93 protein-coding genes and 4 tRNA genes (2 of these 97 only partly in view) are annotated in these 115,343 nt (G+C 39.9%); 61 read left to right on the forward strand and 36 right to left on the reverse strand.

What is annotated here, in order from left to right; genetic code table 11:
• Positions 1-100: the 3' end of a MepB family protein gene (locus ACLCDV_RS21665; protein WP_411972232.1), read on the forward strand. The gene continues 434 nt to the left of window position 1, outside the view; only the last 100 of its 534 coding nucleotides appear in the window; its start codon lies off the left edge, out of view; its stop codon occupies positions 98-100.
• Here the strand turns inward: ACLCDV_RS21665 and ACLCDV_RS21670 are convergent.
• Positions 97-1,581, reverse strand: a complete 1,485-nt coding sequence (locus tag ACLCDV_RS21670) for a PLP-dependent aminotransferase family protein (RefSeq protein WP_411972233.1) — start codon at positions 1,579-1,581, stop codon at positions 97-99. The two genes, ACLCDV_RS21665 and ACLCDV_RS21670, sit on opposite strands and share 4 nt — an antisense overlap.
• Positions 1,582-1,724: 143 nt before the next feature.
• Between ACLCDV_RS21670 and bioB the strand changes: the two genes are divergently transcribed.
• From bioB to bioD, 6 genes are read left to right on the forward strand one after another with little or no spacing between them, the layout of a single operon-like run.
• On the forward strand, positions 1,725-2,804 hold the full coding sequence (bioB, locus tag ACLCDV_RS21675) for a biotin synthase BioB (protein ID WP_115046756.1): 1,080 nt from the start codon (positions 1,725-1,727) through the stop codon (positions 2,802-2,804).
• Between the two features lie 41 nt (positions 2,805-2,845).
• A complete protein-coding gene (gene bioA / locus ACLCDV_RS21680; RefSeq protein WP_317669642.1) occupies positions 2,846-4,147 on the forward strand; it encodes an adenosylmethionine--8-amino-7-oxononanoate transaminase in 1,302 nt (433 codons plus the stop codon).
• On the forward strand, positions 4,144-5,304 hold the full coding sequence (locus ACLCDV_RS21685) for an 8-amino-7-oxononanoate synthase (RefSeq protein ID WP_411972234.1): 1,161 nt from the start codon (positions 4,144-4,146) through the stop codon (positions 5,302-5,304). Before bioA ends, ACLCDV_RS21685 begins: the two co-directional genes overlap by 4 nt.
• Entirely contained in the window at positions 5,301-5,999 is a 699-nt protein-coding gene (locus ACLCDV_RS21690; RefSeq protein ID WP_411972235.1) for a DUF452 family protein, read from the forward strand. The genes ACLCDV_RS21685 and ACLCDV_RS21690 overlap by 4 nt, the downstream gene beginning before the upstream one ends.
• A gap of 5 nt (positions 6,000-6,004) precedes the next feature.
• A complete protein-coding gene (gene bioC, locus ACLCDV_RS21695) occupies positions 6,005-6,754 on the forward strand; it encodes a malonyl-ACP O-methyltransferase BioC (RefSeq protein ID WP_411972236.1) in 750 nt (249 codons plus the stop codon).
• A gap of 54 nt (positions 6,755-6,808) precedes the next feature.
• Positions 6,809-7,441, forward strand: a complete 633-nt coding sequence (gene bioD, locus ACLCDV_RS21700) for a dethiobiotin synthase (protein ID WP_115046750.1) — start codon at positions 6,809-6,811, stop codon at positions 7,439-7,441.
• A 93-nt stretch (positions 7,442-7,534) separates the two neighbouring features.
• Here the strand turns inward: bioD and ACLCDV_RS21705 are convergent, their stop codons facing one another.
• Positions 7,535-10,048, reverse strand: coding sequence for a phosphocholine-specific phospholipase C (locus ACLCDV_RS21705; protein ID WP_411972237.1), 2,514 nt, complete (start codon positions 10,046-10,048; stop codon positions 7,535-7,537).
• Between the two features lie 160 nt (positions 10,049-10,208).
• Here ACLCDV_RS21705 and ACLCDV_RS21710 point away from each other — a divergent pair, with 160 nt between their 5' ends.
• The 7 genes from ACLCDV_RS21710 (at position 10,209) to ACLCDV_RS21740 (ending at position 19,537) form a co-directional block, all read left to right on the forward strand.
• Entirely contained in the window at positions 10,209-10,895 is a 687-nt protein-coding gene (locus ACLCDV_RS21710; protein WP_201667286.1) for a response regulator transcription factor, read from the forward strand.
• Complete coding sequence (locus tag ACLCDV_RS21715; protein ID WP_317669637.1) at positions 10,892-12,271, forward strand: HAMP domain-containing sensor histidine kinase; 1,380 nt, start codon at positions 10,892-10,894, stop codon at positions 12,269-12,271. The genes ACLCDV_RS21710 and ACLCDV_RS21715 overlap by 4 nt, the downstream gene beginning before the upstream one ends.
• A 176-nt stretch (positions 12,272-12,447) precedes the next feature.
• Positions 12,448-13,782: a TolC family protein gene (locus ACLCDV_RS21720; protein WP_317669636.1), complete on the forward strand. Its 1,335-nt coding sequence runs from the start codon at positions 12,448-12,450 to the stop codon at positions 13,780-13,782.
• Positions 13,772-14,863: an efflux RND transporter periplasmic adaptor subunit gene (locus tag ACLCDV_RS21725; protein ID WP_205400494.1), complete on the forward strand. Its 1,092-nt coding sequence runs from the start codon at positions 13,772-13,774 to the stop codon at positions 14,861-14,863. The genes ACLCDV_RS21720 and ACLCDV_RS21725 overlap by 11 nt, the downstream gene beginning before the upstream one ends.
• Before the next feature lie 21 nt (positions 14,864-14,884).
• Positions 14,885-17,992: an efflux RND transporter permease subunit gene (locus ACLCDV_RS21730; RefSeq protein WP_411972238.1), complete on the forward strand. Its 3,108-nt coding sequence runs from the start codon at positions 14,885-14,887 to the stop codon at positions 17,990-17,992.
• A 232-nt stretch (positions 17,993-18,224) separates the two neighbouring features.
• Positions 18,225-19,058 carry a sulfite exporter TauE/SafE family protein gene (locus ACLCDV_RS21735; protein ID WP_088162862.1) on the forward strand — a complete coding sequence of 278 codons (834 nt, stop codon included), beginning with the start codon at positions 18,225-18,227 and terminating at the stop codon, positions 19,056-19,058.
• A 77-nt stretch (positions 19,059-19,135) separates the two neighbouring features.
• Entirely contained in the window at positions 19,136-19,537 is a 402-nt protein-coding gene (locus ACLCDV_RS21740; RefSeq protein WP_317669634.1) for a DUF1634 domain-containing protein, read from the forward strand.
• A gap of 7 nt (positions 19,538-19,544) precedes the next feature.
• On the opposite strand, the gene ACLCDV_RS21745 is transcribed toward ACLCDV_RS21740, so the two are convergent.
• Positions 19,545-20,084 (reverse strand): GNAT family N-acetyltransferase, encoded by a 540-nt coding sequence (locus ACLCDV_RS21745; protein WP_411972239.1) that lies wholly within the window; start codon positions 20,082-20,084, stop codon positions 19,545-19,547.
• A 245-nt stretch (positions 20,085-20,329) separates the two neighbouring features.
• On the opposite strand from ACLCDV_RS21745, the gene ACLCDV_RS21750 reads away from it, so the two are divergent.
• Complete coding sequence (locus tag ACLCDV_RS21750; RefSeq protein WP_075994967.1) at positions 20,330-20,917, forward strand: Crp/Fnr family transcriptional regulator; 588 nt, start codon at positions 20,330-20,332, stop codon at positions 20,915-20,917.
• A 104-nt stretch (positions 20,918-21,021) separates the two neighbouring features.
• Positions 21,022-21,615, forward strand: a complete 594-nt coding sequence (locus ACLCDV_RS21755) for a YceI family protein (protein WP_336834982.1) — start codon at positions 21,022-21,024, stop codon at positions 21,613-21,615.
• A gap of 62 nt (positions 21,616-21,677) precedes the next feature.
• Here ACLCDV_RS21755 and ACLCDV_RS21760 read toward each other — a convergent pair whose 3' ends face one another.
• The 4 genes from ACLCDV_RS21760 to ACLCDV_RS21775 form a co-directional block, all read right to left on the reverse strand.
• A complete protein-coding gene (locus ACLCDV_RS21760) occupies positions 21,678-22,463 on the reverse strand; it encodes an SDR family oxidoreductase (protein WP_333577098.1) in 786 nt (261 codons plus the stop codon).
• Positions 22,464-22,540: 77 nt separating this feature from the next.
• Complete coding sequence (locus ACLCDV_RS21765) at positions 22,541-24,193, reverse strand: ABC1 kinase family protein (protein ID WP_120333283.1); 1,653 nt, start codon at positions 24,191-24,193, stop codon at positions 22,541-22,543.
• 153 nt (positions 24,194-24,346) lie between these two features.
• Positions 24,347-24,988, reverse strand: coding sequence for a hypothetical protein (locus ACLCDV_RS21770; RefSeq protein ID WP_411972240.1), 642 nt, complete (start codon positions 24,986-24,988; stop codon positions 24,347-24,349).
• Complete coding sequence (locus tag ACLCDV_RS21775) at positions 24,978-25,481, reverse strand: RNA polymerase sigma factor (protein ID WP_075994087.1); 504 nt, start codon at positions 25,479-25,481, stop codon at positions 24,978-24,980. The genes ACLCDV_RS21770 and ACLCDV_RS21775 overlap by 11 nt, the downstream gene beginning before the upstream one ends.
• 117 nt (positions 25,482-25,598) lie before the next feature.
• Between ACLCDV_RS21775 and ACLCDV_RS21780 the strand changes: the two genes are divergently transcribed.
• Positions 25,599-26,036, forward strand: coding sequence for an acyl-CoA thioesterase (locus tag ACLCDV_RS21780; protein ID WP_411972241.1), 438 nt, complete (start codon positions 25,599-25,601; stop codon positions 26,034-26,036).
• Between the two features lie 158 nt (positions 26,037-26,194).
• Here ACLCDV_RS21780 and ACLCDV_RS21785 read toward each other — a convergent pair whose 3' ends face one another.
• From ACLCDV_RS21785 to ACLCDV_RS21795, 3 genes are all read right to left on the reverse strand, one after another.
• Positions 26,195-26,638: an Hsp20/alpha crystallin family protein gene (locus tag ACLCDV_RS21785; protein WP_075994089.1), complete on the reverse strand. Its 444-nt coding sequence runs from the start codon at positions 26,636-26,638 to the stop codon at positions 26,195-26,197.
• 381 nt (positions 26,639-27,019) lie between these two features.
• Complete coding sequence (locus tag ACLCDV_RS21790; RefSeq protein ID WP_317669626.1) at positions 27,020-27,730, reverse strand: ATP-binding protein; 711 nt, start codon at positions 27,728-27,730, stop codon at positions 27,020-27,022.
• 78 nt (positions 27,731-27,808) lie between these two features.
• Positions 27,809-28,177, reverse strand: coding sequence for a dihydroneopterin aldolase (locus tag ACLCDV_RS21795; RefSeq protein WP_201667273.1), 369 nt, complete (start codon positions 28,175-28,177; stop codon positions 27,809-27,811).
• A 72-nt stretch (positions 28,178-28,249) separates the two neighbouring features.
• On the opposite strand from ACLCDV_RS21795, the gene ACLCDV_RS21800 reads away from it, so the two are divergent.
• On the forward strand, positions 28,250-28,978 hold the full coding sequence (locus ACLCDV_RS21800) for a DUF1080 domain-containing protein (RefSeq protein ID WP_201667272.1): 729 nt from the start codon (positions 28,250-28,252) through the stop codon (positions 28,976-28,978).
• 261 nt (positions 28,979-29,239) lie between these two features.
• Positions 29,240-31,423 (forward strand): DPP IV N-terminal domain-containing protein, encoded by a 2,184-nt coding sequence (locus ACLCDV_RS21805; RefSeq protein ID WP_411972242.1) that lies wholly within the window; start codon positions 29,240-29,242, stop codon positions 31,421-31,423.
• Between the two features lie 227 nt (positions 31,424-31,650).
• Here the strand turns inward: ACLCDV_RS21805 and ACLCDV_RS21810 are convergent, their stop codons facing one another.
• From ACLCDV_RS21810 to asnB, 3 genes are all read right to left on the reverse strand, one after another.
• On the reverse strand, positions 31,651-32,622 hold the full coding sequence (locus ACLCDV_RS21810) for a polysaccharide deacetylase family protein (protein ID WP_411972243.1): 972 nt from the start codon (positions 32,620-32,622) through the stop codon (positions 31,651-31,653).
• The gene (locus tag ACLCDV_RS21815; RefSeq protein WP_317669623.1) at positions 32,622-34,190 is read right to left on the reverse strand and encodes a M20/M25/M40 family metallo-hydrolase; all 1,569 of its coding nucleotides are present in this window, start codon (positions 34,188-34,190) and stop codon (positions 32,622-32,624) included. The genes ACLCDV_RS21810 and ACLCDV_RS21815 overlap by 1 nt, the downstream gene beginning before the upstream one ends.
• Before the next feature lie 326 nt (positions 34,191-34,516).
• Positions 34,517-36,205: an asparagine synthase B gene (gene asnB, locus ACLCDV_RS21820; RefSeq protein WP_317669622.1), complete on the reverse strand. Its 1,689-nt coding sequence runs from the start codon at positions 36,203-36,205 to the stop codon at positions 34,517-34,519.
• 235 nt (positions 36,206-36,440) lie between these two features.
• Here asnB and ACLCDV_RS21825 point away from each other — a divergent pair, with 235 nt between their 5' ends.
• Together ACLCDV_RS21825 and ACLCDV_RS21830 are read left to right on the forward strand one after the other, a co-directional pair.
• Positions 36,441-37,016, forward strand: a complete 576-nt coding sequence (locus ACLCDV_RS21825) for a Crp/Fnr family transcriptional regulator (protein ID WP_317669621.1) — start codon at positions 36,441-36,443, stop codon at positions 37,014-37,016.
• Between the two features lie 177 nt (positions 37,017-37,193).
• Positions 37,194-37,655, forward strand: a complete 462-nt coding sequence (locus ACLCDV_RS21830) for a VOC family protein (protein WP_411972244.1) — start codon at positions 37,194-37,196, stop codon at positions 37,653-37,655.
• A 167-nt stretch (positions 37,656-37,822) separates the two neighbouring features.
• On the opposite strand, the gene ACLCDV_RS21835 is transcribed toward ACLCDV_RS21830, so the two are convergent.
• From ACLCDV_RS21835 to ACLCDV_RS21845, 3 genes are all read right to left on the reverse strand, one after another.
• Positions 37,823-38,158 (reverse strand): HopJ type III effector protein, encoded by a 336-nt coding sequence (locus tag ACLCDV_RS21835; protein ID WP_317669619.1) that lies wholly within the window; start codon positions 38,156-38,158, stop codon positions 37,823-37,825.
• Between the two features lie 78 nt (positions 38,159-38,236).
• Positions 38,237-40,075 (reverse strand): UbiD family decarboxylase, encoded by a 1,839-nt coding sequence (locus tag ACLCDV_RS21840; protein ID WP_411972245.1) that lies wholly within the window; start codon positions 40,073-40,075, stop codon positions 38,237-38,239.
• Positions 40,076-40,272: 197 nt separating this feature from the next.
• A complete protein-coding gene (locus ACLCDV_RS21845; protein WP_317669617.1) occupies positions 40,273-41,142 on the reverse strand; it encodes a hypothetical protein in 870 nt (289 codons plus the stop codon).
• A 464-nt stretch (positions 41,143-41,606) separates the two neighbouring features.
• Here ACLCDV_RS21845 and ACLCDV_RS21850 point away from each other — a divergent pair, with 464 nt between their 5' ends.
• From ACLCDV_RS21850 to ACLCDV_RS21865, 4 genes are all read left to right on the forward strand, one after another.
• Positions 41,607-42,881, forward strand: coding sequence for a deoxyribodipyrimidine photo-lyase (locus ACLCDV_RS21850; RefSeq protein ID WP_317669616.1), 1,275 nt, complete (start codon positions 41,607-41,609; stop codon positions 42,879-42,881).
• Positions 42,882-43,062: 181 nt separating this feature from the next.
• Positions 43,063-45,804, forward strand: a complete 2,742-nt coding sequence (locus ACLCDV_RS21855; protein WP_286778263.1) for a 2-oxoglutarate dehydrogenase E1 component — start codon at positions 43,063-43,065, stop codon at positions 45,802-45,804.
• A 63-nt stretch (positions 45,805-45,867) separates the two neighbouring features.
• A complete protein-coding gene (gene odhB / locus ACLCDV_RS21860; RefSeq protein ID WP_317669614.1) occupies positions 45,868-47,109 on the forward strand; it encodes a 2-oxoglutarate dehydrogenase complex dihydrolipoyllysine-residue succinyltransferase in 1,242 nt (413 codons plus the stop codon).
• 358 nt (positions 47,110-47,467) lie between these two features.
• Positions 47,468-48,538, forward strand: coding sequence for a hypothetical protein (locus tag ACLCDV_RS21865; RefSeq protein ID WP_411972246.1), 1,071 nt, complete (start codon positions 47,468-47,470; stop codon positions 48,536-48,538).
• Between the two features lie 12 nt (positions 48,539-48,550).
• Here ACLCDV_RS21865 and ACLCDV_RS21870 read toward each other — a convergent pair whose 3' ends face one another.
• Positions 48,551-50,476: an LTA synthase family protein gene (locus ACLCDV_RS21870; RefSeq protein WP_411972247.1), complete on the reverse strand. Its 1,926-nt coding sequence runs from the start codon at positions 50,474-50,476 to the stop codon at positions 48,551-48,553.
• 4 nt (positions 50,477-50,480) lie between these two features.
• Complete coding sequence (locus tag ACLCDV_RS21875; RefSeq protein ID WP_411972248.1) at positions 50,481-52,103, reverse strand: LTA synthase family protein; 1,623 nt, start codon at positions 52,101-52,103, stop codon at positions 50,481-50,483.
• A 546-nt stretch (positions 52,104-52,649) separates the two neighbouring features.
• Here ACLCDV_RS21875 and ACLCDV_RS21880 point away from each other — a divergent pair.
• From ACLCDV_RS21880 to ACLCDV_RS21910, 7 genes are all read left to right on the forward strand, one after another.
• Positions 52,650-55,286, forward strand: a complete 2,637-nt coding sequence (locus tag ACLCDV_RS21880; RefSeq protein ID WP_343568872.1) for a valine--tRNA ligase — start codon at positions 52,650-52,652, stop codon at positions 55,284-55,286.
• A gap of 432 nt (positions 55,287-55,718) precedes the next feature.
• The gene (locus tag ACLCDV_RS21885) at positions 55,719-56,060 is read left to right on the forward strand and encodes a DUF4342 domain-containing protein (protein ID WP_312338336.1); all 342 of its coding nucleotides are present in this window, start codon (positions 55,719-55,721) and stop codon (positions 56,058-56,060) included.
• 20 nt (positions 56,061-56,080) lie between these two features.
• Positions 56,081-56,455, forward strand: a complete 375-nt coding sequence (locus tag ACLCDV_RS21890; RefSeq protein WP_075994106.1) for a DoxX family protein — start codon at positions 56,081-56,083, stop codon at positions 56,453-56,455.
• A gap of 379 nt (positions 56,456-56,834) precedes the next feature.
• Positions 56,835-62,120, forward strand: a complete 5,286-nt coding sequence (locus ACLCDV_RS21895; RefSeq protein ID WP_411972249.1) for a translocation/assembly module TamB domain-containing protein — start codon at positions 56,835-56,837, stop codon at positions 62,118-62,120.
• Positions 62,086-64,416 carry a BamA/TamA family outer membrane protein gene (locus ACLCDV_RS21900; protein WP_286770000.1) on the forward strand — a complete coding sequence of 777 codons (2,331 nt, stop codon included), beginning with the start codon at positions 62,086-62,088 and terminating at the stop codon, positions 64,414-64,416. The genes ACLCDV_RS21895 and ACLCDV_RS21900 overlap by 35 nt, the downstream gene beginning before the upstream one ends.
• Positions 64,417-64,773: 357 nt before the next feature.
• Positions 64,774-65,712, forward strand: coding sequence for a malate dehydrogenase (locus ACLCDV_RS21905; protein ID WP_333577116.1), 939 nt, complete (start codon positions 64,774-64,776; stop codon positions 65,710-65,712).
• 18 nt (positions 65,713-65,730) lie between these two features.
• The gene (locus ACLCDV_RS21910; RefSeq protein WP_333577117.1) at positions 65,731-66,282 is read left to right on the forward strand and encodes a retropepsin-like aspartic protease; all 552 of its coding nucleotides are present in this window, start codon (positions 65,731-65,733) and stop codon (positions 66,280-66,282) included.
• On the opposite strand, the gene ACLCDV_RS21915 is transcribed toward ACLCDV_RS21910, so the two are convergent.
• Positions 66,268-67,488, reverse strand: coding sequence for an MFS transporter (locus ACLCDV_RS21915; protein ID WP_333577118.1), 1,221 nt, complete (start codon positions 67,486-67,488; stop codon positions 66,268-66,270). The genes ACLCDV_RS21910 and ACLCDV_RS21915 overlap by 15 nt on opposite strands.
• A 181-nt stretch (positions 67,489-67,669) precedes the next feature.
• Here ACLCDV_RS21915 and fsa point away from each other — a divergent pair, with 181 nt between their 5' ends.
• From fsa to rnr, 3 genes are all read left to right on the forward strand, one after another.
• On the forward strand, positions 67,670-68,329 hold the full coding sequence (fsa, locus tag ACLCDV_RS21920) for a fructose-6-phosphate aldolase (RefSeq protein WP_317669604.1): 660 nt from the start codon (positions 67,670-67,672) through the stop codon (positions 68,327-68,329).
• Positions 68,330-68,599: 270 nt separating this feature from the next.
• Positions 68,600-69,028, forward strand: a complete 429-nt coding sequence (locus ACLCDV_RS21925; RefSeq protein ID WP_317669603.1) for a Fur family transcriptional regulator — start codon at positions 68,600-68,602, stop codon at positions 69,026-69,028.
• Between the two features lie 255 nt (positions 69,029-69,283).
• Positions 69,284-71,416 (forward strand): ribonuclease R, encoded by a 2,133-nt coding sequence (rnr, locus tag ACLCDV_RS21930; protein ID WP_333577119.1) that lies wholly within the window; start codon positions 69,284-69,286, stop codon positions 71,414-71,416.
• A gap of 113 nt (positions 71,417-71,529) precedes the next feature.
• Here rnr and ACLCDV_RS21935 read toward each other — a convergent pair whose 3' ends face one another.
• Positions 71,530-71,949 carry a hypothetical protein gene (locus ACLCDV_RS21935; protein WP_182984400.1) on the reverse strand — a complete coding sequence of 140 codons (420 nt, stop codon included), beginning with the start codon at positions 71,947-71,949 and terminating at the stop codon, positions 71,530-71,532.
• A 520-nt stretch (positions 71,950-72,469) separates the two neighbouring features.
• Between ACLCDV_RS21935 and rpsL the strand changes: the two genes are divergently transcribed.
• The 4 genes from rpsL (at position 72,470) to rpsJ (ending at position 76,012) form a co-directional block, all read left to right on the forward strand.
• The gene (gene rpsL, locus ACLCDV_RS21940) at positions 72,470-72,883 is read left to right on the forward strand and encodes a 30S ribosomal protein S12 (RefSeq protein ID WP_002993550.1); all 414 of its coding nucleotides are present in this window, start codon (positions 72,470-72,472) and stop codon (positions 72,881-72,883) included.
• Between the two features lie 19 nt (positions 72,884-72,902).
• Positions 72,903-73,370: a 30S ribosomal protein S7 gene (rpsG, locus tag ACLCDV_RS21945; RefSeq protein WP_313418733.1), complete on the forward strand. Its 468-nt coding sequence runs from the start codon at positions 72,903-72,905 to the stop codon at positions 73,368-73,370.
• 134 nt (positions 73,371-73,504) lie between these two features.
• Positions 73,505-75,628, forward strand: a complete 2,124-nt coding sequence (gene fusA, locus ACLCDV_RS21950) for an elongation factor G (protein WP_313418732.1) — start codon at positions 73,505-73,507, stop codon at positions 75,626-75,628.
• Between the two features lie 78 nt (positions 75,629-75,706).
• Complete coding sequence (gene rpsJ, locus ACLCDV_RS21955) at positions 75,707-76,012, forward strand: 30S ribosomal protein S10 (RefSeq protein WP_028070501.1); 306 nt, start codon at positions 75,707-75,709, stop codon at positions 76,010-76,012.
• A gap of 69 nt (positions 76,013-76,081) precedes the next feature.
• Here the strand turns inward: rpsJ and ACLCDV_RS21960 are convergent, their stop codons facing one another.
• From ACLCDV_RS21960 to ACLCDV_RS21970, 3 genes are all read right to left on the reverse strand, one after another.
• Positions 76,082-76,696, reverse strand: a complete 615-nt coding sequence (locus ACLCDV_RS21960; protein WP_317669601.1) for a porin family protein — start codon at positions 76,694-76,696, stop codon at positions 76,082-76,084.
• A gap of 334 nt (positions 76,697-77,030) precedes the next feature.
• Entirely contained in the window at positions 77,031-78,167 is a 1,137-nt protein-coding gene (locus ACLCDV_RS21965; RefSeq protein ID WP_333577120.1) for an AI-2E family transporter, read from the reverse strand.
• Between the two features lie 116 nt (positions 78,168-78,283).
• Positions 78,284-78,901 (reverse strand): porin family protein, encoded by a 618-nt coding sequence (locus ACLCDV_RS21970; RefSeq protein ID WP_317669599.1) that lies wholly within the window; start codon positions 78,899-78,901, stop codon positions 78,284-78,286.
• Between the two features lie 445 nt (positions 78,902-79,346).
• On the opposite strand from ACLCDV_RS21970, the gene ACLCDV_RS21975 reads away from it, so the two are divergent.
• Both ACLCDV_RS21975 and ACLCDV_RS21980 read left to right on the forward strand, forming a co-directional pair.
• Positions 79,347-79,417 (forward strand) — tRNA-Cys (locus ACLCDV_RS21975).
• A 33-nt stretch (positions 79,418-79,450) separates the two neighbouring features.
• Complete coding sequence (locus tag ACLCDV_RS21980) at positions 79,451-79,630, forward strand: hypothetical protein (RefSeq protein WP_046671880.1); 180 nt, start codon at positions 79,451-79,453, stop codon at positions 79,628-79,630.
• Between the two features lie 33 nt (positions 79,631-79,663).
• On the opposite strand, the gene ACLCDV_RS21985 is transcribed toward ACLCDV_RS21980, so the two are convergent.
• Positions 79,664-80,410 (reverse strand): copper homeostasis protein CutC, encoded by a 747-nt coding sequence (locus ACLCDV_RS21985; RefSeq protein WP_411972250.1) that lies wholly within the window; start codon positions 80,408-80,410, stop codon positions 79,664-79,666.
• A 158-nt stretch (positions 80,411-80,568) separates the two neighbouring features.
• On the reverse strand, positions 80,569-81,552 hold the full coding sequence (locus tag ACLCDV_RS21990) for a hypothetical protein (protein ID WP_317669597.1): 984 nt from the start codon (positions 81,550-81,552) through the stop codon (positions 80,569-80,571).
• 284 nt (positions 81,553-81,836) lie between these two features.
• Here ACLCDV_RS21990 and ACLCDV_RS21995 point away from each other — a divergent pair, with 284 nt between their 5' ends.
• A complete protein-coding gene (locus tag ACLCDV_RS21995) occupies positions 81,837-82,256 on the forward strand; it encodes a hypothetical protein (protein WP_075994119.1) in 420 nt (139 codons plus the stop codon).
• 45 nt (positions 82,257-82,301) lie between these two features.
• Positions 82,302-82,595, forward strand: coding sequence for a Smr/MutS family protein (locus ACLCDV_RS22000; protein ID WP_145328342.1), 294 nt, complete (start codon positions 82,302-82,304; stop codon positions 82,593-82,595).
• Between the two features lie 39 nt (positions 82,596-82,634).
• Here the strand turns inward: ACLCDV_RS22000 and ACLCDV_RS22005 are convergent, their stop codons facing one another.
• From ACLCDV_RS22005 to ACLCDV_RS22015, 3 genes are all read right to left on the reverse strand, one after another.
• On the reverse strand, positions 82,635-83,615 hold the full coding sequence (locus ACLCDV_RS22005; RefSeq protein ID WP_313187608.1) for a DUF1080 domain-containing protein: 981 nt from the start codon (positions 83,613-83,615) through the stop codon (positions 82,635-82,637).
• A 320-nt stretch (positions 83,616-83,935) separates the two neighbouring features.
• Positions 83,936-84,009 (reverse strand) — tRNA-Pro (locus ACLCDV_RS22010).
• Between the two features lie 473 nt (positions 84,010-84,482).
• Positions 84,483-84,556: transfer RNA gene (locus tag ACLCDV_RS22015), tRNA-Pro, on the reverse strand.
• Positions 84,557-84,992: 436 nt separating this feature from the next.
• On the opposite strand from ACLCDV_RS22015, the gene ACLCDV_RS22020 reads away from it, so the two are divergent.
• The gene (locus ACLCDV_RS22020; protein ID WP_317669596.1) at positions 84,993-87,365 is read left to right on the forward strand and encodes an ABC transporter permease; all 2,373 of its coding nucleotides are present in this window, start codon (positions 84,993-84,995) and stop codon (positions 87,363-87,365) included.
• Positions 87,366-87,410: 45 nt separating this feature from the next.
• Here ACLCDV_RS22020 and ACLCDV_RS22025 read toward each other — a convergent pair.
• Positions 87,411-87,484: transfer RNA gene (locus tag ACLCDV_RS22025), tRNA-Pro, on the reverse strand.
• A 342-nt stretch (positions 87,485-87,826) separates the two neighbouring features.
• On the opposite strand from ACLCDV_RS22025, the gene rplS reads away from it, so the two are divergent.
• The 5 genes from rplS to ACLCDV_RS22050 all read left to right on the forward strand — a co-directional run bounded on the left by rplS (position 87,827) and on the right by ACLCDV_RS22050 (position 94,061).
• Complete coding sequence (gene rplS, locus ACLCDV_RS22030; RefSeq protein WP_209581561.1) at positions 87,827-88,174, forward strand: 50S ribosomal protein L19; 348 nt, start codon at positions 87,827-87,829, stop codon at positions 88,172-88,174.
• Between the two features lie 297 nt (positions 88,175-88,471).
• Positions 88,472-89,557: a carbohydrate-binding family 9-like protein gene (locus ACLCDV_RS22035; protein WP_317669595.1), complete on the forward strand. Its 1,086-nt coding sequence runs from the start codon at positions 88,472-88,474 to the stop codon at positions 89,555-89,557.
• Positions 89,558-89,680: 123 nt separating this feature from the next.
• Positions 89,681-91,291, forward strand: coding sequence for a CTP synthase (locus ACLCDV_RS22040; protein WP_317669594.1), 1,611 nt, complete (start codon positions 89,681-89,683; stop codon positions 91,289-91,291).
• Positions 91,292-91,330: 39 nt separating this feature from the next.
• A complete protein-coding gene (yidC, locus tag ACLCDV_RS22045; protein WP_333577646.1) occupies positions 91,331-93,157 on the forward strand; it encodes a membrane protein insertase YidC in 1,827 nt (608 codons plus the stop codon).
• A 118-nt stretch (positions 93,158-93,275) separates the two neighbouring features.
• Positions 93,276-94,061, forward strand: coding sequence for an META domain-containing protein (locus ACLCDV_RS22050; protein ID WP_333577647.1), 786 nt, complete (start codon positions 93,276-93,278; stop codon positions 94,059-94,061).
• Between the two features lie 116 nt (positions 94,062-94,177).
• Here ACLCDV_RS22050 and ACLCDV_RS22055 read toward each other — a convergent pair whose 3' ends face one another.
• Positions 94,178-95,527: an acyl-CoA dehydrogenase family protein gene (locus ACLCDV_RS22055; protein ID WP_317669591.1), complete on the reverse strand. Its 1,350-nt coding sequence runs from the start codon at positions 95,525-95,527 to the stop codon at positions 94,178-94,180.
• 327 nt (positions 95,528-95,854) lie between these two features.
• Between ACLCDV_RS22055 and ACLCDV_RS22060 the strand changes: the two genes are divergently transcribed.
• The 4 genes from ACLCDV_RS22060 (at position 95,855) to ACLCDV_RS22075 (ending at position 98,553) form a co-directional block, all read left to right on the forward strand.
• Positions 95,855-96,079 carry a hypothetical protein gene (locus ACLCDV_RS22060; protein WP_046671848.1) on the forward strand — a complete coding sequence of 75 codons (225 nt, stop codon included), beginning with the start codon at positions 95,855-95,857 and terminating at the stop codon, positions 96,077-96,079.
• A 146-nt stretch (positions 96,080-96,225) separates the two neighbouring features.
• Positions 96,226-96,450, forward strand: coding sequence for a hypothetical protein (locus tag ACLCDV_RS22065; protein WP_046671847.1), 225 nt, complete (start codon positions 96,226-96,228; stop codon positions 96,448-96,450).
• Between the two features lie 126 nt (positions 96,451-96,576).
• Positions 96,577-97,926 carry an adenylosuccinate lyase gene (purB, locus tag ACLCDV_RS22070; RefSeq protein WP_088162908.1) on the forward strand — a complete coding sequence of 450 codons (1,350 nt, stop codon included), beginning with the start codon at positions 96,577-96,579 and terminating at the stop codon, positions 97,924-97,926.
• 72 nt (positions 97,927-97,998) lie between these two features.
• On the forward strand, positions 97,999-98,553 hold the full coding sequence (locus ACLCDV_RS22075; RefSeq protein WP_286770018.1) for a NifU family protein: 555 nt from the start codon (positions 97,999-98,001) through the stop codon (positions 98,551-98,553).
• Positions 98,554-98,679: 126 nt separating this feature from the next.
• Here the strand turns inward: ACLCDV_RS22075 and ACLCDV_RS22080 are convergent, their stop codons facing one another.
• Positions 98,680-101,097: a glycoside hydrolase family 3 N-terminal domain-containing protein gene (locus ACLCDV_RS22080; protein ID WP_333577648.1), complete on the reverse strand. Its 2,418-nt coding sequence runs from the start codon at positions 101,095-101,097 to the stop codon at positions 98,680-98,682.
• 170 nt (positions 101,098-101,267) lie between these two features.
• Between ACLCDV_RS22080 and ACLCDV_RS22085 the strand changes: the two genes are divergently transcribed.
• From ACLCDV_RS22085 to ACLCDV_RS22115, 7 genes are all read left to right on the forward strand, one after another.
• Positions 101,268-102,116 carry a transketolase gene (locus tag ACLCDV_RS22085; RefSeq protein WP_075994134.1) on the forward strand — a complete coding sequence of 283 codons (849 nt, stop codon included), beginning with the start codon at positions 101,268-101,270 and terminating at the stop codon, positions 102,114-102,116.
• Between the two features lies 1 nt (position 102,117).
• A complete protein-coding gene (locus ACLCDV_RS22090) occupies positions 102,118-103,071 on the forward strand; it encodes a transketolase family protein (protein WP_343568789.1) in 954 nt (317 codons plus the stop codon).
• Positions 103,072-103,092: 21 nt separating this feature from the next.
• Positions 103,093-103,638, forward strand: a complete 546-nt coding sequence (locus tag ACLCDV_RS22095) for an RNA polymerase sigma factor (RefSeq protein WP_075994136.1) — start codon at positions 103,093-103,095, stop codon at positions 103,636-103,638.
• Positions 103,639-103,671: 33 nt separating this feature from the next.
• Positions 103,672-104,628: a hypothetical protein gene (locus ACLCDV_RS22100; protein ID WP_411972251.1), complete on the forward strand. Its 957-nt coding sequence runs from the start codon at positions 103,672-103,674 to the stop codon at positions 104,626-104,628.
• A complete protein-coding gene (locus tag ACLCDV_RS22105; RefSeq protein WP_317669587.1) occupies positions 104,628-105,047 on the forward strand; it encodes a hypothetical protein in 420 nt (139 codons plus the stop codon). Before ACLCDV_RS22100 ends, ACLCDV_RS22105 begins: the two co-directional genes overlap by 1 nt.
• 61 nt (positions 105,048-105,108) lie before the next feature.
• A complete protein-coding gene (locus ACLCDV_RS22110) occupies positions 105,109-106,296 on the forward strand; it encodes an aspartate aminotransferase family protein (RefSeq protein WP_317669586.1) in 1,188 nt (395 codons plus the stop codon).
• A 34-nt stretch (positions 106,297-106,330) separates the two neighbouring features.
• Positions 106,331-107,092, forward strand: a complete 762-nt coding sequence (locus ACLCDV_RS22115) for an SGNH/GDSL hydrolase family protein (RefSeq protein WP_317669585.1) — start codon at positions 106,331-106,333, stop codon at positions 107,090-107,092.
• Positions 107,093-107,160: 68 nt separating this feature from the next.
• On the opposite strand, the gene ACLCDV_RS22120 is transcribed toward ACLCDV_RS22115, so the two are convergent.
• The 5 genes from ACLCDV_RS22120 to thrA all read right to left on the reverse strand — a co-directional run bounded on the left by ACLCDV_RS22120 (position 107,161) and on the right by thrA (position 114,708).
• Positions 107,161-108,357, reverse strand: coding sequence for an MFS transporter (locus ACLCDV_RS22120; protein WP_317669584.1), 1,197 nt, complete (start codon positions 108,355-108,357; stop codon positions 107,161-107,163).
• Positions 108,358-108,421: 64 nt separating this feature from the next.
• Positions 108,422-109,609 (reverse strand): class I SAM-dependent rRNA methyltransferase, encoded by a 1,188-nt coding sequence (locus ACLCDV_RS22125; protein WP_317669583.1) that lies wholly within the window; start codon positions 109,607-109,609, stop codon positions 108,422-108,424.
• Positions 109,610-109,772: 163 nt separating this feature from the next.
• The gene (thrC, locus tag ACLCDV_RS22130; RefSeq protein ID WP_317669582.1) at positions 109,773-111,080 is read right to left on the reverse strand and encodes a threonine synthase; all 1,308 of its coding nucleotides are present in this window, start codon (positions 111,078-111,080) and stop codon (positions 109,773-109,775) included.
• A gap of 154 nt (positions 111,081-111,234) precedes the next feature.
• Positions 111,235-112,173: a homoserine kinase gene (locus ACLCDV_RS22135; RefSeq protein ID WP_317669772.1), complete on the reverse strand. Its 939-nt coding sequence runs from the start codon at positions 112,171-112,173 to the stop codon at positions 111,235-111,237.
• An 87-nt stretch (positions 112,174-112,260) separates the two neighbouring features.
• Complete coding sequence (gene thrA, locus ACLCDV_RS22140) at positions 112,261-114,708, reverse strand: bifunctional aspartate kinase/homoserine dehydrogenase I (protein ID WP_317669581.1); 2,448 nt, start codon at positions 114,706-114,708, stop codon at positions 112,261-112,263.
• Positions 114,709-115,243: 535 nt separating this feature from the next.
• Here thrA and ACLCDV_RS22145 point away from each other — a divergent pair.
• On the forward strand, positions 115,244-115,343 hold the start of the coding sequence (locus ACLCDV_RS22145) for a C40 family peptidase (RefSeq protein WP_317669580.1). The gene runs 482 nt beyond the window's last position; only the first 100 of its 582 coding nucleotides appear in the window; it begins with the start codon at positions 115,244-115,246; the stop codon falls past the right edge of the window.

A 115,343-nucleotide genomic window follows, 5' to 3' on the forward strand; every position in this document is an offset into this window, starting at 1 on the left:
TACCAAAAGTAAACAATGGCAGCACAGATACTTTGTGGATTTCTGTGGTCCCCGCCAAGAAGCCAAAAACAAATTGACCCATATACTGCAAAGCAGCTAGCCGATATTTTCGACCAAATCAGCATAAGCTGCACGCAGCACAGAAATTGCCGCCACCATACTTTGTTCGTCCAAATGGGCAAATCCCAACCGCAATGCAGTGACCGTTTTATTTTGATAAAGGCAATTACTCGGCAGCAACAGTCCCTTGGACCGAACTTTCTCCTGCAAGGCCGTCAGCGAAACAACCGTATTAAACTGTATCCAAAAGGCCAGTCCCGAAGCCGGGACTTCAAACCTGATTTTATCTTCAAAATGCCGTAACAGCAATTGTGCAAACAATTCTTTTCGTTCTGCAATTGTTTTCTGAAATTTACGCTGATACCGAAAGATATCACCCTGGTGGATAATCTCACCCAATGTCTTCTCGATCATAAAATTCGGCTTTCCGAAGATGTTCAAATACTTTTTTCCCTCTTCCAGCAGATCCTGGGGTGCGATCAAAAAATTCATTTGGAAACCAGGGTCAAAGAAACTACCGAAAGCACCTGTATAAATCACGCGGTTACCGCCATTTTTCCGAAAAAGTGATTCACCTTTCTCCTTGAAAAAGGAAGACTCAAAATCCACATCATCCTCAATAATGATAAAGTTATACTGCTCGGCCAACTGTAACAGTTGAATTTTCCTGCGCTCGGAAAGGTTGACCGTCGTCGGATACTGACACCTGGTATTGAGGTAAACACACCTGATTTCCCCAGGTTTAAATTGATCTCCGATCTTATCTACAATCATCCCCTCCGCATCTACCGGAATGGTTTTTAGCTTGGCCCCAGCTTGACTAAAAATCATGTTAGGTAGAAAATAACTTAAATTTTCCACCAGCACAATATCGTCGGGCCGGATCAATAATCGGGATAAAATTGAAAAAATCTGTTCGCGGCTGGCAATCGGCAACAAGAAATTCCGGGAAAGATGAAATCCTCTTGTTAAATTCAGATAATAGCTTAACTGATCCCTAAAAAACAAATTCCCTTCTGTCGTCGTCGGAAAATCATCACTTTTCTTTTTCCGTTTCACCATGGATGAATAAAAACGCACCAGTTCCTCCGCTCCAATGACATTATAATCAGGTGTTCCGTCCGTAAAATAGTACCTTTCGGGAACCTCTGAAATAGGCATATCCAATATGAGTTCCTTTCTAAAAAAATAAGGCGCAAAATCAGGGGGCTGTCTAAAGGCTTCAATCGCCGACCCGGAAGTACCGATAAGCTCGGGATTTTTCACAAAAGTCCCGCGATTAGGCAAAATTTTTACCCAGCCCTGTTCCTGCAATTCCGCTAAAGCGGCTACAATAGTTTTTCGGTGCACGCTCAGCTCTTCAGCAATCTTCCGGCTTCCGGGCAACAAATCCCCTTCTTCCAATAGATTTCGCTTGACGGCATGGATAAATTGATAAACGATCTGTAGATAGATGGCATCTTCCTTACGGCGATCTATCTTAATAATGGAATGAAAACCTATACTAACCGGACTACTCATTATGTTTATTTCGGACTACCAAAGTTATCATTTAAACTATAATCTTTGCAATCATCATGAAAAAATAATCGCATTGAATTGCTAAATCCGAATGGTCATTAGGTAAAATAGATTTGATTTTAGCATAAAAACTTAGCATTAATATGGAAACAAAACCAAAATGGACGCAGGAAGAAGTTGTCGCTTTATACAACAAACCAATAATGGATCTGCTTTATGAAGCGGCATCGATACATCGGAAATATCACGACCCCAACAAAGTACAAGTATCCACATTGATATCCATAAAAACAGGTGGGTGCCCCGAAGACTGCGCCTATTGTCCCCAAGCCGCACGTTACCATACGCATGTAAAATCGGAAGGCTTAATGAGTGTAGAGCAGGTAAAAGAGCAGGCACTGGCAGCCAAAGCTGGAGGTAGCTCAAGGATCTGTATGGGGGCCGCCTGGCGCAATGTTAAAGATGGCCCTGAGTTTGACCATGTACTTGATATGGTCCGAACACTGAATAGACTTGACATGGAAGTCTGCTGCACGCTAGGAATGCTGACCGAAAACCAAGCACAACGCCTTTCAGAAGCTGGACTATACGCCTACAACCACAACCTCGATTCCTCTGCCGATTACTATAAGGAAATTATCTCGACCAGAAGCTATGACGATCGCCTCCAAACGATCGAAAATGTCCGTAAAACAAACATAACGGTATGTAGTGGTGGTATTATTGGGATGGGAGAAAGTATAGACGACCGTGCCGCGATGTTGATCACACTTGCTTCACTCATTCCACAACCCGAATCGGTACCGATCAATGCGCTCGTTCCTGTAAGCGGTACTCCAATGGAAGTCATGGAAACAGTTTCGATATGGGAAATGGTACGCATGGTGGCTACAGCCCGAATTTTATTGCCCACCACACAAGTTCGCCTTTCTGCAGGACGTACCAACATGAGTACAGAGGGGCAAGCGTTATGTTTTTTCGCGGGAGCCAATTCGATTTTCTCAGGCGACAAACTCCTCACCACGCCCAATCCCGACGTCAACCAAGATATGGACATGTTTAAAACATTAGGTTTGGTAGCACAACAGCCTTTCGAGAAAAGAAATCAACCCGAAACCATCGCAACTGAGATGGCACATTACCATGATCTTGGTGAAAGACCAAAATGGTCAAGACCCGAACATAAAATCCAGCGCAACATCGCCAAGCAGCAAGACAAATAACAGCAGCAAAACAAATAACAGAACTAATTCGGCAGACCATCATGGAAAGAGAAGAAATCAATCAACACGACCTTATCGATAATTTTGATAAAGAGCATCTTTGGCATCCGTATACCACCATGACAAATCCCTTACCGGCCTACAAAGTTAAACGGGCAGATGGTTGTATAATCGAGTTGGAAAATGGACAGCAGCTTATAGATGGTATGTCCTCCTGGTGGTGCGCCATCCATGGCTACAATCACCCCATCCTTAACGCTGCGGTCGCAGCACAGCTCAGTAGCATGTCACACATGATGTTTGGTGGACTTACGCACGAACCAGCAATTGCTCTCGGTAAAATACTGCTTGACATCACCCCTACTTCACTCAACAAAATATTTTATGCCGATTCGGGTTCTGTTGCGGTAGAAGTTGCGCTTAAAATGGCTATTCAATACTGGGTCTCACAAAAAAAGACCAACAAGACAAACTTTGTCACGATTCGTTCGGGGTACCATGGTGATACCTGGAACGCGATGTCGGTCTGTGATCCCATTACTGGCATGCACCGCATCTTTGACAATGCTTTACCCAAACGCTATTTTGCCCCTGCCCCAAAAATAGGGTTTGAGCAAGAATGGGATGCCAATGACATCCAACCCTTGGCAGACCTGATCTGCTCACACAAGGACGAATTGGCCGCTCTCATCCTTGAACCTATCGTCCAGGGAGCCGGTGGCATGCGTTTTTATCATCCGGAGTACTTGCGTCAGGCAGCACAGCTCTGCAAAGAAAATCAACTTCTTTTAATCTTTGATGAGATTGCTACCGGATTTGGGCGTACGGGTAAGCTCTTTGCCTGGGAGCATGCCGGAATAGTGCCCGATACCATGTGTATCGGCAAAGCCTTGACCGGTGGCTATATGACGCTATCCGCCGTGATCACCTCAGATCATGTTGCGAATACAATCTCCAACGGTACACCAGGTACGTTTATGCACGGGCCAACTTTTATGGCAAACCCCTTGGCTTGCGCAGTAGCCCACGCTTCCATCAAACTACTATTGGCAACGGACTGGAAAGCGAAAGTAACGTTAATCGAAGAACAATTGAGAAGGGAACTTAGCGCTGCAACAGCGCTGCCCCAAGTCGAGGAGCTCAGAATTCTAGGTGCAATTGCAGTCATCGAGATGAAAAACTCCGTCGATCTCTCCAGCATACAACAGCGGTTTATCGAAGAGGGAATTTGGGTAAGGCCATTCGGAAAACTGATTTATATCATGCCCCCTTTTATCATAAATGAAGGTGAGCTTCACAAGTTAACACAGGCATTGCTAGCCGTAATCAGCACAGTCCAATGATTGAAAACAGTCTAATCCAGCGCATTGAAGATGAATTATTCGCCCTTGAAAAACAAGGGAATAGACGAAAACTTCCCCTTATCACACAACAGGAAAACACAGCAAAGGAGCATGTTAAAGAGCATTACAACCTCTCATCGAACGATTATCTTGGACTTGCGACAGATCAGATACTTCGTCAAGAATTCCTAAACTCGGTGACAAAGGATAATGCTGTATTCAGCGCTTCCTCTTCGCGTCTACTCACAGGAAACCATGCACGCTATACGCAATTGGAAACAAAGCTGTGCCAAATGTTCGGTACGGAAAGTGCTTTGGTGTTTAACAGCGGCTACCACATGAATGTAGGCATACTTCCTGCAGTTTGTGATACGCAGACATTAATTCTCGCCGATAAGGGTGTCCACGCAAGCCTAATTGACGGCATCCGACTATCCAATGCGACCTGCTACAGGTACCGGCATTCCGATTATACGCACTTAACGCATTTATTGACAAAATATGCCCATCGCTTCACATGCATCATCATCGTCACAGAAAGTATTTTTAGCATGGATGGTGATTGCACGGACCTCAACTATCTGGTCAGTCTAAAACAACGTTTCCCCAATACCTTACTTTATGTCGATGAAGCTCACGCCGTAGGGGTACGCGGAATACAGGGACTTGGCTGCGCAGAAGAACAGCAATGTATTGCCGATATTGATTTCCTGACAGGCACCTTCGGAAAAGCTTTGGCATCGGTCGGTGGCTACCTCCTATGCAGGGAACCCATCCGAAATTATTTGATCAATAAGGCACGTACTTTACTTTTTACAACCGCCTTACCACCGATCAATCTATTATGGAGTATATTTATTTTGGAACGCTTGAGTGAGTTTACAGACCGGCGCCAACAGCTGCACAAAAATAGCCTATTGCTCAAACAGCACATAATTGCCAAAGACTTTAATTGTCCCTCAGAGAGTCATATTTTACCGGTCATTATCGGTAATAACAAGGAAACGGTACTGAAAGCAGAAGACCTGCAACGAAAGGGATTTTACGTGCTTCCCATACGCCCGCCCACAGTACCAGAAGGAACATCAAGAATCCGAATTTCATTGACAGCAACAATGACATCGTCCATGATCAAACAACTCGCAGCAAGCTTATGATACTTAAAAGAATCGCTCCTAAAAGAGTCACTCCGGTCGATAATTTGCCGGAGCAGCATCTTCAGGTAAAATCCAACGAAAAACTACTGTTATTCTTTGCAGGCTGGGGCATGGATGAACATCCTTTTTTGCACTATTCCCCAGTCGGCAAAGATCTTATTGTTGCCCATAGTTATACGGATTTACTGTTGGACAAAAGTCTACTGGCAGGCTACCAGGAAATTGAGGTTTTCGCCTGGTCTATGGGGGTATGGGCGGCATCAATGGTACTGCCCGAACTTCAAAACAACAATTACCCAATCAGCACATGCATTGCAATCAATGGAACACCATTTCCAATAGATGACGAAAAAGGAATTCCTAGCCAGTTATTTAAAGGAACATTGGATACACTGAGCAATAAAACGTTGGAAAAATTCAGATTACGCATGTGTGGTTCCAAGGCCCTTTTTAACTACTTTCTTGAAAGAGCCCCCCAACGCGACATCGAAGACCTCCGTTCAGAGCTCATCGCGATTGAAAAAACAGCTGGTGCAAAATCAGCAGCGGCATTCCAATGGCATCAGATATATATAGGCAAAGAAGATCGAATCTTCAACTTAGAGAATCAAAAACGCGCCTGGCCCGTTACTGCATATACGATAATCGATGCTACTCATTATCCCGAACAATTATTTAAGCACCTTTTAAGATGATCATCATGATGGACAAACAAAGGATTAGGTCCCGTTTCGCTAAAGCGGCATCTAACTATCAGTCGGCAGCGATCGCCCAATACGAAATAGCAAAAAAAATGATCAGGTTGATGCAGGAGAACATACAGCTAAGACCCCAAAAAGTATTGGAAATTGGCTGCGGAACAGGGCTTTTTTCGCGGTTAATCCTACAGCATATCAAACCTAAAAAAATGGTTTTAAATGATATCTGTCCAGAAATGATGCCCGAAGTAATGGATATTTTGACAGCATCGCACACGTTCATCTGTGCTGATGCAGAAACTTATGCTTTTCCCAAAGACATCAATCTAATCGCGTCCTGTTCTACGATTCAGTGGTTCAACAATCCTCGCGCTTTCTTTGAAAGCTGTTATGGATCCCTTCTGGATTCCGGTATCCTTGCCTTCAGCACTTTTGGACATGACAATATGCACGAGATCAATGCAACGGCACATGTTGGACTAACATATCGATCTAAATCGGAACTTATCACAGAACTTTTAGCGTTGAATTATAAGATCCTCGTTGCACAAGAAGAACATTTAAAACTACACTTTGAAAGCCCACTACAAGTTCTTGTTCACCTGAAGCAAACGGGGGTAACGGGAATAAAAAATCACCGGTGGACAAAAGGCACACTTCGGGCTTTCTGTGCTAAGTATACATCTGACTATGGGACAGAAGAGGGCGTGTCCCTAACCTACCATCCCATCTATATTATTGCAAAAAAATAACAGCTGAGCACTCGAATTACAAACAATCGAACAACCTACAAAAGAAATACAGCAATGAATGAAAATATCTATTTTGTTTCCGGCATAGATACCGGGATCGGAAAAAGTTATGCAACTGGCCTCCTCGCGAAACAATGGAATACAAGCGGTATACGCACCATTACCCAAAAGCTTGTACAAACTGGAAATACAACTATTTCCGAAGACATCGTCCTCCATCGCCAACTCATGGAAATCCCATTAACAGCAGAAGATCACCAGAAAATTACGATGCCGGAGATTTTCACCTACCCCGCCTCCCCTCATCTAGCAGCACGTCTAGATAATCGTGAAATTGACTTTAAAAAGATCAGACAGGCTAGCTTAACATTAAGCCAACGCTACGACGCTGTTCTTATTGAGGGTGCAGGTGGGTTGATGGTTCCATTAAGAGAAGATTATCTGATTATCGATTACATCCAAGAAATGCAGTATCCGCTTATTTTTGTCACCTCTGGAAAATTAGGGAGTATCAATCATACCTTACTTAGTCTGGAAGCGATCACCAAGCGCAAGATCAATCTACATACCTTGGTTTACAATACATTCCCCGTTCATAAAGACCACACTATAAGTACGGACACGGAGTTGTATCTTCGTCGTTATATAGAAACAAACTATCCGGAGACCTTATTTGTTCGCGTGTAAATAAGGTCAAGCGGATACTATTGACGATATATAGCAACAGCAGGGAACCCATTCAATAAGAATTGACCGCCATCCCTGCTGAAACAGTACAGATTATGCTAATAATGGATCAGTTGTACACGCAACACCTGTTTCCAAGCGCCCTGCGAGCTGAATGACGAAGCTGCTGTCTCCCTTGATTCGTACAGCAATATCATACCAATTTCCTTGACTTTCAACATCCAGGATCAATGAAACATCTTCGGCGGGAGCTATTTCTTTCGTTGTGGCATATTTTCCATAGCTAAGGCTCTCGACAACTACCGTTACCCGCTGGTTACTCTTATTCCTGAGTCTCAACTGCAATTTCCCTGTCGCTGCCTGAGTTAGCGCTTTCAGTTCCGGAGAAACGGTAGCCTCTAGTGCTGCAGCTCCTTTTTGTCCAGAAAATTTTCGATAAAAACCATTTGGTCCATGCAATTCAAAAGCATAGCGATCTCCTACAAATCTTGCCAGGTCCCACTGATATGCCAAACGATCACCGGCCTTCACCGCAAAATTCCAATTACGATAGGTTTCACTTTGCCCCTGTTCATCACGATATTCCAACGGACTATACACATTGAAGGCTGTACCGGCTGTCCTTTTTCCGAAAAACTTGTCGTCTACAGTCATTGTTAGATAAAACTGTCCATCTTTCACATAGCCCACCGCATCATGCGCATAAGGCAATGGCAGGGATTTACGAATGCCCCGTTCCTGTATACGGTCAAATCCCGGAATCCATCCGCTTTTAGTCGCAAGATCAGGATCTTTGACCTCAACGAAGCCTCGCGGATCATCTTTGAACTGCGCATTGTATATCGTTTCGATATATTGATTCCGATCAAGAAAAGGGAGTTGTTCCTTTTGCTGAGTAAAAGGTGTAAAAGCGGTTGTCAAATCACCACAGATTGTTCTACGCCATGCACTGATGTTTTCCAAATGTATATTCTTGTTCAGCTTTTTGTTAAAGAAAGATTCCAAAAATTGCAAAGTAGACGTATGGTCAAATAACTGAGAGCAGACCTTACCACCTCGTGACCAAGGCGACGCAATATACATGGGAACACGAAAACCTAAACCCACAGCGCCTTCGCGTGCCTGCTTTTTAGGAATCCCCTGTTTTAGCTCATTTTCTAAACGAACCATCTCCACCTCCGTATCGATCCCAGGAGAACATGCCCCTGTATCTTTCTTCTTTAAATCAGGGACAAGGAAAGGTTTAACATGATCATAATAACCATCGTTTTCATCATAGGTAATGATAAAAATTGTTTTTTTCCAAACCTCGGGGTTCTTCGTTAAGATATCTAAAACTTCAGATACATACCAGGCTCCATACCAGGGCGCACTCGGGTGGTCCGAGAAATTCTGCGGACCGGCCAACCAGGATACGGCAGGCAATTTACCAGTATCAACGTCTTTCCGAAATTGATAAAGAATATCTCCTTTAGGGACTTCCAGCGTGCTTTTTTTCCCCTGTGCCTTAAAACGTAAGGTATCAAGCGATCTGTAATTATTGTCCCCCTTGTTTACCGTAAACGCTCGCTCATTTAATGATTTCGTAAAATCACTTAGCTTTTTATAATTGTTTGGATTGTATTCCTTTAGTTCGGTCTCCGCTCGCTCCAGTGCCTCACTTTTTTTGCGAATATCAGCGCGTATCTTTTCGGCTTGTTCTTCGGAAGAAGGAGACTTCTCTTCCAACTTGGATATCTGCATGGGCAAATCCCGAACCTGTGTTTCCAGGCTTCTGATATAGTTATCCTTAAATTTAACTTGATAAGCCTGAAAAAACTCCAGTAGATTACACCCAAAATTGGATAGCCATGCCTTTTCCTGTCCGGAAAACCCGCCGCCACAGCTTGTCTCATTTTGATAAAAACGCCAGTTAATGCCATTCTTTTCAAGCAATTCCGGAAAAGTTTCCCAGGTCATTTTACCATAGCCAAAGTCATCATTCCGAATATTCGCTTTTTGCAGACCATCTTTCATCTCTGTAATCTTACCCGTCCAGAAAAAGGAACGGTTAGGCGTAGTGCTGGTCATGCCCGAGCAAAAATTCTGATCACATACGGTAAAAGCATCTGCTAAGGCATAATGAAAGGGCAAATCTTCGCGTGTAAAATACCCCAATGTTAAGGGCATAGCCGCATATTGTTTATTCCCTGATTGCTTCGATAACAGCCAATGATCGTAACGACCTTGGTTAAAGGCATCCACCTGGCTTGCACGACTATGTGGAAGCGAACCCATCCAGGTCACTTTACTTTCCTTCAGATTTAATCGAAAAGGAGCATACGTTTTTCCCTCTTTGTCCGTTTGATACCATACGGGTAAACCGTTGGGTAAACGTATCGAACGCGGATCATTGAAACCCCGGACTCCCGAAAGACTACCTAGCGTATGATCAAAGGATCGGTTCTCCTGCATCAGGATGACGATGTGTTCGGCATCTAAAAAACTACTTCCTGGGTCAGGGTCTATGGCAAAGGCTTTCTGGATCGATGCGGGCATGAAGCTGGCAATACCTGCTGCTCCTGAAAATAGTAGGGTCTTTCGTAGGAATTCTCTTCTGGTTTCCATAACACTTATTTATAATTTCGATTTGAATCTACTTAGATTTCTTTTTGTTTCATATTTCTTCGTGTAAATCTTATGTTACCAAATTAAGTACGAAGAAAACATCTCCTTGATTGGATGACAAAAATTTGTTTATTTTTACGAAAAGACAACAGATATAAATATGGTGGACATTTTGCTGCTCGAAGACGACAAGGTACTCTCTAAAGAGATCCGATCTTTTCTATTAAGCCAGGGCTTTACCTGTGATCAAGCCTTTGATGGAATTGATTTTTTGGCCAAAACACACCAGAAGAAATATGGTTTTTATCTATTAGATATCAATGTCCCCAAAATCAATGGATTGGAAATCTGTAAGAAGATAAGAAGCCATGACGCCTTTACACCAATTATTATTCTCTCGGCATACGATGATATAGATGATAAAAAGGAGGCATTTCTCCGGGCTGCTGATGACTATTTGGTTAAACCTTTCGTCTTAGATGAATTGTTGATGCGCATCTATTCCCTATTACGTCGGCAACAACATAGCGAAAGCAATGAAACAAAAACCTTGGTAGTCGATGATCTGATCATTTATCCTGATGAGGCCCGAGTATTACGTGCAAATGAAGAAATTAATCTTACTCAAAAAGAATTTCAACTGCTGCTTATCCTGGCACAGGCAAAGGGTCGCACCTTGTCCAAGCAACATATATCGGAGGAAGTATGGCAAAATCAATTTCAGACAACACAGAATACAATTGAAGTCTATATCAACTTTTTGCGTAAGAAGATTGATAAAAACTTTGAGAATAAACTGATCCATACAAGACCGGGCTTTGGTTATTACCTATCGGCAGAAAAATGAATTTAAAGAAGAAAATAGCGATTAGCTTTAGTATTGCATTCTCCGTGCTTTTCGGTATGGCGATGTTGATTATCTACTATGCTAGTTTCGATTTTCGGAAAGATCAATTTCGGCAGCGACTGATTGATAAATTGGACAATATTTCCCATTATATCGCCAGTAACCCCTATTTCAACCGCCAGTCTTACAAAAACTATTTTCACGATGACGAAGATGGCCTTTTCTATGAAGATGTTATCATCCTTGACAAAAACAAACAGCTCGTCTTCAGTACCGTAAAGGATCAGACCATTACCTGGAATGCTTCGATTGTCAATCGGCTAAATCAGGAAAAACAGATCTTCTACAATCAGGACCAATATGAAACGCTGGCCAAATATTATCGCATCAACGGTTTACCCTATTATATTATCGTAAAAGCACAGGATTACTCCGGAAATGAAAAAATGGACCATCTAGCGCTCGTCCTAACGATATTATTTGTCCTGAGCGCTGTTCTGGTTTGGGTATTTAGTTATAACCTCATCCAGCGCCTGTTGATCCCGCTCGATAAATTAAAAGATAATATTACACAGATTAATGCCAGTAAACTTACCAAACCTGTCGAGTATACCGGTCACACCGATGAGATTGCGGTACTAACCCGAGCATTTAATACCATGCTGCTGCGACTTTCGGCTGCTTTCGAATCGCAGAAAGAATTTAATTCCAGCGCCTCCCACGAACTGCGCACACCGCTTGCCCGAATGTCCTTTCAGCTGGAGAACCTCTATCATCAAAATCAGCTGAGTGAAGACGTAAAGCAGGTTTTGCGTAACATATCCAAAGAAACCTTACATCTTTCGGAGGTAACCGATTCGCTGATGTTACTTTCAAAGTTCGACTCTGAGCGTTTGAAAATGACCTATAAGGAAGAGCGGATCGATGAAATTATCTTTATGGCTTTTGAAAAAGTAGCCAAGGTATTCCCCGACCTGCAACTGGATTTTTCAATCGGTGGGATCGAAGACCCAAAACTTAGTATTTTCTGTTCCGCACAATTGATTGAAATTGCTTTTGTGAATTTATTTAAAAATGCTGCGCTCTACTCCGATACCAGGGAGGTAAAAGTTACAATTCTAGAATCAACCTTCGAACTCAAGGTACTTGTCAGCAATACTGGTCCTGCCTTGAGCACAATCGACCAAAAGCGGATTTTCGATGCGTTCAGCCGCGGTGAAAACGCGAGTGAAACAACAGGATCGGGCTTAGGGCTACGTATCGTTCAGCGTATCATGCAGTCGCATCAAGCAACAATAGCATATCAGGCAGACCTAAAACAATCTACGCATACTTTTGTATTACTATTTAAATTGTTTCCTAACCGGGAAGTATAGTTACCTGATTAAGAAAGACAATGTCAGGTCTCTTAGCAACAAGCACATCTATTTACTATACCTATTCATACCTATCCACCGATCTGAAAAACATGCTTTTTTAAGCTTTTTTTAAGCATTTATTAAGGGGCTTTTAATATTCGACCAGTTATTTTGTTACACAAGTTTTGAAACACATGACAAAGAAACCTTTAATATTTTTATTGCTTTTCAATAGTATGGCTTTTGCTCAACAAAAACCGCCACAAGCAGATTACACGAGCATTCATGAAAATATACTTGGGAATAAGCAAAGTGAGATTTCGGGAAAAAAGATGACACTGCAGGAATGCGAAGAAGCATTCGTCAGCAAGAACCTTTCCCTCCTGGCGCAACAATATGACATCAGCCAAGCAGAGGCTGACGTCATACAGGCCAAAATATGGGATCTACCACAATTGCAGCTATCTGCCAATGCCTACGACCCACAGAACAAAAAAGCATTTCATATTGGTCAATCCAAGGAAGCAAGTGTATCCCAATTGATTTATCTCGGTGGAAAAAAGAAGAATGAAGTGGAATTTGCCAAATCAAATGTTGAACTTGCTAAATTACAGTTCAGTCAATTGCTGGCGAGCCTCCGTGCGCAGCTACGTACAACCTTCTACGCTCTCTACTTTGAGCAACATAAGTTGGCAGATATTAAAATTCAGTTGGATTACCTAAATAATCTACTTGCAGCTTATAAAGAGCAAGGAAAAAAAGGAAATGTTTCTTTGAAAGATCAGGTTCGTCTTCAAACAATGGCCATCGATCTCAACAACGAAAAAACGACAGCCATCAATAATAGCATCAATCTGCAGCAGCAATTACGTGTGCTTATTTCCAGTCAGGAAGATGTATTACCGAAGTTAACAGATCAAGAAGCAGATCAGGAACTTGCCGTAAAGCCAACCATGGCTTTGGACAAAATTTATCAATTGGCCTTAGAAAACAATGCCGATTATCAATTTGCCTTAAAGACCTCCGAAAGCTCACAGTTATTTACAAAATGGCAACAGTCTTTAAATACACCTGATATTAACCTTGGTCTTTCCTACAGCCAAAATGGCGGTGTATTCCGCAATGAGCTCAATGTTACAGCCGCCATTCCGATCCCGTTGTGGAAACAAAATAAAGGAAATGTTATCAAAGCGAAATACGCCGAAGAAGAGGCAAAGAAAAATATTGAAGTCCAACGGCAGCTGTTGGAGTCACAGATCCGTTCCAACTATCAGTCATGGGAAAATCAATATAACCAATATTTTACCATTACTTCAGACGACCTTCACAACATCGCTGTGGTCTATGATGGCATATTCAATAATTTTAAAAAAGGGAATATTTCTTTAGTTGAGTTCACTGATTTTATGGACAGCTATCGCATATCTATTCTTAAGTTATACGATATGAAAAAGGAAATTATTCTCAACGCCGAACAATTAAACTACCTGGCTCAAACTTCTATATTCAATTCAACTCATGTCAACTAAAAAACTTCTTATAGCCACTGTGGCAATAGTGCTACTTTACGCTTGCCAAAATCATAAAGAAACAGATAATGCAGCCATTGTCAAAGGTTTCGAAATTAGTGAGACGATGCTTAAATCGACAAGTTTTGCTACGGTTAAAAAAGAAAATGTGACCGAAGAACTCAACTTTTTTGGAAAGATATCGGCCGATCAAAACAATTACATCGATATTTTCCCACTTGTTGGAGGGAATGTTGTCTCCGTGAATGTTTCTTTGGGTGATTATGTCCATAAAGGTCAGGTATTGGCAACCATCAGAAGTACGGAAGTTGCCGGTATACAAAAGGATCTTTCGGATGCCAAAACCGATGTATTACTCGCCGAGAAAAACTACCGTGTAGCCGAAGACATGTATAATGGCAAACTGAGTACAGATAAAGACATGTTGGAAGCAAAAGGACAATTAACCAAAGCCAAAGAGCAACTACGCCGTTCAGAAGCTGTAAGTCAGATCTACAATGTTCGTACAGGCAATATTTATTCGGTCGTATCTCCAATCGATGGTTACATCGTTCAAAAAAACATCAATAAGGACATGCAGCTGCGTAGTGACCGCAGCGACAACATCTTCGATGTGGCCAATACAAAAGATGTATGGGCAATTCTTAACGTCAACGAAACGGATATCGATAAGATTAGTATGGGCATGCCAGCTATTGTGTCTACCCTGAGTTACCCGGACAAAAAATTTCAGGGCAGTATCGATAAAATCTTTAAGATCATCGATCCACAGACGAATTCAATGCAGGCACGGGTGGTGCTAGACAATAAGGATGGTTTACTTATTCCGGATAGTAAAGCGACCATTAAAGTATTGCATCGCTCCAATACTGAAGCGCTCGCAGTTCCTTCTGATGCGGTTATTTTCGATCAAAACAAATATTTCGTATTAATCTATAAATCCCAAAATGACATTAAGATTCGCGAAATATTGCCGATAAAACAAAATGAAGGAACAACCTACATGGCTACGGGACTACAGGAAGGTGAAAAAGTTGTTGTCAACAATAAACTTTTAATCTATAGAGCACTGAATAATTAATCCGTCTTAGCATTTACACGAATGAACAAATTCATTAAAAATATCATTGCCTTTTCCATTAAAAATAAAGCATTTACCTTTATTTGGGTCGGTATTTTGGCTATAGCTGGTTTCATTAGCTTTAAAAGCATGCCTATTGAGGCATTTCCTGATGTAACCAATACACAAATAACCATCATTACCCAATGGAATGGAAGAAGTGCGGAGGAAGTCGAACGTTTTGTAACGACACCAATCGAACTGGGCATGAGTCCAGTTCAAAAGAAAACGAGCATACGGAGCACCACCATGTTTGGCCTCTCCATTGTTAAAATCATCTTTGATGATGGTGTAGACGACACTTTTGCCCGCAACCAGGTCAACAACCTCATGCGGTCTGTAAGCCTGCCCGACAATGTCGACCCTGAAGTGCAACCCCCTTATGGCCCCACAGGAGAGATATTCCGTTATACATTACATAGCGATCAACGCAATTCACGCGACCTCCTTACTTTGCAGACCTGGGTCATTGACCGCGCTTTACGTGGTGTCCCAGGCGTAGCAGATATCAACGTTTTTGGTGGACAGGATTTGGTTTACGAAATCAGTACTGACCCTATCAAACTAGACAAATTTAATCTGACTCCGTTGCAGGTATTTGATGCTGTCAGCAAAAGTAACCTGAATGTCGGTGGAGATGTCATCGAAAAAAGTGGCCAGTCCTACGTCGTACGCGGTATTGGTTTGGTCAACTCAATCAATGATATCGAAAACATCACTGTAATCAACCAAAAAGGAAATCCGGTCTTTGTTAAAAATGTAGCCGAAGTAAGAGAAAGCGCGATGCCCCGCGTGGGCCAAGCCGGTTTTGGTAAAAATGATGATGTGGTAGCAGGAACCATCGTAATGCGGAAAGGCGAAAATCCAAGAGAGGTTTTAACTGCTGTAAAAGCGAAAATAGACGAGCTCAACAACAAAATCCTTCCCAAAGATGTCAAAATGCAAACCTTCTATGACCGTGACAATCTCATGGATTTCACGACCCATACCGTTATGCATAACTTGATTGAGGGTATTGTACTCGTCACCTTAATGGTATTGCTTTTTATGGCAGATTGGCGCACTACGGTCATCGTTTCCATTATCATACCTCTCGCCTTACTTTTTGCCTTTCTATGCCTTAAACTAGCAGGCATGAGTGCCAACTTGCTTTCTCTGGGCGCTGTAGACTTTGGTATTATCATCGACGGTGCCGTCGTCATGGTTGAAGGGATATTTGTCATGTTGGACCACCAAGCCCATAAGCTGGGCATGGAGAAATTCAACAAAATGGCCAAAGCAGGTTGGATCAAACAGACAGGAACAGGCCTAGGAAAAGCAATCTTTTTCTCCAAGCTAATTATCATCACCTCCTTGATGCCTATATTCTCCTTCCAAAAAGTTGAAGGAAAAATGTTCTCGCCACTGGCCTTTACCCTGGGTTTTGCTTTACTGGGTGCATTACTGTTTACCTTGACACTCGTTCCCGCTTTATCGCATATTCTGCTCAATAAAAATGTAAAAGAAAGACACAATCCATTTGTTGAATTCTGGAATAGAATTGTCGCCAAGGGTTTTGGATTTACATTCCGAAACAAACGACTGAGTATGATCGTTGCAATTACTTTACTAGCGGCAGTCTTATTTTCTGCAAAATTTTTAGGAACTGAATTTTTACCGACATTAAATGAAGGGTCTCTTTGGGTTACTGCAGAAATGCCGATGAGTACTTCTTTACGTGAATCGGTTAAAACTACCAAACTGTTAAAGAGTACTTTGGAAACCTTTCCTGAGGTCACCGGCGTACTGTCGCAAACAGGACGGAGCAACGATGGTACCGACCCCAATGGCTTTGGCTTTGTTCAGTTTGCTGTGGCCCTAAAACCTAAAGAGGAATGGACACGTAAAATCACCATGGATCAGTTGATCGAAGAAATGGACCATAAACTCAAACAATTTCAGGGTATTACCTATAACTATTCACAGCCTATTTCGGATAATGTTGCCGAAGCCGTTGCTGGTTTCAAGGCCGAAAACGGCATCAAGATCTTTGGCGATAACCTCGCGACCTTAGACCGTCTGGCGAAAGAAGTTTATGCACAGGTCAAAGGTATTCAAGGCATTAAAGAACCCGGTATTATTCTCAATATTGGTCAGCCCGAAGTGAGTGTGGTATTGGATCGGACGCGTATGGCGGCTTTCAATGTGCTACCGGCAGATGCACAGGCGGTACTGGAAATGGCCTTCGGCGGAAAGACCGCTTCCATTTTGTACGATGGTGAACGCAAATTTAACATTCGCCTACGCTACGCCCCCGAATATCGAAAAACAGAGAAAGATATTGCACAGCTGATGGTTCCATGTGGTGATGGTACATTAATTCCTTTGAAAAGTATCGCGACCATTGAAAAAGATAATGGTGCTGCTTTTATCTATCGCGACAACATCAAACGCTATATCGGCATCAAATTTTCCATCCGCGACCGTGACTTAGGAAGCACCATTGCTGAAGCACAACAAAAAGTAAGTAAAATTAAGCTTCCGGAAGGATATTCCATCGGTTGGACTGGACAATTTGAAAATCAGCAGCGTGCTACCCACCGTCTAGCACAGGTGGTACCAATCAGCTTGATCGTCATTTTCTTCCTATTGTTTATTCTATTCGGAAATATCAAAGATTCGCTGCTCGTATTGGCCAACGTTCCTTTTGCGCTTATCGGTGGAATTATTGCCTTACACGTTACAGGTATGAATTTTGGAATTTCGGCTGGCGTAGGTATGATTGCATTATTCGGGATATGTATCCAGAATGGGGTTATCCTGATCTCGGAATTCCACCAGAACAAGAAGGAAGGTCTACCCAATGACCAATCAATTTATAAAGGTGTAAAATCGCGAACACGACCTGTGGTCATGACAGCTCTAATGGCTTCCATCGGATTATTGCCAGCTGCATTATCGACCGGTATAGGTTCGGAATCACAAAAACCTTTGGCGATCGTCATCATTGGCGGACTAATCTCAGCGACGATATTGACATTGTTGGTATTTCCAATCATCTACGATATCTTCAACAGAAAAGAAAAGATACAACAAACAATCGCTGAATAATGTTGTCCATATTTTATATACTATATACTTAGACCATTAAAAGGTCATCGATACTGCCTCACGCTGGGAAGTGATCGGGCAGTATCATTTTTTTTAGGATACTTTTGATGTAACATTTGTATCTATTCCGGTTTAAAAATTTCAAAAACAATAAAAAGCCCTTAAGTTTACAACAAATTACCTTCCAAAAAGCAGCTGCTGCTTTTTGGATCACACAAACAAACAAATATTTATGACTATTCTCACCTTTACAATCATCCTTCTCCTGGGTGCTTTTGTAGCAGGGCTCTTAGGATCCCTGACAGGCTTAGGCGGAGGGGTCGTTGTCATCCCTTTATTGACTCTTCTGTTTCATGTCGACATCCGTTATGCCATTGGAGCCGCCTTGCTGGCTTCCATAGCGACTTCATCCGGTGCAGCCACAGCCTACGTCAAGGAAGGCATCACTAACATCCGGCTTGGGATGTTTCTTGAAATTGCAACCACCATTGGAGCAGTGATCGGCGCTGTTATTGCTATTTACATGCCTACAAATACCATTGCAATCATCTTTGGTGTTGTACTTATCTTCTCTGCAGCAATGACGGTCCGTAAGAAAAACGAACACGCACTTTCCGGCGGTTCGGTCCTGGCAGAAAAATTGAAGCTGAACAGTACCTATCCTGCTGATGGCAAATTAATTCCATACAAACTTACCAACATAGCCGGAGGCTTCTCTTTGATGGGGGTTGCCGGAATTCTTTCCGGTCTATTAGGAATCGGCTCAGGATCCCTTAAAGTTCTCGCAATGGACAGCATGATGAAAATACCCTTTAAAGTCAGTACGACAACGAGTAACTTTATGATCGGCGTCACCGCAGCCGCTTCTGCAGTGGTCTATTTACAAAGAGGCTATATGGATCCAGGTATTGCTTTTCCAGTTATCCTAGGCGTATTATGCGGCGCCATTACCGGATCCAAGCTCTTAAAACGTATGAATCCGAAGACTTTACGCATTATTTTCGCCGTCGCCATTACATTGGTGGCATTGGAAATGATCTTCAACGGATTCCAGCATAAATTCTAAAAAAGGTCGTTTACACGATTTAGAATTTTAGTTTATAACGTCCTTCCGCTAGACAATGAAGGACATAACTACTCAAAATGAAACAAGTATTTTCGAAACACTATTGGGGAGACAAGGACATCTCACTTTTGGTCGGACAAATTTTACGTATAGGCGTTATACTCGCCTCCTCTATTCTTATCCTCGGCGGTATCCTATACCTCATTGTTCATGGACAGGAAACCGTACCGAATTATAAAGATTTTATGGGTGAGGGAGATTCCAACACAACAATGACCGGAATTATTACCGGAGCATTCAGCAGAAACATTCCCCAAATTATACAGCTTGGTGTCCTTTTATTGATTTGCACCCCCATCGTAAGGGTGATTGGTTCATTATTTGGGTTTGTCATCGAAAAGGACAGGCTTTACATCATCATTACTTTGATCGTATTAACAGTCATTATCGGGAGTATTCTCAGCGGTGTCAAGGGATAATAAGGCTTTATCTCTTGGCACGAAGCCAAGTGGATTTTTCCAATGCATATTCAAAATTTTTCCGTTCAGGCTCATTCACGTAACTGACCATCTTTTCGGCCACTTTAGTTGCGCCTAAGCGCTCAACTGCTGTCTGAGAACGAAAATTTTCAGCACCTACATGTAGGTAAATGCGATCTACAAAATTGAACGCAAAATCAAACATCATCTCTTTGACCAGTGGATTTATTCCTGCGCCCCAATAGGCTCGGGCATAAAATGTGTACCCAACAAAAATCAATTTTTCAGCTTCATCAAGCCCATAATACCGCGTACTACCGATGCAGGCTCCACTTTCCTTATCCAAGATTAAATAAGCAGCCTTACTTGCTAAGGCGCCTTCAAAAAATAGGCGAAAAATATCTTCCTTCCAGCGGTCCTTATTGGGATGCTGTTCCCAGATCAGGGGATCTTTGGCAACTTGATACAACGTATCAAAATCCGCTGGTTCCATGATTCGTAATACGACCTTATCGTTTTCAAGGGTATTGGGTGCAACAAACTTCATGAGACATATTTATGGTTTTAGCAATCAAATTATTTTAAATCCGACAGAAGATACCAATTATTGATGAAACTATTTAAATTACGGCAATATCCAGTCAAATATTACACCAAAATGTTGATTTTATCACTGTTTTGATAAAATCGAATAAAAGCAACAACCATCAACTGGATTATTTCAACTTAGAATTGATAGGAATCAAACAGCTTGTTAAATTAGTATTACAAAATTTTGTATTTTACAGCCAAATGGAACAATTCAAGGAATTTGTAAAACAACGTATTGATGTCACCGAGGAAGAACTGAACGACATCGTTTCACGTTATCAGGTAAGGAAAATAAAGAAAAAAGAATACTTTCTCCGTGCAGGCGAAGTCTGCCATCATGAGGCCTATGTGATCAGTGGTTTATTTAAATCATTCTATGTCACCGCCGATGGAATCGAACATATTCTACAGTTTGCGATTGAAGACTGGTGGATCGGCGATATCGCGAGCTTCAATTACCAGGAACCCGCACTACAAAACATCCAGGCCCTGGAAAACTCCGTGGTACTTACACTGTCAAAAAAAAATAAAGACAAACTCTACGAAGATCATCCAATCTTTGAGAAACTCTCCAGGATAATGGCCCAACGTGCACAAATAGCATCGCAGCACCGTATTATCTCAAGCATAGGTTTTACAGCACAAGAGCGGTATCTGGATTTCATCAAAAGGTATCCTAAAATCTACCCGCGGATCTCCAATATGCAATTAGCCTCTTATCTTGGTGTCACACAAGAGTTTTTAAGCCGTCTAAAAAGGCAAATATTGAAGCCTAATCGAAATTCTTGACCTACATCAATTTTTTCTTTGCTAGTTTATCCCACCTTTGCAAAGCTTGTTCAAACAAACAATTTGAACTTCTTAAGGTTAGATAAATAAAAAAAGAAAACAAGATGAATAAATTTTTCCAAATTCTGGCAGCAGCAGTATTAATGGTTAATGCCGCTGTAGCACAAGTAAAGTGGTCTGCTGACCCTGCGCACACAAATGCAAGATTCGATGTAAAACACCTTGGAATCAGCTTTGTTGACGGTGAATTCACAAAGGTAGAAGGTACAGTTGAAACTGCAACAGGAACAGGCTTTAACAATGCTAAAGTTAATTTTTCTATCGACGTCAACAGCATCGATACACGTATCGCTGCCCGTGACAATCATTTGAAGACCGATGATTTCTTTGCTGCGGAAAAATTCCCTAAAATGACATTAAAGTCTATCAGTTTTAAAAATGCGAAAGTAAAAGGAAAATATATTATGATAGCAGATTTGACTATTCGTGATGTAACGAAAAAAGTAACTTTCGATGTGACTCAAAATGGCGGAATCATTACCGACCCTTGGGGAAAAACACGTGCTGGCTTTACTGCTAAAACAAAAATTAACCGTCAGGATTTTGGCATCAAATACAATGATAAATTACCATCTGGTGTAGAGGCGGTTGCTTCTGATGTGGACATCATTGTCAATACCGAATTGGTTTTGAACTAATTGAAAATAATAAATCACACAAACTTAGTGGCTATCCTATTTGATATAGGATAGCCACTTTTTTATAAGCCTTTTAACATACCGCCATCCAGCGGAATATTGGTCCCAGTCAGATAACCTGCATATTCGGAGCAAAGGAAAGCGACGAGATACCCGTATTCTTCAGGCTTACCCAGGCGCTGTGCAGGAACCTGTTTTAACCGCAATTGCAACGCTTCCTCATAGGAAATTCCCAGACGTTGTGCATCTAGGTTAGTTAGCGACTGGATACGATCCGTATCAAACAGACCTGTTAAGATGCTGTTGACAGTCACACCGTCTTTGGCGACATCCTCGGCCAACGATTTACTCCAGCTAATCAATGCTGTACGGATCGTATTGGACAACACTAAATTAGATACCGGTTCTTTCACTGTTGAAGAAGATACATTAATAATACGCCCGTATCGGTTTGCCAACATATAAGGAAGCGCACATGAGGTTGTGTAACAGTGATTTTGAAATAAGAGTTCAAAAGCATGTTGGTAATCCGCCAGATTTTTTTGGTCTATGGTTCCAGCTTGTGGGCCATTCGAATTATTGATCAAAATATCAACCTTATTCGACTCAAAATAATGTGCTATCTGCTTTTTGTATGCTTCGTGATCATTGTAATCCACTAGGATATATTGGTGCACCTGTCCTTTAGAGGTATCAAGACTTTCACAGGTACGCTGCAGCTTTTCCTCATGTCTGGACGCTAAAGTTACAGATACACCGCAAGAAGCAAGCACCTGGGCAATACCTGCACCTATACCCGCAGAACTCGCTCCGATCAACGCCTTTTTCCCATTTAGATTGATTTCCATATCTTTTTGTTTTCTATTTTATCGTATGTATGTATGCATAGCAAGTCATCGTCGCTGAAAATGTGTGCTAGATCCGGCTAATCATTGTCCTTTGCCCGGATCATGGCGACAAATAAATATATGGCAAATACCCATGCGGAGCCAAGGCATATCCAGGCAAAAATGGGAATTCCCCACCACTGCGGTTCTACCCTCGCAACGATAATCATTCCGCCCAGTAAATTGAGTGACATAAACATAATACCGATGACAATCCGATTGACCCCCTTGCGTAAAATGGCATTAAAAGATCGCGCACTGATCAGACGATGGTTTAAGGTAAAATTTCCCGTCCGAAACAAACGCACAAGGGCACGCATATCTTCAGGGAGTTTTTCGACATCGCGGGCAAAAGATTCAACTTTATGTTTTCCTTTTTTGAATATCGCCTCTGGAGAGAGTCGCTCCATCATAATCCTTCGTGCAAAAGGCTTGATACTCTCCATAATATTAAGATCGGGATATAACTGGCGTCCAATACCTTCCATCAACGAAATACCCCGCATCAACTGATAGATATATTCCGGAAAATACAAGCGGTTGTCGCCAATGATGTTCCACAATTTATTGAACAATAAATCTAAGCTAAGATCCCCGAGAGACACATTGTCAATCATATCGAAAATCTCATATAGGGATCTTTCAAACCGGTTACGATCCGGAATATGGCTCACCACCGCAACGTCTTCAATCACATCGGCCAAACGGACAGCATCTTCGGAAATAGCCGATTGAATAAACTCCTCAAGCTGCCTACGGTCTATTCCCAACAATTTACCCATATTTCCAAAATCTAAAAAAGCAATCCGTCCATCCGGCATCACCATCATATTGCCGGGATGGGGGTCGCCATGAAAGAAACCATGAATAATCACTTGCTCAAGGTATAAATTGATCCCATTTTTGACCAGCGTTTGGACATCCATTCCCCGACGTTTAATTTCAACGGCATCAGTTACCTTGAAACCATCAAGATATTCCATGCAAAGAACACGGTCCGAGGAGAGTTCAGGATAAACACGGGGTACCTTTATCAGTTTGTTTCCTTTAAAGTTCTTCGTGAAGCGTTCGATGTTATGCCGCTCAATCACCAGGGACATCTCTTCCTGCATGGTCGTAGCGAAAGATTCAACAATTAGCAGAAGATTAAGGTTTTCCAGTACATCATTGTACATGGTTAGGATTTTGGCAATATCACGCATGAGTGCTAGATCACAGCGCATAACCTCATCGATACCCGGACGTCGGACTTTTAAAACCACATGGGTCCCATCTTTTAAGGTTGCGCGATATACCTGTGCAATAGAAGCCGCAGCAAAAGGTTCCGCAGCAATCTCCTGGAAATGCGCCTCAATATCCAGCTCCAGTTCTTCCTTCAGATACGATTTAATATCCACTTCAAAGGGTGGAACATTATCCTCTAGACGCTTCAGTTCCTCTACGAGCTCTTTGGGCAACAACCCTTCCCGCGTCGAAGCAGATTGTCCAAGTTTGATAAAAGCCGGACCGAGCTCCTCAAGCGCCATGCGAATACGGGTATAAACACTGATCTCATCGACATCAATAGGATGTTCTACGGCTGATCTGGGTCCTTTCCACGGCAATCGAGCGATTGCATCTTTAAAACCATATTTGGCCAATATACTTAAGATCTGGGAACTGCGCTGTAACTTCTTTGTCGGATTATACATAATGGACAATGATTTTCGATAACAATATACGAAATATCCATGCGCTATAAACACGAACACCTGTAAAACAAAGTAGATATTTCATATGGACTTAAATAAACAAATAATAAGTACATCAAACAAAAACCTTACCTGTTTTAGCTCCAACAACCCTTATTCCGTTTCCATTTGATCCAATTTCTCCTTGATCTGAGTAATATACCTGCTGTAATAACAACGAATCATAATTTCCGTCAGACCAACAACAAGGAGGATAGACACAATTGCGGAAAGAATCAACCATACAATAAAGTTGGGATCCTTTGCGAAAGTTTCCTTGAAATGATACAATCGATCAAACCATATCGTGGTTCGGTTTTGGGCGATCATGATCAAATAAAGAAACAAAGCTTGCGGAATCATCACATAGGCCGCAATACGATACGTTTCAACGGCATATTTCAAATCGTAATACAACTTGAGCAAATGCTCTTTAGAAGCTAGCAACTCTATCTTTTTTGTGCTCTTTACCAGATAAAAGAACCTTCGATAATATAAAAGACTTGATAACGATATCTGTACGATAAAAAAGTAATAGGCAAATGCAGCGTAACCTTCGATTTTATAGATCGGCAACATAGGTACCAAAAATAGAAAGCCCATACAGACGACCCAAGAAATAAACTCGCGCTTGATGTTCTTGCGCAGTTTACCCATGATATTGCCAACTTCCTTATAATATTTGAGATTTGGATTCTGTAAATCCTCATCTGTAGGCTGTTCCTGCCAGGTTTTTTTTAACTCATCAAAATTCATACTTGTATTTTTTAATGATTTGTTGAATTCGCTCCTTCGTGCGGTTTAATTTTACGCGGGCATTGACTTCCGATATACCCAGATTCTCCGCAATCTCGCGATGGCTCTGACCTTCCAAAAACAAAAAGATCAAGGCTTTTTCTATTGCATTCAGCTCTTGAACAGCCTGATAGAAAACTTTCAGTTGCTCATCTTTATCGGTGTCGTAAGCTTCTTCTGCAAAATCATGTCGCTCCTCTAACGCATCATAAATCTGATGCTTCTTTTCTTTCTTTAAAAATACCATTGCGGTATTGAGAGCAACACGGTACATCCAGGTCGAAAATTTACTCTGTTGCTTAAATGTCGCATAGGATTTCCATAGCTGATACACGATCTCCTGATACAGGTCTTGCCGCCCCTCATGGTCATCCATATACATACGGCTCACCTTAACGAGAATACCTTTATTCTCGTCAATCAGTCGAAGAAATTCTATTTCCGATGGGTTCACCTAGCGATTTTTCTTTAAATATATTTAGGTAATAAGTATAGCAAACAAACAAAGTGTTACAGCTTTATTTAAAAATATGTAAATTGTTATTAAAAAAGAGACTAATCGCTGAAGATTATGGAGAATATATTTTATCAAGGTCAAATTATATGGGCGCAGATCGATGCAAATAGACATATGCGGCATTCTGCTTACGCAGACATCTGCGCTCAGGCCCGCAGTAATATGTTGAACAAAATGGGCTTTTCACTGGATAAATTTGCCGAATTTCATATCGGCCCGATTTTATTCAGGGAAGAACTCATCTATTTTAAAGAAGTACATTTGGATGAATATGTACAGGTAAAAGTAGAACTGACGAAGTACAACAAAACAAATAGTCGTTTTTCATTTATACATCAGGTTTTTCGTAATGACGGAGTTTTGTGCTGTACCGTTAACGTCGATGGAGCCTGGCTGGACCTTCAAAAGCGGAAATTAACCAAATTACCGGAAGAGATGGAGCCTTATCTCGCCAGAATTCCCCGATCTGAAAACTATGCGGAAACTGAATAGTCTATTCATCCTTTCAAGACCATCGTTATAAAAGAAAAATCCCTCGGAACACAAACGGAACTCCGAGGGATTAAAACATAAACTAAACCTAAAAACTATTGTCTTTTATTCACCTTTTGGTCATTTCCAAAATGAACTATTTCTTGTGCACCGCTGAATTATTTAACTTCAATTAAACGTTTTGCAATGATTGCATCTTCTTTCTTACCAACAGTCAAAATTAAGATCCCACCTTCATAGGCAGCCTCGATATTGCTGTAATCTACGGTCTCTGGCAATGTAAATGATCTTGAGAACGAAGAGTAATTGAATTCTTTTTTGCTGTATAATTTTTCTTCACTAACACTTTCCTCTTTTTTCTCAGCTGAAATCGTAATCAGGTTTTTATCTACATTGATCTTAAAATCAGATTTATCCAATCCGGGCGCTGCCATTTCAACTTTAAATGATTTTTCGGATTCCGATATATTTACCGCCGGCACACGGGATACCAAACGATCTGAGATGAAGTTATCATTGAATAAATTGTCAAATACAGTATTTACAAATGGATTTACTGCATCAGTGTTTAAACTTTTTGTTGGGAATTTAATTAATGCCATTTTTTGTCCTCCTAATTTTTTGTTTTATTGTTAAGCTTTTTTGTTCTAACTATTTGAAGAGAATTATTCAATTTGCGTACCAGCAGTTTTTAAAAGACAAAATGTCATTTTAAAATAAAAACAAATGCCATTTTGACTCATTCACAAACTATTGTTAGCGACTTAGCAATCAATCTGTCATTGACGCCCCACCCTATCCTAAATTGTCTCCACATACAGACTAACGTATAGGAGACAAAACAGTTTAACAGAAGTTGTTATTTTTTTATTAGGCATCTGAAGCAGAGCATTCAACTAACAGACTCACTTAGAAGAGAAAAACAGTTTATCAGAAATCGCTATTTTTATTAAGTATCTCAAGCGGAGCTTTCAAAAAAATCATTAAGGTTGATTTTGTTCCAATGTAGCGATCAACAAGAATTTGACAGCATCGTAAATATAGTCCTTGGCCTCCGCATAGGAGATCCCATAGCGTCGTGGTACAACATCAGCATAATGCGGGAATGGCCTAAATAATTTATCATAATAAGCATCCAACTGCACTATTGTTGGCAACTCAAAAGCCAAACGAAGCTGAAACCGACGGATAATGGCTGTATCCAATATTTCGGGATGGTTGGTTGCTGCAATCAATACCGCTTCAGCAGGAAAATAATCGATCAGCTGTATAATGGTGTTTACGAGACGACGCATTTCACCCACATCCTTTTCTTCACTAATCCGCGCCTTTCCGATCTGATCGAATTCATCTAAAAACAGCACCGCTTTTTCACGTCCAGCTTTATCAAAGACCTGTTTAATATGCTGCGAGGTTTCACCAATACGGGAAGAAATGAGGTTGCTCAGATTCAACACATAAATTGGCTTTTCTAGCGCCGTAGCCAGGGCTTTCGCTGTTGTTGTTTTTCCGCAACCTGAATAGCCGTGCAGTAAAATCTTATTGCTAACCGGCAGGCCATATTGTGAAAGCTCTTTAATATAACGATGTTCTTTAATCAGCTGATGGAGCTTCTGACGGCTCTCCTCTTCCAAGAAGACGTCTTCCAAAGCTATCCTTTCCTTATCGGCAATGACAAGATCGTAAATATTCATAATGTTAATTTAAGACTATCAGATAACGGTTGGCAAAACTAAATCTTTCAGTCGATATTTAGCTGATCCAGTTTCGTTTTAATCCTTAAAATATTTGAGGCCAACTTGTGAGCAGGAAAGATCGCCTCCAAAGGGAGGATTAGATTTACGTATCACAACCTCGATCGTCAGAGCATGGGATACTCTTTCCCGAATCTGATCCAGTATTTCTGAAGCCGCAGATTCCAACAATTTCCGTTTAGGCTGCATGACGCTAGCGGTAATCTGATAGAGTTCTTCGTAATTGAGCGTATTTTTTAAGTTCTCTGTCTCGGTATTCAAAAAGGGAAAACATACATCAATAGAAACAAAAAACTCATTGCCAAGCACCTGTTCTTCTTCATAGTAACCTATTGGTGCATAGAATCGGGCTTCTTTCAGCGATACTGTTTGTAAAATGGTTGCCATGTACAAACCTAAGGAAATTGTTCCATACAAATGGGATTATTTGTATATTTAACCATACCAAAAACCCAACAGATGAACTTATTTTTATCATCAGCATTAGCAACAACACTCTTATTTGGTGCCACAGCACTGCAGGCCCAAACCAATATGAAAGCCAGTGACACGGAATATTATAGTCCTGTCCCCCCCACCTTAACGATCGATCACGGTATCCCAAGCGACGCAATTGTCCTTTTTGACGGGAAGGATCTTAGCAAGTGGAAAAGTGAAAAAGGAAAAGCCAATTGGACTGTAGCCAATAACGTCCTTGAAGTAAAACCTGGAGCTGGAGCGATTGAGACGAACGAACACTTTAGCGATTTTCAACTGCATGTTGAATGGAAAAGCCCCGAAGTGATCAAAGGTGAAGGCCAAGGAAGAGGAAACAGTGGAATTTTCTTACAGGGGTACTATGAAATCCAGGTATTGGACAACGATAATAACCCCACTTATGTCAATGGCGGAGCGGGTAGTCTTTATAAACAACGGCCGCCATTGGCGCAAGTAATTGCACCAGACAAATGGCATGTATATGATATTATTTATAAGGCTCCTCAATTCAGTAAAGATGGAATATTGACCGCTAAAGGGACAGTAACGGTCTTACATAATGGAGTCGTTGTGCAAAATAACACCCAAATCGACGGTACGACAGAATATATAGGACTACCGAAGCAGATAAGCCATGGCCCAGGCCCAATTATACTACAGGATCATGGTGATTTAGTCCAGTTCAGAAACATCTGGTTACGTAAACTATAGCTGAACAGCAAGAAATAGAAGACTACAGCAAACAATTTAAGTTAGAAAAGCAACAATTCTGTACTAGGTTTTATAGGGCTATTTCCCTAATTTAGCCCTATAAAATTTAAAACAAACGGAATGTAATGTGTTCTTTGTGTTACGAATTCCTACCGCAGCAGCTTACAAAGCCTAGCTGAGTAGATCAATCAAGCGCAAATATCCCTTGAAATGGGTTTACTTATGCCGTTGAGTTTAATATTCACACAATATTACAGTTTAATGAAAAGAATTGCGCTATTCTTCTTGTTGGCAGGCTCCATCAGCAGCTATGCACAACGTAACCTCAATTTAGAAGAAACAGTATTTGGACCTCGAACCTATGCTCCAACATCGATTGCCGGAGCATCCTGGGTCCCAAAATCAAACAACCTGTCTTATCTCGATAAATCGTACCAGAACCTATTATCCAAAAGCGCTTCCAGCAACTGGAGCGAAACAAATCTCGCTTCTAAAACAGATCTCGAAAAAGCACTAAAAACGGCTATCCCCAACGAAACATTTAATTTGCGCGTATTTCCTTACGACTACAAATGGCGCGACGGAAATGCACTATTACTGCAAGTTGAAGGAAAAGATAAAACCTATACGGTAGCTTACAACATTAAATCAAAAAATATTGAAAGTTTTATCGGTAATGACAACAAGGGAGCGAATCGTGAGATCAGTTCGGATTTTTCAAAAATCGCCTATTTAGTAGACAACAACATCGCAATTGTTGACAAAAACGGCAAAATTACCGCTGTAACCAACGATACAGACAAAGGGATTGTCAATGGAAGCGATTATACACACCGTCAAGAATTTGGCATCAAGAAAGGAATGTGGTGGAACAATCAAAATGACAAACTGCTGTACTACCACAAAGACGAGACGATGGTTGCCAATTATCCGTTACCGCAATGGAGTCCGAAAATTGCGGATATCAAATGGATCAAATACCCCATGACAGGCCAAAAATCAGAAGAAGTTTCTTTGATCGTTTACAATACCACCACTGGTCAAAAGGTAACCCTTCAAACCGGCGAGCATTCAGAGCAATATTTAACCATGGTTACTTGGGATCCTTCTGGTAAATACATCTACGTCGGAGTACTTAACCGTGGGCAAAATGATCTTAAAGTCAACAAATACAATGCAGAAAACGGTTCCTTCGTCAAAACCCTGTTCGAAGAAACTGCGACAACTTGGGTTGAGCCAGAAAACCCATTGACATTTTTACCAAACAAACCGGATCAATTCCTTTATCAATCCGATAAAGAGGGCTATAATCAACTTTACCTCTATAACACGGAAGGTAATTTGATCAAAAAATTAGGCTATAAAGACATTGTTATGGAGTCATTGCTTGACTTTTCGGCTGATGGCAACAAAGTAAGTTACACGGGAGTCACCAACAACGGTTTAGATCGCCAATTATTTGAAGTCGATCTAAAATCAGGGAAAACGGTTCAATTAACGAATGAATCCGGCATACACCATGCTGCGCTAAGTGGCGATGGCAAGTACATCTATGATCAATATAGCAATTTAAAAACACCAAATAAAGTTCAGATCAAAGAAGTAAAATCTGCTAAAGAAACAACCTTAGTCAATGCAGAAAATCCTTTTGCCGGAAAAATAAATAATCCTAAAATAGAATTTGTACAGTTGACATCTGCAGATGGAAAATACCCATTGACAGGACGCATCATTTATCCCAACGATTTTGATCCTGCGAAAAAATACCCCGTCATGTACTATTTGTACGGCGGATCACATTCGCAGCTGGTTTCCAACAAATGGCTAGGAGGCGCTGGTTATTTTGATATGTATATGGCCCAACAAGGATATATTGTGTTTACCATGGACAATCGTGGCACAAATTACAGAGGCCGTGATTTCTATACTGCTACGCATCGCAACCTCGGTCAAAATGAAATGGCCGACCAGATGAAAGGAATTGAGTTCCTAAAATCAAAATCTTTTGTTGACCAACAACGCATGGGTATTTTCGGATGGAGCTTCGGCGGTTTTATGACAACTTCCTTCATGTTACATCATAACGATATTTTTAAGGCTGCTGTAGCAGGAGGCCCAGTAATCGACTGGAAATTTTATGAGGTTATGTACGGCGAACGTTACATGGACACTCCACAAGAAAATCCCGAAGGATATAAATTGACTTCTCTGCTCAACAAGGCCGATCAACTGAAAGGGAGACTATTGATTATTCATGGTGCACAAGACCCTGTCGTTGTACAACAAAACAGCATGGAGTTTTTAGAAGCGTGTATTAAAGCCGGAAAGCAGGTAGATTATTTTCTATACCCGACTCATGAACACAATGTGATGGGGAAAGACCGTATTCATATGTACGAAAAAATTGCAGACTACTTCAATCAACACCTCAAAAACCCATCCTAAAACTCAGGAAAGTAAGAAAAACCAAAAAAGGGTTATCCAAGCTTTTTGAATAACCCTTTTTTATGCAATTTAATACAGTTAACAATCTGACTAGGCCTTCTTACACGTCTGGAAATTATCGCTATTATCCTCCCGCTCAAAAACTGGTCTAACGACAGCCCAAGTGCTGATCACGCTATCCAGCTACGCAAAGGAAAGGCGATCCTTAAAAACAAGTTATTCAATAGTCAATGCAGCTCCTCATCCAAGCCTTCAGATAAGCTATACAATGTCCAATGTTTTGTTTTTATTGACTGAGATTCTCTTCGAAGCAATTGGATGAAATCCCGCACACCGAGTTCTTCATTCCCATTACCATGAATCAGAACAATACTTCCGTTCTTGGCTTGCTGCCCTTTAGCCAACCATGCATCTGAACCAACCGCAATAAGACCATAAGACAACAGCCGTTCAATAATATTCCGATCTGAAACTAAGCCCGGACAACGAAAAAAAACGGAAGGCATAAGCCCATTTTTTAGCATTAATTTTTCATTTTCCAATACCTCATAATTTAGATTCGTATTTTTAGAAAGTAGAAAATTGGACGTCAAAGGCTTACTATTAAAAACGTGGTCGTACGTGTGATTGATCCAGGTAATCTTTATACCCTTCGTATCCAATGACTTTAGCCATTCCAGATCTGCAGCATGATTTAGCATCCATTTACCCGAAACAGAAACGGCCAGTGGCAGGGTGCTATCAATTCCCTTAAACGCAAGGAGAAGATCCTCAAAAATAGCTTTGTCCAAAGGTTTATGTGAAGGGCATAGATCAATAGTCAAATTAATACCAGCCTCTTTGGGAAGACTAAAATTCAGTCCCGCATCCTGTAAGTTATTTTCAGTTTTTCTAACCAAGGAAAAACAACTTTCATATACCGAACCACTTAGACTTTTCGTAACCTGAGCCGCATCTTTATACAGAACGCTGACTGAACGATCTCCTACTACACGCGTTTGCAATGTAGCAGGATCTACCGCTAAATAATATTTTACAGCATTTGTCCTGAAACTACGGATCCCCACCAGTGATTTATTGTTTTCACGAAGGATTAACCACTCGGTTCTGTAGTTTTCCAAATTAGCAAATGAAACCTGTCCATAAGAGAATAGGGCACATATCAAAAATAGACAAACAAAAATGAGCTGTTTCATCATCAGTTACCACTTGTTCTTTTTGATTGTAGATTTGTTGGCCATACCGTCTGCTTGCCATCCTTATCGATTGGCAATATGATCTTTTCCCGGGAGACCAAAGTTGGTTCTTCACAGGCTAGGTAAGTTAAAATCGCAACGATAATGGCGTTTTGTTTCACCTCATCAAAAACAATCTTATCGTAGGTATCGCGATTGGTATGCCAGGTCACTTTACCATAATCCCAGGAAGTGGAAGAGAGCCCAAAGGCTGGAATTCCTTTTTGAACGAAAGAAGAATGATCGCTCCCTCCCGTCCCCGGCATGCCCGGAAAACTGGTTTGGATTTCATTACGGAACTCTTCAGGCAAATATTGCAGCCAGCGGCTAATGTATTCGTAGGACTTTTCAAAACCACTCCCCCCGATACGAACAATTCGCCCCGTCCCGTTATCCTGATTCCATACGACCTGTATATTTTTAGCGATCTCGGGATGGTCTTCGACAAATGCAGAAGAACCGTTCAGCCCCTGTTCCTCACTACCCCAGTTACCGACCAAAATCGTTCTTTTATTTTCCGGATAAACCTTTCTTAAAATACGGACTGCCTCCATCATTGTAATCACCCCGGTAGCATTGTCTGTAGCACCCGAAGCGCCGTCCCAAGAATCTAGATGTGCCGAAAGCACAACATATTCGTTCGGTTTTTCTTTTCCTTTGATCTCCGCAATACTATTATAGGTTTTTGATGTCCCAAGCTCTTTTGAATTTCCCTGCAGCGATACCCGAGGTTTGACTCCATGCTCTGCCATGCGGTATAACAGGCCATAATCTTCCAAGCCGACATTAAATACAGGAATTTGTTTGGACTTTGCATCAAAAATCCGCGTGATACCTGGCAACTCCGTCCAGTAGGAATCAATAACACCAACTGCCCCGGCATTCTCCAGGGCCAATGGCAATGTCCGACGGGTGCTTCCTGTGTAGGACATACTCGCCTCCCATTTTTTCAACTGATTATTTTTTAAGGTTTGATATTTTTCATAACCTTTCGGGGAAGCAGACTCCTTCCAGTTGGCATCAGATCTTCCAGACAGTGGATTCATCCCAATCAATACAATCTTGCCTTTAATTGTTTTAAGCCAGGACTGAAAATCGGATTGGGAGCTAAATAACGGCATAGCGACCACTTCGGCTTCGACCCCTTTCTCCTTTGTCATAGGGCTAAAAGCCAACTGCGTACCTTCTAACGACTTTATTCTCGGATAGGTCATCGTCACTTGAGAAGTTCCCCGTTCCCAGGAACGCCATTCACCATAGGGCTCATTACGCGCCTGTGCGCCAAGGGCATTGTAATTTTTGACGACCCAATCGTGCGCCTGCTGCATTTGTGGACTCCCGACAAGACGGGGGCCAATCATATCGACAAGCTCAAACGCATACTTCTCCAATTGTGAATTTGCATTTGCCTCCTGGACAATTGACGAGACCATCGCTTCCTTATGCTGCGCAAAAATACTTGAAGTGCTCAACAATAAAAGAGCTAGTCCCAAAGATTTCATTCCACGATGTTTCATTGCATCTATCTTCATGTGTATATCAGTATATATTTTATAGTTATCCATTAATAAGCAGATTCCACAAGCGTGAACTACTTTTCCGTACATTCTGTTTGCCCCCAAATAAGAAGCCTCTGAAAAAGACAGCATTTTTGGCAACTATAGTTAATCAGAAACCCAAAGTTTCCTGTGATTGGTTTTCCCGAAAATTACTAAAGAATTCTTAAAAAAGCACACTCATTTTTAATCCAGTCAAATTATAAAGTTTTATTTCACTAAAAAACTTAAAACCAGTGCATAAAAAAGCCTGAAAAGAATCTTTCCAGGCTTTACTAAATATAGATATGAGGGTTGATTAGTTACACGGCTTCTACTTTGGATTTTTCGTAGCTCTCTTGGTGAACCGAGGCTACAGCTCTTCCAGATGGGTCATTCAGATTCTGGAAAGAAGCATCCCAAGCTAAGGCTTCTGGCGTACTGCATGCGACAGATTTTACCGAAGGAACAGTTTGTGCTGCCGCTGTTGAAGGAAAATGAGACTCGAAAATTGTCCGATATAAAAATTCCTCTTTATTTTTCGGTGTGTTTATCGGGAAGCGCGATGAGGCCTCGGCAAATTCCTGATCAGAAACTTTATTTTCAGCCTGCTCTTTCAGGGTATCAATCCAGCTATAGCCTACACCATCAGAAAATTGCTCTTTTTGGCGCCATGCGATGCTCTCCGGCAGATAGTCTTCAAACGCCTTACGTACAACCCATTTCTCCATTCTTCCTTCACGAATCATTTTATCGGCAGGATTGATACGCATGGCAATATCCATAAATTCTTTATCCAGGAAAGGCACACGTCCTTCTACTCCCCAAGCTGCAAGTGATTTATTTGCCCGCAGACAATCGTACAGATAAAGCTTTTTCAGCTTGCGTACCGTTTCCTCATGAAATTCCTGCGCATTAGGTGCTTTATGAAAATAAAGATACCCGCCAAAAAGCTCGTCTGATCCTTCGCCCGACAACACCATTTTGATGCCCATGGATTTGATTACACGAGCTAATAAGTACATTGGTGTAGAAGCACGTACCGTTGTGACGTCATAAGTTTCCAGGTGATAGATCACATCGCGAATAGCATCCAATCCTTCTTGGATTGTAAAGTTGATCTCGTGGTGTATCGTTCCGATATGATCTGCAGCCTTTTGTGCTGCAATGAGATCCGGTGCCCCCTTCAGTCCCACCGCAAATGAATGCAATTGAGGATACCAAGCATCTTCTTTATCGTCACTTTCAATACGTTTGGAGGCAAACTTCTTCGTTACCGCCGCAATAACGGATGAATCCAATCCACCAGACAGTAGTACACCGTAAGGTACATCTGACATCAATTGACGATGTACCGCATCTTCCAAAGCTTTGCGCAAAACGGCGATATCGGTCTCGTTGTCTTTTACGACGTCGTAAGTTTCCCAATCACGTTGGTACCAACGCTGCGGAGTTTTCCCAGTTTTGCTATACAAGTAATGTCCCGGAGGAAATTGTTCAATCGTCGTACAGAAACCTTCCAGTGATTTTAATTCAGATGCAACAAACAACTGTCCCTGTTCATCTTCACCGTAATATAAAGGGATAATACCCATATGGTCACGTGCAACAAAAAAGGAATCATCACGCGAATCATAGAGTGCAAATCCAAAAATGCCATTTAATTCATCTACAAAAGAGGGGCCTTTTGCTAAATATAAAGCCAAAACAACTTCAGAGTCACTTTGAGTCGAAAAATCATAGTCGGGAAGACTATTTCTTAATTCATGGTGGTTATAGATCTCGCCATTAACTGCTAGTACAACTTTACCATCCGGACTGTACAAAGGTTGACTTCCAGATTTGGGATCAACGATAGCTAATCTCTCGTGTGCCAACAATGCTTTCTCACCAGTAAAGATGCCCGACCAATCAGGACCACGGTGACGAATACGTTTTGACATTTCTAATACTTGAGATCTCAATGAGCTTGCAGGTTGCTTTAATTCAAAAGCGCCAATAATTCCACACATATTATGAAAATTTTAAATATTTCGTTTTTACATTATGTTATTGACACAAAGTAAAACAATTAAAAACTAAATTCATAATGTTTTTTAATTTTTATTGTGTTTTTATTAAAAATACACTCATAAACAAACAAAATTATCAACGAAACACTTATTTGTTTACAATAATCACACAATAGATTAACAGTTGATCTGCGGATTTATCGTTAAATTGACGTCATAATCAAATAACCAGGACATGGATCTAATTAGAACCTTCTATAGTGAGCTTGCGCTCACACCACAGGAATTAACGGCCATCACGGAGAAACACGAAGCCCTAACCGTAAAAAAAGGCGATTTTATATTGACCAAAGGACAGGTTTCAAATGCTTATTACTTAATCGAATACGGACTTACACGCTCCTTTTTACATGATTACGAAGGTAATGAAGTTACCATCGGCTTCTGTAGTGACAATGACGTTGTCATTGAAGTGGCTTCTTTTTTTCAACGCAATCCAACGGTGGAAAATATACAGGCGCTCATGGAAACCCGTCTCTGGAAAATAAAATTTGAAGATTTTCAGGAACTCTTTCATCAGATTCCTGAATTTAGGGAATGGGGCCGTTCCTGGATGGCTAAAGAACTTGTTCACAGTAAAAATAGAGCTATTGCCATGATTACAGAACCTGCTACTGCCCGCTATCTACGCCTGATTAAGGAAAAACCAATATTGATACAGCAAGCCCCCTTAAAACATATCGCATCTTACTTGGGTATCACTGACACTTCCCTAAGCCGTATTCGAAAGGAAATTGTTCACGGAAATTAATCCTTTTTATTGAATTAAGGACTACTTTTTTAAATCTTGCCTTAAGGCAAGATTTTTAAGAAAACTTCAGTTTAATTTTACGAATGTTCTCCCACGCTATTTATTATAGTCCCCTGGGAAGAATAATTGAGAAAAAGAACGAAAAGAAGTAATCATTATATTCAAAAATTAGAAATCATGGCAAAATTACACGCTTACCTAAATTTCAACGGAAACTGTGAAGAAGCATTCAATTTTTATGAAAAAGTCTTCAACACAAAAAATCCTGGCTACATGCGTTATGGCGATATCCCTGCTGCCCCACAAATGCCACCTGTTCCAGATGAAGCCAAAAACAAAATCTGTCATACCGCAATTTCGATCAATGGAGACAGCATGCTGATGGGTGCTGATGTCATTCCTGCCTTTGGACAACAATACATTCAAGGAAACAACAGCTATGTCATGCTGATGTGTGAAAGCACCACAGAGGCAAAAACATTATATGATGCACTGAGTACCAATGCAAAGGTGGTTGAAATGCAGCTCGGCGAAACGTTCTTTGCCGAACTATACAGCGCTTTTCAAGATCAATTTGGCATTTGCTGGATGGTTTATTTTGGCGGAAATAAAGAAGAAGATTGCGAAAGTAAGCCTTAAGCAAGCGAAACCGTCCGTAATATATTTGGCAAAAAAAAAGGCGGTAACAACAGTTTACCGCCCTTTCTATTTTCGATGACTTCTACCTATTTACGCGATCTCAATTGAACCTGTCGCTACAGGAAGTCGTCTATTTCATCTCGAGCTTACACCCTCCAGATTGACTATTATTTCTTTACCAATACCTCTTGCTCAAATAGGATCCCATCCCAGCCATTCGTCCTAAATTGACGAATGTTCTGATGTCCCTCTCCCTCAGGATTATCGAGTACATTCTGATAATGCTCGGCAAAAAGGCGTAAGGTATCCTCCTTTGAAAGACTATTCAACCGGGCAAAATAGAAAACTTTTGCACTACCTTGATTTTCTTCTTTCGAATTTTTCAGCGTCCCATTCTGAAATGCACTGGGACTATAGCTATACTGATCGGCAATATGCGCCAATACTTCCTGAAACTGTAATTCGCTTCCTTTTGATTTAATCAATAATTCTGCTGTATTCATCTTGATGTTATACCTTTTAAAATCTATTCTAATTTAATTTCTCAACCATAAACCTGAATGAACAGGTATTAAACGCTCTTAAATAATTCCATGAAGCGAGCCTCCCTTTGCAGCAAGCTGATCCACACGTCTTTCTACCGCTTCATCTTTAATCAAAGCCGGGGCATGATGGGGTTTTGTTCGCGCATCAATAATCAGAGGACCTTCACAACCCCAATGTTTAAATGCCGTAAAACTATTTATTCCATAAATATCAAACGCAGGGTTACTCCGGGTAAATGTTGTCCAAACAAAGTTATTGACAGTAGCAGCGGTAAAGTTAGCATCATCACATAAAACAATCAACGGAAAACCTTCCCAGGAACTTGCAGCGGCAGCGCGACACCATTCCGCCATAATTTTCGATTCATTCTCGTATGTGGAGAATGCCTGTCCATCGATCGCAATCACACCTGGTATAACAAATTTTGCCTGATTAAAAGGACGTGGCAGCTCAAAATTGGCTGGCAATTCACGGCCCAATGTTCTTTTCTTTGTACCAGCGGAAGCAAAAACCACCTTTGAACCGGCATTTAGTCCATCTCCAGAATAATCCAAGGTATCAATAGTCGTGTTGGTCTGAAAATGAACATCTCGAGAAAGGTCTATGCGTTCAAGGATATGCCCCAAAAACGCCGGAATATCATAAATATCCAATTGCGGATTATCTTCATGTGCTGAAATAAACAAATATTTAGCAAGGCTGAGCTGGTTTTTACCCAGTATCTGATTGGCTATTGTTAAAATTTCCTGCGGTCGATCGACACGCTGATAAGGCGTATACCGCTCAGATCCTATTGCAAAAAGCAAGGGATGTACGCCAGCTGCATCAACAGCATTAACTGCATGGAGACCTGAAATCTCCTTTGGAATAGCCGCACCCGTAATTTCGTGGATTAAAGCGCCAAAGCTCGTATCTTCCTGCGGTGGTCGGCCCACAACCGTAAAAGACCAAATTGGATTTTTCTTGTGGTACACATTATGCACCTTCATCAACGGAAACGGATGCGTTAAGCTATAATAGCCGATATGGTCACCAAAAGGACCTTCTGGTTTATTTTCGTTGGGATAAACGGTACCTGTAATAACAAAGTCCGCATCCGCAGAGATGCAAAAGCCTTCATCATCATAAAAATAGCGGAATCTTCTATTTCCCAATGCCCCGGCAAAGATCATCTCAGAGAGTCCTTCCGGTAGCGGCATTACTGCAGACAAGGGATGGGCTGGAGGCCCGCCGACAAAAATACTCACCTTTAGAGGTTTACCGAGCGCATTTGCCTTAGTTTGATGAATCCCAATACCACGATGCAATTGATAATGTAAACCTATCTCCTGATCGGGCAGATAATCATTCCCGGAAAGCTGAATGCGATACATCCCCAAATTAGCCTGCATAATACCAGGTTTGGCAACATCTTCGGTATATACCTGCGGCATCGTCACAAAAGCGCCACCGTCCATTGGCCAGTTGACAATCTGCGGAAGTTTACTAATTGATGTTTTTCCGTGAAGTATGGGAGCCCCCGACTTTTTTTTCCAGGGTAAAGCTCCAAGAGCCGTCATCGATGAACCAATATATTGAAAGGGATTTTTCAGCACCGCGGCAGGATTCATCTTAACATCCACCAATTTCTTCAGGTGATCCAACGAATCCCGAAACATAAACTTCGAACGATCCAGCGTTCCAAATAAATTAGATACAGCGGGAAACTCCGAACCTTTGATATTTTCAAAATACAATGCTGGTCCTTCAACATCAAATACCCGCATATGAATTGCAGCCATTTCCAGATACGGATCGACCTCTTCTTTGATCCGGATTAAATGACCATGTTTTTCAAGATCCGCAACACATGCTTCTAAACTATTGTATCCCATATATTAAATCTGCTTCAACACGTTAATCCACAAATTTAACAGAATAATTGATTAAACAGGCTATAAAGAAAAAACCTTTAGCAATCTGCTATCCCACTCCCCTACAATCGTCTACTACTGACCATAAATGGCCAAAACAGCCTAAAAGCAACGTTCAAACAAAAACAAGCGCATCGAGTAAGTGCTTCAGCAGCCCACTAGGTATCCATGCAGACATAGGTTTTCAATGGTGTGAATTCAAACGATTGTACATTCTGCCAGGTCGAATTATCTACATTTTTTTCATAGTAAAGTACCCTCCTAAATTCATCGATATCTTCCTTATTAATATCGTTCAGCCTTGTCAGCAACAGTTTGGCAAAGAATTTATTAACACCTATCTCCCTTTTTTGACCTTCGGAGGTGCATTTTAGGAAATGGTAAAATAAACCTCTAAATGTCATTTCTTCATTGCCGCCGAGGTAAATCACTTCCGATATAAAATTATTTTCCCAAGGCATTTCCCGCAGCCAACGGTATACATCGAGCAAAGGCAGCGGTCGAAACTTCAGCGAAGCCACCCAGTTCCAGTAAAATATGGTCTGCCGTTTGGCAAGTTTCGCAAATATCCGATTCAAAACACTCTCTTTCCCGATCACGCTACTTTTAATCACAATGGTATATTGGACACGTAAGTTCTCCAGCAGATCACGTACAGGCTCCAAGAAATGTTCATCCATTAACCGAGCAACATAGATCACACGATTATTGCCGGCACGTTTACAAATTTCTACAAAATTGCGCAGGCCGAGCAGTTCAAGCTGAAGCTGTATATCGTTGTCAAGCGAGGGAACTTGCGTAAAATAAATCCCAAAATTGAGATCAGTAATCTGAAAATTCTCAAAGGCTTCTCCTTTTCGCAACAGATCCAATTCAAAAAGCTTTGCCGTAACCTTTTCCTTCACGATTTTATTAAAAAGGGATAAGTTACGTACCAATCCCGTTACATCAAAATCTCCGGATTGCAAGTAACAGGATGCCCGTCGTCCCAAATAGGTATTTAGCCCGCTGATTAAAACCTTTTTCATTCGAATTCTCTATATTTATCGCGATGAAACCATCCTAATTTAACGGTTCATTCTCACTACAGTGAGCCATTAATTGCGATCATTTCTTCCCAGTAAGCTGTATTTATGTATTATCTTCTCAATCTCTTAAACGAACAAAATCCCTAGGATGGTTTCATCAGTGATGCAGCTATCTTTTCCATGTTTTTCTTACGCTTTTAATCGTGTGCCCCAATCGTCTCTAGAGCAACAGCAATGACTTACAAATATCACAATTCCCTGATTTTAGAACAGAGAAACATCAAATAAGTTTAACACTATTTTGATTTTTTCCTAACCCCAAGCGTGCAGATCAGCTACACTACTGCCGCCATTGTCCTTTTTTTGTCAATTCACGCATAAATACTTTCAAGAACACAATATCCTTATATATTTGTAAATCTTCTGAAAATAGGCTGCACTAAAAAGTATTTATCTTCACCTCTATGGACAAAAGGGCTACAATGATCTGGTTTCGAAATGATTTAAGACTTCATGACAATGAAGTATTCTATCAAGCTTCTGAAAAAAGTTCATTTATTATCCCGGTGTACTGCTTTGACCCTCGATATTTTGACCGCAATCAGTTTGGCACCTTAAATACAGGAGTTTTACGAGCAGCCTTTGTCATTGAAGCCGTAACTGCTTTAAAAGAAAAATTAAAGAGTCATGGTAGCGACTTACTAACGTACATCGGCAAACCTGAAGATATTATTCCTAGAATAGCACAAAAATACCAGGTCAACGAAGTTTATCACCACCGCGAAGTAGCTCTTCGGGAGACTTCTATTTCCGAAAAAGTAGAAAGTGAGCTTTGGAGCAGCAAGATCAATCTGCGTCATTTCATAGGCCACACCCTTTACCACAAGGAAGACCTTCCTTTCCCTATTAAAGATATACCCAATGGTTTTTCTATGTTCAAGAAAAAAGTTGAGCGGGAAAGTCTAGTTCGGCAACCGATCCCATTCCCGACCAATTTCCTCACCCCTCCTCATCTCGAGGACACCAAAATCCCATCATTAAAAGATTTAGGCTATTCAGAGGAGGAAATCAAATCTGTTGATGACATCTATATTCTCGGTGGCGAAGACACAGCGCTTAGTATTATGCATTCGCTTTTATCCACTTTTCCAGAAACGGAGCAGGATCCGATTATATTAGGGCCATTTATTGCCGCTGGAGCTTTGTCTCCAATACTTCTCTACAACAATATCAAAAAATTAGGAGAAGGAAAAAAAGACAAACGATTTGAGAAAATAATAGATATTCTACTTTGGCGGGATTATTTCCGATTTATGCTTAAAAAATATCCTAATATATTTTTTAAAACACAGGGTACCAAAAGCACGGGTATAATTGATATACCAGCATTAAATGTAAATGCCGAGCGTTTTGAGAAGTGGAAATCAGGTCAGACAGATCACGATTTTATCAATAGTACCATGATACAGTTAAAAAAAACGGGGTATATTCCTTACCAGGCTGGATTGATCGCAGCCAGCTATTTGGTACATGAGTATCAGGTAAACTGGCTTCTTGGAGCTTCCTGGTACGAAGAGCACCTATTGGACTATTCTCCCGCAACTGTTTATGGCCAATGGTCTCATATTGCTGGGGTTGGAACAAGTGAAAAAGACAATAAGGCACTAGACTGGCAAAAATTGATCAAAACCCACTTCCCAAATGGACTTCCTAAACTGGATGAAATATTGGTTAAATAAATCTTCGGCAGAAATAAATAATTCCAATAGAAAATAAATTTGTAGTGCGCTGGAAGGCCCTTTTAAATCATGCTAAAAATGTTAAGAATTGGATAGATTTATTGATTAAATTATTCAATTTCAGTATTAGAAACTCTTTTTTTATTCATAACTTTGACAAATTTCATAGTTTTAATTGTAAATGGACAATCTGACATATTTGAGTAATGCTGATTCGGCTTATGTCGATGGCTTATATCAATCGTACAAGCAAGATCCCCAATCGGTAGATTTCGGATGGCAAAAATTCTTTGAAGGTTTTGATTTCGGTCAAAATGCTGGTGGAACAACAAGTTCAGTAGGCGAAGCTACTCCTGAGCACGTATTGAAAGAAATCAATGTGCTGAACATGATCAATGGTTACCGCGACCGTGGCCACCTATTCACACACACGAACCCTGTTCGTGAGCGACGTAAATACTATCCTGGTAAGGAATTGGAAACGTTTGGTCTTGCCGAAGCAGACATGAATACCGTTTTTAATGCAGGTGTTGAAGTCGGTTTAGGTCCAGCAACATTAAAAGACATCCGTCAATTGGTGGAGGATACTTACTGCCGTTCTATTGGTGCAGAATTCAAATATATCCGTAACCCAGAGAAAATTAAATGGTTACAGGACCGTATGGAAGCGGACCGTAACATGCCAAAATTCTCTTTGGACACAAAAAAGAGAATTTTAAACAAATTAAACCACGCCGTTGTATTCGAGAACTTTTTGGGCACTAAGTTTCTAGGTCAAAAACGTTTCTCATTGGAAGGTGCGGAAAGTTTAATCCCAGCATTAGATTCTGTCATTGAAAAAGGTGCAGAAATCGGTATCCAGGAATTTGTTATCGGTATGGCTCACCGTGGCCGTCTGAATGTATTGACGAATATCATGGGTAAATCTTACAAATCAGTATTCTCTGAATTTGAAGGTAAGACTTACGCTGATGATCCTGAAGTAAACTTTGGTGGTGACGTAAAATACCATTTAGGATTCTCTTCTGAGGTTAAAACAAACGATGGTAAATCTGTCCACTTAAGTTTGGCACCGAACCCTTCGCATCTGGAAACAGTAGATCCAATCGTTGAAGGTATGGTCCGTTCTAAGATTGATTTCAAATACGAAGGTGACTCTTCTAAAATTGCACCGATCATCATTCATGGTGATGCAGCCATTGCTGGACAGGGTGTAGTCTACGAAGTAACCCAAATGTCCAAACTCGATGGTTACAAAACTGGCGGTACGGTACATATTGTCATCAACAACCAGATCGGATTTACAACAAACTATAAAGACGCCCGTTCAGGAACATACTGTACAGACGTAGCAAAAATCACTTCTTCACCAGTGTTCCATGTGAACGGTGATGATGCTGAAGCGGTAGTTTATGCGATTAATTTAGCTGTTGAATACCGTCAAAAATATAAAACAGACGTATTTATCGATCTGTTATGTTATAGAAGATTTGGACACAATGAGGCTGATGAACCAAAATTCACGCAACCATTGTTGTATAAAATCATCGAAAAACATCCGAACCCGAAAGAAGTTTACGCTAAAAAATTAATTACTGAAGGAAGTATTGACGAGGCGTATTCTAAAAATATCGAGAAAGAATTTAAAGCTGAATTGCAAACTAAATTTGAGGAAGCTAAAACAGTTGAAGTATTGACTGAAGAGATCCCGATGTTTAAAGGTGCATGGGAAGGATTACGTCCTGCTAAAAAAGGTGAAGTATTAACAACTTCGGATAAAACGAAAGTTGCAAAGGATCTATTCTTAAAATTAGCGAAAGAAATCACAACCTTACCTTCGGACAAAAAATTCTTCCGTAAGATTACACGTTTATTTGAAGATCGTGCCAAAATGATCACTGCTGATTCATACGATTGGGCAATGGGTGAATTGATGGCTTACGCGACATTATTGGATCAAGGTAACCGTGTTCGTATCTCGGGTCAGGATGTACAACGTGGTACATTCTCACACCGTCATGCGGTATTGACGCTTGAAGATTCGGAAGAGAAATATGTTCCTTTAGCCAATATTAAAGGTGGCGATAAATTCTCTATCTACAATTCGTTACTTTCAGAATATGCTGTTTTGGGATTTGAATATGGTTATGCATCTTCTAATCCAAATTCGTTGACAATCTGGGAAGCTCAATTCGGAGATTTCTATAATGGTGCTCAAATCATCGTCGATCAATATTTATCGAGTGCAGAGACAAAATGGAAACGTTCTAACGGTTTAGTTATGATGCTTCCTCATGGTATGGAAGGTCAAGGTCCTGAGCACTCTTCAGCACGTATCGAAAGATTCTTAGAGTTATGTGCAGATGAGAATATGATCTTAGCAAACTGTACTACTCCGGCTAACTATTTCCACTTGTTGCGTCGTCAACTTGTACGTGAGTTCCGTAAACCATTGGTTGTATTTACGCCAAAATCATTGTTGCGCCACCCTAAAGTGGTATCACCGTTGAAAGATTTTACAGAAGCTGCTTTCCAAGAGGTAATCGATGATGCAAATGTTGCGGCGAAAGACGTTAAACGCGTGTTATTCTGTTCGGGTAAAGTTTACTACGACTTATTAGAAAAACAAGAAACGGACAAACGCAAAGATATCGCTATCGTGAGATTGGAACAATTATTCCCAATTCCTACAGAGCAATTGAAAGCAATCCGTAAAAAATACAACAAGGCAAAAGAATTTGTTTGGGTTCAGGAAGAAAATGAGAACATGGGCGCATGGTCTTACTACTGCCGTAAACTCATGGGTACTGAGATTGCATTTACAGGTTTTGTTGCCCGTAAAGAAAGTGGAAGTACAGCAACAGGTTATATGAAACAACACGTTGCACAACAAGCAGAGATCTTAAATAAATCATTCGAATAAAAACAATTTAAAATCAATTGCGTCTTAGCTATAGGACGCAATTGTCAATAAAGAACATTATATATGAGCTTAGAAATTAAAGTACCAACCGTAGGTGAATCAATCACGGAGGTAACCTTATCACAATGGTTGAAACAAGATGGCGATTATGTGGAGATGGATGAAAACATCGCCGAACTGGAATCAGACAAAGCAACGTTTGAATTACCAGCTGAAAAAGCGGGTATCTTAAGAATCATTGCACAAGAAGGTGATACTTTAGAAATCGGTGCCGTTGTTTGTACAATTGAAGAAGGCGCTGCTCCTGCCGGTGGTTCAGCTCCAGCTGCTGCCCCTGCTGCAGAAGCGTCAAATGCAGCTCCAGTTGCGGCTGCCGCTGCAAAAGATGAAGATCCAGATAGCTATGCTGCTGGTACAGCTTCTCCTGCTGCTGCAAAAATCTTAAGAGAAAAAGGAATTGATCCTTCTACAATAAAAGGAACAGGTAAAGAAGGTCGCATCACAAAAGAGGATGCCGAAAAAGCTCAACCTGTTGCTAAAGCCGCTGCTCCAGCAGCAAAACCTGCTGCCGCTCCAGCTGCAACAGTTGCTCCGGTAGCGGGCTCTAGAAACGAACGTCGTGAGAAATTATCTTCATTACGTAAAACAATCGCAAAACGCTTAGTTGCCGTTAAAAACGAAACGGCTATGTTGACAACATTCAATGAAGTCAATATGCAGCCGATCATGGATCTTCGTGCTAAATATAAAGATACCTTTAAAGAGAAATTTGGAATCGGCCTTGGCTTCATGTCATTCTTTACAAAAGCTGTAACAACGGCATTAGCTGAATGGCCTGCGGTAAATGCACGTATCGAAGATAATGAGATTGTATATTCTGATTTTGCAGACGTTTCAATCGCAGTTTCTGCACCCAAAGGTTTGGTTGTTCCGGTTATCCGTAATGCTGATGCCATGTCATTGGAGCAAATTGAAAAAGCAATTGCTACATTGGCAGGTAAAGCCCGTGACAACAAATTAACGATTGACGAGATGACCGGTGGTACATTTACAATTACCAACGGTGGTGTATTCGGATCAATGATGTCTACACCGATCATCAATGCGCCACAATCCGCAATCTTGGGTATGCACAACATCATCCAACGTCCTATTGCTGAAAATGGACAAGTGGTGATTCGTCCAATGATGTACATTGCGCTTTCTTATGATCACCGTATCATCGATGGTCGTGAGTCAGTAAGCTTCTTGGTTCGTGTAAAACAATTATTAGAAGATCCAGCTCGTTTATTGTTGGGTGTATAAACCGCAATAAAAAGTGGAATATAAAAAGAAAAAGACCTATGCCGCAAAGCATAGGTCTTTTTCTTTTCTGAAAGAGTCTCCTATTATTGGACAGAAAGACTTTTGGTTCGCTTTCATTGCTAGTGGTGTTTGCGAAATCATGAAGGTTTTTATTTGTATCGGGGTAAAAGCCACATCCCTGACAAATATGAGTCGGAGATAGACGAATATAAAACGCCTTTTTAATTTCTGCCTTTTAATTTATACTTTCATCTTGTTAAAGATCAAGTATATTCTAACATTCAACCGCCCTAATTATGTTATGTAAAGGCCGGCAAATGAATATGAAACTTGATAAAAAACAGGCAATATCATACAAATGAAGTATAAAAATCTACTAACAACTGTCTATCTATTGCTCGCTGTAAGGACATTGTTTGCCAACATGGCAAATCCAATGGCACCTCATAGTATCACTGGACAGCTTGTTCCGGCAGAGAAAGTGAAAGTTACCAATGAGCGTATTGACATTCACCTGACAACAGATACCATAGACTACGATACTGATTATCACAGTCATTTCAGCATTGTCTATAACATCAAGGCCGAAGAAGATATCAAATTGCCACTTGTATTTCTCGCCCTAAATATGAATGGATTGGATCGCATCCTTGTCAATGGAGACGAAATTGACGCAAAAACAATGGATCAACCCGATGCCAACTTCCCCTTTTTACGGCTAAAAGATGGTTATTATGAAATCAGTTATGACAACGATGAATGGAAGCGTATTTCGCTGGATGATGCCTTTTATTTTACCGCTAAACTACACAAAGGAGACAACAGCATTCAGATTCAATACAGCGCTTACATGGGTTATGACCGACGGGATATTCGGACGAGATACAAAATTGACTACCTCTTATTTCCTTCCAGATATTGGTCGTCCTTTGGGCCGATTGAACTGTATCTGCACCTCGATGGGAAGATGGATGTACTTACACAGGATCTGGGAACCGCCAAATTACAGACAGATTCCATTGTTCAATGGAGAATTGATCAGGTAGAAAACAAAGAAAGTTTTCATATTGAAGTCGGCTTAAAAACCAACTTATTGGCAAAAGTAATACTTTGGTTAAGTCCCGAATTACTTGCTTTGATCGGGTCAATATGCCTGCTTTGCCTCCATATCCGATATATCTATCTAAAATATAAACTGGGTAAATACGGCTATGCACTGCTCCTGGGCAACTTGATCATTCCCAGCTCTTTCTACTTCTTCATCTGGTTTTGGTCCAGTCTGGCCAACTATCTTGTCAATGGCTCTTTCGACGATAAGTCGCGTGGCTTTATCCTGTTGGTCATCTTCACCTTACCTTTGATCTACCTCGTCTATGATTTAATGTTATTTATGATCGATAGAAGCATTCGGTCTAGGCTAAACAAATAGAAAACCAGCTGCCTATTTTTTATAGGTCAGCTTGTTTTCGATCATACGGTTGTTATATTGTTGAATAAAAGCTTTCATCTTGCTTTCCATGGTATCCAATACTGCGGGATGTTGTTTCAACAGATCCTGTTTCATCAAACGATCTTTCTTAAGATCATAGAATGATGTCACTTTCAGTCCATCATAAGACATCATATAATCTTTATAATAAAGGTTATAAGTCCCCGCATTGTTATTGAGCACAAAATTATCCTTACCGGGTTTAAAGGCATCCGAACCAAAGGCAAAATAAGGTTCATCGTAGTGCAGATAATTTAAAATCGTAGGCATAATATCTATTTGCTGTACCAGTTTATCCGCTTTGCCAACTAGATTATCCCCAGGTGCATAAAATATTATTGGAATTTGGAAGCCCCCTGCTGCCGTTTGATATTCCGGCAGGTAGCTTACAGTAGCATGGTCTGCACAGATAACGAATACGGTATTTTTGTACCAGGGCATTTTGGAAGCTGTTGCAAAAAATTCACGCAGCGCATTATCGGTATATCCAATGGGTTCCTGTACGGGCAAAGGTCCTTTAGGAAATTTCCCCTGATACTTTTCAGGTACCTTAAATGGGTGATGCGAAGATAAAGAGAAGAAACTAGCGAAAAATGGCTGATGGAAAGTGTTGATCTTATTCGCTACAAATTGCAAAAACGGTTCATCCCAGATTCCCCATATACCATCAAAGTCAGCATCATTGTTATATTCGTTTTTACCAAAATAATGCTGGATACCCGCCAGTTTCATATAAGCGGAGAAGCCCATACTGCCATTGGGTGCTCCGTGAAAAAAAGCAGTCTCATATCCCTTTTTCCCTAAAAGCTTCGCTAAGCTTGTGGTTTCATTTCCAGAATATATCGAAAGTACAAAAGGCTCTCCTATGGAAGGAATGCCCGTGATGACTGATGGTAGGGCATCAATTGATTTACGACCATTGGCATAGGTATCTGTAAAGGTGTAAGCATTGCGGATCAATGAATCCAAAAAAGGCGTATAACCTTTGTATTTACCACCTTGAATATCTTTATTCAATTCACCAAAATGCTCCTTTGCAAAACTCTCCAAAATCAGAACGACGACATTTTTCTTTGCAAAAGGTTGGTCTGATTGCGGTACATGAATAGGATTGTATAACTGTTCAAGCTCTTGTTCGGAATAATAATGGACAGGTTTAAGATTAACAGCCTTCAATGTTTTTAATATACTAAATGGCGTATTCAGTACGATATTCATTTCTTCCGGCGTCTCTACATAATCACCCGCGTTACTTAATGTAATTGGACGGGTACTGTGTGCCCAACCGCCACGCACACCACCAATAAAAAGAAAAGCAGTCAATAAAAACAAAGGCAATTGGATCAAAAATGACTTCCAGCTATATTTCGTAATCCTTTCAATTTGAACAAGTTTATACGATTTAATCAAACCATAAACAACCAGTACCAACACGATAATGAGATACCAATAATCCAAACAGAAATCAAAAGCCAGCTTCATCAGGTTGGATTCATTGGAAAATTGGTCGATTACTGTTCCTGTCGTTCTTTTGAGGGTAAATGGATAGTAGGCAAAATCAATCAGATTTAACGCTATACCAATTGAATTGGTCACGACAAAGATCCATTTTGCAACTTTTTGATAGATTTTATTCGATTTAAATGGACCTGGAACAGTCAGCATCACAATATACAGGATATTTAGATACAGAAGTGCCACGATGTCGAATCGTACGCCACCCGCAAACATCACCAGGAGCTTACCTGCATCGACATGAGGAAATAAGGAAGCATTGACGCCATAAAACCCCAATCGCAATAACGCATAGATGACTAGAAGAAAGATAAAACGAATTGCGACAGCAAAATAAGGTGCAAATACTCCTTTTAATTTCATAGCCCTAATATTTTAAAAATTCACGGTATACGTCTTGATAATACGCTTTGCCAATGTTCAATAAGCTGTCTGTTTTGCCAGCAGGATATTCCTTGTTGGATCTGTAATTGATAATTCTGCCTACATTATCGAAAGAAACCGCCTGTTGTGGGGTAATCACACCAAAGGCATCCTTCGAATTGTAAAATGCAATTTGAGGCGTCGTCGGATTAAAAAGATCCCGGCTCCAATGATAACGATCTGTTGGGAGCTTCAATTGTGTCAATAAAGTTGCCGCCAAATCCGTTTGATTGCCGATTCTATTAAATATTTTCCCACGATATTCAGGTTTTATAACATCACCGAAAAAGATCAGCGGAATATGAAAGCGATTGGGGTGAAATAGCTCCCATTTTTCAGATGGAAGTCGATGTCCATGGTCGGCCACGATAACAAAAAGAGTGTTCTTATACCAAGCTTCCTTTTTAGCTTTATTGATAAAATCAAAAACAGCTGAATCCGTATAATTTGCTGTACTTCGGAATTTATCCGCATTGGTAGCGTTGCCAAATTTATAGCCGTGTTTTAACTCAAATGGTTCGTGATTAATTAAGGTAAAGATCGTCGAAAAGAAAGGCTGTTTCTCTTTTCTGAAGTCTTTGATCATTTGATTAAAGACCACATGGTCATATACACCCCAAGAAGCACGCTCGGCATCCAATCCAAAATTGGCGTTATCCACCACCCTAGACATCCCATGCGTCAGCATATACGATTTAAAATTGTAAAACTCACTCTGACCGCCATGATAAAATGATGTTTCATAGCCGGCATGATCGAACTCTTGCCCAATGGCAGGCATATTTTCATGTTTGTCGATATACTTGATAATACTCTCGGGTCCTTGCGCCGGAAAGCCGCTCAACACCGCTACCATGCCTTTGTCGGACCGATCAGCAGCAGAATAAATATGGTCAAACAAAATACCGTCTTTAATCAACTCTTCCATGTGTGGCGTAATTCCCTTTTCCCCGCCAAGAGACTGAATAAGATCACCGACAAAACTTTCCAACATAATAATAACGACGTTCGGACGAGTCGTTGACAATACCTCTACGGCAGAGTCAGGTTGGCTTTGAAAGGCGGGGCGCAACTTGTCCCGAATCTCTTTCTGATCCGCATAATAATTATAAGGGTTTTTCAGTTTGGTACTTTCGGCAAAGAAATCCCGTAAAAAAGACCATTGGGTATTAACTGCTGCATGATTATAAAATGTTTCCTCGGAATAATAGGCCTTACTAGGGTTTAATGTTGCTCTCCCATAACCACCGCGAATAAACGTAAAGAGCACAAAAACTCCGATTGCGAGTTTGAAAAAGTTACCTACAGGAGATTTGATATTGAAAAAAGAGACTTTTTTAAACATCCAGCGGTATAGAAAATATCCACAGAATATACCGATCAACATACCGACGATTGGGAGGAATACCGGTGTGGACTCTGCCGAAGCTACGGCCCCTGAAGGTGAGGCGAAAAATGCATCGATGGCACGTTTAGAAATCTTGTCGCCCCATTCCCGATAGATATTGACATTGATAAAACTTGTCACAAAGAACAATACCAGGACGATAATGGTATAAATATCCAAGAGCAGTCTTTTAGGTTTCAGTTTTGGGAAAAACCCTAACAGGCAATACACCAGAAATGGTAGTGCGCAAATATAAGAGACAGCTGAAAAATCCAGATTCAGACCGTGATAATAAATCTTAAAAATTTCCGAAAAATTGGAAAAACCTATTTTCTCAAAAAAAGCAGTAATAAAAATTAATCTATCTATAAAACAGATAATTAACCAGAATAGAAAATATTGTGTTAAAGCCCTAAGCTCATTAGCAAATCGTTGCATTCCTTCGTGTAAAAATAAAACAGGCAAATTTACATTAATTTACATGAAATACAGGCTAATTACTTAGTAATATGAAGAAAAGATTAAAAAACTATAAATAGCGGATAATGTACTACACAGCTTGAATATCTCCCTCTTCAGCTGAAGCAGGACCTTCATTGAATCGATAGACTAAGCTTTATACAGGGCTTCTCGTTGTTTGAGAACAAGATAAGTCGATAACTAAGGAAAATAACATAGAATTCCTTACTTTTGTGTTCCTTAAAAGTTTGAATACAAAAATTTAAAATGAGCATAGCGAAAACTTACAATCCAAAAGAAGCTGAAGAAAAATGGTACAGCTATTGGAAAGCGAATGGATTTTTCCGTTCCACCCCGGACGAACGTGAACCTTACACGATTGTGATGCCTCCTCCGAATGTCACGGGTGTATTGCACATGGGGCATATGCTGAATAATACCATTCAAGACGTTTTGATTCGCCGCGCACGTATGCAGGGAAAAAACGCTTGTTGGGTACCGGGGACCGATCACGCCTCCATTGCCACTGAAGCTAAGGTCGTCGCTATGTTGAAAGAACAAGGAATTGACAAACGATCTTTATCACGTGAAGATTTCTTAAAACATGCTTGGGAATGGAAGGAAAAATACGGTGGTATTATTTTAAAACAGCTTGAAAAACTTGGTGCTTCCTGTGACTGGGATCGTACACGTTTTACCATGGATCCGGAGCTATATCAATCTGTTATCCGCGTATTTGTCGATTTATATCATAAAGGATTGATCTATCGTGGCTACCGCATGGTCAACTGGGATCCCGAAGCAAAAACAAATATCTCTGACGAAGAGGTTATTTATAAAGAGAAAAACGGCAAATTATATCACCTGAAATATCAGGTTGAGGGCACCGATCAATATATTGTTGTGGCGACGACCCGTCCTGAAACCATATTTGGTGACACAGCCGTGTGTATCAACCCCAATGATGAGCGCTACACCTGGTTAAAAGGAAAGCAAGTCATTGTTCCGATCGTTGGTAGAAAAGTGAACATCATTGAAGATGAATATGTCGATTTGGAGTTTGGTACAGGATGCCTTAAAGTTACTCCAGCGCACGATGTGAATGACTACGCACTAGGTAAAAAGCACAACCTGGAATTTGTCGACATCTTTACCGACGAAGCAAAACTAAACGACAATGGCCTGCATTACGCCGGCATGGATCGTTTTAAAGTCCGTAAGGAAATCGAGAAAGAGCTGGAGGAAAAAGGATTATTGGAGCAAGTTGAAAACTATACCAATAATGTTGGAACTTCAGAGCGAACAGGTGCTGTTATTGAGCCAAAAATCTCTAATCAGTGGTTCCTTAAGATGGAGGATCTTGCAAAACCGGCATTGGATAATGTTATGGATGATACCATTAAATTTCATCCAACGAAATTCAAAAATATTTACCGCAATTGGATGGAGAATGTTACCGACTGGAATATCTCAAGACAATTGTGGTGGGGACACCAAATACCGGCGTATTTCTATGGCGATGGAAACGAAGACTTTGTGGTTGCACAAACGGTTGAAGAGGCTCTTGTTTTAGCGCAGGAAAAATCAGGTAATACAACGCTTCAATTGACCGATCTACGTCAAGATGAGGATGTGCTAGATACTTGGTTTTCAGCTTGGCTATGGCCAATTTCGGTTTTCAATGGTATCAATGAACCAGAAAATGCAGAAATCAACTACTATTACCCTACGCAAGATTTAGTCACTGCCCCGGACATCATTTTCTTTTGGGTAGCACGTATGATCGTTTCAGGATATGAGTTCCGTGGACAATTGCCTTTTGAAAATGTTTATTTCACGGGTATTGTACGCGACAAACTAGGCCGTAAAATGTCTAAATCACTGGGCAACTCTCCTGATCCGATTGATTTGATGAATGAATATGGTGCAGATGCTACGCGGATGGGAATGTTATTGACTGCTCCAGCAGGTAATGACCTTCCTTTTGATGTAGAACTTTGTGTACAGGGCCGTAATTTTGCCAATAAGATCTGGAATGCATTCCGCTTGGTTAAAGGCTGGGAAATTACAACTACTCCAGCTTCGGATTCAGATAAGATTTCGGCATCTTGGTTTGAAGCAAGGTTAAATCAAGCTCTGGTCGATATCGAAGAGAACTTCAAACACTATCGTTTATCAGATGCACTGATGACAACCTACAAATTGGTATGGGATGACTTCTGTGCTTGGTACCTTGAATTAGTGAAACCGGCTTATGGCTCCCCTATTTCTAGCGAAACCTTAGCAACAGTAAAATCTTTTTTCCAACGTATACTCACTTTAGTACATCCTTTCATGCCTTTCCTAACAGAAGAATTGTGGCATGACGAACTGTTCGGTATGAAAGACGAGAAAGATTGCATTATCGTAGCCGCTTATCCTACAGCGAATGATTTTGATGAGCAACTGATAAAAGATTTCGCTATCGCTCAACAGATTATTTCGGAAGTTCGCAATATTCGCAATTCTAAAGGTATCTCCCCTAAAGTTGCTTTACCGTTAGCGATCAATCAACAATCGGACGTCAACCTGGAGCAATATATTGATATCATCACCAAGATTGCAAACTTGGAGGGTGTGACTTTTGTTTCCGAGAAAATAACTGGTGCAGCAAGTTTCCTTGCCGGCAAAGACGAATGTTATGTTACCTTAGAGAACAATATTGATGCGGATGCCGAGCGTGAGCGTATCGAGAAAGAATTGGAATACCTAAAAGGCTTCCTTGTATCTGTAGACAAAAAGCTTTCCAATGAACGGTTTGTGCAAAATGCTAAACCTGAAATTGTTGAAAACGAAAAAAGTAAAAAGGCTGATGCCGAAGCGAAGATTAAAATTCTTCAAGAAAGCTTAACAGCATTAGGTTAATAGCTACACTATAAATCTCGAAAAGTCCGGCGCAATGCACGGGACTTTTTTTATGTTTAACGAGCGATCAAATTCGGAGATCGTTCGGTGCTTGTTCGGTACTTCTTCGGTACTCGTTCGGTGCTTCTTCGGTTACGAGCGAATAAGCACCGTTAAATATCCGAAGTATATCCGATAAAAAAGCGTATTAAGAGCGAATTTGATGGACAGTTGTTCTCTACGAGGAGCACGTGCTTTCACGAAAGAGCCAAACAGATGGCTCAAGTAAATTTTGGTCCATCATTCACGGGTAATATATAGCACAAGGATATACGATAAAAACTTTTGAAACAAAAGGCAAAAGCGCTTTCCTCCATTCCAAAATAACCATACAGTTTATAATTAACCGGAGATCAACAATGCTGATAACTTTGTATAAATTCTTGTAAAAAAATGAATAACTTTATAAGAGCGAACTTAAATTATATCATTATGGGATTCAAAGAGACATTTCAGATTAACGGTGAAAACCTTTTACAAAAGATCAAAGAAATCATTGCTGAGGGCAATGTGAGCAAAATCAGCATTTCGGACAAACATGGCAAAGAAATCATGAGCTTTCCTGTCACTATTGGTGCAATAGGCTTGATCTTAGCTCCTGTCTTTGCAGCAATTGGCGCTGTAGCCGCATTGCTTACAGAATGTACAATTACCGTAGAACGAAATACAAACAAAGACGAAGAAGACAAAGAAGATAACAGCACTGATCCCCCTACAACGATAACCGTAAAATAATCAATTTAAAATTGACTGTTATGAAGATCTTTAAAAATATACTTTGTATTTTATTTGCCTTGCTATTCATCAATGCGGGGCTGGATAAACTTTTTCATTATATGCCTACGCCACCAATGGATATGGACATGAAAAAGGTATTTGAGGCTTTTGCCACGATCAAATGGCTAATGCCACTGGTTGGAATCATCGAACTCTTGGGCGGTTTATTGTTTATTTTCCCAAAAACGAGAACACTGGGTGCACTGGTCATCTTCCCCATACTCATTGGTATTTTTACCCACAACATGATTTTTTACAGCCAAATGGGACTAATTATTTGGGCTGTACTTTTCATTATTTGGCTATGGGTGGTATTCGAAAACTGGGGCAAGTATAAAAAACTGATGGAATAATTGCTTACATTCTTCTCCAAACGAATATCGAGCAGGATAATACATCTATTAAATACCTATTACTTTGACAAATTGATAGGTATTTAATGTTTTTATTAACATAAAATTAAAAAACAAAAAACTTTGTACGACTAGAATGGTTTGGTCAATTATTTGATGTGTTTTTAGAATATTCCCACGATAAAATGATTTTATACAAGGGGAATGAAGAACTGTCTAATATTTGCTAGCAAGTATAGCACATAAATTAAACTTGCATTTACACGCAAATTTATCTTAGTTTGCTGAAATCGTGGCGATATACGTTATATATCTGAAAACTTAGCAAACTTTTTTCCGTTTTAATTTTTATTAATAGATACTTAAATCAAATTATACGTTGAACAGATTTACCCGAATTGCTTTCAAAACAATATTGTGGATTATTGGAGTAATAATTGCGCTGGCTATTTTAATCGTATTTTTAATCAGAATACCCGCCGTTCAGAATTATATTGCTGGAAAAGTAACACACTATGTCGAAGGTAAGATTGGTACCCCCGTCAAAATTGGCTACATTAATATTGATTTCCCTAAAAAGCTGGTTTTAGAGGACATCTATTTAGCTGACCAAAGCAAGGATACGTTAGTGGCAGGAAAAAGCATAGCTGTCGATATTAATATGCTAAAACTTCTGAAAAATACCGTTGAAATTCAGAGCATTGAAGCAGAAGGAATCACCGCAAAAATCCGCCGTACATTGCCGGACAGTTCATTCAACTTTGATTATATTGTTAAAGCTTTCGCTTCTCAAAAGGAAAGCAAACCAACTGCAGACAGCAGTTCAGCCCTTCTATTTAACCTCGATAAAGTCAAATTTGATAAATTTCATATTGTCTATGCCGATGATGTTATTGGAACGAGTGCTGATGTTTATCTGAACAGCCTAAATACCAACATCAAGAAGTTCGACCTCACAAAAAACATGGCCTTCAATCTGCCCAAAGTGAAGATAGATGGTCTAAGTGCCACAGTGAAACAATGGCGACCAGTTGTTGATGGCACGGCACCCACGGTCAAAGATTTTGGCATTACAGATAAAACGGCACAAGTAACCACCTTGCTTCCCGATGTCGGTATACAGATTGCTGACCTGACCAATATCTTAGTGCGCTATGAGGATCAATCCAGTCTGCTGAATACAAAATTTTATATCAAAAATCTTCATGCAGACATTAACAAGATCGACCTTAATAAAGAACTTGTCGATATTCAAACGATCAATCTTGACGGTTCGGACAATAATGTGCTCTTTGGAAAGATCCAGAAAAAAGTAAACACAGAAGCGAAAAACACCGCGGATACCACCAAAATAAACTGGATTGTCTCAGCCAAAGAAATCCAAATCAACAATACAAGCTTAGCGTATAGAGACGACAATCAGGCCCGTATGAAAGGCTTTGATTACTTCAATATTAAGATCCCTGGAATGAAAACCAGTTTAAATGATCTTTACTATAGCGCCGATTCGATCAGCGGATCATTAAAAGAGCTTGTAGCCTCTGATCATTCCGGGTTTGTGATCAAGCAATTGAAAGGGGATTTTAAGTATACAAATACAGGTGCGGAGATCAAAAACCTGTACGCAGAAACACCGCGTACCCTACTGCGTGATTACTTAAAAGTAACCTATCCATCTTTGGATATTATTGCCAAAAAGCCAGAGTTAATCTATGTCAATGCAACGATCAAAAAGAGCCACGTAGATATGCGCGACATCTACTATTTTGCTCCTTTTTTGGATACCATGCAGGTGATGAAACCATTAATGGACAAAAAGTTTAATATTGATGGCCGCGTTGTGGGTAAGGTAAATGATTTAAATATTCCGGCAATTGATTTCCAAACGCTGTCCAATACACGTGTCATTGCAAGTCTGCATTTAAAAGGGCTACCCAATGTCGATAAAATGTCAATGGATCTTAATTTAAAAAAGCTGACTACAGGTCGTTCGGATATCGAAAAGCTGGTTTCAAAAAAAATGCTGCCTAGCGGAATAGAGCTGCCCAATACGATCGGCCTTACCGGAACTTTTAGAGGGGGAATGAATGCCTTTAATACCAATCTTTCCTTAGTAACAGAAAAAGGAACCGCCAAGTTCAATGGTAAAGTAGGCATGATAGGCCGCGATACAACCTATGATGCCTATGTGAGTATTCGTGATTTTGACATTGGTAAGATCATGAAAATGGACAGCACATTAGGAATACTTTCCTTCGAAGGAAAAATTAAAGGCCATGGTACCGATCCCAAGAAGCTTGTAGCCAACTTCGATGGTAAAGTAAATCGAATGGATGCGATGGGTTATCGTTATCAGAATATAGACATGAACCTTACCGCAGACAATGGAGATATTAAAGCTTCTATTGTCAGCCCCGACCCCAATATTCAATTGAAGTTAAATGCAACGGCCAACATGAAGTCCAAATATCCACAGGTCGATTTCGAACTTATGGTGGATACCATTAATCTTAAAAATTTAAAATTAATGGACGACGAATTCAAATATCATGGTAAACTTGTCGGAAACTTTAGTTCAGCTGATCCTAATTTCTTAAATGGAGAAGCGCATATTACCAATTCATCTATTGTTTACAATGATGCTTATTACTCGCTAGACAGCATTTCACTGATTGCAAAAGCGGATACGAGCCGCAACTTGCTGCTTTTAAAATCGGACTTTCTAAATGCCCACTTAGTCGGAAAATACAAAATTTTAGAATTGCAGAATGCAGTTCAAGACATTTTACAGGTATATTACCAACCAGGCAAAGCTGTTAAAGTTCCCAAATATGAGCCTCAGAATATTGAGTTTTCAGCCCAATTGACCAGGACTAAATTTATAAAGGATTTTCTTCCAGAACTAACGGAAATGTCTGATATTACGTTGGATGGTATGTTCAATAGTCAGTCAAAAACTATTCTTGCCAAATTGGACGCACCTAAGATTATTTATAATGGTACCGAGATCAATAACGTTACCTTAGATATAAATACTCTTGATAGCACGCTCTACTATTCGGCCTTGATCAATAAAATCAAGGTGAGCAATATCGAACTGGTGAATACAGTCTTCAGTGGTAAAGTCATTCAAAACAATTTGGATTTTGGCCTTTGGATTAAGGACAAGAAAGAGAAAGAGCAGTATCATTTGGGCGCCAATATGCGCGTTGATAATGGAGCATTTGTTTTTAGCCTACTTCAGGATGGCCTGATGCTGAACTACGACAAGTGGACGATAAATCCAAACAACGTGCTCAAATTTGGAAGCACGGGTATTCAGGCTAATGACTTTATCTTAAGTAATAAAGGACAAGAGCTGAGTATATCATCGCAGGATAGTGTGCTCAATTCGCCACTCAACATTGCCTTTAAAAATTTCCGCATTGAGACATTAAGCAAAATGCTTGAAAGTGAAACTGTCGATCTCGGCGGCGGGATTAATGGTCAGGCAACCATATCACGTTTGGAAAGTAGCCCTGTATTTGTATCCGATCTTGTGATCGACAAATTCTATATTGGAAAAGATACTGTCGGGAATGTCAACATAAAAGTGAACAATGAAAAAGAAAACACCTATAATGCGAATATCAGTATCAGTGAAAATGGCAACAATGTCGTATTAAGTGGTGATTTTATCAATCCTCCACAGGGAGAAGCAAGCCTGGATTTCACCTTAGATATTGCGCCACTCTCCATGCAAACAGTTCAGGCATTCAGTTTGGGTTATCTAAAAGACTCGAAGGGAAATCTTGAAGGCCAGTTAAAAATAACGGGATCGCCATCCAAACCACTCATTAACGGCGATGTGAAGTTTAAAGATGCACAATTCAATATTGCGATGTTGAATGCACTTTTCAAAGCTAAAGATGAAACCATTCATCTGGATGAAAGGGGTATTACTTTCCCAAAATTTGCATTGGAAGACAAAAAAGGGAATATTGCCAAGGTAACGGGATCCATAGAAACCAAAACGTATACTGATTTTGATTTTAATCTCAATATCAATACGGACAATTTTGAGGTGCTCAATTCAACACAAAGCGACAACGATATGTTCTATGGTAAAATGTATCTTACCTCGAACCTTCGCATCCGGGGGAATCTTGATAAGCCTATCGTTGATGGTACAATCAAGGTATTAGATGATACCGATTTCACCTTTGTCATGCCAAACGAGGATCCGGGGATGGCCGATCGTAAAGGCGTTGTCGAATTTGTTGATAAGAGTGATACCACAAGAGCCAACGTATTTGCAAAATTAGATTCGATGACCGTAACCCGTCTGACGGGAATCGACGTAGATCTGAATCTTCAAACGGATAAAGATGCCAAATTTAAGATCCTCTTGGATGCCGGTTCACAGGATGCACTGAATATCCAAGGAGAAGCGGAACTGAATGCAGGCATTGATGCGAGCAGCAAAATTACCTTGTCAGGTACATTTACCGTAGACAAAGGAAGTTACTCATTCAGTTTTGGTCCCGTAAAAAAAGATTTTACATTCCGAAAAGGAAGTACGATCACCTGGAACGGAGATCCCCTGGATGCGCAGCTTAATATCACAGCGGCATACACAACCAAAGCTCCAACGCTGGAACTTGTAGCGACGCAACTGGGATCAGAAAACGCTAATTTATACAAGCAACGTATTCCTTTTAATGTCTTGTTGAAGATTACAGACAAATTGTTCCAACCGCAACTGAATTTTGATATCGACTTGGACGAAAACAACTCGGTTGTTTCCCAAGATGTGATCAGCAAAGTAAATAACGCATTGACCACCTTGCGTGAAAATCCATCTGAGCTGAACAAACAGGTCTTTTCACTCATCGTTTTAGGACGCTTTATGTCGACCAATCCATTTGAAAGTTTATCCGGTGGTGGTGGCACAGAAGCCATAGTCAGAAATAGCATAAGTTCATTCCTGAGCGGTCAATTGAACCGCCTAGCCTCCGAGCTTATCACCGGAGTAGAACTGGATTTCAACTTAACTTCGGAGGAAGATTATGCTACTGGAGCGGGCCAAACCCGAACAGATCTGAATATCGGTGTATCTAAAATGCTTTTAAATGATCGTCTAAAAATTACCGTCGGTTCTAATTTTGAAGTTGAAGGAAATACACGCCCCGGAGAAACCGCCAACAATATTGCTGGAGATATCCAATTGGATTATCAACTTTCGCAAGATGGTCGCTATTTTGCACGGGTATATCGTAAAAATCAATATCAGGTCACGCTCCAAGGCCAATATGTAGAAACGGGTATCGGATTTATCATCAATATGGATTACAACCGGTTTAAGGAAATCTGGATGAGTTCGAAAAAACTCAAAGAGTACTATGACACAAATAGCAAAGGTTTCAGAAAACGTTTTGATGTGGAACGTATGGAAACCGATTCAGTCTATCGTGATAGCGTACGCACAGTCATCAGAGATAGTTTAATGACCCATAGCCCTGAGTACAGAAAACGTATGGAGGAAAGAGAAAAAGAAAAACGTAAACAACAGTTGGACTCAACGAAACGTACGCCGAAAAGCGATAGTCCAAAATCAAACATAGATACCATCAGAACGACAGCTATAAAAAATGAAGATGAGGAAAGGAGTTATCATGCAAACTAAACTAAAATATATTGTTGGAATAGTTTCATGCGCTGCATTTATAGCATCCTGTTCGTCAACCAAGAATCTGAAAGAAGGGGAAAGCTTATATGTCAAAGGCAATGTGATAGTCGATTCGGACACGATTTCCAAAGAAAATAAGGAGAAGATTGCGACCCATTTAGAAGCGGCATTGATGCCAAAGCCCAATAAACGTTTAGCTGGCGTACCATTTAAGTTGTACTTCAACAATATGGCCGGCGATTCTGTAGGGAATAATATCATTAAAAAATTTTTCAAGAAAATTGGTGAGAAACCGGTATTGTTGAGCGATGTCAATCGCGAGTATAATGAGAATCTACTGCGCAATCGTCTGGAGAATTTTGGTTTCTTTAATGCTGAAGTAAAATCCGACACTTTGGTTGAAAACAAAAAAGCAACGGTTAATTATACAGCCAAGCCAAATTTTATCTACCGAATAAGATCTGTTCAATTTGATATTGACAGCACAACGCAGCTGGGTAAAGATATTCGTTCGAGCTCCGATAAAAGTCTCTTACAGGTGGGCAAAAATTATAGCCTTGATGTTATCCTAAATGAGCGTGACCGCATCGACAATGACCTCAAAAATAAAGGATATTATTATTTCAGCCCTGATTACATCCTGGTTCAGGTAGACAGTTCACACCGGAACAACAAGGTCGACATGTATGTTACTGTAAAGAAGGAAACACCGGCACAGGCGAGGGTACCTTCAAAGATTAATAAAATCTACATTTACCCGAACTACACGGAAACAAGCTCTGGCTATCAGCGATCCACCCGTAACGCGGAACTATATGATAGCAGCTACTATTTTATAGACCGCCAGCATCTTTATAGAAAGCCTGTTATCGCGAATCATATCTTCTTTCATCCCGGCGATGTCTACAACCGTAATGCCCACAACCAAACCATCAGCCATCTGGTGAATCTCAATAGCTGGAAATTTGTCAAAAACAACTTTGTTGACAGCAAAGAAGTTCCCAACGCACTTGACGTCTACTACTACTTAACCCCGTTGCCAAAAAAATCACTCCGCGTGGAACTATTGGGAAAAATGGCTTCGGTATACAATGGTACAGAAGTTAATGTCAACTGGACTTTACGCAATGCATTTAAAGGCGCAGAGCAGTTAAGTTTTAATGTATTCGGTGGTTATGAAACCCAGACCGGTGGATCGGCCGACCTCAACTCGAGTTATTACCGTTACGGGATGGAGGCTACACTGACCTTTCCGCGGATATTGTCCCCTTTTGGAAGGATTTCTCCTACGCGACGTTTTATTCCGAAGACTTACGTCAAAGGCCGCTATGAATTTTTAAATCGCCGCAAAGCATATACCTTAAATTCCATCGCATTGGATTACGGTTACATCTGGCAGGAGTCTGAGGAGAAGCAGCACGATCTTGCTTTAATGGAGATTACCTATGTTCAGCCTAAAGGTATTTCTGAAAACTACCAAAAACAAATGGATACTATTCCGGCGTTAAGGCATGCAATAGATCCACAATTTACGATCGGCCCAAATTATAACTTCACGTTTCAAAACACGATGAAGCAGCATTTGAAAAATACATTTTATTTCAAAGGCAACCTGGACCTCTCGGGGAACATACTCGGTTTGATAAAAGGAGCAGATTTCAATAAAGGGAAAACGTTCAAATTGTTCGATGCTTATTTCTCCCAATACATCAAGATCAGTGGCGATGGCAGACACTATCTCAAATTGTCGGAGAATTCGCAGCTTGCCTCACGGGTCAGTTTAGGATTAAGCTATTCCTATGGTAACTCGCGGTCACTTCCTTATTTAAAACAATATTATGTAGGTGGGCCTAACAGTATCCGGGCATTTGGTGCTCGTGCAATTGGACCGGGAACAGTTGCCCCTGAAAAATTAAGCAACGGCCTCTTCTATGCCGATCAGACCGGTGATATCAAATTGGAACTTAACACAGAATACAGAGCTAAATTAGCAGGATTTGTTCATTGGGCAGCATTCATAGATGCCGGGAATGTGTGGTTGCAACGGGATGACGTCAACAAGCCGGGCGGTAAGTTCAGCAAGAACTTTTTAAATGAATTAGCCGTCGGCGGTGGAGCTGGATTACGCTTCGACTTTACGTTTTTGATCATTCGTACAGATATGTCAATACCTTTCCGCATTCCCTATCTTCCAAAAGGAGAACGTTGGGTATTTAAGGATATCGACTTTGGAAGTTCAAAATGGAGAAAGGATAATTTGATGTTCAACCTAGCCATCGGCTATCCGTTCTAGGATTTCAAATTTGATTTACACGATAGAAATAACAGGCTTGAACAAATTTCAGGCCTGTTATTTTTTTACTATTTTATAAAAGTCATCGATTTTGGAGGGTTCTATTTCTTATGTCAAAAAACAAGTTATTCCCGCTAAATACATTGATTTACTGACAATAATTGATTAAATTCAAGAATTATTTAATAATCCACATAAATGCTCATGAAATATCCATATAAAAAAATACAAGCATTCGTGAAGATGGACCGGATATCCAATGTGGCATAAGGACCGCCGAAGGCAGCTATATAATTAAAAGGCAGATGTATATACTTAAGCGGAAAATTAGCTCATGAATAAACAAATTATTTACATATGAAAGTAACTATTGTTGGTGCTGGAGCTGTAGGAGCAACTACAGCGGACAATTTAATCCGTCGAAATGTCGCCGAGGAGATTGTATTATTGGATATTAAAGAAGGCTTTGCGGAAGGCAAAGCGCAAGATATGGCGCAAACCGCTGCCTTATTGGGTTTTGAATCAAAAATCAAAGGGGTAACCAATGACTATCTTTCAACTGCAGGTTCTACTGTTGCCGTCATTACATCGGGAATTCCGCGTAAACCCGGAATGACACGCGAGGAATTGATTGGGACAAATGCCAATATTGTCAAGTCAGTTGTAGAGAACTTAGTCAAACACTCTCCGGATATTATCATTGTCATTGTTTCTAATCCAATGGATACCATGACTTATCTGGCACTTAAATCGAGTGGATTACCTAAGAATAGAATTATTGGAATGGGAGGTACATTGGATTCAGCCCGGTTCAAATATCAACTGAGTGAAAAACTGAATGCTTCTGCGGCCGACCTCAATGCCATTGTCATTGGTGGCCATGGAGATACAACGATGATTCCACTCATCAAGCACTCCACGTGGAACAGTATTCCGGTCACTGATTTCCTTACCTCGGAAGAGCAAGACGAAATTGTACACAAAACAATGGTTGGTGGGGCCACATTGACCAGCTTGATCGGAACTTCCGCCTGGTATGCTCCGGGCGCTGCAACTGCCGCAGTTGTTGAAAGTATCGTGCGCGATCAAGGCCGATTATTTACGGCCTCTGTGTATCTGGAAGGTGAATTTGGCCAAGAAGATATCAATCTGGGCGTACCGGTTATCATCAATAAAAAAGGATGGGATCGCATCGTCCCCATTCAACTCGATGAAGAGGACAAAGAAAAATTCAATAAAAGTGCAGAAGCAGTACGTGCAATGAATAATGTACTGAAAGAAATAAAAGCGCTGTAGCGCATAAACAATAAAACGATGAAAAGCTGTTACTCTATCAATAACAGCTTTTTTTATGAACGTTCAACACGCACTACGGGTTTTAAAATTTCTTTTTTAAGGGAATTTTTGGGTATGTTTGGCTATATGACAACAGTACCATTTCAATTATTGGATTTACAAGGCCAGGGCACACACATTTTAGTCGATGTAGAAATATATAATCGTTCGTTCAAGATGGTAGTTGATACCGGGGCTTCTAAAACTGTATTTGATAAAACACAATTGGGGCATCTTTTGGAGGACCAATTGCAGCTTGAGCCTTCAGAAACATTATCAACAGGACTTGGCACCAATTCAATGGAGAGTTTCAATATAAAAATTCCGAGTCTGACATTAGGTGAATGGCAGATAAAAAACTTAAATACTGCGGTATTGGATTTAAGCTCGATCAATTATGCCTATCAGCAGATGGATCTAGAACCAGTGATCGGCGTACTGGGCGGAGATATTTTTGCAGACTATGGTGCTGTCATTGATTATGCAAAGTGCACCTTAAAATTAAGAACCCGGAAATTAAAACTTAAATAGGCGTTTGTGGATATGGAGCCGGAGATAGCCATAGTACACGATTGCGATCAATATCCCCAATCCACCCATGACGTATAATGTCGTTCGAAGCCCACAGTAACTGGCTAACGAACCTATCATCAGTGTACCGATGGGAAATATCCCCTGAAAAGCCATGACGTAATACGAGATCGCCCGGGCACGATAGATCGGTATGGCATGCGTCTGAATATACGTATTGATACTTGAGTTTTGCATCATCATGGCAAAGGATACCAACATCACATAGACGAGTGCCATCTGCAGCATACTCGAATGTGCCAAAAACAATAATGCAACTCCCATAAGCGCTGCTGCCCCCATCACCTGATAGCGCAAATTGGTACCCGATTTTAAACGGGCCATATTAAAAGCACCAATCATGGCACCCAGGCCGGCTGCACTTTCAAACCAGGAGAACGTACGTTCATCACCATGAAACATTTCTTTTGCTATGGCTGGCAGCAATGAGGTATACGGAATAACAATCAAGCTGGAGAATGTCATGATAATAATCAGCGAGGAGATGTGCGGCGAACGTTTGAGGTAACGAAAGCCTTCGACCAAACCTTCCCAATTGCTTCCCTTGCTCAGTTGAACATGTGTTTCATCGACCTTCATCATCAATAATGTAATAATGACCGGAACAAAACTGATAAAGTTCAGGGCAAAACAGACGAGTTCACCGTATGTACTCAGTAAAATACCTCCTATTGCAGGCCCCAACATTCGGGCACCATTGAAAATTGTTGAATTCAGCGCTATGGCGTTCGGCAGATCTTTACGGTCCCCAACCAAATACATCATCAGTGACTGACGCCCCAAAACATCGAAAGAATTAATGACCCCTTGTATAAGACCCAAGGCGGAAAGCCATAAGACACTCTCCCATTTCAGATAAACGACCAAGGTCAAAATCCCAGCCTGTATCATCAGGCCAATTTGGGTCATCAGAACCAATTTATACTTTTTGTGCTTATCGACAAAACTGCCGATAAATGGAGACAGGACCAAAGAAGGCAATAAGGAGATGAACTGCACAAAACCGAGCCAAAACACAGATCCGGTCAATTCATAGACTAACCAACTGATGGCTATACGCTGCATCCAGGTCCCCATAAGGGAAATTGCTTGTCCTATAACATGTAAACGGAAATTTCTATAATGAAGAGAACGGAAAACCTGCATATTTAAAGATAATACTATATTAAAAGTATAACAAAAAATAAGGAGAAGAGATTCTTTTTTGCAAAAATAATGATGCAATAGGTGAAAATCGATGCTTCAATACTGGAATATAATCAATAACTTTGCATCACTATTTTGGACATTAGAATAATCAAATAATTATCATTCAATAACATACACAATGAAATTTTTTATTGACACAGCGAACCTAGAGCAAATCAGAGAAGCCCAAGATTTAGGCGTATTAGACGGTGTAACAACCAATCCAAGTTTAATGGCAAAAGAAGGTATTAGCGGTGATGAAAACGTAATCAACCATTATAAAGCGATCTGTGCCATCGTTGATGGCGACGTAAGTGCTGAGGTCATTTCGACAACCTATGAGGAAATGATCAAAGAAGGCGAAGCGTTAGCAGCTCTTGACAGCAAGATTGTTGTCAAAGTCCCTATGATCAAAGATGGCGTAAAAGCAATTAAATATTTCAGTAAAAAAGGTATTAAAACAAATTGTACATTGGTATTTACAGCTGGTCAAGCACTATTGGCTGCAAAAGCTGGGGCAACTTATGTATCTCCTTTTATCGGTCGTTTGGATGATATCTCTACAGATGGATTAGCGTTGATCGAAGATATTCGTTTAATCTATGATAACTACAACTACCCTACACAAATTTTAGCAGCTTCTGTACGTCACAGTGCACACATTTTAGGCTGTGCTAAAATCGGCGCGGACGTCATGACAGGTCCTTTATCAGCGATCTTGGCTTTATTGAAACACCCTTTGACAGACAGTGGTCTAGCGACATTCTTAGCTGATCACGCGAAAGCTGCCGGCAAATAAGATTTCTATATTTCCATTATATAGTAACAAAAACCGATAAGTAAGATGACAGTAATCTTAAACTTATCGGTTTTCTTATTTTTAATAGATTCCGTATTTTTGTACTGTCAAAAGCATCTCTGAGAAAGTAAATGGTCCGTTCCCGTTCGTTAATGGTCTATTGAAAGGGAAAAAATAGGATGAATAAATTCATCACATAGTTTTTTAACTTGCAAATAAAAGTAAATTTCTCTTAGTTTGTATTTGATCTAAGGCTTAACGAAGAAATCCATGGAAGATTCCAACACTGTATATCCAGAAATTCTCAAACGAAATAGTTTAAAAGTAACCCAACCCCGGTTGAAGGTACTTGATATTATTTCGAGGAAAGAGTCTGCAATTTCGCAGCCGGAACTGGAGAAATTACTGGGCAAGGATATTGACCGTGTCACATTATACCGGGTATTGGCCAGCTTTGAAGAGAAAGGGATTATCCATAAAATCTTTGATCTACATGGTACAGCTACTTACGCTATGTGTTCGACAAACTGTTCAGAACATGATCATCATGACCAACACGTACATTTTATTTGCCGGGTATGCAATTCTGTGTACTGTCTGGAAGATATGACCTTACCAAAAGTATCGATCCCACAAGGCTTTAGTCTCGAAGCGATAGCCGTCAATGCACTCGGTGTGTGCAATCATTGCAAAAAGTAAATCAGGCTGTACGAATCCAAAACTATTTTTCGGCTGAACTGTCTATACCTTGGCTATCGGAAGATGCTCCGTTTAGTTCCTTATTGTCCTGTCAAATGCAGTTTTTTTCGTATATTGTATTGGCATCGATCTTGATGTACAGCGCTCGTAATCTGTGATAAAAACTGGTTTTTCAAAATCCATTACCGGAGCCAGTCAAAGGATCCATTGGGCTGTCAAAGACCGATGTAATGAATAATAATAAATAATAAGTGAATGAAAACAAGAAAAGAAAATCCATATAAAGAGGTCTTAACACAACTGATCATCGATATCTTCGAAAAATCGGGCAATAAGCCGCTCAACTATAAACAAGTTTCGTCAAAACTGAATCTTACCGATAACGACTCAAAAGTCGCTATAGCCGATATTTTACATGATAATGTAAGAAATGGGCTTTTTATTGAGGTCGAGCGCGGCAAATTTAATCTGAAGCAACTTAAAGTGTATGTCACAGGAAAGGTAGATATGACTGCCGATGGCTCCGCCTATGTGATTCCTGATGATGAATTTGAAAACGATATTTATATCGCTCCGCGGAAACTTAGACAGGCACTCCATGGCGATATTGTCAAGGTCCATACCTTCGAAAAAAGAAAAGGCGGCCGTAAGAAAGAGGGTGAAGTCGTTGAAATCCTGCAAAGGGCCAAGACTGATTTCACGGGAACAATCAGCATCTCCAACAATTTTGCTTTTTTTATTGCCGACGACCGCAAGATGTTACACGACATTTTTATCCCTTTGGACAATCTGAATGGAGCCAAGGATAAAGAAAAAGTGGTCGTTTCGATTATCGACTGGCCAAGCGGGAGCAAAAATCCCGTCGGAACAGTAAAACATGTTTTGGGCGCCAAAGGGGAAAATAACACCGAGATGAATGCTATTTTGGCCGATTATGGTTTCCCATTGGAGTTCCCGAAAAAAGTTGAAGCTGAAGCCAATCAGATTTCGGAAAAAATAAGCAAGGAGGAAATTGCAAAGCGGCGTGATTTTAGAAACGTTACGACCTTTACCATTGACCCGGCAGATGCAAAAGATTTTGATGACGCCATCTCCTTCCAAAAATTAGAGAATGGCAACTATGAGATTGGTGTTCACATCGCCGATGTTTCGCATTTTGTGATACCCGACACAGAATTGGATAAAGAAGCATTCAACCGTGGTACATCGGTCTATTTGGTGGACCGTGTTATCCCGATGCTTCCGGAGCGTCTTTCTAATGGCGTTTGTTCCTTACGTCCACATGAAGATAAACTTTGCTTTTCGGCTGTTTTTGAATTGGACGAAAAAGCCAATGTGCACCATCAATGGTTCGGCCGTACGATTATCCATTCGGACCGACGTTTCAGTTATGAGGAAGCGCAGGAGGTGATTGAAACGAAATCGGGTGATTTCAGTGAAGAGATCCTAAAATTAAATGAACTGGCATATATTCTGCGGGAGCGTAAATTTAAGAATGGTGCAATAGCCTTTGAAAGTGAAGAGGTAAAATTCACCTTGGATGAAAATGGAAAACCTACAGGGGTATACACCAAAGTCCGTAAAGATGCGCACAAGCTGATTGAAGATTTTATGTTATTGGCCAACCGGAAGGTTGCCGAGTTTATTGGTAAACAAGGCCGTGGAAAAAACAAGCTTACTTTTGTATACCGGTTCCACGATGTTCCTAATCCGGAGACGCTGACAACTTTCTCTCAATTTGCAGCGCGGTTTGGCCATAAATTGACCATCAAAACGGATAAGGAAACAGCTAAATCTTTAAATGCGCTGATGACAAAGATAGAAGGTAGCAAAGAACAAAATATGCTGACTTCACTTGCGGTACGTTCGATGGCCAAAGCGATCTATACGACAAAGAAGACAAGTCACTATGGACTTGCATTCGATTATTATACCCATTTCACCTCGCCTATCCGTCGTTATCCCGATGTGATGGTACACCGTCTTTTACAATTCTATCTGGAGGGCGGTACCAAAATCAATGCGGAGCATTACGAAAAAATGGCCGAACATTCTTCCCAAATGGAGAAAAAAGCCGCTGAAGCAGAACGTGCATCGATTAAGTACAAACAGGCCGAATACTTGCAGGATCAGATCGGCACCGAATATACCGGTATTGTTTCGGGTGTTACCGAATGGGGTATGTATGTGGAGATTGAAGAGAACAAATGCGAGGGAATGGTCAGACTTCGGGATATCACCGATGACTTTTACGTCCTTGACGAGAAGAACTATGCGATCATTGGGCAAAGGAAGAAAAAGAAATTCCAGTTGGGTGATGAGGTTCAAATCCGCGTAAAGAAAGTGGATCTGGATAAAAGGCAGATTGATTTTACGTTGTTGTCCTAAAAATAAATCTGCAATAATTGGCAGCGTATTAAGCTCATCCAATTGGATATACGACAAAAAAGCGGTATTGGTTAAAGTCAATACCGCTTTTTTTTGAATAAGAAAGGAAAAACTTATTGTTTCGTTCCTTCAAAAGTGAAAAAGACCTCATTTTCAGTAGTTTTCTTTCCTTGGCAAAGAAGTGTCTTTTTTTCCACATCAAATAAAAATGATCCTTCTGGAGAAACACCAGCCGTTTGAATTGCAATGTTCATATTATTGATAACCTTAAACTCTTTTGCTGGTATTTTTAGCGCTTTGTCTCCAATCTCAACTTTCAAAGTATTGTCAGAAATTTTTGTAACCGTCAAGGTTTTATCAAACATCGGTCCGCTTGTATTCGATAGATCTAAACTACCCTTGTAAGTACCAACAGCTGCATCGATGCTTCCACCTGTTTGAATAGGTTCATCTTTATCCTTTGAGCATCCAACAAAAGCGAAGGTTACCAAGGCCAATACCACTGCATACATTAATCTCATTTTGATTTTCATAATTTGAATACATTAATTTGTTTCTACTAAATATTTACACGTTTTTATCAAACGCTTTGCCAAACAGAACGCAAAAACATGCAGGAAGTGCAATATACCTGAAAACCAGTAGAAGAGAAATTTAAAAAAGGGCTGTTTTTTAAACAGTATTAAACAGAGAAAGAACAGCTTAGAGCAGAAATAAGAAAAAACCGTCCCTCCCGTTATTCTACTCTTGAACCATCCTTTAACCGTCTATATTTTTGTACAACCACCAATTAGGGGTTAACTCTCCAATTTTGCAATATATGACAGTTTAGGTGGGTTAAACGTAGAGGGTGACCATGTCATTAGGATGGTAGGGCAATAAAGAAGCATGAAGAGGTAATAAAGAAGCCATAGGATATTCAAGAAAAGAGCAGCGCCAATTCAAAAAATAATCTAAATTTTATACACTAACTATTTCATATTCAAAAGGGAATCAGTATCTTTGCGAACTTAAAATAATTTAGGTATAAAATTTATAAACAAAAACAGGTAAATGCCTACTATTCAACAATTAGTTAGAAAAGGTAGAGTAGCTCTGGTTGATAAGAGTAAGTCACCAGCGTTGGACTCATGTCCACAGCGAAGAGGTGTATGTACACGTGTATATACTACTACCCCTAAAAAACCAAACTCAGCAATGCGTAAAGTAGCTCGTGTACGTTTAACAAACGGTAAAGAGGTCAACGCTTACATCCCTGGAGAAGGTCACAACTTACAAGAGCACTCGATCGTATTGATCCGTGGTGGTCGTGTTAAAGATTTACCAGGTGTGCGTTACCACATCATCCGTGGTGCATTAGATACTTCAGGTGTAGCAGGTCGTAACCAACGTCGTTCTAAATACGGAACTAAGCGTCCTAAACCAGGACAAGCAGCTGCAGCTCCAGCAAAAGGTAAAAAGAAATAATTAAACGGAGGAAAGAAAAATGAGAAAGTCAAAACCGAAAAAGAGAATCATTTTACCTGATCCAAAGTTTAATGACGTTCAGGTAACACGTTTCGTAAACAATATGATGGTAGATGGTAAAAAATCTATCGCTTATGCTATTTTTTACGATGCAGTAGAATTAGTAGAACAAAAAACACAAGAAAGCGGTCTTGAAGCTTGGAAAAAAGCTTTAAACAACGTTATGCCTGCTGTTGAAGTTAAATCACGCCGTGTGGGTGGTGCTAACTTCCAAGTTCCTATGGAAGTTCGTCCAGAGCGTAAAATCGCTTTAGGTATGAAATGGTTAATTTCGTACGCTCGTAAACGTGGTGAAAAAACAATGTTCGAGAAATTAGCAGGAGAAATCATTTCAGCTTCTAAAGGTGAAGGTGCTGCTGTTAAGAAGAAAGAAGATACGCACAAAATGGCGGAAGCTAACAAAGCGTTCTCACACTTCAGATTCTAATTTTGAAGACATTCAAAAAAATATGATTACACCGACCTCCGATAAAAGAACAATCCTTTATCAAGGTCGGTGTACTTATTTAACATTACATTTAAACACATAAGGCCATGCATGGCCAGTTGCTTAAAAATATTATGGCAAGAGATTTAAAATTCACTAGAAATATCGGTATCGCTGCTCACATCGATGCTGGTAAAACTACAACAACTGAGCGTATCCTTTATTACTCAGGTGTAAACCACAAAATTGGTGAAGTTCACGAAGGTGCTTCAACAATGGACTGGATGGAGCAAGAAGCTGAGCGTGGTATCACAATCACTTCTGCTGCTACAACCGTATTTTGGAACTACCGTAACAACAAATACCAAGTAAACGTAATCGATACTCCTGGACACGTGGATTTCACGGTTGAGGTAAACCGTTCTTTACGTGTACTAGACGGATTAGTTTTCTTATTCTCTGCGGTTGATGGTGTTGAGCCTCAATCTGAAACAAACTGGCGTTTAGCTGACGGTTACAAAGTACCTCGTATTGGTTTCGTAAATAAAATGGACCGTTCAGGAGCTGACTTCTTGAAAGTTGTAAAACAAGTAAAAGACATGTTAGGTTCTGATGCTGTAGCTTTACAATTACCTATCGGTGCTGAAGATACATTCAAAGGTGTGGTTGACTTGATCAACAACCGTGGTATCGTTTGGAACGAGCATGATAAAGGGATGACCTTCACTGAAGTGCCTATTCCTGATGATATGTTGGATGAGGTTGCTGAATACCGTGAGAAATTATTAGAAGCAGTAGCTGGTTACGATGAGTCTTTGATGGAGAAATTCTTCGAAGATCCAGATTCATTGACTGAGCGCGAAATCTTAAATGCATTACGTGCTGCTGTATTGGATAACTCCATCGTTCCTATGGTTTGTGGTTCATCTTTCAAAAACAAAGGTGTTCAAACCATGTTAGACCTAGTAATGGAATTATTACCTTCACCTCTAGATGTAGAGGCTGTAAAAGGTACTAACCCTGATACTGGTGAAGAAATCGAGCGTAAACCATCTGTTAGCGAGCCTTTCGCAGCTTTAGGTTTTAAAATTGCGACAGACCCATTCGTAGGTCGTTTATGTTTCATCCGTGCTTACTCTGGTAAATTAGATGCAGGTTCTTATGTATTGAACACACGTTCAGGAAACAAAGAGCGTATCTCTCGTATCTTCCAAATGCACGCGAACAAACAAAACCCTATCCCTTTCATCGAGGCTGGTGATATCGGTGCTGTTGTTGGTTTCAAAGACATCAAAACTGGTGACACACTTTGTGACGAAAAAGCGCCTATCGTATTAGAGTCCATGACTTTCCCTGAGCCAGTAATTGGTTTAGCGATTGAGCCTAAAACTCAAGCTGACGTGGATAGATTAGGTATTGGTCTTGGTAAATTGGCTGAAGAGGATCCTACATTCGTTGTTAAATCTGATGAAGAGACTGGTCAAACTGTTATCTCAGGTATGGGTGAGCTTCACCTTGAAATCCTAATCGACCGTTTGAAACGTGAATTCAAAGTTGAGGTTAACCAAGGTGCGCCACAAGTAGCATACAAAGAGTCTATCAATGGTTCTACTGAGCACCGTGAGGTATACAAAAAACAATCAGGTGGTCGTGGTAAATTCGCGGATATCAAAGTTGTTATCTCTCCTATCGATGCTGATTACGATACAACAAAATCTGCTCTTCAATTCGTAAACGAAATTGTGGGTGGTGCTATTCCGAAAGAATACATTCCTTCAGTTCAAAAAGGATTTGAGGCATCATTAAATAATGGTGTATTGGCTGGTTATCCGCTTTCAGGAATGAAAGTTCGTTTGATCGACGGTTCATTCCACGCAGTCGATTCAGATTCATTATCTTTCGAATTGGCAGCTAAAATGGCATACCGTGAAGCATTACCAAAATGTTCTCCAGTATTAATGGAGCCAATCATGAAAGTAGAAGTGTTGACTCCAGAAGAAAACATGGGTGATGTTATGGGTGACTTAAACCGTCGTCGTGGTCAAATGCAAGGTTTGGATTCACGTAACGGTGCTCAAGTAATCAAAGCATTGGTTCCACTTTCTGAGATGTTCGGTTACGTAACGCAATTACGTACAATCACTTCAGGCCGTGCAACGTCTACAATGGAATTTGATCACTATGCTGAAGCTCCTCGTAACGTTGCTGATGAGGTGATTGCAAAATCAAAAGGTAAAATCAAAGGTTCTGTAGAATAATATAGAACTCAAAAATAAACCGACCGCTGGTTGTTAATAGCTCTAATCAGCGGTCATTTTTTAATAATATCATATACTATGAGCCAAAGAATCAGAATTAAATTGAAATCTTACGATTACAATTTGGTTGACAAATCAGCTGAAAAAATCGTAAAAACAGTAAAACCTACAGGTGCGGTTGTTAGTGGTCCTATTCCATTGCCTACTGAGAAAAAAATCTATACGGTATTACGTTCACCACACGTTAACAAAAAAGCACGTGAGCAATTCCAATTGTGCGCTTACAAAAGATTGTTGGATATCTATTCATCAAACGCTAAAACTGTTGACGCATTGATGAAACTTGAATTGCCTTCAGGTGTTGAAGTAGAAATCAAAGTGTGATAGATTTCAGTCACTGAAAAAAAAAGGGCCTTTCGCAAGAAAAGCCCTTTTTTTATATTTTAACCTAGATTATAACTGATAACCGATTCCAATTGAAAAAACGCGATTCTTTAAAGAACCTCCTTCACCCCCAGCCATATCAATTAGTCCCAAGCCATATCCACCATTAATCAAAAAGCCATTTGATAGACGATAACCCGCTAAAAAGTTAATTCCGGCATCAAAACGCTTCAATTTATTATCTCCAAAACCGACATCAATTTTCACATTTTCTGCTTTGGCTTTTGCGGACAGCCCTAATCCAGCATATGGTCCAGCTCCTAAGAAAACATTTCCAGAATTTCCTGTGGGAATACTATATACAAAATTTACAGGTAACTCTAGATACATTAAGTCTAATTTCACATTATTTCCCAATTCTTCAAAGTCAATAAGTGTCAATCCTTTCCCGCCTTTACCTTGAAGCGATAAACCAGGTTGTATAGAAAAATTATTTGCCAAAGGAGCGTCTAAGTAGCCCGTCAAATAAAATGAAGTAGATGATTCTGTCGAAACAGATACACTTCCTAATGACGCGGTCATTTTAGGAAAAGTTGCACCAGCCTTAAAACCATAAGAAGTCTGTGCTTTTGCACCAGTAATAAAACATACTAGCGCAGCGATTGAGAGTAACTTTCTTTTCATTAACAATAAATTATATATAAAACGAAAATAGGTTAAAATTCCCTGAAATACAAGAGAAAATAGTTATCCATTTATTAAACAACCCAACATATATCGACAACACACTTCAAACTGATATTCAGATTTTTCGACATGTGGAATCAATCCTTTTGCTAAGTCAAAATCTGGAAATTTGTATGAAGGTATAGCTCTTGTCGATCCAGTGTTACTAAGCTATCCGAACCTTATTTCGAAGGATTTAACCTCATTATATAATACCGAAATTAGTTCAAATTCCAATAGTAGACTTCAAAATGGTAATACCATTCGTATTAAACTTTCAATTCTAAAAAAATTATCCCTTCGTCTCATTTTCTTCTATAATCTTCTTTTCAAGAAGATTTAACGTCCCAAATAAATCCTTATATACCTCATCTTTACTATCTTCTTCCCCTAAAAGAAATCCCCAAGGTTTAAGTTCTTTGATCCGGTCCATCACAATCTTAACGATAGCCAAAATAGGAATCGCCAAAAACATACCGGAAATACCCCATACCATTTCGCCAATAATAATGGAGAGCATCGCAAACAGCGAATTAACTTTCACCTTAGAACCCACAATCTTAGGAACAATAAAATTACTGTCGATCATATGTATGATAATGAGGGCTATGATGACCAGGACGACATGGGTAAAAGAAGATGTTGCAAACGTCAGAATAGCTATGATGAGCATGGAAGAGAAAATACCAACATAAGGTAGCACATTGAATACACCAGTGATCAATGCCAATAACAGACTATATTTTACCCCAATCAAAGAAAGGACAATAAAGACCAAAAGGGAAACCAAGCTCATTTGGATCAGTAGGCCAATAAGGTATTTTTTGACCACATACTGAACCTGTTGAACGACGTCCAGAACAATAGGTCGGTCCTCTATACGGTTGACAAATAAAAGAAACTTGACAATATGTCCCCTATATATCAGTAAGAAGAATGTGTAAAGAAAGGTAAAAACAAACAGAATAAACATCGACGACAGGGAAACCAATGCAGTACCTAAAAATAAAGTTCCCGAATCAACGGATTTTGAGGCTGTCTTATTGATAAAATCAATCTGATCTTTGTGTTGGATGCCAAACTGTTGGCTCACCCAGGTCTGTAAATTGCCCACGCCATCCATAATCTGTTGCTTAAATGCCGGAAAATCTTCTTTAAGAAGCGTGAGCTGAGAGGCTAATAAGAAAAGTCCGTAGCCCAGTACACCAAAAAAAATAATCACACTGAGTATGCCGGCCAATGTCCTTGGAAAGCGTAACTTCCGCTCCATAAAATTGCTCAACGGTATCAAAAGCAGCGAGAATAGCAAACCCAAAATCATTGGAATCAGTATCGTATCGCCGATCTTCGCCAGATAGCCTAAGAGAAGGATACTAATCAATATACAGGCTAACTTTACATAGAATGGTAGGGAGAGAAATCTTTTCATTGCATATTCTTTTGAATAAAAATAACAATTTCGAATGACTTAGTTTTAGGTAAATAAAAAAGTCCCTACACATGCAGGGACTCTTTCCTCATAATAAGTTTAAGTACTTATATTTCTTATAGTCCAAAACCGATTCCCACAGACCAAACACGGTTTTTAGTTGAAAAGTTAGATACCGGAGACAAGTTTGTTAAACCAAGTCCGTAACCTGCATTGATCTGAAAACCATTAGATAACTGATAACCTGCCAGGAAATTCACGCCAAAATCAGTACGTTTTAACTCAGCACCATCTCCACTACCAAATTCTACATCCTCTTCTGTTTTAACCCCAGCAATATCCCATTTATTTTTACCGCTTAAACCAAAACCTACATATGGGCCAGCGCCTATAAAGAAATTGCCCGCTCCTGCAGGGAATTTAGCAACTGCATTAACTGGGATATCCAACGACATCACGCTTTGTTTGACCTCTCCCGAGTTATTTCCATCACCTGAAGTCCACTTCGCTCCTTTATTTTGCAAAGATAATCCTGGTTGGATGGAGAAATTTGGTGAAATAGGCGCATCCAAATAACCCGTTACAAAAAAGCCCGTATTTGATTCGGAACTTCCATTTTCAAATGAATATTTAGGAATATTTACACCCGCACGTAGTCCGTATCCCAATCCTCCTTGTGCAAAAGCACCCAATGAACCAAATAAAATTGCTGCAGATAATAATAGTTTTTTCATGTTTCCTAATTTAATTTACTTTCTTCTTTTATCACTTCATCTCATAATTTCCTGTACGAGATTTATTACATTCCCATTTGCAATATCTATTCCAAAATCCATAAATCATTAATTGCCAAAGTAAAACGCGATAAAAATCTGACACTAAACCTTTGGGTATTGTCCAATAAAAGATACAGTAAATGGATTCCACCTACGCTACGGCCTCAACAGCAAAGCTTTAAAGGAGTTCATGTATGGTAAAATATCTTACCACAAAACAAGTTCATTTCCGGTGTCAAAAACTAAGCAATAGTAAGTGCTGGAAAATCTCAAAAGATCCTTCCATTAAAATACCAGCTTGGTTTTCAGACGGATGCTTAAAAACATAAAAGTTTTATCATAAAGATTTTTTAATTCCAATTATAAGTTTTATTTTTGCAGACCTTCAAAAGGAAAAAAATAGGGTCGGATGGCCGAGTGGCTAGGCTGAGGTCTGCAAAACCTCCTACAGCGGTTCGAATCCGCTTCCGACCTCGTTTTATTTTAAACAATAAAAATATTATCAAAATGGGAGTTACACGTTTAAAAAGAAAAGATAGAAGAAATAAAACTGTTTCACGTGTTGAAGTTCAGTTTTTGAAATTAGGAACTAACGTAGAGTTAGGTTCTAGATCAAAAATGAAAGCTAGCAACCAAATCGTTAAAAACGATGCTATCTTAAATCAATTAGCTTCAGAAGCTAAATAGTAAGAAGAATTTAATAGCCTTTAAAGTACTACTTTAAAGGCTTTTTAATAGGTCCACCATTTGGTGGACTTTTTCTTTTGAGCTCATCCACTGTGCCTCATCCATTCCATTGACCTGACTCTGGTTAAACCTCATCTTCGACACATGCAATTCTTTCGCCGAGCTATGTATTGCAACTGCCCCAGTTTGCGCTAAAATATGAACGATATTAACTGCATCTACACCTGCGCCAGGCATAATCACAACACGGCCATTTGCCTGTTGAACTAATTGCTTGAGTAATGGAGCTCCAGCTAAAGCAGAATTTTGCAGACCGGATGTCAAAATGCGGTCTATCCCCAGTTCGATGACATCTTCCAATGCCTGAAAGGGATCATTCACGCGATCAAAAGCTCTATGAAAGGTAACATGCATGGGACGCGCAGCTTCCACCAATCGCAAAGTATTCACTTTATCCACCGTACCATCTGCGTTAAGAATACCTATTACAACACCATCTATCCCCAATTCCTTGCACAACTGAATATCTGCAATCATTTCTAAGATCTCGGTCTCTGTATAAAGGAAATCACCTCCACGCGGCCTGATAAGCACATGAATACCAATATTCACCAGTTCCCGCACTAACTGCAACTGACCAAACGAAGGTGTAGTCCCTCCATTTTCCAAATTTTGACAAAACTCTACCCGGGTCGCACCTCCTTGTTCCGCTTCAATTGCTGATGCTACGGAATTTGAACAGATTTCTAATTGGTAATTTCCAATTGCCTTTTCCTTCATTATATTATATCTTAAGCTATTTTTCGTTTACGCGAATAACGTAAAAAAAAAGCAAATAACCTACTCCCCCACGACGGTGAAAATAGTGCAAGCATTAGAAAAGACGCCAGCTAAAAAGATACTTTCTCTGCGTGGGAAATTTGCTTCCAGACAAAGATCTACAGCTTTAGCTTATAATGATGCACCTCTACTTTTTTCCACTTCCAATCTGGCCCTTTTGAGGTATTCATGCCATCTGACAGCTCCCTTGAAGAAGGTGGATCTAAGAAACGCTCCCGTTTAATATAAGTTGGTAGTTGGAAGCCAGGCGATGTATTTAGCGTTTCAAAACATTCCCGCGCGAGTTTCATGATGTCATTCCGATTTTCTGCATTGCTTTCAATTCGACTTCCTATATAAGATGTCGGACCATACAATTGCTCATAAATTGCTGAATCTTCAAAAGGTTTGAATTTCAGACGCATCATTATTTGTACCAATAGAGCATACAAATCATTGTCCGTTGGTGTCAGAACCAACTTATCCAACACCTTTGGTATCAACTCCCACATCATCAATTCAACTGCTAAATCTTTGGTGTTCTCGCCAATGAAATCGAGTGTAGGCCACATCTGGTCTACATATCGTACAACAGAATCTCTACTTCCATGCAAAGCAACCAACTGTCTATTGCTCCAATATTCCAGCGGTATGTCCCGTCGATAAAAGACTCCAAATATATGTTGACCTTTCAACCGCCCCAAGGAACCACAATTTTGCATCTCAAACTCAGGTGCAAGCATACAGTAACTAAACATATCACGCGTATTTAGCGTTTTAAATGTTTGTACCGAAAGAGGATTCCATAAAGCAGGATAACGTTCCCTATCCAAACTATCTTCTCCTGACACCAATCTATACACGTAATAGTCTTTCAGTAATATTCGCAAGATTGCTTCACGACCACCAAGGGGATAATTTCTAGACTTACTCTTCCCCATTCTTCCGAGATACCTGGGCAACTGATCGTTTATAAATTTTGTAGAATCTTTCAGCTTATATTGCCCATGACACATGGCCAAGCTGCATACCAACAGCAGTGCTAAAAAAAGGACATAGTACCTCCTCTTCTTAAAGAAATCAACAAAACTAGATGCTAACATAGTTAATACATTTACACTGTATTGGCTGCAATACAGCATATTAAATATACTTAAAATTAAATAGTATTAAATAAATTAGGTTTCAAAAAAATCTACGATTTGAAAACGGGACCAAAAACCGAAAAAACTCAGTTCCGTTTTAAGCTCAGTCTCTTCTTTTATATACAAAAGTCATAACCGAATTTTAGACATGTAAAACATTCGGCTGAACTATTTGTATATACCTTACATGCTTTTATTTAAATAACTAAAAACCAAGCGCATACATTTTTAAGTAAAATATCATGGCAATTATATCAAAAAACATGGAGACCCAAGAAAAGATTATCAGTACTTTTGAAGAGCTCCAAAAAGCTATATATGACCTGAAACATCAAATTGTTGAATTTGAATTACTTTTTAATCAGGCCTGCAACAGACATATTGACTCCAATTTCCAAAAGGAATGGTTGCTGGACCGAATATCTTCACGTCATGATATGATTACACTTCGACATGATGCCATGCTGCTTATTCGGGACACTGTGTCTGCGTTCCGGGATTTCGACGGTTATTTTCTAGATCTCAAACAGCTACTCCAATCGATCGAGTTACTCATGCTCAACCATGCCGATGAGGAAGAGTATGAAATTGCAGCTATTATCAAAAAATGGTATGAAAAATTTGCCCAAGCGATTGATTTCGTTGGTGACTTAACCTATTAAGTCGCCGTTTTATTATACTTTTGCAGCATTGTAAAATATTGAGAAATGCGCAAACCACCAGCTATCGTAGACTTACACACCGACACCTTTCTTGACGATTGGGAAGATTATTCGCCAGAGGAGCTCTTACAAGAATCCATTGATTTTATGCGATCTAATCTAGATGCAGCTATTTATTGGGAAATGAACGAAATAAAGTTTATTCATGGCAAAGGAAAAGGAATGTTAAAAAAAATGGTTTTTGAAGAGTTGCAAGAGTACAAAGCTCATGGCTCCATTGAGCGCTATTACACCTCCTACCAAAATGAAGATATTGTAGTCGTTGTCATAGGGATTTAAAAAGGCTACCTTTTCAGATAGCCTTTGTATCATGTTATGCTATTTAATAGCTGGAGTAATAATCACTTTTCGGAATTCCACGGGACCATGATCCCCTTGGAAATAAATTGGTCCCGGCTCTGCCTCTTTACTATCCAAAGCACCGCCCGTTATACCAGGGATTTCTTGGTTACTGATAACTGTCTTTCCGTTTGCCACAACCGTCACTAGACGTCCCACCAATGTAATATCATAGGTTTGCCATTCTCCGGCTCCTTTATTGACCATTTCATTTGCAGCTAAAAAGCCGTATACCCCTGCGAAAAGCACAGCATTAGGATGCGCGTCTTTTGGACTATCTTCTATCTGAACCTCATAACGGCCTCTTAAGTAGACACCACTATTACTTCCTGCTGGAATTTTAAATTCAACATGTAATTTAAAATCTTCAAATTTTTGCTCAGAGACCAAATTAGAACCAGATTGCGGGCTAGTCAAAATTCCGTTTTTCACCACCCACTGATTCGTTTTACCAGTAGCTTTCCATCCGGTCAGATCCTTGCCGTTGAACAACTGAATGGGCTTACCCCATTTTACTGCAGCTGTTCGCTTCAGTTCCGGAGCACGAACACCTTTAAAGCGATATGTTTTCCCATCAGGCTCTGTTATTGTCCCTTGCAATACACCGTTTACAACCTCTCCTTCAACACTTAGATTCATCTTTCCGCCTTCCCATTGCGGTGGGATAGCAAATCTAAACTTTCCTTTCTCATAAAACACCTGCGAAACTGGCCGAGCACTTCCGGAAGTACTCACATAATGACCGACTAAAGTTCTATAGCCCGACAATTTTACCTCCAACCAGGATGGTGCAGGGGTACCATTAATATCAACTTCGATGTCCCATCGACCAATCAGCTCTTTGCCTTCTACGTCTTGTTGATAATGGATGGATTCTCCGATTGAATGTTTAGCAAAGGTTACTTGCGGTAATGCACAAGAGGCCAAAATTCCTAAAAGAAATGCCGCTTTTCTGTTCATATTATTTATGTTTATATTCTAATTGACAATAAATTTCAAGCAATTTAACTGTTTAACAGCGGGTTTACAAGGATATAATGTTAAAAAATGCGAAGAATGCACCCGGCCGCAGGCTCTCCCCTCCTGCCCTGAAACAAAAAAAAGCCCTAACTTTCGTTAGAGCTTTTTTAGTCGGGGTGGCAGGATTGACTCAGTCCCACTTTCCCCAAACACAACCCTGAGCCTCCTACGGATCGAACCTCCTAATATCCTAAAGGTCGTAGGTTCGCCTTCCTACCTTGAAACGAAAAAAGCCCTAACTTTCGTTAGAGCTTTTTTAGTCGGGGTGGCAGGATTCGAACCTACGACCTCCACATCCCAAATGTGGCGCGATACCGGGCTACGCTACACCCCGAAAAGGTATCACCTTTGTTTTGTGTGGCACAAAAGTAAACTAAAAATATGTTTTTTTCAAAAATATTCTTCACATAACACCTAACAAGCTGACTTATTGTAAAATAATTTACAAAACATTTAAAACACATGTCAATTTCGATCCAATTATAGAAACTAGCATGACTGCCCTGAATAGCGAAGTTAACGCTTAGCTAGCTAAAATAGTGGGATTGGCTGGCCCTGACTGTGTCTCCTCCGGATCAAACCAAATAATATCCTAAAGGTCGTACGTTCGCACCCCACCCTGAAACTAAAAAAGCCCTAACTTTCGTTAGAGCTTTTTTAGTCGGGGTGGCAGGATTGACATGCCCCACTTTCCCCAAACACAACCCTGAGCCTCCTACGGATCGAACCTCCTAATATCTTAAAGGTCGTAGGTTCTCACCCTGCCCTGAAACAAAAAAAGCCCTAACTTTCGTTAGAGCTTTTAAGTCGGGGTGGCAGGATTCGAACCTACGACCTCCACATCCCAAATGTGGCGCGATACCGGGCTACGCTACACCCCGAAAAGGTATCACCTTTGTTTTGTGTGGCACAAATATACGCTTCTTACAAATTATTTGCAAATGAAAAACGCAAAATAAAACTAACAAGTTGTTACATTGCGACATACTGTTTTCTCATATGACGTAGTACCCTCCTTTACAAAATCAAACCCAATGTTATTCTCCATATTCCTTACTCACATAAGGCACCATCCTGTAAATAAAACTTTTTTTGATTTCCAGACCTCAGGATGTTCGAATATGAACACAAAGTGTTCGAATCCAAACACTTACACAACAAAAACACTACATAAAACACTGACTATAAACATATTAGCCATTTGGCAGTTTTTTTGGAATTAACCTGCATTGAACGTGTTTTTTCAAAAAAATTAGACGGACCTTCTATCTGATTGATTACTAAATAAGGTCGAAACGAACACTTATAACTAAAAGTATGATAAAGAACTATTTCCAAATCGCCTGGAGAAACCTCATGAAAAACAAGGTCTTTTCCTTTATCAATATCCTAGGCTTAACCATAGGCATCGCGGTCTGTGCAATGATATTCCTGTTTATCGCCAATCAGTTTAGTTTTGACAAGTTTCACAACCAAGGCGATCACATCTATCGTGTGATGCGAGGTTTTGACAACACCAAGGACCGCGCCCCTTATTTATCTGCCCCCTATGCGACCGCCTTATTAACCGATTATCCCGATGATATCAAAAAAGCTGTACGGGTAATGCCTGCTAATGGACTATTCTCTTTTGGCACTATCGCATTCAATGAAAAGAAACTCCTTATTACAGACGACGATTTCTTTGAATTATTTAGTTTTCCGCTCATCAAGGGAAATCCAATGACTGTTTTAAAAAATCCAACAAGTGTTGTATTAACGGAAAAAACTGCGCAAAAATATTTTGGAAATGAGAATCCCATCGGTAAAATACTACAGCTTGATAAAACGAAACAATTAACCGTTACCGGGATTGCAAAAGATCTTCCGGTCAATTCACATCTGGAATTTGACCTTATCATTCCATTATCAAATTATATCAATACCGAACCATTCAAAGCTTGGCAAAACAACAATTTATTCACTTACATCTTACTTGACGAGCATAAGGATGCTAAGCAATTGGAAAAGCAGTTCCCCGATTTCATGAATAGACATATGAAAGCAGTTTCCGCTAATATGGGTATTCACTTTGATCTGGCGCTTACACCGCTACGAGACGTCTATCTCGAATCCCACAGCGCATTTGACAGCACAAAACATGGTGATAAAAAGGTCATTTACATTTTTCTCTCCATCGCCATACTTATATTGATTATCGCTTGTATCAATTTCATGAATCTCTCGACAATACGTGCAGTTGACCGATCAAAAGAAGTTGGTTTAAGAAAGGTACTTGGAGCACAACGTCTTCAATTAATGGGACAGTTTATTGGAGAATCCCTTTTATTGACCAGCATATCCTGTATACTCGCCATGTGTCTATTGCAACTACTCATGCCTGTATACAATCAACTATTGGGATACACACTGACAGTTCCATGGAGTTCGTGGTCGATCTATCTCTTTTTATTTGCAATTATCGTTATCGTAGGCATATTAGCAGGAAGTTATCCCGCGCTTTACCTTTCAACCCTCTCCCCTACACAGGCTTTAAAAGGAAAATTGCGCTTAGGAAAAGGTGCACTGTTCCGTCATACTTTGGTTGTCTTTCAATTCAGTATTTCTATTTTACTCATCATCGGTACGGTGATTATCACAAAACAAATGAAATATGTAAAAGAAATGGGGCTTGGCTATGACGACCAACAGACTGTGGTTATCCCAATAGACAATGAGGAACTATACAACAATCTTCGTACATTCAAAAACGAATTATCCGCAAGCAGCGACATCGCATCGGTCTCCTTTATGTCCGGTGAACCAGGAGGCTTCTTCGATAGCCATACGTTTGATGTGGAGGAAAAAAATGGGGAGAAGTGGAAATCTAGGACGGAATTTACCGATTTTGACTATGTAAGGACATTAAATCTCAAAATAATTGCTGGCCGAAACTTTTCAGCACAATACCCAACGGACTCCACTAGTGCTGTATTAGTTAACCGTACTGCAACATCAATGCTCGGGTTTACCCCCGAACAGGCCATTGGCAAATGGTTAAAAAACACAATCCGAGATCGATCTCCCCGAAAAATCATTGGTGTAATAGATGATTTTAACTTCCTGTCCCTGAAAGAAAACATGGATGCACTAGTTATTGCCCCTTCTGACGACCTCAGGGTAGCCCTCATTCGGTTAAACAGCAAAGATTTCCCTGCAGCGCTAAAAACTATTAAAACCGCGTTTGCGAAAGCAGCTCCATTATACCCCTTTGAATACAGCTTTTTGGATCAGAAATTCGACACGCTCTACAAAACCGATCTGAGGCAACAACGTATACTCAGTCTTTTTTCCGGATTGGCCATATTTATCGCCTGCCTGGGTCTGTATGGCTTAGCCTCATTTACGGCCGCCAAACGAAACAAAGAGATCGGAATCCGTAAGGTGCTTGGCGCTTCGGTATCAGGTGTTACGACGTTACTATCCAAAGACTTCATAAAACCTGTACTGATTGCCTTGATCATCGCCTCGCCGATCGCGTGGCTAACGATGAACAAATGGCTGGAAGACTTCGCCTACCGCATCGAAATCCAATGGTGGATGTTTGTGCTCGCAGGATTGGTAACAATAGTTATCGCACTGATTACGGTTAGCTGGCAGGCCATTCGAACTGCCATAGCAAATCCTGTAAACAGCTTACGGGACGAATAAAAGGAGGAAACAAAAAAAGCTCTAACTTTCGTTAGAGCTTTTAAGTCGGGGTGGCAGGATTCGAACCTACGACCTCCACATCCCAAATGTGGCGCGATACCGGGCTACGCTACACCCCGAAAAGGTATCACCTTTGTTTTGTGTGGCACAAATATCGAATCATTTTTTGACTTTGTCAACACCCTACAGAAAATTAATCAGTAAATAGCTGATTGATTGCATAATATTTTAAAAAAAAGTACATACGCTATCGAATTTCGCAATCAAAAACCCACTCCATATAACCTACAAAGGAATATTCAAAATATCTTTAGATTATCCATTTCATTTTCATATCTTTGCATCCGATTTGAATATCAGTCAATAGTTTTTTAAAAAAGTATTTTTATATTCAGAAAATAAGTCGTAATATTGCATTCCGATTTTTACAGGATATAAATCGTTAATAATTACTCGAAATCATGGATTTAGTAAAATTTGTAGAAGAACAAGCGGTAGTAAAGAATGAAATTCCCGCTTTCAAAGCTGGAGATACCATCAGCGTTCATTATAAAATTCGCGAAGGAAATAAGGAGCGTGTACAGGTGTACCAAGGTGTAGTAATTCAATTAAACAGCGAAGGTGCTAACGCTACTTTTACCGTTCGTAAAATCTCAAACGGTGTAGGTGTTGAACGTATTTTCCCTGTAAACTCACCAAACATTGAAAAAATTGTAGTAAACAGCTACGGTAAAGTTCGTCGCGCGAAATTATTCTATTTACGCGGCCTTACTGGTAAAGCTGCTCGTATTAAATCGAAAAGAATCTAATTACGACTACCACGGCATAAAAAAAGGCTTTGAACTGATTCAAAGCCTTTTTTTATGCCCTATCGCCCGACATTTTCAAAAAAGTAGGCAATATCACCAATCTCCTTATGTAATAAATTTAGGACAATTAGATAATGTCCATCAAAACCCCACCCCTCTTTTTGTCGCGCTAAAACATTTTACTTACTTTTAACACCGTATTTGAAAGGTAGAATCGCAGATGGTTACAATGGCGTAAAATAAACTGATATTGTTTCATCCCAACTTGGCTACCGCTAAAAATCAAACTATATCTTGATGAGAATTATCGCTTTTATCATTTGTTTCATTATCTATCCGGCCTCTACTTTTGCACAACGAAATCTGAATGAATTTCTTCGGTTACAGTCGCGCCCTCAAACCTATTATGTATATCCGGCAACCGATAAGATTACCATCGATGGAAAGGACAATGAATCTTCCTGGTCTAAAGTGGCATGGACAGATTCTTTTAAGGATATTGAAGGATCAACTAAGCCTGTTCCGGCCTTTGAAACAAAAGTCAAGATGCTTTGGGACAAAGAAAATCTTTACTTGTTTGCTAAACTCCAAGAACCCCATATCAAAGGCTTTTTAAGACAAAAAGATACCATCATCTATCATGACAATGACTTTGAAATCTTTCTCAAACCAAATCTATTATCTCCGGAATATATAGAGATTGAAATCAACGCATTAAATACAGTAATGGACCTTCTGATGACTAAACCCTATCGCTTTGGCGGCAGGGCTAATCTAAATTGGGACACAAAAGATATTGAAAGTGCTGTTTATCACGCGGGCTCCATCAATAACCCACAAGACAAGGATGAATATTGGACAGTGGAAATGAAAATACCCGTAAAGAGCCTGAAATACTTTGGCGAAGGAAATCAAATTAAAGCCAATGAGATCTGGAAGATAAATTTCTCGCGCGTTCAGTGGCATTATGACAACACCGAAACAACCTACAGTAAGAGAAAAGACAACACGGGTAAGACGCTGCCTGAAGAGAATTGGGTCTGGTCCCCTATTGGGCTTGTTAACATGCATTATCCTGAACGCTGGGGACATATCAAATTTATCGATGGCACGAACCAGCAACCGATCGACGAGCAATTCCTCTCTCTTGAAAAAACGGCCTGGAACATGTTTTACCTGCAACAGATCTATAGAAACGATAAAAAACGCTATGCAACATCAGTTCAGGAGTTAAGCAAATTATATCCTGAAATTATAAATGTGCACAAAAATTATGAGATCGTTTTTTCAAACATTCCTAATTTCTATCGCATTGAAATTAAGTCAAAAGCACAGCCTAAATTAAAGACAGCAATAGATAGCCAAGGCAATATCTATTTTTAATTTAATTAATCAAGCGATCTTCAATTCTGATTTTGAATAAAAATTGCTATCTTTGTATCCCGTACATAGAGCAACTATTATTGGTCAGTTTGACCACATAAAATTGAAAATCCTTTAATTGTTATGACTAAATATATTTTTGTTACGGGCGGCGTTACTTCGTCGTTGGGGAAAGGTATTATTGCTGCCTCCCTTGCTAAACTTCTCCAAGCGCGTGGCTATAAAGTTACCATTCAAAAATTCGACCCTTACATTAACATCGATCCAGGAACATTAAATCCATATGAACATGGAGAATGTTATGTTACAGAAGATGGTGCTGAAACAGACCTTGACTTAGGCCATTATGAGCGCTTCCTGAATGTCCCTACCTCACAAGCAAATAACGTCACGACAGGCCGCATCTATCAACACGTTATCCAACAAGAACGTGAAGGTGCATATTTAGGAAAAACCGTTCAAGTAATTCCTCATATCACAGATGAGATAAAACGCAGAATGCAACTGTTGGGTGAGTCTGGTCAATATGATATTATCATCACTGAATTGGGTGGAACTGTAGGCGATATTGAGTCCTTACCATTTGTGGAGGCCGTAAGACAACTCCGCTGGGAACTAGGAGCCAATAATTCGCTGGTTATCCATTTGACTTTAGTCCCTTACCTAGCTGCAGCTGGTGAGCTTAAAACAAAACCTACACAGCATTCAGTAAAAACATTATTGGAATATGGTGTACAACCAGATATTCTAGTGTGTCGTACTGAACATAAATTATCGCAAGAAATCCGTAAAAAATTAGCACAATTCTGTAATGTCAACATCAACGCTGTTGTAGAATCTATCGATGCGTCGACGATTTATGATGTCCCATTATTGATGCTCAAGGAAAATCTGGATAAAACGGCATTAACGAAATTGAAACTTTCCAACAAAAATGAGCCTGATCTAGAAAACTGGAAAAACTTTTTAGGTAAGCTCAAAAACCCGACAAGTGAAGTTAATATTGCTTTGGTTGGAAAATATGTTGAGCTTCCAGATGCTTATAAATCCATTACCGAAGGATTTATCCATGCCGGTGCAACAAATGAATGCAAAGTAAAAGTGAGCTATATTGCTGCTGAAAGTGTTACAAAAGAAAACGTTGCTGAAAAACTGAAAAATATGGATGGCGTTTTGGTTGCTCCGGGCTTCGGTGAACGCGGCTTGGATGGTAAGCTAAATGCTATTCAGTATGTTCGTGAAAATAATATTCCGTTCTTTGGTATCTGCTTAGGTATGCAATGTTCGGTTATCGAATTCGGAAGAAACGTATTGGGATTAAAAGATGCCAACAGTTTTGAAATGGATGCCAACACCAGCAATCCGGTCATCAATTTGATGGAAGAGCAAAAAAATATCACCAATATGGGCGGTACAATGCGTTTAGGTGCTTACGACTGTGAAATTAAAAAAGGAACTAAGGCCTTTGCCATCTATGGTAAAACAAAAATTTCTGAAAGACACCGTCACCGTTATGAATTTAACAATGACTATTTAAAACAATATGAAGCAGCTGGAATGATTGCTTCAGGATTCAATCCGGAGACTGGATTAGTTGAAATTGTCGAATTGAAAAACCATCCATTTTTCGTTGCCGGACAATTTCATCCAGAATTAAAGTCAACTGTTGCAAATCCTCACCCACTTTTTGTTAGCTTTGTAGCCGCTGCTTTGGCCAACAAAAAATCAAAGTAGTAATAGAAGGATACAATTAATTAAGTTTAATTATTAAAAATGGATAGAAATACCCTAATTGGTTTGGTCCTGATGTTTGCTATCATCACTGGTTCATTTTACCTGATGAAGCCTTCAGAATCAGAAATCAAACAAGAACAAGCGCGACAAGAGGCTAAAGCACGTGCAGAAAAAGGACTGCCTGCCGAAAGTGACTCTATCGCTAAAGCCAAAACAGCACAAACAGCAGTGATTGCTGATTCAGCGGAGCTGAAAAAGCCTTTTGGCGCTACAAAATTTGGAACAGAAAAAGTCATTACGCTTGAAAACGAGACCATCATTGCAAAAATTAGCACAAAAGGTGGTAAAGTTAAATCTGTGGAACTAAAAGGTGAAAAGAATTTCAACGGAAAACCATTGATGCTTTTCGAAGGTGATGACAACAAGTTTGGCTTTCAGTTTAATGCTGCTGGTCAAAACGTATCAACAAATGATTTATATTTCAATACAGAATCTTCGGACATCCAAGTTTCCGGAGAAGGAAAACAATCTGTAAAATTCAGACTAAATTACAATGCCGACCAATATATTGAGTATGTATACTCAATTGCCGGTAAAGGTTATAATGTAGGACTGGATATTAATACAAAAGGGATTCAGAATTTAATTCCGCAGAGTCAAAAAACATTGACCCTTAACTGGAATACGACGTTGAGACAAAAGGAACAAAATATAGAGTCTGAAAGACAAAAGTCTACGCTTTATTATAAAGAAGATAATAAAGTTGACCATCTTTCCGAATCAAAAGACGCGGATGAAGCTCTGGAGAAAAAAGTACAATGGATTGCTTTCAAACAACATTACTTCTCCAGTATCCTTAATGCCAAAGATGGTTTTGTCAATGCAAAGGTGGACGTAAAACATGCGTCAGAAACCGACATTATCAAATTTTACAATACGAATGCGGAATTAGCATTTGATAATCATAAGGACAATAACTATTCCTTAAACTTCTTCTTTGGGCCAAATCAATACAATGTATTGAAGGCTGAAGGGAATGATTATCAGTCGATCATCAACATGGGTTGGGGTCCTATGCGTTGGATCAACCAATGGATTACAGTACCTGTATTCAACTTCCTGGATGGTTTCCATATGAGCTACGGTATCGTTATCCTTTTATTGACCTTGATGTTGAAGCTGATTCTTTCACCAATGACCTACAAGTCTTATGTCTCTATGGCAAAAATGCGTGTATTAAAACCGCAGCTGGATGAGATCAAAGCAAAAGTGGGTGAAGACAATCAAATGTTGATGCAGCAGGAGCAAATGAAATTGTACAAACAGGTTGGTGTAAATCCACTTGGCGGATGTCTTCCGCTTGTCCTACAAATGCCATTTACAATTGCGTTCTTCTACTTCTTTCCAAATTTATTTGAATTGAGAGGACAAAGCTTCTTGTTTATGAAGGATATGTCAACCTATGATACGCTGTTTACATTTGCACCTATTTTTGGATCATTCAACCACATCTCTTTGATGTGTATCTTGATGACATTGACAACATTGTTAACGACTTGGTATAACAACGCTACATCTGGTGCTACAGGACAAATGAAATACATGGGCTATATCATGCCTTTGATCTTCTTCTTTGTTTTGAATAGCTTCCCAGCAGGTTTGAACTACTACTATTTCTTAAGTGCGTTATTTACGTTCTTGACTCAGTTGGTCATTCGTTCCATGGTGAACGATGAGAAAATCCTAGCTAAATTGGAGGAAAATAAAAAGAATCCAAAAGCGGATAAAAAATCGAGCTTCCAGGCAAAAATGGAAGAAATGATGCGTGCACAACAACAGGCACAACAAAACAAAAACAAATCGTAAAATTTATTCTACTGATAAAGAAGGCTTCCAAATTGGAAGCCTTTTTTGTTTGTGAACTTTTGTAGCATTTTGTCAAACCAAACGTTAAAAAGGGTGTTAATAGGTTAAAATTTAGAATATGAACTTTAAAAACATCGCCATATTGGCCATCTTAATCGTTAGTCTTGGAAGTTGCTCTGTGATCAAGAAGAACGCGAATGAGCAAAACTCAGACATTAGCATGTCGTCAGTAATTGGAAAAAAATGGCAATTGATTGAAATCAATGGACAGCCTGTAGCGGATCAGATCAACGGCAAAATGCCTTACCTGCAGCTAGACGAAAAAAGTTACAGTGCAAGTGGCGGATGTAATGGCATCGGTGGAGAATTGACTTTATCAAAAAATGGAAAGATTAAATTTGCTCAGGGCATGTCTACGATGATGGCCTGTCCGGATATGTCTATTGAACAAGCTTTATCCAAAAACCTGATTGCTGCAGATAATTATACGATTAAGGATGGCATTCTTAGCCTAAACAAAGCTAAGATGGCTCCCCTGGCAAAATTTAAGTTAATTCAGAACAATAAACAAGAACTTAGTGGAACTTGGGAACTTGATTATATTTCCGGCCCACGGATCGCTTTCGATGGCCTATATCCCAATCGTAAACCAACAATGACATTTGATGCTGCCAGTGGTAAAGTAAATGGAAATAGTAGCTGCAATAACTACAATACGACTTTTAAAACCAATGGAAATACCATTAATTTTGGCCCGATTATGTCAACGAAAATGGCCTGCGAAGGTAATGGTGAAGCAACCTTCTTTTCGACATTGGAAAAGGTAAACACCTATAGTGTAAACGAGAATACCTTGACATTTATCATGGGAGATATTGCTATTATGCGATTTAAACGGAAATAGCAACTTGCTTTTTTGCTCCAACTGAAGTAAAAAGGGCATTGTTTAAAAAAACAATGCCCTTTTTATGCATAAAGCGATATTTGGTAACAGGAAGCCAAAAAACAGCCGGATCTCTCCTAAACAAAGGCACTAAATCCAGTTATACTTCTACCAACTATGAGTGAATTGATTTCTTTTGTCCCCTCATAGGAATAAATTGCTTCGGCATCGGCCAAAAACCTTGCGACATTATACTCCAACAGAATACCGTTTCCGCCCATGACCTCTCGCGCCTTGGAAACAATATCTCTCGTACGTAAAGAACAGAAGACTTTGGCCAGCGAGGCATGTTCATCTTTTAGTTCACCCTTATCCTGTAATTCAGATAATCTGAAGACAAGCGTTTGCATAGCTGTTAAATTGGACAACATTTCAACCAGGTGATTTTGAATAAGCTGAAAAGAAGCGATTGGTTTACCAAATTGCTTCCTTTTACGCGTATAATCCAAGGCATTTTCATAAGCACCCCGCGCACATCCTACGGCCATCCAAGCGACACCTGCTCGCGTCATCTGAAGAACCTTTCCTGTATCTTTAAAGGAATTTGCATTTTGCAGGCGATCACTTTCTGGAACGATACAATTCGCTAAAGTAATAAGGCCATTCTGCACAATGCGCAAAGCCATCTTATCTTTAATTTTTTCAACTGTAAAACCTGGATTATCCTTTCGTACAATAAACCCCTTAACTTCGCCATCATCAAGATCCCTTGCCCATACGATTGTGATATCGGAAAAGGTGGAATTCCCGATCCATTTTTTTTGACCATTTAAGACCCAACCTTCGGCTGTCTTCCTACAGGTCGTTGTCAATCCGCCTGCTGCTCCCGACCCTACTTCGGGCTCTGTTAAACCAAAAGCACCGATCACTTGCATCTGCTGCATTTTGGGCAGCCACTCTTGTTTTTGCTCTTCGGATCCGCAAATATAAATTGATCCCATGGCTAAACCACTCTGTACGCCAAAGAAAGTCGCTACAGATGCATCTACCCGTGCTATCTCCGCCGCTATGATCCCTTCCATTAATGAACTTCCCCCCATACAGCCATACCCATCGTATGTATAGCCACAAATATTTAAAGCTGCTAGTTTCGGTACTATTTCAAAAGGGAACTCATCTCTTAACCAATATTTATTGACAATTGGCTTGACTTCAGTCTCCATAAACTCCCTTACCTTCAATTGCAATGCACGATCTGAATCGTTTAATTTGCTATCCATAGCATAGAAATCACCATTAATAGGCGGTAATTCCTTTTTTTCTTTTCCTGCACTTAGCATTTTCATTAAACCATGAAGCTGCTTATCATCCATTTTTGATACGGCATCCATGACTGCTCCCAAATCCACTTTCTTCGATATTTCTTCCAATTTGCCAAAGTCTATTGATTTTGCCAAATCCATTATATTCTTTACTTTATCAAACATAATTGCAATTTCTTTTTAAGTGTTTACTTCTTAAAATAAGAAAAATAATCGAAAATTGTTTGGAAATGACATGATACAAATTGACAAGATCGAATTATCCGGTAAACAAACGAATGGACAACATCTTACCTTATATCGCCCAATCTCCCTTCAATAAAACAGTAGAATCAGGAATGTTTTGAATAAAATACAGAGTTATAAACACATGAAAAACAATGCGTTAAAAATATTTTCAAAAAAACATCTTTTTTTGGGTTACCTTTTTTGGTTACGTGTATTAAGAGATGAAAAAGAAAATTATTTCAATTTAAATTAGAAAATTAGAAAATGAAAAACGCATTAAAATTCGGTTTCTTAGGTTTAGCTTTAACTGTAGCTTTCGCATCTTGTAACAATTCAGAGAAAAAAGCTGAAGGTGCTGCAGATTCAGCTTCTGCTTTAGTTGATTCAGCTGCTAACACATTAGATTCAGCTGCTACTAAAGTTGATTCAGCTGCTGCTAAAGTTGACTCAGCTGCTGCTAAAGTTGATTCAGCTGCTACTAAAAAATAATTTAGGACTGAATAGAGCTTTTGGAAGGCCTTTTTTACGAAAGGCCTTTCTTTTTTTCAAAAAAAATAAATAGAGGGGTTACCTTTTTGCTTTAATGGTATTAACTCCTAAATAACAAGATTTAAAAATATTTTAATTTTAATAAAATGAAAAACGCATTCAAATTCGGTTTCTTAGGTTTAGCTTTAACATTGGCTTTCGCATCATGTGGTGAAACAGCGAAAAAAACTGACGCTGCTACTGATTCAGCTAACGTTGCTTTAGATTCAGCTAACACGCAATTGGATTCAGCAAAAACTGCTGTAGATTCAGCAAAATCTGCTGTAGATTCAGCTGCTGCTAAAGTTGATTCAACTAAAGCTGCTCACTAATTCGCTGAAAAAGAATTTACATCGTATAGAAAGCTTCCTTCAACAAGGAGGCTTTTTTTATATCTACACCAATTAAATTGCTAAGCTCCAAGCATTTTTTTACCTTTGCCAAAAATCATTCAATCTATGGCTTTATCATCTTTAACAGCAGTTACGCCTATTGACGGACGCTATTACAATAATACCAATGAACTTTCAGCATTTTTTTCCGAATTTGCTTTAATAAAATATCGTGTACGCGTAGAAGTCGAGTATTTTATTGCATTAAGTGAATCCGGCATTGCTCAATTGCAACAGTTTGACAAAACACTCAATGAAAAATTGCGGGATATCTACCGGAATTTTTCTGAAGAAGATGCCATTTGGATCAAAAACACAGAGAAAGTTACAAACCATGATGTTAAAGCTGTTGAATATTTTCTAAAGGATCAATTCGAAAAATTAGGATTACAGGACTACCTTGAATTCATTCATTTCGGTTTGACTTCACAAGATATCAATAATACAGCGATTCCACTTTCCTGGAAAGAAGCCATTAAAGAAAGCTATACACCGGCAATCGAAGAGTTGCTTCATGAGTTAAAATCATTAGCAACGTCATGGTCAGACATCCCGATGTTGGCACGTACCCACGGACAACCTGCATCTCCAACTCGCTTGGGTAAAGAGTTTTATGTTTTTATCGAGCGCATAGAACGTCAATTGCAACTATTACATCAAGTACCGTATTCAGCGAAATTTGGTGGTGCAACTGGTAATTTTAATGCACATCACGTTGCATATCCAGCGACAAATTGGATCAATTTTGGTAATAATTTTGTAAACAATATCTTGGGCTTAGACCGTTCACAAACGACCACACAGATTGAGCATTACGATAACTTTGCTGCAAGCTGTGATGCCTTAAAACGGATAAACAATATTGTCATCGATTTATGCCGTGACATTTGGACATATATTTCGATGGAATATTTTAAACAAAAAATCACTGCGGGCCAAATCGGTTCTTCGGCGATGCCACATAAAGTCAACCCAATTGACTTTGAAAATGCAGAAGGAAATTTAGGTATTGCAAATGCAATTTTTGAACACCTTGCGGCTAAATTACCTGTTTCCCGTCTTCAACGGGATTTAACAGATTCTACGGTATTACGTAATATTGGTGTTCCATTTGCACATACCCTAATTGCTATTAAATCGACTTTGAGAGGGTTACGCAAATTGATTTTAAACGAACAGGCATTGGCTAACGATCTTGAAAATAATTGGGCTGTTGTTGCGGAGGCACTACAAACTATATTAAGAAGGGAAGGCTATCCAAAGCCGTATGAAGCTTTAAAGGACTTAACACGTACCAACACACATGTTACAAAAGAAACGATTGCAACATTTGTTGATAATCTCAATGTATCAGCCGAAGTTAAAGAGGAACTGAAAGCGATCAGTCCTTCTAACTACACAGGTGTCACTTTGTAAGCTTTTACTTATAGATGACCTTAACAAAGCTTCATTTGAACTATATTTGCTTGGAATAAAAATAGATACTACATGGCTACGATTAACGTATATACAGAGTCTACACCCAACCCTTCTACAATGAAGTTCTTGGTCAATAAATTGTTGATCAACGGTAGTGTGGATTTTCCAAATAAAGAAGCAGCACAAGATTCACCGTTTGCACTTGAATTATTCAAATTTAACTTTGTAAATGGGGTATTTTTTGCGAGTAATTTTGTGACCATTACCAAAACTGATGATGCGGAATGGGAAGACATTGAAGCCTTGCTAAAAGACTTTGTAAAAGGTGCTGTAGAGTCTGAACTTGCTGTAAAAACGGTACACCATGATGCCGAGGTTAATTTTGAAGGCACCGAAACTGAAGTAAAGATACAACAAGTATTACATGATTATGTAAGACCTGCTGTTGAACAAGATGGTGGAGCAATCCATTATAAATCCTTCAACGAAGGTATTGTGACAGTTGAACTAAAAGGTTCTTGCAGTGGCTGTCCATCTTCGACAATCACATTAAAAGCAGGAATTGAGGGCTTGTTGAAACGCATGGTTCCAGAAGTGACTGAAGTTGTCGCTGAGGCCATGTAATCATAGCTATTCGATACAATAAAAAAAGGATTCAGTAATTAATTTTGCTGAATCCTTTTTTTATTCACTATTCTTAAGAAGAAATAATCGCTATACGATATCTGCTTGGTACAGCAATTTTTTAACCTAATTGACTACTTCAAATGAATCTTTAAGCGGGAGATTAACAGAAGAATTACCGATAAATAGTTCAAATTTGCCGGGTTCAACTGTCCAGTTATTATTGCGATCCAAAAGTTCAAGATGGGCAGGTAAGACCATAAACTGTAAGGTCTTCTTCTCCCCTGGATTAAGTTCAACTTTTTCGAATCCACGCAAATCCATCTCATAAGTCGTTACCGAAGACAGCAAATCTTTGATATAAAGCTGAACGACTTCGGCACCTTTCCTCTTTCCTATGTTCTCAACATCAACCGTAACTGTTAGAGAATCTGTTGGTCTGATCTGTTTCTTGGTGAGTTGTAAATTTGAAAAACTAAAATCGGTGTAGCTTAATCCATATCCAAAAGGGTATAAAAAGCCAACAACCCGGCTGTTTCCCCAGCCATTGGGCCCGACCCCAGGCTGCCCCGCCTGTGCAGCGGGCTTGGTCGGAAAATTCATTTCAACCTGTCCGACGGACTTTGGAAATGAAATAGGCAATTTTCCACTAGGACTATATGCTCCAAACAGCATTTCGGCAAGAACATTTCCCGACTGATTGCTAAGAAACCAACTCTCTACGATTGCAGGTAGATACTTATTTTCCCAATTGACAGTAAGCGGACGGCCATTGACAAGTACCAGCACAATAGGTTTACCTGTTTCCTTCAATTTCATTAAATAGTCGCGTTGCTTGCCGGGCAAATTTAGATCTGACCGCGACCGACTTTCACCGACTTCCCGTTCCGACTCGCCCATTACGGCTATGATTAGGTCAGATTCTTTACCGAGACGAACACCGTCGGCCATCTTTTCCAGCTCCTCGCTTGACAAGTCTGTTGGAATAATCTCACTCTCAGGCCAGTTTTTATCCACGACATCTACCCCTTTGGCATAATCAACCCGAAGTGCCTTTGTTTTTGCATAGTTTATGATCCCATCTTTGATGGTTGTGATCGGATTATTGGAAGGTCCATAGCGACTTGTCGTATAATTTGTTGCCTCTGCCATTGGTCCCGTAACCAAAATTCGTTTGTATTTATTCACGTCTATTGGAAGAAGATTCTGTTCATTTTTCAAAAGTACAATTGACTCCCTATTTATTTGAAGTGATACTTCTTCATCTGCGGGGGTATGCACCTTTTTATCGGCTATCGCTGTATCTTCTCTCAATGGATGATCAAATAAACCCAGTTTAAATTTCACGGTCAGGACTTCGCGAACCCGCTGATCCAATATTTTGATATCCAGCCCTCCTTCTTCTATTAGTTCCATTAGTGGCGTTAGATATGTGCTCGGTGGATCAAAATTTGTCCGCACATTCAAACCCGCCTCTAATGCCTGTTTAATAGCATCTTTATAGTTTGCAGCAACATGGTGTTTGTTGTAAATAAACTCTAGCGCCTCACTGTCGGACACCACATATCCTTCAAAACCATAATCTTTTCGGAGTAAGTCCTGTAAAAAATAGCTACTGGCTGATACAGGCACGCCATCATAATCATTATAACTACTCATGACTCCCAAAGGTTTTGCTTCCTTTATGACCCTTTTAAATGGATAGAGGTGAAGCGAATGCATCTCACGAAAGCCAACATGAGGATCCGTACGTGCATTGCCATCTCTTCCCCCTTTGGGCACAGAATAGACCGCATAATGTTTCAATGTGGATGCGACGCCATTTTGTTGAATTCCTAAAACAACTTGTTTCCCCATTTCGGCGATATGAAACGGATCTTCCCCATAGGTTTCAACCACTCTTCCCCAGCGCGGATCTCTAGAAACATCAAGAATAGGCGTATAGACATTGGTATAGCCCAGATATTTGGCTTCCCTACCAATTATATCGCCAGCTTTACGTACCAGTGAAGTATTCCATGTACTTCCAATATTGATTGGCGCCGGCAGGGAGGTAGCGCGATCATGATTGAGTCCATGAATCCCCTCATTGGTAAAATCAACGGGAATACCAAGTCGTGTGTTTTCCACAAACCATTTTTGAACATTATTTAAGGCTTGCGCATGGCGGCTGAAGGGATACGAAAATGAACTTTTTGCCGACTTATTATAAGCCAGGCTATTCAACATTTCGTCGATATTGGCCAAGCCGTGTTTCCAAATCTCTTTGTCCCAAGCGGCAGTGGGCTGCTCATCTTTCAAAACCCGCCCATAACCGTAGAGTGTAACCGTCTGATTGGCCTTTTCTTGAACAGTCATTTGAGCCAACAGATCCTCCACGCGACTGGCTATTTTCTGTTTGGGGTCTTCATAAATATCCTTTTTCCCATTTTTGTTAAAATCGATCCAACCCTTATGGTAAATGTTGATGTGCTGGGCAGAACAATGCAAATAAAGGGCTGAGAGCGCTGAAATAATAAGGCTGCTTTTGAGTTGATTAGGCATTATGCTGAAAATTGTTGGTTTTATAAAGTGAAGCAAGGTACAAAAAAAATAAAAATCCGCAGATCAAACATATCTTCAATCTGGGATAAGTCAATATAAATTCATTTTTTAACAAGCATCTAGCTTAAAAATAGTTAACTTTACGACCAATTGTGAAACCAACAAAAAAAATGAGTGCAGATATTAACAAACTAGAACAAATTGCATCACAGGTAAGACGTGATATCGTACGTATGGTACACGCTTGTCAATCAGGACACCCAGGTGGTTCGTTAGGTTGTACAGATTACTTTGTGGCGCTTTATTTCAATGCAATGAAACGCAATCCTTCCTTTGACATGGATGGAAAAGGAGAAGATTTATTCTTCCTGTCAAATGGACATATCTCTCCTGTATTTTACAGTACATTGGCGCATGCGGGATATTTTGAAGTGAGCGAATTAGCAACGTTCAGAAAAATCAATTCCAGACTTCAAGGTCACCCAACAACACACGAAGGCCTTCCGGGCATTCGTATTGCTTCGGGATCTTTGGGCCAAGGATTATCTGTTGCAATTGGTGCCGCACAGGCAAAAAAATTGAATAAAGACAATAATCTAGTTTATGTATTAATGGGTGATGGCGAATTGCAGGAGGGCCAAGTTTGGGAAGCTGCAATGTACGCACCACACAACAAAATCGACAATTTGATCGCTACTGTTGACTATAACAAAGCACAAATTGACGGATCTACAGATCAAGTATTATCTCTTGGTGATCTTCGTGCAAAATGGGAAGCATTTGGCTGGGATGTGATGGAAATTGCTAAAGGCAATGACATGAATGCTGTTGTTGCAGGTTTAGCAGAAGCTAAATCACGTACAGGAAAAGGTAAACCAGTCATTATTCTGATGCATACTGAAATGGGTAGCGGTGTTGATTTTATGATGGGTTCTCATAAATGGCATGGTGTTGCTCCAAATGACGAACAATTGGCGTCGGCGTTGAATCAGCTTACAGAAACTTTAGGAGATTACTAGCATGAAAAAATATACTTATACAGAGTCAAAAGATACACGTTCAGGATTTGGTGCGGGCTTACTAGAAGCAGGAAAGCAAGATGAGAATGTAGTTGCATTATGTGCTGATTTAATCGGTTCGTTAAAAATGAACGATTTTATCAAAGAATTTCCTGAGCGCTTTTTCCAAATCGGTATTGCGGAAGCAAACATGATGGGTATTGCTGCCGGACTTACGATCGGTGGTAAAATCCCATTCACAGGTACATTTGCAAATTTTTCGACAGGCCGTGTTTATGATCAGATTCGCCAATCGATTGCTTACTCGGACAAAAATGTAAAGATTGCCGCATCGCATGCTGGTCTAACCTTAGGTGAAGATGGTGCAACTCACCAAATCTTAGAAGATATCGGTTTGATGAAAATGTTACCAGGAATGACAGTGATCAATCCTTGTGATTTCAATCAAACAAAAGCGGCTACAATTGCAGCAGCCAAATATCATGGACCAGTTTATTTGCGTTTTGGCCGTCCTGTAGTTCCTAACTTCACTCCTGCTGATCAGGAATTTGTGATTGGTAAGGCGGTATTATTAAATGAAGGAACGGATGTTACAATCATTGCTACAGGTCATCTGGTATGGGAAGCTATCCAAGCTGGTGAGAAATTAGCTGAGTTGGGCATCAACGCTGAGATTATCAATATCCATACAATCAAACCTTTGGATGAAGAAGCTATTTTAAAATCTGTTGCTAAAACCAAATGTGTCGTAACGGCGGAAGAGCATAATCGTCTTGGCGGTTTAGGTGATAGCGTTGCTCAGGTATTAACAAGAGAGTTGCCTACTCCACAAGAATACGTTGCTGTAAATGATAGTTTTGGAGAATCAGGTACTCCTGCTCAATTGATGGAAAAATACGGTCTGAATGCAGCGGCTATTGTTGCAGCGGCTCAAAAAGTAATCAAAAGAAAATAACAAAACTACGCAAGTCAATATATGGATGACGCTTTAATTATAGCAAAATTCGCCGAAGAGAGTACGCGAGAAGAAGCTTTCCGTTTATTGTTGAAGAAATATCAACAGAAGATTTATTGGCATGTGCGAAGAATGGTCATCGATCATGACGATGCGGACGATGTTGTACAAGATATCTTTGTGAAAGTATGGAAGAACCTTGGGAACTTCCGCGAAGACTCACAGTTATATACGTGGCTTTATCGTATTGCAACAAATGAATGTATTACCTTCTTAAATAAGAAAAAGCAAAAGCAGAACGTGTCGTTGGATGACGACACGACTGCTTATCTGGCAGAAACGCTTGCTGATGGCAATTATTTCAATGGTGATAGAGCTCAAATGAAATTACAACAGGCTTTGTTGACCTTGCCAGAGAAGCAAAAATTGGTCTTCAATATGAAATATTTTGAAGACATGAAATATGAAGAGATTTCAGAAGTCCTCGGAACAAGTGTTGGAGCGCTTAAAGCCTCCTATCATTTGGCCGTCAAAAAAATAGAGGCATTTTTTAACAACAACGATTAAACCTTTTAGCGAAATTAGGTTCTAACAGATACTATGAAGGAAAATGGCACATATCATGATGGGCTGGAGCCTACAAATCTTCCAGCATCGTTGCGTGAAAATCCATTTGGCTTACCTGAAAATTATTTCAGTGATTTAGAATCAAAAATAATTACGCAAGTCAAATTGATTGAATGCAAGGAAGAATCCATCTTTGAGGTTCCAGAAGGATATTTTGATAGCCTATCTGAGGCCATTATGTGTAAAGTAGCAGAAGATAATTTAAAAAATCAAATTGCTACTGACGGCTTTAAAATTCCTGAAAATTATGCTTCCGAACTATCTTCAACTATCCTCAACCGAATTTTAGAAGACAAATTAAAAGAAACGATTGCATCTGATGGCTTTACAATGCCTTCTGCTTATAATCAAACTCTTGAAGATTCCATCTTCGCCCGTTTAGCTGAGCAGGAATTGAAGAAAACAGTTCCTACAGATGGTTTCTCTGTTCCTGTTGGTTACGAAGAAACAATTGAAACGACTATTTTTGCTCGTATTGCTGAAGAGAAACTCAAAGAAACTGTTGTGACTGAGGGCTTTGTTGTACCACCACATTATTTTGAAACTCTTTCCAACAGTATTATTAATGCTGTGCAGGAACCTGAAAAAGATCATACACCTATCCATCAAATAGGAAGACCGAAAAAATGGTATGCACGTTATGCTGTTGCAGCATCTTTTGCTGCCATGTTGAGCATAGGAGGATATTGGGGGTATCAGTATCAACAACAAAACGCAGCTCCCGTAGAAACAGTTGCAGAAGAACAGTTGAGCCAACATTTGTCAGAAATTCCTAAGCAGGAAATTATTAATTACCTTGCGGCTTCAGCTTCTGGTGATGATATGATTTATATGTCCCAGTATACCGATGAAGCGAATCTCCCTACCAAGGGATTTGGGAGTAATGTATCTAAACAAGAAATAGAAGATTATCTAAATTATACCTTATAATGATGTTCAATAAAAAATACATATGGATAACATTGTTCTTTAGTATATTTTCTATTGCCTTGGGCTTTGCACAAGACAAAAATCGATTTCAAGCTATAGAAAATGAAAAAATAGCTTACATTACTAAAGAACTAGATTTAACGCCAAGAGAGGCTCAGCAATTCTTTCCGCTCTATAACGAGTATAGCCAAACACTTTGGGATATCAGGAAAGAAAAATTGAATGGTGCTCCCAAAAATAGTTTTAGAGGTGGTTCCAGAGATATCTTACAGTATGATGCTAAAGAAGTGGAGATCAAAAAAGAATACCGGGCCAAATTTGCCAAAGTTATTGGCAATGCGCGGGCATCGCAATTTTTTGAAGTGGAACAGGAATTCAGGGAGCATCTATACAAATCCCTACAGAATAGAAGAAAATAATCTTGAAAATAAAAAAGAAGTCTTAAAGACTTCTTTTTTATTTTCGGACATTTGTAAAATCATGTTAAGCAACAGAGAATTATTTTTAATGAATACTGCTCAAACATCTAGCTCACCTAGATTGGTTGAAGTAGTTAAGGCTGAAGGTGTCTACCTTTATGGCCCCAATGGGGAAGAATACATGGATTTGGTCTCCGGCTTCAATGTCAGCAATATAGGCCATCGGCATCCGAAGGTTTTAGAGGCTATAAAATCACAATTGGAGCAGTACTTACACGTCACCGTTTATGGTGAATTTGTGCAGGCGCCACAGGTGCAATTTGCTACAGAATTACTAGCAGAACTTCCCGCTAATTTTCAATCAGTCTACCTCACCAACAGTGGAACGGAAGCGGTAGAGGGCGCTATGAAAATAGCAAAGAAATATACTGGTCGCAGGCAGATTATCGCGGCAAAAAAAGCGTACCACGGCAGCACGCAAGGTGCACTCAGTCTGATCGGAAACGATGAGTATCGCAAAGCCTATGCCCCCCTCCTTCCCGAGATAGATTTTATCGGGTTCAATGATATGGAAGATCTAACAAGGATTACGGAACAAACTGCAGCTGTCATCCTCGAAGCGATTCAGGGAGAAGCTGGTGTTCGCGTCCCAGATATCGCTTACATGCAAGCTATCAGAAAACGCTGCGATGAAACAGGTACATTACTCATTTTTGACGAGATTCAAACTGGTTTTGGTCGTACTGGCCGTCTTTTCGCTTTTGAACATTTTGCAATTGTCCCAGATATCCTGTTGCTCGCCAAAGGTATCGGTGGTGGCATGCCTTTAGGTGCATTTGTTGCAGCCAAAGAAGTGATGGACGTTATTAAGGACAATCCCATGCTTGGACATATCACCACTTTTGGGGGACATCCTGTAAGCTGTGCCGCAGCACGTGCTTCACTAAGCGTTATCAAAGAAGAAAAATTAGTCGAACAGGTTGAAAGAAAATCGCTTTTATTTAAAGAAAAACTCAAACACCCTTCCATCAAAGAAATTCGTGGATTGGGTCTTATGATGTGTCTGCAACTAAATTCTTTTGATCAAGTCTATAATGTGAGTAAATACTGTGCTGAAAACGGGATAATGATCGATTGGTATCTGCATTGTGAAACAGCATTGCGTGTCGCCCCGCCATTGACAATTACAGACTTTGAAATCGAAAAAGCGTGTAACATCATTATAAAAGGTTTGGAAAAGTATGCTTAAAGTATGTAACTTTAATCAGAACAAAAACCTAATAATGAACACAAACCGCAGATCATTTATCAAAAAAAGCATTATTGGCACCGGTCTATTGACTGGCGCCAATTTACTGGGAAACGATGTCTTCGCGCACGATTCAAAATCCAGTCCCTCAAAAATCAGTTTAAATAATGATGACATCATTTTATTTCAGGGCGACTCCATTACAGATGTGGGCCGGGATAGAAATAACAGAAATGCCAATGACACTGGTGCGCTGGGTCATGGTTATGCTTTATTGGCTGCCAGCCAGCTCTTAAATAAATATCCAGCAAAGAAACTAAAGGTGTATAATACAGGTATCAGTGGAAACCGTGTACCCGATCTTCAAAAGCGCTGGACAGAAGATACATTAGCGATTAAACCAACCGTATTGAGTATTCTGATTGGTGTAAACGACTTCTGGCGCACGATCGATCGCGGAGCACAGACTACGGTTGAAGAGTATAAATCGCAATACCAAGAGTTATTACACGAGACACTACAAAAGCTGCCAAATGTCAAATTGATTATTGGCGAGCCCTTTGCAGTAAAGGGAGTTGGTCACATCACAGACGCATGGTATCCAAAATTTTTGGCTTATCAAGAATCTGCCCGTGAAATCGCCAAAGAATTTGGTGCAATTTTAATTCCTTATCAAAAGGTATTCGACAATGCTCAAAAGAACGCCCCTGGCGCCTATTGGGCAGCGGACGGCGTACATCCCACGCTTGCTGGGGCACAAATGATGGCCTCAGCCTGGATGGACTGCATCAAGTAATAAAAGATAAGAGCGGATACTTTATTGAAATCCGCTCTTTCTTTTTTAACATGTGCTATATGTTAAACCTAAATTTCTTTGTAAGGTGTTTTTTGTAGATTGGGAAGAAAATAAGCCACAATACCGATCAATGGCAGATAGGAACATAAGTGATAAATAAACTCGATGGAAGTATGATCGGCCTGCCAGCCAAGTACAGCGGATCCAATCCCCCCCATTCCAAATGCAAAACCGTAAAATAAGCCTGAGACCATACCCAATTTTTTAGGCAATAGTTCTTGCGCATAAACAATAATTGCTGGAAAAGCTGATGATAAGATCAACCCAATAATCACGATTAATATCCCCGTCATTGTAAGCCCGACATAGGGTAATGCCAATGCAAATGGCGCAACGCCCAAGACGGAGAACCAGATGACATATTTGCGTCCAAATCGATCGCCGAATGCGCCGCCCAATAGCGTTCCCACCGCAACAGCTATCAGAAAATAAAATAGATAGACTTGCGCTTCCACTTCATTGATCCCGAATTTCTTGATTGTATAAAACTGGAAGTAATTTGTAATACTTGCTATATAGAAGTATTTTGAAACAATCAATAATAGGAGTATAATAACGGTGACGACAATTCGGCTATTGGTGAGATCAGGTACGCGGATTGTTCTCTTCGTTGATCTAGCAGAGTTTTGAAGTTTCTTTTTATACCAACTACCGATATAATAAGATATAAATTGGCCGAGAATGGTAAATAAGCACATCCAGGCGATCGCCTGTTGCCCTCTCGGTAAAACCAAAAAAGCGACAATGATTGGAGCCATTGCGGTCCCTGCATTGCCTCCGATCTGAAAAATAGATTGTGCCATACTTCTTCTTCCTCCTGACGCCATATAAGCTACACGTGAAGATTCAGGATGAAAGATTGAAGAACCAATCCCAACGAGAAAAACAGAAAATAAGATCCATTCATAACTGTGTGCTTTCGAAAACAAAAGCATACCGAGAAGTGAAAAAGACATCCCTATAATCTGGGAGTATGGTACAGGATGTTTATCCGTAAATGAGCCAACAACAGGTTGAAATATTGAAGCTGCTATCTGATAAACCATTGTAATCATCCCAACCTGCGAAAAGCTTAGATGATGCTCTTCTTTGAGCAGGGGATAGGTTGCTGGTATCACTCCTTGAATCATATCATTCAAAAGATGCACCATGCTCACAGCAAACAAAATAGAAAAAATAGGTCTACTCGCTTTCTCTTGTATCATGACGTCGTTAAAAATTAAAAAGGTTGATTTTCACAAACCAACCCAGACTATCTTCATATAATAATTATAATACGCGGACCAACAATCCTTTCAGATACTCCCCTTCTGGGAACGAAGCCCGTACAGGATGATCTTCAGGTTGATGAAATTGTCGGATAAACTGAATTTCCTTTCCAGCATCCAGTGCTGCCCAAGCAAGTACCTGTTTGAACGTATCCATATCCATCGCACCTGAGCAAGAAAATGTCGCTAATAAACCACCACTTTTTAACAACATCAATCCGCGGCGATTCAGGTCTTTATACGCCCTTGATGCTCTTTCCAATGCAGATCGAGAGGGTGCATATTTCGGTGGATCTAGGACAATCAGATCAAATTTTTCTCCTTCATCAATGAATTTACGCAATTGCTTGTTTACATCAGACAATATTGCTTTATGTCGACTAGGTTCAAAACCATTTTCAACAATATTCTTTTCCAGGGTTTCAATAGCCAGTGCAGAACTATCTACAGATATGACTTCTGCAGCGCCACTTTTCAAACTATTTAACGTAAAACCACCGGAATAGCAAAAACAATCTAGGACTCGTTTATTCAAAACGTAGTTGGCCGTTAGCTGGCGATTTTCACGTTGGTCGCAATAAAATCCCGATTTTTGCCCATCAATAATGTTAACCTTATAATGAATGCCATTTTCGATAACGTCGACAAATTCAGATGGAAGTTCTCCAAACAAAAGCCCATTGGTATTGGGTAAACCTTCATGTTCGCGGGATTTCAGATCACTACGCTCATAAATTCCTGTGGGTTGCAGTAAAGCATTCAATTCTTCGATGATAACTGATTTGACTTTTTCAACCCCAACTGAGTGAACCTGAATCGATATAAAATCTGCGTATTTATCTGCAATAAGTCCAGGAAGAAAATCTGCTTCAGCAAAGATTAAACGAACCGTATTGGTAACACCATGTTGCAACAGATGCTGCCTTGCAGCTACAGCCTTCTGAACACGGGCACGCCACCAATCTGCATCAATCTGTACTTGAGGATTCCATTCCAATAAACGAATGGCTACACGCGAGCTATTGTGAAATAGACCATAGGCAATAAATTCACGTTCAGCATTGTAAACGCCAACAACTTCGCCATCTTCAATTTTATCGGACAATGATTTAATTGCTCCGGAAAATACCCAAGGATGCAATTGCCAGGCAGCTTTATCCTTACCCTTATTCAAATAAACTGATTTCATTGTTGCAAAATTAACTTATTAATTCGACATCCTGATGAAACTTTCCTGATAAAACAATCTAACATCCTCAATACATTATATATTTCCCAAAAATTCTTTTAATCCAAAAAACTCAACTATTTCTGAATAAAAATAAAAGGGCTCCTAAAGGAGCCCTCAACGTTTAGTTATGGTTGATTAAATATTTTTTGAAGGCTTCAAAATCAACTTTCAAAGATTCTGCTAATTTCTCTTTTCCTTGCAATGTTTCTGCGCCGACAGGCAAAACTATTTTTTCGAATACATCTGCTGCTATTGCATCAGGGAATTTGCAGGGATGTGCTGTTGATAAGAAAACTGAAGCATACGGACCGGGATGCTCATTTGCATAAGCACGAGCGCCAAGCCAGGCGATTGCTGTATGCGGACAGGCGATATAATTCGATTCTTCAAGTAATTTCTGCATTCCTTCTTTTGTTTCTTCATCTGTAAAAGTATAAGAAGAAAGCATATTTTTTAATTCAGCCACATTTCCGCCAAAGAGATCCTGTATACGTACCCAGTTGCTTGGATTCCCAACATCCATGGCATTGCTTAAGGTTTGAACAGAAGGCAGTGGTTCATATTTACCTGAAGAAAGGAATCTGGGAACGGTATCATTGACGTTTGTTGCTGCTACAAAATGCTTTACTGGAAGTCCCATTTTATAGGCCAATAAACCAGCCCCTATATTACCAAAATTACCACTCGGCACTGTAAATACGACCTCATTGACTCCTTGTGACTTCAATTGTGCATACGCATAAAAATAATAAAATGTCTGTGGGATCAGCCGTGCTATATTGATTGAATTAGCTGAGGTCAAACGCAATATAGCATTGAGTTCGGCATCACTAAAAGCTTGTTTTACCAATGATTGACAGTCGTCAAAAGTTCCTTCTACCTCAATAGCGCGAATATTTTGTCCATTAGTGGTCAGTTGTAATTCCTGAACCTCCGAGACTTTACCTTTAGGATATAGGATCGTCACACGTGTTCCTTCTACCCCCAAAAAGCCCAAGGCAACAGCTCCACCGGTATCCCCTGATGTCGCGACAAGTACGTCCAGTAATTTATCGTCAGTCTTTGAAAAATACCCCATGACCCTACTCATAAAGCGAGCTCCAAAATCCTTAAAGGCATAAGATGGCCCATGAAATAGTTCGAGCACAGCGGTGCTCTCGGTCAAGAATTTTACAGGAGCATCAAAATTGATGGCATCGTTCACAATCTGTTTTAAATCGTCTTTGGGAATATCATTTCCCAATAGTGTAGAAGCTACTTCAAAAGCAATCTCCTGCAAGGAATACTGTTGAATATTCTTAATGAACAGCGGATCCAATTGTGGTATCTGTTCAGGCATATATAACCCTTTGTCTGCAGGGAGAGAATTGAAGACCGCATCTTTGAAGGAGACTTCTAATGTTTTATTATTTGTACTATAAAATTTCATATGTAAATAATCTTTTGTAAAGGCCAATAAAACATCCTGTTATTTTCATTCGTGTTGACTTTAGAATGTGGATATTTCATTTTATTATCTTTTCTGAGGCAATAATCAATTAACCTAAGATTTTATAAACCTCGTTTCTGTCCTTAAATAATTTTTAATCTAATATTCTGGGTCCTTCCACATTGACACGGGAAACATAGCCAAAACTATCAATTTCATTTTCTTTGAGATGAGTTTGTATTTTGTCGGCAATATCCTTTGCTATTTTTTCATCCCGTGTTATTGCAACGACGGAAGGTCCTGAGCCAGAAATACCAAAACTCAAGGCGCCATTTTTCAAGGCAATCTCTTTCATTTCATAAAACTGGGGAATTAAAATTGCACGAGTTGGCTCAATAAGAATATCTTTCATGCTTCGCGCAATGAGATCATAATCTTCCTTGAACAACGCGGCAACCAATCCCGCGATATTTCCCCATTGTGTCACGGCGTCTTTTAACAACACTTTATCTTTTATAAGTTGTCTTGCGTCACGTGTGGGAACATCGACCTGTGGAAAAACGACCGCTGCTACGAGTTCTTTTGGTGAAGGGATGGAAATAACATCCAAAGGTTCATTTCCCCGAATTAATGTTATGCCGCCATAAAGCGCCGGGGCAACATTATCAGCATGGCCTGTACCGCAGGCCAAACGCTCACCTTCAACACAAAACGGCAGTAATTCCTCTTTTGTCAAAGGGTTTCCAAGCATGGTATTGATGGCAAAAAGCCCAGCCACGGTACTTGCTGCACTGGAGCCTAGTCCCGATCCAATTGGCATATGTTTATGCAATTCAATTTCGACACCTACCTTTGAAGAGATATTCAAGGCCTGTAATAGATATTGAACACAGGCAGATACGGTATTCTTATCAGGATCGAGTGGTAGTCTTCCATCGTCGCCAGTTATTTCCCGAATCGTTACTCCAGGTTGTTGCGTGCGCCGCATAACCACCTCATCACCGGGTTCCTCGACAGCAAAACCCAATATATCAAAACCACAGATCATATTTGCGACAGTTGCAGGCGCAAAAACACGAACTTCCGACAGCATGCCGTCTAAATTTATCACCTTATCCTTGAGATACTCCACATTTAAATTATTGGCCATCACGTAATTTTTATTTTCCTTGAATAGTTTTTATGCTCCAACATTGACCAAATCTGCAAATACACCTGCAGCTGTCACCTCAGCCCCCGCACCAGGACCTTTTACGACAAGGGGACGTTCTTTGTACCGCTCTGTTGTAAACGATATAATGTTATCGCTGCCTGATAAAGCATAAAAAGGATGGTTTTCATCAACGAACTGAATTGCAATGGATACCTTCCCATTTTCCAATTTCCCAATGTAGCGGATCACTTTATTTTCATCAGCTGCTTTCTTTTTCATTGCTTCAAAATATTGGTTTTCCCGTTGCAATTCTGTGTAAAAAGATTCTACAGTATCTGCTTTCAAGCATGCTGGCGGCAGTATCGCACCGAGGTCAACATCATCGGCTTCCACAGCATATCCTGCGTCCCTGGCTAAAATGAGCATTTTACGCATAAAATCTATTCCGCCTAAGTCATCCCGAGGGTCTGGTTCGGTGTATCCGAGTTCCTGCGCCTGTTTGACGACATCATAAAAAGAAGCATCTGCTTTAAAATTATTAAAGATATATGAGATTGTTCCAGATAGAATAGCCTCTATCTTCACGATACGGTCACCACTCAACATCAAGTCTCTAAGTACTCTAACGATAGGTAATCCTGCGCCTACATTTGTTTCATAGAAGAAATCGACACCATGGCGATGGGCAGTATCACGGAGTGTCCTATATTGCTCATACTTGCCTGAATTCGCAATCTTATTGCAAGTAACAATTGAAATATTGGACTTAAAAATATCCTCATAGTAGGTCGCCGGTAATTTGCTTGCAGTATTATCGATAAATACGCAGTTTGGCAGATTCAGCGCCTTCATTCGTTCGATAAACAATGCTAGGTCTGACTCGGTTCCATTTTTAGCAAGTTCATCAGACCAATTATTTAAATCAACACCTTCAGTATTAAAAAGCATCTTACGGCTATTTGAAATGCCAACAACTTTAATTTCAATATCATTTTTATCCAGTAGAAAATCATGCTGACTTTCCAGTTGTTTAAATAACGTTGCACCAATGTTGCCGGTACCGATATTAAATACATGCAAAGTTTTCTTCAGCTCTGCGAAAAACGCGTCATGTACAGCATTGAGCGCCTTTGCTAAATCTTCTTTACCTATAATAACGGAAATATTGTATTCAGATGAGCCTTGTGCAATGGCGCGAACATTAATACCGTTCCTTCCTAGAGCTGCAAATAATCGTCCAGACATACCGGGTGTCTTTTTCATATTTTCACCCACGATGGCTAGGACCGACAGATTTTCTTCAATCGCAGGAACGACCAATTTGTTAGCCTGGATTTCAAGCTCAAACTCCACTTCGATCAACTGTATAGCGCGTTTTGCATCCGATGGGTTTACTGCAAATGTGATACTATGTTCGGAAGAAGACTGGGTGATTAGCACAACATTGATTTGCTCTCTAGCCAAAAGCGTAAAAAGCCTTCCGCTAAAACCAGACTTACCAATCATACCCGATCCGCTAAGATTGATGACAGAAATATCTGATATAGAAGAAATTCCTTTTATTGGCAGCGCAGTTTTTCCGCTATCAAACTGAATCACTGTACCGGAAAAATCAGGTTCAAAGGTATTTCGAATCACAATCGGTATTTTCTTTAGGAAGGCTGGAATCATTGTCGGCGGATAAATCACCTTAGCCCCAAAATAAGAGAGTTCCATTGCCTCTGTATACGATAATACAGGTAGGGAAAAAGCTTTCTTTACAATACGTGGATCAGCTGTTAACATACCATTCACATCTGTCCAAATTTCAATGGCTGTTGCATCCAATATGGCTCCGAAAATTGCGGCAGTATAATCTGACCCACCTCTTCCCAAAGTGGTTATACGTCCATTTTCATTACTCCCGATAAAACCTGTGACAAACAGAAGCTTATCACTATGTGTTATGTACAGTGATTTTACCAATTGCTCAGTCAGTGGTTCATTTAAATGAGCATTCCCAAAATTTGAATCAGTCTTCACGTAATGAGATGCATCAACAAATAGCGATTCAGGAATATATTGTTCCATCACCTTAGATACCATATAATTCGAACAGCGCTCGCCGTAACTTAGGATCAAATCTTTGCTCTGGTTGCTCAGCTCCTTTAGTGCAAAAATGCCTTGGAGCAGGTCTTCTATTTCGTTAAAAAACAACTTTAGCTTTGTAAATACAGGATTTTGATATTTCACAGCCAGAAGCTCTTTAACAACCGTAAAATGCTTATCCTCCAAGGATTTTAGACCATCCGAAAAGGACTTGCCTTCCGCAGCATCCTCAGCCAATTGAGTAAGCAAGTTTGTTACCCCTGACATAGCTGATAACACAACCAATGGTTTTTCCTTTGCATCATAAGATTTTTTCACAATGCTCAGGACCGCCTTTAAACTTTCTACCGTGCCGACCGATGTGCCTCCAAATTTTAGAACTTTCATACTGTTTTATACTGTTTGTTTAGATTGATGATTTTTGTGCTAAAAAAGAAGCGCTTTCCTTTTTGGAGGAAAGCGCTTCTAAATATTGTGTCTACTATTATATACAACGAAACTACTTCCTCCTAAGTTTTATCCCGGTGGTAATAATAATCGACGTAATAATTGTATTTGTGTTCATTGTTTTTGCTTATGTTTTGTAAATATAGAACAAATATTATCACTTTACCAAAGAAAATTAATATTTTTTTTAAGATTTACAATGAGAATCCAAATAGAGTGGCATTCTATCATCATAGGGATATTTTCACATGTAGTAGACGATTTACTTTGTGTAGTCAATGCTCTACAGACGCATTAATTCTCAATACACCCAAGAGTCTCTTGGAAAGATGTTAAAATTGTTAAAATTTCGTTAAATACTCTGAAATAAATTTGACCTTAAACTGATATTGTATTATATTCGCAACAGTGCTGTCCAAAATAGATGACAGTGTTGAATTTTTAAAAGTTAAATGTTGTACAAAAAAGCGATTTAATGAAAACAAAGAAATTTATAGCGTCAATGCTATTTATCGGCTTATGTCTAGTGTCGCAGGCACAAACCAACAGAAACTCCAAACCAGAATCAGATCCTG

Origin of the sequence: Sphingobacterium sp. Lzh-3, assembly GCF_046764375.1 — a bacterium.
In the GTDB taxonomy this organism is placed as follows: Bacteria; Bacteroidota; Bacteroidia; order Sphingobacteriales; family Sphingobacteriaceae; genus Sphingobacterium.

Coding starts and splice junctions, on each gene's coding strand:
- bioD (WP_115046750.1), top strand. CDS start 6,809: ATGAATGAAAATATCTATTTTGTTTCCGGCATAGATACCGGGATCGGA.
- rpsJ (WP_028070501.1), top strand. CDS start 75,707: ATGAGCCAAAGAATCAGAATTAAATTGAAATCTTACGATTACAATTTG.
- ACLCDV_RS21735 (WP_088162862.1), top strand. CDS start 18,225: ATGACTATTCTCACCTTTACAATCATCCTTCTCCTGGGTGCTTTTGTA.
- ACLCDV_RS21835 (WP_317669619.1), bottom strand. CDS start 38,158: ATGAATACAGCAGAATTATTGATTAAATCAAAAGGAAGCGAATTACAG.
- ACLCDV_RS21805 (WP_411972242.1), top strand. CDS start 29,240: ATGAAAAGAATTGCGCTATTCTTCTTGTTGGCAGGCTCCATCAGCAGC.
- ACLCDV_RS21795 (WP_201667273.1), bottom strand. CDS start 28,177: ATGGCAACCATTTTACAAACAGTATCGCTGAAAGAAGCCCGATTCTAT.
- ACLCDV_RS22095 (WP_075994136.1), top strand. CDS start 103,093: ATGGATGACGCTTTAATTATAGCAAAATTCGCCGAAGAGAGTACGCGA.
- ACLCDV_RS22075 (WP_286770018.1), top strand. CDS start 97,999: ATGGCTACGATTAACGTATATACAGAGTCTACACCCAACCCTTCTACA.
- ACLCDV_RS21760 (WP_333577098.1), bottom strand. CDS start 22,463: ATGGAAATCAATCTAAATGGGAAAAAGGCGTTGATCGGAGCGAGTTCT.
- ACLCDV_RS22060 (WP_046671848.1), top strand. CDS start 95,855: ATGAAAAACGCATTAAAATTCGGTTTCTTAGGTTTAGCTTTAACTGTA.
- ACLCDV_RS21900 (WP_286770000.1), top strand. CDS start 62,086: ATGAAGATGAGGAAAGGAGTTATCATGCAAACTAAACTAAAATATATT.
- ACLCDV_RS22100 (WP_411972251.1), top strand. CDS start 103,672: ATGAAGGAAAATGGCACATATCATGATGGGCTGGAGCCTACAAATCTT.
- bioA (WP_317669642.1), top strand. CDS start 2,846: ATGGAAAGAGAAGAAATCAATCAACACGACCTTATCGATAATTTTGAT.
- ACLCDV_RS22105 (WP_317669587.1), top strand. CDS start 104,628: ATGATGTTCAATAAAAAATACATATGGATAACATTGTTCTTTAGTATA.
- rpsL (WP_002993550.1), top strand. CDS start 72,470: ATGCCTACTATTCAACAATTAGTTAGAAAAGGTAGAGTAGCTCTGGTT.
- ACLCDV_RS21785 (WP_075994089.1), bottom strand. CDS start 26,638: ATGGCATTAATTAAATTCCCAACAAAAAGTTTAAACACTGATGCAGTA.
- ACLCDV_RS21845 (WP_317669617.1), bottom strand. CDS start 41,142: ATGAAAAAGGTTTTAATCAGCGGGCTAAATACCTATTTGGGACGACGG.
- ACLCDV_RS21925 (WP_317669603.1), top strand. CDS start 68,600: ATGGAAGATTCCAACACTGTATATCCAGAAATTCTCAAACGAAATAGT.
- odhB (WP_317669614.1), top strand. CDS start 45,868: ATGAGCTTAGAAATTAAAGTACCAACCGTAGGTGAATCAATCACGGAG.
- ACLCDV_RS21770 (WP_411972240.1), bottom strand. CDS start 24,988: ATGAATTTTGATGAGTTAAAAAAAACCTGGCAGGAACAGCCTACAGAT.
- ACLCDV_RS21730 (WP_411972238.1), top strand. CDS start 14,885: ATGAACAAATTCATTAAAAATATCATTGCCTTTTCCATTAAAAATAAA.
- ACLCDV_RS21865 (WP_411972246.1), top strand. CDS start 47,468: ATGAAGTATAAAAATCTACTAACAACTGTCTATCTATTGCTCGCTGTA.
- ACLCDV_RS21685 (WP_411972234.1), top strand. CDS start 4,144: ATGATTGAAAACAGTCTAATCCAGCGCATTGAAGATGAATTATTCGCC.
- ACLCDV_RS21870 (WP_411972247.1), bottom strand. CDS start 50,476: ATGAAATTAAAAGGAGTATTTGCACCTTATTTTGCTGTCGCAATTCGT.
- ACLCDV_RS21960 (WP_317669601.1), bottom strand. CDS start 76,696: ATGAAAAGAAAGTTACTCTCAATCGCTGCGCTAGTATGTTTTATTACT.
- ACLCDV_RS21995 (WP_075994119.1), top strand. CDS start 81,837: ATGGCAATTATATCAAAAAACATGGAGACCCAAGAAAAGATTATCAGT.
- ACLCDV_RS21905 (WP_333577116.1), top strand. CDS start 64,774: ATGAAAGTAACTATTGTTGGTGCTGGAGCTGTAGGAGCAACTACAGCG.
- asnB (WP_317669622.1), bottom strand. CDS start 36,205: ATGTGTGGAATTATTGGCGCTTTTGAATTAAAGCAACCTGCAAGCTCA.
- ACLCDV_RS21800 (WP_201667272.1), top strand. CDS start 28,250: ATGAACTTATTTTTATCATCAGCATTAGCAACAACACTCTTATTTGGT.
- fsa (WP_317669604.1), top strand. CDS start 67,670: ATGAAATTTTTTATTGACACAGCGAACCTAGAGCAAATCAGAGAAGCC.
- ACLCDV_RS22135 (WP_317669772.1), bottom strand. CDS start 112,173: ATGCTGTCGGAAGTTCGTGTTTTTGCGCCTGCAACTGTCGCAAATATG.
- ACLCDV_RS21690 (WP_411972235.1), top strand. CDS start 5,301: ATGATACTTAAAAGAATCGCTCCTAAAAGAGTCACTCCGGTCGATAAT.
- ACLCDV_RS21840 (WP_411972245.1), bottom strand. CDS start 40,075: ATGGGATACAATAGTTTAGAAGCATGTGTTGCGGATCTTGAAAAACAT.
- ACLCDV_RS21765 (WP_120333283.1), bottom strand. CDS start 24,193: ATGTATAATCCGACAAAGAAGTTACAGCGCAGTTCCCAGATCTTAAGT.
- ACLCDV_RS21880 (WP_343568872.1), top strand. CDS start 52,650: ATGAGCATAGCGAAAACTTACAATCCAAAAGAAGCTGAAGAAAAATGG.
- ACLCDV_RS21745 (WP_411972239.1), bottom strand. CDS start 20,084: ATGAAGTTTGTTGCACCCAATACCCTTGAAAACGATAAGGTCGTATTA.
- ACLCDV_RS21790 (WP_317669626.1), bottom strand. CDS start 27,730: ATGAATATTTACGATCTTGTCATTGCCGATAAGGAAAGGATAGCTTTG.
- ACLCDV_RS21780 (WP_411972241.1), top strand. CDS start 25,599: ATGGAGAATATATTTTATCAAGGTCAAATTATATGGGCGCAGATCGAT.
- ACLCDV_RS22050 (WP_333577647.1), top strand. CDS start 93,276: ATGAACTTTAAAAACATCGCCATATTGGCCATCTTAATCGTTAGTCTT.
- ACLCDV_RS22115 (WP_317669585.1), top strand. CDS start 106,331: ATGAACACAAACCGCAGATCATTTATCAAAAAAAGCATTATTGGCACC.
- ACLCDV_RS22035 (WP_317669595.1), top strand. CDS start 88,472: ATGAGAATTATCGCTTTTATCATTTGTTTCATTATCTATCCGGCCTCT.
- bioB (WP_115046756.1), top strand. CDS start 1,725: ATGGAAACAAAACCAAAATGGACGCAGGAAGAAGTTGTCGCTTTATAC.
- ACLCDV_RS21965 (WP_333577120.1), bottom strand. CDS start 78,167: ATGAAAAGATTTCTCTCCCTACCATTCTATGTAAAGTTAGCCTGTATA.
- ACLCDV_RS21985 (WP_411972250.1), bottom strand. CDS start 80,410: ATGAAGGAAAAGGCAATTGGAAATTACCAATTAGAAATCTGTTCAAAT.
- ACLCDV_RS21990 (WP_317669597.1), bottom strand. CDS start 81,552: ATGTTAGCATCTAGTTTTGTTGATTTCTTTAAGAAGAGGAGGTACTAT.
- ACLCDV_RS21980 (WP_046671880.1), top strand. CDS start 79,451: ATGGGAGTTACACGTTTAAAAAGAAAAGATAGAAGAAATAAAACTGTT.
- ACLCDV_RS21710 (WP_201667286.1), top strand. CDS start 10,209: ATGGTGGACATTTTGCTGCTCGAAGACGACAAGGTACTCTCTAAAGAG.
- purB (WP_088162908.1), top strand. CDS start 96,577: ATGGCTTTATCATCTTTAACAGCAGTTACGCCTATTGACGGACGCTAT.
- ACLCDV_RS21720 (WP_317669636.1), top strand. CDS start 12,448: ATGACAAAGAAACCTTTAATATTTTTATTGCTTTTCAATAGTATGGCT.
- bioC (WP_411972236.1), top strand. CDS start 6,005: ATGATGGACAAACAAAGGATTAGGTCCCGTTTCGCTAAAGCGGCATCT.
- ACLCDV_RS21750 (WP_075994967.1), top strand. CDS start 20,330: ATGGAACAATTCAAGGAATTTGTAAAACAACGTATTGATGTCACCGAG.
- ACLCDV_RS22055 (WP_317669591.1), bottom strand. CDS start 95,527: ATGTTTGATAAAGTAAAGAATATAATGGATTTGGCAAAATCAATAGAC.
- rnr (WP_333577119.1), top strand. CDS start 69,284: ATGAAAACAAGAAAAGAAAATCCATATAAAGAGGTCTTAACACAACTG.
- ACLCDV_RS22000 (WP_145328342.1), top strand. CDS start 82,302: ATGCGCAAACCACCAGCTATCGTAGACTTACACACCGACACCTTTCTT.
- ACLCDV_RS21885 (WP_312338336.1), top strand. CDS start 55,719: ATGAATAACTTTATAAGAGCGAACTTAAATTATATCATTATGGGATTC.
- ACLCDV_RS22125 (WP_317669583.1), bottom strand. CDS start 109,609: ATGAAATCAGTTTATTTGAATAAGGGTAAGGATAAAGCTGCCTGGCAA.
- ACLCDV_RS22110 (WP_317669586.1), top strand. CDS start 105,109: ATGTTAAGCAACAGAGAATTATTTTTAATGAATACTGCTCAAACATCT.
- fusA (WP_313418732.1), top strand. CDS start 73,505: ATGGCAAGAGATTTAAAATTCACTAGAAATATCGGTATCGCTGCTCAC.
- ACLCDV_RS21815 (WP_317669623.1), bottom strand. CDS start 34,190: ATGAAGATAGATGCAATGAAACATCGTGGAATGAAATCTTTGGGACTA.
- ACLCDV_RS21755 (WP_336834982.1), top strand. CDS start 21,022: ATGAATAAATTTTTCCAAATTCTGGCAGCAGCAGTATTAATGGTTAAT.
- ACLCDV_RS21825 (WP_317669621.1), top strand. CDS start 36,441: ATGGATCTAATTAGAACCTTCTATAGTGAGCTTGCGCTCACACCACAG.
- rpsG (WP_313418733.1), top strand. CDS start 72,903: ATGAGAAAGTCAAAACCGAAAAAGAGAATCATTTTACCTGATCCAAAG.
- ACLCDV_RS21915 (WP_333577118.1), bottom strand. CDS start 67,488: ATGCAGGTTTTCCGTTCTCTTCATTATAGAAATTTCCGTTTACATGTT.
- thrA (WP_317669581.1), bottom strand. CDS start 114,708: ATGAAAGTTCTAAAATTTGGAGGCACATCGGTCGGCACGGTAGAAAGT.
- ACLCDV_RS22005 (WP_313187608.1), bottom strand. CDS start 83,615: ATGAACAGAAAAGCGGCATTTCTTTTAGGAATTTTGGCCTCTTGTGCA.
- ACLCDV_RS21670 (WP_411972233.1), bottom strand. CDS start 1,581: ATGAGTAGTCCGGTTAGTATAGGTTTTCATTCCATTATTAAGATAGAT.
- thrC (WP_317669582.1), bottom strand. CDS start 111,080: ATGAAATTTTATAGTACAAATAATAAAACATTAGAAGTCTCCTTCAAA.
- ACLCDV_RS21970 (WP_317669599.1), bottom strand. CDS start 78,901: ATGAAAAAACTATTATTATCTGCAGCAATTTTATTTGGTTCATTGGGT.
- ACLCDV_RS21705 (WP_411972237.1), bottom strand. CDS start 10,048: ATGGAAACCAGAAGAGAATTCCTACGAAAGACCCTACTATTTTCAGGA.
- ACLCDV_RS22065 (WP_046671847.1), top strand. CDS start 96,226: ATGAAAAACGCATTCAAATTCGGTTTCTTAGGTTTAGCTTTAACATTG.
- ACLCDV_RS22090 (WP_343568789.1), top strand. CDS start 102,118: ATGAAAAAATATACTTATACAGAGTCAAAAGATACACGTTCAGGATTT.
- ACLCDV_RS22040 (WP_317669594.1), top strand. CDS start 89,681: ATGACTAAATATATTTTTGTTACGGGCGGCGTTACTTCGTCGTTGGGG.
- ACLCDV_RS21890 (WP_075994106.1), top strand. CDS start 56,081: ATGAAGATCTTTAAAAATATACTTTGTATTTTATTTGCCTTGCTATTC.
- ACLCDV_RS21810 (WP_411972243.1), bottom strand. CDS start 32,622: ATGATGAAACAGCTCATTTTTGTTTGTCTATTTTTGATATGTGCCCTA.
- ACLCDV_RS21725 (WP_205400494.1), top strand. CDS start 13,772: ATGTCAACTAAAAAACTTCTTATAGCCACTGTGGCAATAGTGCTACTT.
- ACLCDV_RS22085 (WP_075994134.1), top strand. CDS start 101,268: ATGAGTGCAGATATTAACAAACTAGAACAAATTGCATCACAGGTAAGA.
- ACLCDV_RS22080 (WP_333577648.1), bottom strand. CDS start 101,097: ATGCCTAATCAACTCAAAAGCAGCCTTATTATTTCAGCGCTCTCAGCC.
- ACLCDV_RS21935 (WP_182984400.1), bottom strand. CDS start 71,949: ATGAAAATCAAAATGAGATTAATGTATGCAGTGGTATTGGCCTTGGTA.
- ACLCDV_RS21740 (WP_317669634.1), top strand. CDS start 19,136: ATGAAACAAGTATTTTCGAAACACTATTGGGGAGACAAGGACATCTCA.
- ACLCDV_RS21850 (WP_317669616.1), top strand. CDS start 41,607: ATGGACAAAAGGGCTACAATGATCTGGTTTCGAAATGATTTAAGACTT.
- ACLCDV_RS22120 (WP_317669584.1), bottom strand. CDS start 108,357: ATGATACAAGAGAAAGCGAGTAGACCTATTTTTTCTATTTTGTTTGCT.
- ACLCDV_RS21715 (WP_317669637.1), top strand. CDS start 10,892: ATGAATTTAAAGAAGAAAATAGCGATTAGCTTTAGTATTGCATTCTCC.
- ACLCDV_RS22020 (WP_317669596.1), top strand. CDS start 84,993: ATGATAAAGAACTATTTCCAAATCGCCTGGAGAAACCTCATGAAAAAC.
- ACLCDV_RS21855 (WP_286778263.1), top strand. CDS start 43,063: ATGGACAATCTGACATATTTGAGTAATGCTGATTCGGCTTATGTCGAT.
- ACLCDV_RS21830 (WP_411972244.1), top strand. CDS start 37,194: ATGGCAAAATTACACGCTTACCTAAATTTCAACGGAAACTGTGAAGAA.
- yidC (WP_333577646.1), top strand. CDS start 91,331: ATGGATAGAAATACCCTAATTGGTTTGGTCCTGATGTTTGCTATCATC.
- ACLCDV_RS21910 (WP_333577117.1), top strand. CDS start 65,731: ATGAAAAGCTGTTACTCTATCAATAACAGCTTTTTTTATGAACGTTCA.
- rplS (WP_209581561.1), top strand. CDS start 87,827: ATGGATTTAGTAAAATTTGTAGAAGAACAAGCGGTAGTAAAGAATGAA.